Below are 115,343 nucleotides of genomic sequence, written 5' to 3'. Positions count from 1 at the left end.
AACTCATTACTCATTACTCATTACTCATTACTCTTGCTAATTAGCGTCTGCTGACTGATTGACCATTGGGACGACAAGTACCTTATCAACGCGATTTCCATCCATATCCATGACTTCCAAACGCATACCTTGCCATTCAAAATGATCTGCGGCGGCGGGGATACGACCGAGATGGGTGATCACAAAACCACCCAAGGTTTGATAGCTACCCCGTTCATCGGATTCTAACTCTGACTGCTCGAAAAGTTCCAAAAACTCTTCGACGGGAAGCATCCCATCCAAAAGCCAGGAACCATCTTCCCGTTGCACAGCTTGTGGGTTTTCCTGTCCATCAGCAGAGGGAACATCACCAACTATTTCGCTCATGACATCGTTAAGAGTGACTAAACCTTGAATCACGCCATATTCATCGACTACCAGGGCCATGTGAGTGATGGTTTGTTTGAATAATTCCAAAACTTTCAAACCACGAGTACTTTCTGGTACAAATACAGGCTGTCGCAATCCCACGGTCAAGTCTAGGGTTTGACTTCGGAAACTCCGGGCTAATAAGTCGGTAACAGGAATCACACCCAGTACATTGTCAAGTCCCCCCTGACAAACAGGATAGCGAGAATAGGCACTATCAACCATTTTCTGGCGGTTTTCTTCTGGGGGGTCTTCCAAGTCAAGCCAGACAATATCTGGACGGGGTGTCATAAAAGAACTGACGGGGCGATCGCCTAGGCGAAAGATTCGCTCGACCATATCCTGTTCAGCTTCTTCAAAGGTTCCCGCCTCGGTGCCTTGCTCAATTAAGATTTTAATTTCTTCTTCGGTGACTTGGGGTTCGGAGGAGGGTGTAATGCCTAATACTCGCAGCACCATTTCTGTTGAAGCACTTAAGAGATAAACTACAGGAGAAGCTAGTGCCGCCAAAGCTCGCATAGGAATTGCTACAATCGCTGCAATCCTTTCGGGATTGTTTAATGCCAGTCGCTTGGGTACCAGTTCGCCGACAATTAGTGAAAAATAGGTGATCACCAAAACCACCACCCCGAAAGATATCGGTTCACTATAAACTGTCAAAAAAGGAACTAGGTTCACATACTCCTCTAGTCTTTTGGCAATTGTGGCTCCACCAAAAACACCATTGAGGATATTAATGAGCGTAATTCCCACCTGAACGATGGATAGGAAATTATTCGGAGACTCAGCTAGTTTTAATGCTACCCGCGCATTGACATCGCCTTGATTACCTAACTGCTGTAACCTGACCTTCCGCGCCGAGACGATAGCCATCTCAGACATAGAAAACAATCCGTTGGCAATAATGAGTACAAAAATGGTAAAAATCTCAAAAGTGATGGAAGACATGTTTAAAATTGCCGCGATTGACAGCGAACGTAGCTTAACTCTTAGTATCTAATATTAAAGGTGCTTTGATAAACGCTATGAGTATACATAAATTCGTAGTCATAATACTTGAGTTGACTCGTGGTTAAAAATTATTCTTTCACACCAAGAATTCACATGGCTGTCAACAATAATTTTAACGTGACGCGGAAGTATCCACTCTCAGAGCATGTTTGAAAAGTTCTCGGCGAATGACTGTGATATTTTTTTTCGCGCGGGTTGTCATCGCGCAGCGTGTCGCAGACAAGAGTCAAAAGTCAAAAAACCAGGACTTTTGACCCTCCGAATTTTAGATTTTGGATTTTGGATTTTGGATTTTAGATTTTTTGGGGTACGAGCAAGACCCCTAGTACTCTGTCAAGATAAAAATGATGGACTGTAGTGCGGGCATCTTGCCCGCGTGAGCGAGACGCTCACACTACCAAAAATCCCTCAAAACAAAATTGACAGACTACTAGTGGGCCGAACAGATCCAAAATCCTCGAGCAAGGTACCCTTGCGATAGCGCAGCGTTAGCGTTCGGGCACCGTCTCGTAGAGAGGCACGAGCGTCTGCCCTGAGCTTGCCGAAGGGTGGTCGGGGTCAATCCAAAATCCAAAATTGGTTGACATGTGTGCCCGCAGAGTAAGTCCTGCTAACTTTCCTTAATTTTCAACAAGAGTAGAATTAGACATCCGCTATCTGGTATCGTTATCTTATATGCTACTAGCATTTAAAGCACAACTCAAAGTTAACAAACTCCAAAGCCTGTTATTTGCCAAAGATGCAGGCTTCGCCAGACACGCATGGAATCAAGAGTAGTTCACAATAGTTGATATCAACAGCTTCTAGACTTTAGCTTCTAGACTTTTCCCTTACGACCTCAACTTGTAGTAGAATTTATGGCATTTTCTTCCATTGTGCGTGCGTTGGCGCGATCGCCCCTGACCACAGAATTCCTGTCTAAGCTCAATCGACAACAAGATTTGCGGTTAAATGGTATTCCCCGCCTCCCCAAAGGCTTGGTGGCTTCAGCCTTGGCGCAAAAATCAGAAAGGAATTTGTTTGTGGTCTGCGCTACTCTGGAGGAAGCCGGACGTGCTTATGCTCAGTTAGAGGCGATGGGATGGCACACAGTACATTTTTACCCCACCTCTGAGGCGTCCCCCTACGAACCCTTTGATCCCGAAACCGAAATGACTTGGGGACAGATGCAAGTGTTAGCGGATTTGATCATCGGGGACTGGGGACACTTCGGCAAGCTCAGTGCATCGCTGGAGACACTTCGGCAAGCTCAGTGCATCGCTGGGGACACTTCGGCAAGCTCAGTGCATCGCTGGGGAAATCCCACACCGAAGCGATCCTTGGCGATTGTCGCCACTACTGGGGCGCTACAACCACACCTACCACCGTTAGCAGCTTTTATACCTTTTTGCCTGACCCTGAAGCGGGGGATGGAATTCGATTTGAATACCTTCAGTACTAAGATAGCGACTTTGGGGTATGAACGGGTGCCGTTAGTGGAAACAGAAGGCCAGTGGAGTCGGCGTGGTGATATTGTGGATGTGTTTCCTGTGGCGTCTGAGTTGCCAGTCAGGCTGGAATGGTTTGGCGACGAAATCGAGCAAATCCGAGAATTTGATCCCGCTACTCAACGTTCTGCCCTAGACAAAATTAACCAAATTATCCTTACTCCCACTAGCTTTACTCCCATTATCCAGGAAGCACTCAAAGATAGTGATCAGTTACAGGTATTGAATGCTGAGTTAAATTCTGAGTCAGCACTTTTAGAAGGTAGTCGGCGATTTTTGGGGTTAGCTTTTGAAAAACCAGCATCTGTGTTAGACTACTTAAGTGCAAATACACTGGTTGTCATTGATGAGCCTGAACAGTGTCATGCACACAGCGAGCGCTGGGTGGAAAATGCCGAAGAACAATGGTCAGGGGGGCATTGGGGAGTCAGTGCGGTCTTGGGGTCTGCCCAAGTGAAGCAACTGCCGTCATTGGGTACTGGGCATGGGGAAGAGTCTGAGCAATTACCAATTAGGAATGACCAATTACCGAAAATTCATCAGTCCTTTGATGATTGTTTAGCTGCAGCGGGAAATTTCCTCAAGTTATATTTATCAGAACTATCTGAAGAAAATAGTGGGACTAATCTGGCGAGTAGACCTGTTCCCATCACACCACACCAATTTGCCAAACTGGCCCAGACATTGCGCCAAGAACGCGATCGCAATTTTTCGGTCTGGCTGATTTCGGCTCAACCAACACGTTCTGTGTCCCTATTGCAAGAACACGATTGCCCAGTCCAGTTTATCCCCAATCCCCGTGATTACCTAGCGATTGAAAAGTTACAAATAAATCATACACCAATAGCACTGAAATATTCGGGACTGGCGGAACTCGAAGGCTTTATTCTGCCTACCTATCGAATTGTTGTCGTCACTGACCGCGAATTTTATGGACAGCACTCCCTTGCTAGTCCCAGCTATATTCGCAAGCGTCGCCAAGCTGCTTCTAAGCAAGTTGACCCCAATAAACTGCGTCCAGGAGATTATGTGGTTCACCGCAGCCACGGGATTGGGAAATTTGTTAAACTAGAAAGTTTAACTATTAATGAAGAAACCCGTGATTATTTGGTCGTACAATATGCAGACGGGTTATTGAGAGTCGCTGCAGACCAAGTAGGTTCTTTATCTCGGTTCCGCACTACGGGAGATAAAGCACCAGAACTGCATAAAATGAGCGGCAAAGCTTGGGAGAATACCAAGAGCAAAGTCCGCAAAGCCATCAAGAAATTGGCTGTTGACTTGCTAAAATTGTATGCAGCGCGATCGCAACAAGAAGGTTTTAGCTATCCCCAGGATATGCCTTGGCAAGAGGAAATGGAAGATTCTTTCCCCTACCAAGCCACTACAGACCAGCTCAAAGCTGTGCAAGATGTCAAACGGGATATGGAAAGCGATCGCCCAATGGATCGTTTAGTCTGTGGTGATGTCGGTTTCGGTAAAACGGAAGTAGCTATTCGCGCCATTTTCAAAGCTGTTACTGCTGGTAAACAAGTCGCCTTGCTTGCGCCTACCACCATCCTCACCCAACAACATTACCACACCCTTAAAGAACGCTTTGCCCCCTACCCGGTAAATGTCGGCTTACTTAACCGCTTCCGCACTGCTGAAGAACGCCGTGATATTCAAAAGCGGCTGGCGACTGGTGAATTAGATGTAGTGGTTGGCACACACCAACTTTTAGGTAAAGGCGTCAGCTTCCGCGATTTAGGACTGTTGGTAGTGGATGAAGAACAACGATTTGGCGTCAACCAAAAAGAAAAAATTAAAAGCCTGAAAACTCAAGTAGACGTACTAACCCTTTCCGCTACTCCCATTCCCCGCACCTTGTACATGTCCCTATCCGGGATTCGGGAAATGAGTTTAATTACCACACCACCCCCATCCCGGCGTCCCATTAAAACCCATCTGGCACAGATGAGTCCAGAAACCATCCGCAGCGCCATTCGTCAAGAATTAGACAGAGGCGGTCAAGTATTTTATGTAGTTCCACGGGTGGAAGGCATTGAAGAAACCACCGCCAAATTGCGCGAAGTTGTACCATCAGCTAGAATTGCCGTTGGCCATGGTCAAATGGATGAAGGACAATTAGAATCAACTATGCTCACCTTCAACAATGGTGATGCAGATATCCTGGTTTGTACCACAATAATTGAATCTGGTTTAGACATTCCGCGAGTTAACACCATATTAATCGAAGATGCCCACCGTTTTGGGTTAGCACAATTATATCAATTACGCGGTCGTGTAGGACGTGCAGGCATCCAAGCCCACGCCTGGTTATTTTACCCCGAACAACGGGTGTTATCAGATGCCGCACGGCAGCGATTACGCGCCATTCAGGAATTTACTCAGTTGGGTTCAGGATATCAACTGGCGATGCGTGATATGGAAATTCGGGGTGTAGGTAACTTGCTAGGTGCAGAACAATCGGGTCAAATGGATGCGATTGGTTTTGATTTGTATATGGAAATGTTAGAAGAATCAATTCGGGAAATTCGCGGACAGGAAATACCCAAAGTTAACGATACCCAAATTGACCTTAATCTCACAGCATTTATTCCGTCAGATTACATTATTGACATCGATCAAAAGATGAGTGCTTACCGTGCGGTAGCAGCAGCAAAATCGAAAGAAGAATTAACACAGATCGCCGCAGATTGGAGCGATCGCTATGGTGCAATTCCCGCACCAGCTAGTCAATTATTGCGGGTCATGGAACTGAAACAGTTAGGGAAAAAGTTAGGATTTAGTCGCATTAAACCAGAAAATAAACAGCATGTGATTTTAGAAACGCCAATGGAAGAACCAGCGTGGAATTTATTAGCAGGTAATTTAACCGAAAGTTTGCGATCGCGCTTTGTTTATTCTCCTGGGAAAGTGACGGTGCGGGGTTTAGCAGTTTTAAAAGCAGATAAACAATTGCAAAGTTTGCTGGATGCTTTTGGCAAAATGGAGGGGGCGATTGTCGAGCCAGCTGTTGTTTGATTGATAGTTCAACTAAACCCGCAAGGAGTCCCACACCGTAATCTTCTCTACGAGACGCTGCGCGAATGATTCGGTGTCGGGAGGAATTGCGGGCTTGTTTTGTCGCGTCCTGTGACCATTTTCTGGTCACTGAGCGTAGCCGAAGTGTTGCACAGCAAGAAGAGGGAGGAGGACAGTGAGAAAACAAGCCATCTTTTATGCTTTTACACATAGCTTTGTACTCCGTTTGATAAGTTGAACTTTTGCTGGGCTGAATTGCCCAATTCTGCGCCAGTTGTGGTCATACACAGAAACATTTTTAGTTTTTGGAGTCTGCGTATAGCCACCAATCCAGCCAATATAAAATTTACCCGCCTTTTCAGCTTTCACTAAGTCACCAGAACGTATTTCCTCAAAAATCTAGGGTTTTCTACATGATTACCATGAGAATCTGAGTATAAAAATTCTAGACCAACATCTAAGCCTATTTCACCATCAGCAATTCTAGATTCAGATTTAACATCAGTATCAATACAGAATTGGCAATAGTAACCATCAGCTTTTTTGAGTAATCTAACACGCTTAATTAGCTGAATTGGGTAAGTTTGGATATCCCATTTACCAAGTAGTTTAACTTCACCGATACCTTTTTTATCAGTGAATGTTATGCATCTTTTAACTTGGTTTAATGACCAACCGCTAGTTTTGTATTCCACAGAACGGTTATCTTTTTGAAACCTGGGATAACCCTTTTTACCTGCTACTTTCTTTTTGCAATTCTGGTAAAACCTGTCAATGGCTATCCATGCTCTTTCAGTAGCAGATTGACAAGCCATTGAGTTTAATTCCTCAACAAATTTAAATTCTTTCCGTAATGCTGTTGAGTAATTATTTAAAGCAATTTTATTAACCTTAGCTTCCTTTGGTGCATCCATCCAATAGCGTATAGCTTTATTTTTGATGAATTGAGTTGTACGGATAGCTTCATTAATTGCATCATATTGATGCTTTTTAGCTTTGACTTTGTACTCTAAAACTAGCATTACTTAATCACCTTCTTGATGATCTTCCTAACTGTATATATGATAGCATGATTATGTACATATCAGCTACATATATGCAAAAAAAGCAATTACATATACTTTTAAGCAAACGCAGAATTAATAAGCTACGCTTATTAGCGGTGGAAAAAGATAAAACTATGACTCAAATCATACAATGAAGAATTGATTGATTCTTTACCTGAACCAAAAAGAAAAAATCACGGTGAATAAATTCACCCTTGGCGCTACATCCGGAGTCTAAAAGACACAGGGTTTTGCGCCTATCGGGTTATTTTTATAATCTTGCACCGGTTCGGGAGTAGTCGAGGGAATTTTATTTTTATTTGAAAAGATAAAATAGTTCATCGCACAGGAAAAAATTACTGGTAATAATGTTAAATTTTGTAAAATTGAAGTCTTCAAGACTAGAAACCTGATATTCAAATAGCTAAACTAACAGACAGTGCATCTTTACTGTTAATTACTAAAATGTAGATATGGCCTGATAGCCTCGATGATCCCAGTACAACTTATCCTTAAAAACTTCCTCAGTTACCGTGATGCAACTTTAGATTTTCGCGGTCTGCATACAGCTTGTATTTGTGGTGCCAATGGTGCAGGTAAGTCTTCCCTTCTGGAAGCGATTACTTGGGCTATTTGGGGTGAAAGCCGCGCTGCTACTGAAGATGATGTGATCCATTCTGGGTCTAAAGAAGTTCGGGTGGATTTCACTTTTGAAAGTAATCAGCAAAAATATCGGGTGATTCGCACTCGTGTTCGCAGTGGAACTGGCGCCCTGGAATTTCAAATCGAAACACCTTCTGGGTTTCGTCCACTAACTGGTAAAGGGGTCAGGGCGACACAAGATTTAATTCAAGAACACATCAAGCTAGATTATGATACTTTTATTAATTCTGCCTACCTACGTCAAGGTCGTGCAGATGAATTCATGCTGAAGCGACCGAATGAACGTAAGGAAATTTTGGCCGAGTTGTTGAAACTCAATCAGTATGATGAGTTGGAAGAAAAGGCCAAGGAATCGTCACGTCAGTTTAAAATCCGGGCTGAAGAACTAGAGCGTTCTTTGGAATCGGTTAAAACTCAGCTACAACAACGTGAGATTACCATAACCCAAACCGGAGAATTAGAAGCTGAACTCAACCAACTGCAACAGTTACAAGCTGTTGATAATATTCAACTGCAAAATTTACAAGTTGTCCAACACCAGCGACAAACAAAAATAGAACAACTGCATTTTGTTAGACAACAATATCAAAATCTCACCCAAGATTGCGATCGCCTCCACCAAGAACACTCAGCGGTTAAGAGTCAGCTATCAGGTTTAGAAGCAATATTACATCAGGAAGCTGAAATTAAAGCTGGATATCTCGAATATCAAAGCCTGCAATCTCAAGAAGAAGCCTTTGCTGCTAAATTTGAAGCATACAGCCGCGCTCAACAGTCTCGCCAACAACTGCAACAACAGCTTACCAAAGAAATTTACCAAATCGAACGGCAACTGCAACAAGCCCAAGCCCAACTGGAAGCTTTAGAGCAACAAGAGCGAGAAATTCAGCAAACACTCACCAAATCAGGGGAAGTAGAAGCCGGTTTAGCACAACTAGCAACAGCCCGTCAGCGGGTGGCTCATTTAGATGAATTGCAAATGCGCGTCAGTCCCTTATTGCAACAACGAGCAACTTTACAAAGTCAACTAGATCGCTATCATGCTGGTATAGTAGCACGACTTGAACAACTGCAAGCGACAGAAAATCAACTCCAACGCGCCTCACGCCGCCAACCGCAGCTACAACAAGCGGTGATGGATGTGGCAGTGCAAATCGAAGAATTGGACAAAAAACGGGTTTATTTGCAACGAGTCCAGGAAAAAGGACATGAAAGGCGTAATTTTATCGAACGTCTCCAAGCTCATCAGCGGGACTATGAAAAACAAATCGCCGAACTAGAGCAAAAACTGCAAATGCTCCAGAACCCCAATGCGCTTTGTCCATTGTGTGAGCGTCCCCTCGATGAACATCACTGGAATCGGGTGGTAGAAAAAACCGATACTGAGTTACAGGATACTCAAGGGCAATTTTGGGTAGTCCGCGAACAGATGGCTGTATCAGATAGAGAAATTCAGGTACTGAGGCAAGAATACCGCGATATTTCTCAACAATTGGCAAGTTATGATAAATTACGCGAACAGCGGGGACAGTTAGCCGCACAGTTGGAAGCGACAAGCGATGTCCAACAACAGCTACAACAAATTGCAACCGAAAAGGAGCATTTAGAGCGATCGCTCCAAGCTGGTAATTATGCGACTGACAAGCAAAGCGAACTGCAGCAGTTAGACCAGTATCTGCAACAATTAAATTATAATGAGAAAGACCATGCCCTCGCTCGTAGTGAAGTTGAGCGTTGGCGATGGGCAGAAATTAAACTCCAGCAGATTAAAGATGCTAGCAAGCGCCAAGCTGTACTAGCAGCCCGAAAACCAGAACTTATAGCCACAATTGCCCAATTACAAGCCAGAATCCAGCATCAGCAAACTGATTCTGATAGCTCCCAGCAAATCGCTGCTCTCGAACGTCACATTGAGGAAATTGGTTACAGTTCCCAACAGCACAATAACCTGCGGATAGCTGTACGTCAAGGACAATCTTGGCAATTACGCTATCAACAGCTATTATCAGCCCAGCAACAGTATCCCCAACTGCAGACGAGATTACAAGAGTTAGAGTCTGCGAAAAACACCAGATTGACTGAGCGAGAAACACTCAAAACCCATATCGACACCATTAGCCAACAGCTAGAAGAAACCGGAAACCCAACTACCCAACTTCAAGCCTTAGAGCAGCAACTAGCTATACGCAGACGCCAACTCGACGAGAAAATCTCGAAGCTGGGGCGTTTACAACAGCTAGCACACCAGCTAGAAACACTGCAAATTCAGTTTTCTCAACAGCAGCAGCAATTGCAATCCTGCAAACATCAACACCGTGTTTATCAGGAATTAGTCCAGGCATTCGGTAAAAATGGCATCCAAGCACTGATGATTGAAAATGTGTTACCGCAACTGGAAGCCGAGACAAATCAACTACTTTCGCGATTGAGTGCCAATCAGCTACATGTTCAATTTATTACCCAAAGAGCGGGACGCAATGGCAAATCAAGCAAGAAAAATGTCAAACTGATAGACACCTTGGATATTTTAATTGCTGACGCCAGAGGGACACGAGCTTATGAAACATACTCTGGTGGAGAAGCCTTTAGAATTAACTTTGCCATCCGTCTGGCCTTAGCGAAATTATTGGCACAGCGAGCGGGTGCGGCCTTGCAATTATTGATTATCGATGAAGGCTTTGGGACTCAAGACGCCGAAGGGTGCGATCGCTTGATTGCGTCCATAAATGCGATCGCCTCCGATTTCGCCTGCATCCTCACCGTCACCCACATGCCCCACCTTAAAGAAGCCTTCCAAGCTCGAATTGAAGTCAATAAAAACCAGCAAGGTTCGCAGTTACGTTTATTGATTTAACAAAATTTAGCCAAAAGTCCCCACTATCAAATCAGGTAATAACCTTGTAGGGGCGCAAGGCCTTGCGCCCCTACCGCCCTTGCGCCCCTACCGCCTGGTCGATTGCAAGAGTGCCCTTCATCGAATTTATTATATAATAATAAAAATATATAATTTTTCACTATTTTTCAGGAATCTTAAATAATTATAAAATTATCAGGATTAAAAAATCCGTGGTTTAAGATAAAAGCTTTAGGAAATATAAATTATCATCATCCAGGATTTTTCATAAAAGAAGGAAATTGATCAACCACAACATAATGTTTAGTTGCTCACCAATTTTAAATTAGTGAGGCATATTTTTCGCGACTTCAATTAAGCATCAAGCACAAGCGTCAAAAACATTGGAGCAGAAATAATAATTGCTCTACCAATCTTGTGTTGGAGATTTATGTATCTGTCAAATGTCAGCTTATGTGATGCTTACCTATCCTCAGTACCGAAAACCAATCCAAAATCCAAAACCTAAAATTGGCACGGTCAAGAACTTCAAGTAGCTGTTATTATTTTTTGGAGTTCGCTAATAGCCCATGTCCACAAGCAGTAGTACAATGCGAATAGTGGTAATAAATAGAGATGTTAGCCTACAATAGATGAACAGCTAAAATCATTATTTGAGCTCAAAAAGGCTATAATCAAAACAGCACTATCTTAATAAAAAATTAAACTCAATCAATTTATTCAAGATGAACTTGAAAAATATACGCAGACAACAAATATCCACTATATACTCTAGCAGAGACTATCATGATACTATTATTGATGGTTGTATTATTTACCTGCTTAGGAGCGAAAATAATTGCTTTCATGCTAACAAATTTATGCGTGTTAAAAGGTAGCGATATACCAACAACCAAACAGACAATTATTGAATTTGTCTCTAAAAATGATCGACAAGAAAACATCAAAACTAGCAACTTTATCCAAGAAGTTACTCGTAATTCTAGCGCTCGCTATCTAACTGCATTGCACAGAGAGATAGCCGAACGTAAGCGTCTGCAAATAGAACTTGAAAAATCCCTGGCTTTGCAACGAGCAACACTCGAAGCGATTACCGACGGTATATTAGTCGTAGATAGTGAAGGTAAGGTTACAGACTTTAATCAAAAGTTACTCCAGATGTGGCGTATCCCGCAATCTCTGATGGCGTCAGGGAATTGTCGAGAAATGCTGAAAGTAGCGATGAAAGAGTTAGTTTGTCCGAGACAATATCTTGGTATTGTGCGAAAATTACGCCTGAACCCAGGCGCAACAATTTGTGAAGCGATCGCATTTAAAGATGGCAGAGTACTTGAATGTTACTCTCAACCGCATTGCATTGATTGCAACATCGTTGGAAGAATCTGGAGTTTTCGGGATGTCACCGCTGTTAAGTTACCAGCCACTATCGACTATCAACCTTTCCACGACCCTTTGACCAATTTACCTAACCGAGTGCTATTCAACGAGCGACTTTCTGAGTCGTTAGTACAAGCACATCAAAATGGCGGTAAATTAGCTGTGTGTTTTTTAGACTTAGACCGTTTCAAAACCATCAACCATACACTAGGTCATAGCGTTGGAGATCAATTACTGCAAAGTATTGCTCAACGCCTGATTAAATGTCTGCGAGGTAGTGATACCATTGCTCGTTGGGGAGGTGACGAATTCACCTTAATTTTGCCAGAAATTAGCGTTCTTATGGATGTAGCCCATATACAAGAACGCATATTGACAGCTTTAAAACCGGGATTTCATATAGAAAATCACCACTTGCATATCAGCGCCAGTATTGGTATTGCGCTCTATCCTATGCATGGTGAAGATCCAGAAACCCTGATGAAACATGCCGAAGCTGCATTACATAGCGTCAAGTCACAAGGACGCAATAACTATCAGTTTTATCACTCAACTATAAATTCTCAAGCTTCAGAATTATTACTTTTGGAAAATAGTTTACACCATGCTTTAGAGCGCCAAGAATTAGAGGTTTATTACCAACCACAAGTTAATAGTACCACGGGTGAAATTACAAAAATTGAAGCTTTACTGCGTTGGCGACACGCTGAACTAGGTGTAATTCCTCCAGAAAAGTTTATCCCGCTAGCAGAAGAAACCGGACTAATTGTACCCATTGGGGAATGGGTTTTAAGAACTGCCTGCGCTCAAAATAAAGCTTGGCAGGATGTCTTGGGTATTCGATCACTAACGGTAGCTGTTAACCTTTCTGCACGACAATTTCAGCAAAAAAACTTAGTCAATATGGTAGCACAGGTATTGTCAAAAACCAAATTAAATCCCCATTGTTTGGAGCTAGAAATTACCGAAAGTGCTGCTATGCAAAATCTTGATTTAACTAAAACAACTTTAAGCAAATTAAATAACATGGGTGTCTCAATTTCCATAGACGATTTTGGTACGGGATATAGTTCTTTGAGTTATCTCAAAAATTTTCCCATCCACAGCCTAAAAATTGATCGCTCTTTTGTCCGAGATTTGACTAGTGACACTAATAATGCGGCGATTACAACTGCGATCATAGCCTTAGCCCGTGGACTTAATCTAGCAGTTGTCGCCGAAGGAGTGGAAACAGAAGAACAGTGTAATATATTACGAATTCTCCAATGTGAAGTCATGCAAGGTTATCTTTTCAGTCGCCCCTTATCAGCAGAAGATGCTACAAGGCTACTGAGAAAATTTCAATCTCGCACAGTTAAGTCATCTTGTTTAGTGGCTTAATAAGTTTGGAGTTAGGAATTGGGAGTTACAGCGATTTTCATTCATTTGAACTACAGATTATCGATGTGTTGCAAAGATTTTTTGAATTGGTATTACTTGACTTGTGGCGTCACTTTAAATGTGACAACCCTTAAAAGAATTGCACCCTTGCGTCTAAACCGTAGGAGCGGAGAATTTTTGAGTGCTGTTCTGCAGCGATGCGATCGCCAAATGCGCCAGCATTTACATAATCGCCCAAACCGGATTTATCCACAACAGCATTCGGCATATATTGTCGGACTCTATTGAGAGTATCAGCATTACGAACTGGTACTATGACTACATAGCGATTCTTATCACCACGATTATCCACAGGAGAAGTATTCAATCCTAATGCTTGCCAAGTTTGAGCATCTACAATCCCAGTTGGATTGAGTCGGGAATATTGCTGGAATGAGTACACATATGCCCTAGTGTTTTCATCAAAATTACCATTAGGATTAGCATTAAAGAAGCCTAATTGCAATAATCGCTCTTGGACTGCTCTGACATTCTGACCACTGTCACCGATAGTAAGATAATTTCTGGCTGGTTGTTTAGCATATCGATCTTGCCAGACTTGACGTACTGCTTGTAAAATTTGTGTATCGGCAATTCCATCGGCAGATAGTCGATAATCTCGCTGGAATTGGATCAGAGCATCCCTAGTCATGGCGCCAAAATTACCCGTAGGATTAGCCCTCAAGTATCCCAAATCCCGCAAACGCTCTTGTAATTCTGTTACTTCCTGTGCAGAAAGACTAGGCCTAGAGAGCGCTTGACTTTGAGAACCCATTAGTGCATTCCAAGTTTGTTGATTGGCAATCCCATTGGCTGGTATGCCATAATTTCGCTGGAACGCCATCACCGCATCTCTGGTGATTGTCCCAAAATTTCCTGTGGGATTAGCATTAAAATAGCCTAATTGCTGCAAGCGTTGCTGCAACCTTGTCACTGTAGGGCCATTACTACCTTCAAAGATTACCGGATATTCACCACCTTCGCTGGGATTATTGAAAAATGCTTGTGTGGTGCTGGCTGGAGCAATTCTTGTATTCATCCGCGTTCTCGAAGATTGCTGGGAACGGATGACCGCCTCTTGAGTCTTTGGGCCATAATAGCCTGTGATGGGGCCGTTAAAATGCCCTGATTTCTGCAACCTTTGTTGTAGTTGGGAGACCGCTGGACCTCTGCTACCCAATCGCAACTCACCGCTGACATTAGCAGTAGAGTTTTGTCTGATATTATTACTTTGGGTTCTAATCTGACAAGCTTGTTGCAAAATTCGTTGACTTCCTGTCCCCACAACCCCATCAGCGGTTAGCCTATTAGCTTGCTGAAAGCTAATGACCGCCTGCTGAGTTAAGGAACCAAACTTACCGGTAACTGGACCACGGAAATAGCCTAATTTGCTTAAACATCTCTGGATATATGTAACTCCAGGGCCATTATTTCCTATTTTCTCAATTGCTAAAGCCTGTCCAGCTAAACTCAGCAGCGACATCGTTAATGCTACAGACAATAAACGCATAGCTGCAGCACTAGACAGTTTTTTTCTCTGCCAAAATTTAAAATTAACTCCCAGAGGAACAACCTCGATGCTTTCAGATTCCTCATAGACTGAGGCAAGATGAAGATAACCAAGTGCTTCCATAATTTTTACAAGTTTTTGGTGTTTAAAAATTCTTCAATTTGTTGACATCGCCAATTGATATCACAAATGTATAATTCTTTTCTGGTACGGAGACGAAATATTTTTCACTAGGGGCGCAAAGCCTTGCGCCCCTACTAAGCATAAATAAAACTCGAAACCAGCAAATAGTGTTTTGGTGAAACAGCTATCTACTATTGATTTCCATTTGTTGGTGCAAGTTAATATACATAACAATATACCACTTTTTTTGCTAATAGTTGTATTATTTATTTTATATCCCAGTAAAAAAAATAAAATATCTGTAAATAATTTTACTTTTTGGTGGAGGCGGAGCCTCCTGATATGCATTCCCAGTCAAAGACTGGGAACGAGGTACAATGAGGTACGAACGAGGTACGAACGATGTACGACGAGGTAACGCAGGTTATTGTTGTTGCGGTGGCTTTTCTGGCTGTTGTGCGTCGTTTTGTTGTTCAGAGCGTTCGGTATTGCCGGCTTTGACCCAACCTTCTTGATTTGTACCTTCGACGCGAATTTTTTGCCAGGCTTTATCGTCGCTTTCTTCCAAGATGATAATTTTTTGATTAAAGGCGACGCCACCAACACGTTGAGCATCTTGTTTTGGTTCGGCTCGCAAACCCAAGCCTTCAGCCCAACTCACACGACCTTGGTAAGCTCCCGGTGGTAATGACTTTGGTGATTCTGTTGTTGTGGGGGATGGAGTGGGGGTGGGAGTCGCAGAAGCTTTAGGTGTAGAGGTGGGTGTAGGTTGCGACGGCTTTTGTGTTGGCGCGTTGGTTTTGGTTGGGGGATTATCGTTGACAAAAACAGGTTTGGGAGGGGCGATAGCGGTGCGATTTATGAAATAGAGTGCAACTACAACACCGCCACCGATTAAGATGGCGATCGCCATTAAAAACCCCAGTATAAATTTTAGTAAGCCAGAAACCATAGTAATACCTCAGTCGCGAAAAAAATTATAAGTTAGGTGTTAGGTGTTAGGAGTGCAAAATTATAACTTCTAACTTATAACTCATAAGAGGACTAAAGTCCGCACTACACTCAGCACTCAAATTTTGTCGGGTGCGTCACAATACTGCTCGGTTAAGGAATTTCTTGGTTGAGGCAAGCAGGGGGAGAAATGGAGGCAGGGGAAGAGTTTTGCCTCCCTTGCTTCCCCTGCCTCCATTTCTCCCCTGCTTATCGGAGCAGTATTGGGGTGCGTCAGATGTCAAAAATCTGTTCGATTCTCATGAAAAACTCAAATCTGACGCACCCTATTACTATTGATTGCGCTTGAGGCGATCGCTCAAGGGGCTATGTTTCGATGCTAACCGCGCCCTTCCAGCAGCAGCCCATTCTTGTAGTTGCTGGATTTGCTCGACGGCGGTCCGCGCTAGGGGAATAATCTGGCTGGCTGCTTCTAAAATGTCGTCGTTAGTAAAGTCGCGATTTTGACTAAACCCTATATGCATCGCTTCAATCAATGTTTGCTCAATCTCGGCTCCGGAAAAATCGGGGGTTTCGTATGCTAATCTGTCAATTTCATAATTTTTTAAGTTATGGGGGCGCAGTCGGGATAAATGGACGTTAAAAATTGCTTTTCTTTCTTCTTGGGTGGGTAAACCGACAAAGAAAATCTCGTCAAATCTTCCTTTACGCAGCATTTCTGGCGGTAAGGCTTGGATGTCGTTGGCGGTAGCGACGACAAACACGGGTGAGGTTTTTTCGGCTAACCAGGTAATAAATGTGCCAAATACCCGGCTAGTGGTGCCCGCATCTCCTTTACTACCAAGCCCTGAAAAGGCTTTATCTATTTCATCAATCCACAATACACAAGGGGCGAGGGCTTCGGCTACCTGGATCATTTGACGGGTGCGGGATTCTGATTCGCCGACCAAACCACCGAATAATCGCCCGACATCCAGGCGTAATAATGGTAAATGCCAATGATGAGCGATCGCCTTTGCTGTTAAAGATTTCCCCGTTCCCTGTATCCCCACCAACATTAAACCACGGGGATGGGGTAATCCATACTGCCGCGCTCGTTCTGTAAATGAGCCTCCCCGACGTAGTAGCCAATCTTTGAGGTTATCTAACCCACCAATATCAGAAATTTGCTCAGTGGCGGGGTAAAAGTCGAGGATTTGGGTTTGGCGGATAGTTTGACGTTTTTCTTCAAGAACTAAATCCACGTCTTCTGGTAGCAATTCGCCGTGGGTGGCGATGGCCTTGGCTAAGACGCGGCGAATCCTTTCCAGCGACAGCCCTTGACAAGAGCGCACTAAGTCATCTAGAATTTTTGCTGAAAGAGAGTTACTCGTAGCTTGCAGCAAACGTTCCACCTCCGTTTTAATTTCTGCTGCGGCGGGTAAGGGAAACTCCACCACCGTCAGCACTTCGGTTAAATCGTCAGGAATCGCAATCCGGGGCGAAAGTAAGACAATATTTTTCGGTTGAGACTTGAGCAGTCGGGACAAATTGCGGAGTTTGCGAGCGATCGCCACATCATCTAAAAAGCGATGATAATCTCGCAGAATCAACACCGCCGGCGCAGATGCTGATAATTTTTCCACAAATTCCAAAGCTTGTAGGGGGTTACGACGACCAAACCCCGCATCATTTGGGTTTCCCTGATAGCCATCGACAAAATCCCAAGTATACACAGGACGATTACCCTGATTTGCTGCTTCTTCCCGAATAGCTGCTTCTACCCGTTCCTCTTCATATGTGGGAATATAAATCAAGGGATAGCGGGCACGTAATAGCAGTTTAAACTCATCACGGAAGTCCATAAGTAGCTGTTAGTGGTTATTTGTTAAAAGATAAATCATTACACCAATTTTCACTCAATTGAACCACAGATCTGCGTAGGGTCCCACGGCTTGCGCCCTCACCCGGTAATCTATTTACCTGAAAAAAGCTACAATTACAGTTTTGCGTAAAATCGTAGCGGTTTCAAACCCAGAGGGATGCTGGTACAGAGGAATTTAATTTTTTGTAAATTTTTAAGTCTTACCACTTGTGAGAATACCTTTCTGTTCATAAATTGGGCGGATAATTTCTCTTAAAGACGGTAAATGTCTCGCAAATAATAACGCTCCCAAAATACAAACTATCCCATCAATCATTAATGTATTAGCAGCACCAATTTGATTCGCTACAAGCCCTCCCCATAAATTACCCAAAGGCACCATTCCTAAAAATGACATTCCGTATAAGCTCATGACTCGTCCGCGTTTGTCATCTTCTACAATTGTTTGTAAAATTGTGTTGCTAGAGGCGATTTGCAGAATTGTTCCCAACCCTACGAACAACATTGTGAATAACGACAATGGTAAAAAGTGGGATAAAGAAAGCCCTATTAACCCCATCCCTAAACTTATTGGCGCCCATGACAACAATTTACCTAGTCCTAATACTGTTTGTCGCGTCACTAAATAAATTCCCCCCATCAAAGCTCCAACACCCGATGCAGCCATCAAAAACCCTAATGTTTCTGGTCCACTTTTCAGAATTTCTTTCACAAAAATTGGTAAAATTACAGTATATTGCATTCCCATAAAACTCACTAACGCTGATAGCAACAAAATTGCTTTAATTGGTGTAAACCCAAAGGCATACACAAATCCCTCTTTGATTTTTTGCCAGACATTACCCTGAGTTACTGGGATTTTTGTATGTTTAATTTTCATTGCCAATAAAGCAATGAGAACAGCAATATAACTCAAACCATCTAACAGAAAACAGTAACCTACTCCGATACTCGCTATCAATAAACCCCCAATCGCTGGACCAATTAATCGCGCACCATTGATCATCGTTGAATTGATAGCGATCGCATTGGCTAAATCTTCTCTTTTTTCGATCATTTCTGGGACAAATGCTTGTCGTGCAGGTCCATCTAATGCATTAATCAATCCTTGGAATAAACTTAAGGCGATGATGTGCCACACTTCAATTACACCAGTCAGCGTCAACACTGCTAGTGCTAATGACTGAATCATCGCTAAAATTTGTGTACCTATTAAAGTACGATAACGAGAAAACCGATCTACAAACACCCCACCAAAAGGAGCTAGAAAAAAGCTCGGAATTTGACTAGTAAATCCCACAACCCCCAGCATTAAAGCTGAATTTGTGATGTGATAAACTAACCAAATTGTCGCCAATTGTGTCATCCACGTCCCAATTAAAGAAATACCTTGTCCAGCAAAATACAGACGGTAATTTCGTGACCTTAATGCAGGTAAAAGCAACGGTTTTTGGTTGATTTTGATATTCATAAATAAAGCCCTTAAATAAAGTTCTCTCTCTCTGCGTCTCTGCGTGAAACAAATCATCTATTTAGAAGCCCTATTATTTTTTTTGATCAATCTTTTTTCGTAATTTGTTTAGCACCCGTAATATTTTGACAAAAAAATATTAATCGCGCTTCACCCAATTGGATGATCATCAGATCCACTTAAGAGAGGTTGGCGATCGCCCGATTCAGGAGTTGCGAAAATAGCTCACATTCAGCAGCGGAAATACCAAACATCGCCATATCACGCAATTGGGCCGCAATTGGTGGTAAGATTTTTTCTAGTTCCTTCCCCGCATCCGTTAGCCAGATGCGCCAGATACGGCGATCATGAACATCCCGTTCACGACGTACCAAACCGCGTTCTTCCATCCGATCTAGAACGCCAGTTAAAGTACCTCCCACCTGCTGGAGTTTGTCTCCAATGCTGGAAGTAGGTAAACCATCTTCTTGCCACAAACAACATAACACCAACCAGTGAAATGGCGTCAATCCAAAGGGTTCTAGCTTTTCAGTAAACTTGCGTCCGAATAGCTGTGATAGCAATTTGATTCTATAGCCCAGGTTGTATGGTGCTAAAACTTGCTGCCACGACTCTAAAATTTCGGCATCATTAGGTGTAGAAACCATTTAGGCAACTATTTAGTGTACGTAACATTTTATCTAGATAACTTAGTTTTAGCAATAGATGCGCTTCATCTTTCTTAAAATACGTAAAGCACTACCTAAATTTGGCACAAATTTAGGAAAACCTTGAAAAAGACAGAGATTTATGATATATAAACCAAATCAACGGCTGAAGCTAGATGATACAGACGATCAGCAGTTTTATGCCTATCCGCGCTTCGTCACCCATGTTGATGAAAGCTTTATTCAACAGCTAACAGATTTATATAGCCAGCGACTCAAACCCAACACCCGCATTTTAGATATGATGAGCAGCTGGGTGTCCCATCTACCAGAAGAGATGGAATTTGGACATATTGAGGGACACGGACTCAACGCCGAGGAACTAGGACGGAATCCCCGGTTAAATCATTACTTTGTGCAAAATATCAACGAAAATCCCCAGCTACCCTTGCAGGATCAAGATTTTGATGCCGTTCTCAACTGTGTTTCAGTACAATATATACAGTATCCAGAGGCGATATTTTCCGAAATCCATCGCATCCTGAAACCTGGTGGTGTTGCCATTATCAGCTTTTCTAATCGGATGTTTTTTCAAAAGGCGATTCAAGCTTGGCGCGATGCTTCAGAAGCAACTAGAGTGGAATTAGTCAAACGCTACTTTGCTTCAGTACCAGGATTTACGACCGCAGAGGTAATTGTCAATCGATCAACAGCACCCTATTTTCTTCAATGGTTGGGCGCTAGCGGCTCAGATCCATTTTATGCTGTCATCGCTTACCGCAGTTAAGTTGGGAGTAATGAGTAAGGAGTAAGGAGTAAGGAGTAATGAGTAATGAGTAAGGAGTAATGAGTAAGGAGTAAGGAGTAAGGAGTAAGGAGTAAGGAGTAAGGAGTAATGAGTAATGAGTAATGAGTAATGAGTAATGAGTAATGAGTAATGAGTAATGAGTGAGGAGTGAGGAGTTAGGAGATGAGGGATTACTGAAAAATTATTATTCCCCCCAGTCCCCAGTCCCCAGCGATGCACTGAGCGGTCGTTGTGTCCCCAGTCCCCAGTTCCCAGCGATGCACTGAGCGGTCGTTGTGTCCCCAGTCCCCAGCGATGCACTGAGCGGTCGTTGTGTCCCCAGTTCCCAGTCCCCAGAAGTAGGAAAAATCTGTAACTCAAGACACAGAAAAATTACCAAAAAGTAAAATTTTGGGTCAAAAACCACATAAGGGCTGATAATTGCCTCAAAGCTCAAATACAAGGAGAAGCTAAATATGACTTTCCCCCGTGGGCGTAGAATTTTGGTTGCTTTGTTGCTGTCAGTGTTGCTAATGGTAACATCATGTGCTTCAAAAGCCCCGAGTCGTTTTGACCAGGTACAACAGGAAAGTAGTCGGCAAAAAAGCGGTCAATCCGTTGCTAAAGATGCGACTCAAGGTAGCAAATTGAACAAATTCTTCCCGTCGGGGGGGGATGGCTACCAAAGGGTGTACACTCAAGAGAAAAAAGGCTTTTCGGAAGCAAACTTGAAAAAAGATGGGAAAGTTCTAGCCGTATTGTCTATTTCTGATACCACAAGCACACCGGGATCTGCGGCCAAATTCTCCAATAGCACCAAAAAAATTGCAGGTTATCAAGCGGTAGAAGTAGGGAATACGCAAACTGCGATTTTGGTGGGTAAGTTTCAGGTAAAAGCATTGTCCCGCTCTCCGTCATTTACAGCGAGCGATCGCGCCAGTTGGATCGAGAAATTTAATCTTGATGGTCTAGCTCAATTGAAATGAGTTTAATTGCAAACATTAAATCACGCAAACCCTAAAGGAAGGACATTTTTATGAGCAAACCGATTTTTCAATTAGTTGATGAACTACCAACTAGTAACTTAACTGTTTCTATGTTGAACGCCCTGGATTTTGTCGCTCCTGGTGAATGGCAAAATACAGTTGGCTTTGTCAACACTATTAAGACAGTAACTGGCGAAACCGACGAAGCCCTAATTCAGCAAATTGGCGAACGAGCAATTTATCTTTTTAATGATAAATCCCAAGGCTACCAAACAGCTTTGTGGCTCTATCAAACCGTTGACGGTACAGATAAAGCACTTGGCGCAGCGGCTTTAGCTAATAAGGTAGGAGAGAAAATACCCCTGTTAGGTTTCTTAAACTCTATCACTCCCAAACCAGACAAAGCTCAAAGCATTGACCTAACTTTGAAAGTAGTAGCTGAGGTAGTAGCCTTTTGCCAAATTAACGGTCTTCCTGGTGACAGTATTGGCGATTTTGTGGCTTCTTTGGGTGAATATGGTGGTGAGTCACTGATTCGGATGGTGGCTTTAATTTGCGTTGATGGTTTGATCCCCCTCGGGCCAGATTTCATCCTCAAAGCCTTATCTGGAATTAGTCAAACAAGTCCACACGAGTTAAATCAAAACACCACTTTCCAAAGTATCAAAAATACAATTCCTGGCGGAGGTGACTCAGGTAAACTCGACTTTATCGGACAAAGCTTTGATTCAGTTAAAGGTTGGATGAATAATATTGTCGTTTCCAATGATTTAACGCCACAAAAAGTTGTTGGTAATTTGCAAAGTTTTATAGAATTTTCTGATGACAAGTTAGACTACCTCGGAGCCTTCCTGGATGTGGCGACCAATTACTATGAACATACAGGGACACAAACTTTAGCACGTCGCTTGATTGAACGTGCTGTAGCTGAGATTTAGCTTAACCCGGCAAAAGCCCCACACCATACCCGAAGTTGGTGTGGGATGAATGACGGGATAAAAACGAGACGCCCTCTAATCTGTTTTACCTGCGGTAAAAAACAATTAGAGGGCTGTTGAGTTTTTATCAATATCTTGAGATAGGTAATCACTTCTTGCTATTGTATTCAGTGACGACAAAGCCTAAAATGCTGGTCTAACATAGTACCTTCTCCCAAAGGGAGAGGCTGCGCCAAGAAAACTGAAAATATGGGGTTTTATAGGGAAATGCAACCGTGTATGCGTTGCTGCCTCCTGTAAGTAAAATTTTCAAGGAAACTAGTTTGAACTTGGAATTTTTTAAGACCAAGAGTGGGGCAGGGCACGTACCTCACTATAAAATGCTGTGGTGGGAAAAATGGAGTACCACTAAAGAAGTTCCTGATATCCTTAACAGGACTCGGAAGCCTACACCACATTGCTTGCAATTGGTGTAGGAGTGTCACACAATCCGCGTTACCCCTCCCCTAGGGCGTGTTTTCAAACTATTTGTTTAGCCGGATAAATTTTTAGATACCTCTAAATCCACACGATATGATACCAGCTGTAGGGGCACGGCAATGCCGTGCCCCTACGCGAAATCTATATGTATCAGCGTTTTTGTAGTATTATATGAGACTTTGAAAACACGCCCTAGCCCCTCCCCGCAAGCGAGGAGGGGAATCACAACTCCGCGAAAAAAATATGACAGTTGCGTAAGTCATAATAAACAGGGCTATTTCATTCTCATCTAGCCCGCCTCAGAATGAATTCTGAGTCTAATAGCTAAAGTCGTCTAAAGACGACTGAGAAAAGGTTATAGTCCGTTTTAACGGACTTTAGCTATTAGCCCTACACTTCAGTGTAGGGCGGTTTATGTCTAGGCTGAAATAGCCCTGCATAATAAATATTAAACCGCCAAAAACCGTTGAATCACATCCTGACTGAGTTCATCAGTTGAACCAGAAGCAACAATACCGCCTTTTTGCATAGCGTAATAGTAATCGGCCTGACGGACAAAGTGTAAATGTTGCTCTACCAATAACACAGAAATACCTGTAGTTTCGACGATGCGACGCACTGCGGCTTCAATTTCTAAGATGATTGAGGGTTGAATACCTTCGGTTGGTTCATCTAACACGAGTAATTGAGGTTGTCCCATTAAAGCACGGGCGATCGCTAGTTGTTGTTGCTGTCCACCACTTAAATCACCACCCATGCGCGAAAGCATTTTTTTCAACACGGGGAATAAGCTAAAAATTTCTTCGGTAATTTCTGCTTTTTTGGGCTGATGCTTTCTAGCTTCTAATCCCAACAGCAGATTTTCTTTTACTGTCAAGCGAGGGATAATTTCTCGTCCTTGGGGAACATAACCAATACCGATTTTTGCCCTTTGATCTGGGGATTTTGAGTTAATTAATTCCCCTGCAAAGTCAATTGTACCACTGCGGGGTTTGAGTAACCCCATAATTGTTTTAAGTAGGGTTGTTTTACCTACACCATTGCGTCCAATTAGGCACACCATTTGTCCAGATGGTACAGTTAAATCTACGTTGCGGAGAATATGGCTTTCACCGTAGTAAACGTTAAGGTGAGAGATGTTTAGCATAATTTGTTATTTGTCATTTGTCATTTGTCATTTGTCATTTGTCATTACTCATAACTCATTACTCATAACTCATTACTCATTACTCATTACTCATTACTCATTACTCATTACTCATTACTCATTACTCATAACTCATAACTCATAACTCATAACTCATAACTCATAACTCATAACTCATTACTCATTACTCATAACTCATAACTCATAACTCATTACTCATAACTCATTACTCATAACTCATTACTCATAACTCATAACTCATAACTCATTACTCATTACTCATTACTCATTACTCATTACTCATTACTCTTTGTCATTGGTCATCCCCCCAATCCCCAATCCCTATTCACTGTGTCCTAGATATACTTCGATGACGCGGGGGTCATTTTGGATTTGCTCAAAATTGCCTTCACAGAGTACAGTACCTTCATGTAATACTGTGACTTTTCTGGCAATTTGGCGGACAAATTCCATATCATGTTCAATGACTAAAATTGAATGACTTTGGGCTAGGGTTAAAAGTAGTTCGCCGATATTATAGGTTTCTTCATCTGTTAAACCTGCGACTGGTTCATCAACAAGTAATAAATCAGGGGACTGTGCTACTAACATTCCAATTTCTAAACGTTGCTTTTCTCCGTGGGATAACAAAGCTGCTGGAATGTCTGCTTTAAGAGTTAAACCAATCGTTTCTAATAAACCTTTAATGCTATTTTTTTCAGCCCGATGGGAACGTCCAAACAAGGTAGAAAAAACATTTTTATTGCGGTTACTGGTAATTTCCAGATTTTCTCGTGGCGTTAGATTAAGATAAACTCTCGGTGTTTGAAATTTGCGCCCAATACCCAGGCGTGCAATTTGATGCTCAGGTAAAGAACCCAGGTTTTTTCCTTTGAATAGGACTCGCCCAATAGTTGGTTGGACTTTACCCGTAATCACATCCAAAAATGTGGTTTTACCAGCACCATTGGGACCAATTACTACTCGTAACTCTCCCACATCCATATTAAAGTTAAGTTGGTTTAGAGCTTTAAAACCATCAAAACTCACAGTTACATTTTCAGTTTCCAAGATTTTGGCGTTCATGTTCCACTTCAGGGTCTTCTTCTAAACTGGGATATGTAGCAATTTCTTTAGTGCGGTGAAAAATAGGAATGTTTTGATTACGCAACCATCCAACCAAACCATCAGGTAGCACTGTCACAACAATTAAAAATAGTGCCCCTTGGAAAAATAGCCAGATTTCGGCAAATTGTTCGCTTAAAAAAGCGCGGGCATAATTAACTAATAAAGTACCAACAATTGCGCCGATTAATGTAGCGCGTCCCCCCACAGCTACCCAAATCACCATTTCAATCGAAAAAGCAATATCCATTGCCCTGGGTGACACAGAACCACTTTGGAGGGTGTAAAATGCTCCTGCTATACCTGCGATCGCACCCGAAACAGCAAACACCAAAGTTTTATAATCTGTAGGGTCATAGCCAGAAAATCTGACCCGACTTTCATCATCACGAATTGCGATTAACAAGCGTCCAAAACGTCCACTTGTCAACCAGCGACAAACCCCATAGGTAGCGGCGAGAAACACTACCGTCAGAGTGTAGAAAACCAATTTTGTTTTCCCATCACTAACAGTTGCACCAAAAAATGTGGTGAAATCTATTAATCCATTAGTACCATTAAAAAACTGTTGTTGACCATTAAAAAAATTGAAAAATACAATAATTGCAGCTTGAGTCAAAATCGAAAAATAAACCCCCTTAATGCGATTGCGAAATACCAAATATCCTAAAATTCCAGCTAATAAAGCCGGAATCATCACCACAGCCACCATTGCTATCGGAAAAGAATAGAAAGGTCGCCAAAACCAGGGAAGTTCCGTCACCCCATAAAGTCCCATAAAATCAGGTAATTCACCAGGGGGAACTTGCAACTTCAAATACATAGCAATTGCATATCCACCCAAACCAAAGAAAATACCATGTCCCAAACTCAACAACCCAGTGTAACCCCAAATCAAATCAATCCCCAAAGCCACAATCGCCAGCGACAAAAATCGCCCCAACAAATTCAGACGAAACTCAGACAACACCAAAGGCATAATCAATATAAGGATAAGTGCGATCGCCAGCACCACCCCAACCTCAATCAATATCAACCTAACCCCTTTCCTACTCATTCTTAACTTTGCGTCCTTCGCGTCTTCGCGGTTCATTAAAATCCCCTCCACCCACAAAGATCCAAAGTCAAAAAGACCGACCCTAGACCCTCATCAAGCATCAACACTACGACCCTTTTGCGGAAAAATTCCCGCAGGCTTCCATTGTAAAAATACAATAATCAGCACAAATACCATCACCTTAGCCATACTTGTTGTTGCAAAAAAAATAAAGAAATCAGCCAAAGGCTTAACAGGAGTCAACAACAAAGCCAGAGTACCAGAACCAACTAAAAAGTTAGCTGTACCAATTCCCAAAGCAGCGACAATAGTACCTGCTAAATTACCCACACCACCGACAACCACCACCATAAACGTGTCAATAATATAATTTTGACCCGTATTTGGTCCAACAGAACCGAGTAAACTAATCGCACATCCAGCCACACCAGCCAAACCAGAACCCAGCGCAAAAGTGATAGCATCAACTTTCTGAGTTGGGATACCTAAACAAGCACTCATACTGCGGTTTTGCGTCACAGCCCGAATTCTTAAGCCCCAGATAGAACGCTGTAAAAATAAATAAATTCCAACTACACAAATTATCGTTAAAGCAATAATAAATAACCTAGCAAAAGGTAATTGCACACCACCTAAAGATATACCAGATTGTAACCAAGTCGGAGCCGTTACATCCACATTTTGAGCGCCAAACCAAGGTTTAGTTACTGCTAGCTGATAAGTTTGACTCAATAAATTGCCCGTGACAATTGTCATCCCCAGTGATAAAAATAATATCACCGACACAACCCAGTTACGAATTCTCTCCATATTCGTGCGGGAATTTAACAACCATAAACTCCCAAAAAACAACACAGAAAACAACACTAAGCCAATTACCAATACCCAATTCACACTCCTGACAAACTGCTGAAAAATCAAACTTACTCCCCAAGTTGCGAGGAGAGTTTCTAAGGGGCGTCCATAGAGGTAACGAATCACACCTCTTTCGAGAAGCAATCCGATAGCCGCCGTGAAAATAAAAGCGATGATTAAAGCCAAAAATATATAAACTTCAAACCAAATCCCCCCCAATTGCTTACAACCATTTTGCACAACAAATGTTGTATAAGCACCAAACATCATCAATTCGCCATGCGCCATATTAATTACGCCCATCAAGCCAAATATAATGGCTAGTCCCAACGCAGCAATTAATAAGACAGAACCGATACTAATACCATTAAAGACAGCATCCAAGAAACCTGTTAACACTTTTCTCTCCCACAGCTATCAGCTTGTTATTGTTAGTCATTGGTCAGTTGTCATTGGTCAGTTGTCAGTTGTTATTTGTCTTTTACTAATGACCAATGACTAATGACTAATGACCAATGACTAATGGCTTAGACCTTTTTGTACTTACCACCTTTAGCTGGATCTGACCAATCGCAAGCAAATCCCTTAGTTTCTTTCACAAATTGATTCCAAGGAATAGGCTCAACTGGTGCGGGTGAAGCATAGATAATATCAAACAAACCATCATCCCTTACTTGACCAATCCGCACAACTTTGGATAGGTGATGATTGACATTTAGCGTAACTTTTCCTTCCGGTGCATCGATAGTTTGACCATAGGCTGCACTCCGCACCTTGGCTATGTCAGTAGTACCTGCTTTTTCTACAGATTGTTTCCACAAATAAACTGCGATATATGCAGCTTCCATCGGGTCATTTGTTACCCGATCTGCACCATATTCTTTCTTAAACGCTTCGACGAATTTCTTGTTAGCTGGTGTATCTACTGTTTGGAAGTAGTTCCAAGCTGCGTAGTGTCCTTTGAGATACTGAACACCAATAGCCTTAACTTCTTCTTCGGCAATACTTACAGACATAGAAGGATATTTATCTGGTGTTAAACCAGCACCTTTCAATTGTTTGAAGAAAGCCACATTGCTATCACCATTTAAAGTGTTGTAAATAACTCCGCCATTGGGCAAAGCTTGCTTAATTTTAGTGATGATTGCTGTAACTTCTGTGTTACCTAATGGTAAATAATCTTCACCTACTGTTTTGCCACCTAAAGCTTCTAATTGAGCTTTAATAATGGTGTTAGCAGTCCGGGGGAAAACGTAATCTGAGCCTACCAAAAAGAATTCCTTACCCTTATTTTTGAGTAGCCAATCTACAGATGGTTCGATTTGTTGATTTGGCGCTGCACCTGTGTAGAAAATGTTTTTAGAACACTCTTGACCTTCATACTGTACGGGATACCAAAGCTGATGGTCTTTACTCTCAAAAACTGGCTTAACATTTTTGCGGCTAGCAGAAGTCCAACAACCAAAAACGACAGTCACTTTATCTTGATCAATCAACTTGGTTGCTTTTTCTCTAAAGGTATCCCAGTTAGAAGCGCCATCTTCGACTATTGCTTCAATTTGTTTACCTAAAATACCACCTGCAGCGTTAATTTCCTTGATGGCTAATTTCTCTGCATCGACAACGCTTTTTTCACTAATAGATAGTGTGCCACTGAGCGAGTGTAAAATACCTACTTTGATAGTCTCACCACTAGCCGCAGTTGTAGGAGAAGCAGCAGGAGACGTTGCTGGACTCTCAGTGGGACTGGGGGAGTTATTCGCACAAGCCTTGAGTAAAATGGTGCTACCGATAGTTGCAGAGGTGTAAATCAAAAACCTACGTCGGTTAAATTGTCTACTCATATCTTTGTTAATTTTCCTCACAATAAATTAGTTAGTCCATCAAAATTGACAAGATGAACCTTTAAACTGTGATATTAGTGTAATACGTAACCAAGAAAAAGTTAATATTTATACAAATTTAAGATTTATAACAAGAAAAGATAAACTTCCCCCAATTAAAATTCAATCCGGTTCAGTTACAGCCATTCTTAGGTAAATAGACCACGCTTTTGGGACGCAAGGTCTTAGAGTAGGGGCGAGTAGGGGCGCAAGGCCTTGCGCCCCTACGAAGATTTGTGGTTCAAATGAATGAAAATTGCTGTAAGCATAAAATTGAATGTTGCGATTAAAAAAGTAATTTAATTTATTTAACCAAGCAGACACGGAATCCTGGGTTGGGTTAGCCTACTGTAAGCCAGCTACATTACTCAAGCAAACCTACTCATGTTATGGTTTTTGCCTCTAATTGAACCGTATTGCAACACACCCTACCTTTTTGCTTGTGCAAATAATTCATTTACAGCGATTTTCAGGTAAATGAACCACATTTTTATATCTCACGCATTCGCGTAGCGTCTCGCAGAGAAGGCGCAAAGGCGCAAAGGAAGAAAGAAATACAGATATCGAGGTGTGGTCTAAATACCTGAAAATGGCTGTAAGTTAAATTTGGTCAAACCAATCTTCACCGCCAGGTAATTTGGCTAAATGATGATCAATAATATCTGCTAACTGTTTAGGCGGATATTCATAAGTTAACTGCAAAAGCTTTTGAGCAAAATCAAGCAATAGTTCTCGATTAAGTCTTTGGGACACTTGACTAGGTTTTAAATTACCTTCAAAAATCTCGGCGCTAGCTGGTCTAATGGCGATTGCTATTGCTTCTTCTAAATATTCTTGCCATTGTTCAGCTTTGATATAGTAAGATTTTTGATTGTCTTTAAGATTTAATTTAGCAATTTGAATAACTGAGTCAGAGATAGAAGCAATCCAAGAGTTAGTTAACCGCTGTTCAATTTGATTTTTCATAAGATGAATAAATAATCTAACTAAAAAAGCTTCGATTTTTCGCAGTGTTCCCTGTTTACTCATCTCTTCTAAATCATCAATAATCTCTAGGGCATCATCATAACGCCCTTCTAAAATGCTTTGTCTTAATTCTATCAATTCTTGTGTCATAGATTTTGGTGAATTTGGAATGGGGATTTAGAGGATGTTTTAAAAGTTATCGGCGAATAGAATTCGCTACTACACAAGCAAAGTCCACCTCCGTGGACTAACACAATATTTTCTCTACGAGCGCCGAAGGCTACGCGTAGCGTCTGTCTGCGACGCCGAAGGCTACGTAGAGAAGGTTTTTCAAACCTGGGTCGGCAGGTTTTGTCTGTGTAGCCGCGTTCACGCAGTGTGCCGCAGGCAATTCTATTCGCCTGGGCTTTTAAAACATCCTCTTAAATCAGTGAACAGTCAACAGTTATCAGTTAAAAGTTTTGGGCGATTAGAAATCGCTACTACACAAGCAAAGTCCACCTCCGTGGACTAATACAAAATCAATATTTTCAACCCAGGTCTCTGGGTTTTGTTTGTGTAGCCGCGATTTCTCATCGCCAGGGCTGGGTGAATTTACACTTCAACTTTGACGCCACGCCAAAAAGCAATATAGCCTTCAATGTTCTTTGCTTTCTCTTTGGTGCTGGGATAGTACCAAGCGGCGTCTTTGTTCACTTGTCCATCTACTTCGATGCTGTAGTAACTAGCTTCGCCTTTCCAGGGACAAGTTGTGTGGGTGTTACTATCTTGGAAATACTGTTTGTTAATCGCTTCTGCTGGAAAGTAATGATTTCCTTCTACGACTACAGTGTTATCACTCTCGGCTAAAACTGCTCCGTTCCAAATTGCTTTTGGCATAAGTGAGTTTGGGAATTAAGTTTACAGATCATATTGTCACATTCTCGTGGGGCATGGGGCATCGGACATGGGGTATGGTGAAGATTCACCAATGCTAGCCTCGTGGACGGAGCTTTTAGCCTCGTGGACGGAGCTTTTAGCCTCGTGGACGGAGCTTTTAGCCTCGTGAGCGGAGCTTTTAGCCTCGTGGACGGAGCTTTTAGCCTCGTGGACGGAGCTTTTAGCCTCGTGGACGGAGCTTTTAGCCTCGTGGACGGAGCTTTTAGCCTCGTGAGCGGAGCTTTTAGCCTCGTGAGCGGAGCTTTTAGCCTCGTGGACGGAGCTTTTAGCCTCGTGGACGGAGCTTTTAGCCTCGTGGACGGAGCTTTTAGCCTCGTGGACGGAGCTTTTAGCTTCAACTCATCCGTCCACGAGGCGGAGTCTCTTATACGCTCCCATGCTCTGCGTGGGAGCGAGACAATGTGGGTTATAAGTGTTAAATTGATTTGTATCCCACATTCCGCACCCTAGGGTGTCACATAGTATAATTACTTAAAATATTCTTTTTTTAAAGCTATAAATTATACCTTGCAAACATGCTTTATCCGTTAATATAAGGTTGTAAGTATATTAGACTACTTTGTTTCCTGATAAAAAACAGTAAAATACGATTGTGACAGTTGAGGGTGCGGAATGTGGGTTGTATATTTACTTAGTTTGGAGTGATTTTATGGACTCCATTACCCTGACAGTTGTTGCTACTGCTATCGACGGTCATAAATCGCTTGCGTCCCTTGATTTTCTTACCTGCATCAAAACCAACGGATTGACTCACCATCGCCGCACTTTTGACACTTTGACTATCAAGCTTATACTGAGAGAGCTTTTTTACCATCCTTCCGACTTTTCAAACAACTTCTGAAATTGATTAGGAGATTTACAGATGAAATATTCCATGAAATTGCTTTGCACAATAATTGGATTGACGTTTTTTTCTGCAACTACAGCACAAGCACAGGCGCAGACAGTTACCACTGTTATTGTAAAAAACCAGCTACAAAAACCTGTGTCACTTGTTAGCACGAATATTTTAGGAACAGCTACCCCTAGTATTCCGAGTAGTATTTTACCCAAAACGAATGCATTTTTTACGATTAGAAATCCATTTACCAACATAGCAAGCATTCACTTCTCTTACAGTGCTGGCACTCAGCAATGTAGGTTTAGTACCTCTTTAACCACCACACCAACCATTGTTGGTACTACGATTCCAAACTGGACAAAGCAAGGAACATCTACGGGTTCTGCATTTGTCAATTGCGATGCCAAAATTACAATTGCAAACCCCAGTAGCCCTTACAATTACACTGTTGAGTTTACACTGCGTTAGATTAGCGGTATCAGTAATTCTGCATTTGAGAAATTGAAAGTAAAGCAGCGAGATGAATATAGTTTCGCTGCTTCTTGAAATATTATCTGAGCTAACCAAAATTCTTTTAGTTCGCTTCTACTCTCAGATAGAACTGTGTAGCTAAAAACTGAATATCTCTCAATACTGCTCGGTTAAGAAAATCGCAAAGCGTGAAACCCTTGTAGAGACGTTACATGTAACGTCTCTACATTCGTTAACCGAGCAGTATTGGAATATCTCTGATGTTCGGATCTATATTTTCTACTACCTCTTAGGTAAAGAGAAAAAAGAAGCTTTTATTCAGGCGTTGGTAACTTTTCATATCAAGCATTTTCCAAGAATTCCCCCTTCAGATAACGTTCGAGTGCATCCGTCACCAACTTATTAAGATTCACCCCCCGTTGTTGGGCAAATAACGCCGCTTGTCGATGAAGTTGACTACCTACACGCACATTAAAACTACCCTTAAACGGCAACTCTGGCTCAATACCTTTTTCCTCACAGAGAGCCAAATAATCATCAATTGCTTCCTCAAAACTAGCCCTCAGACTAGCCACATCTTCCCCGTCAAAACTGATTAAACTGCGGATATATTCCACCTGACCGTAGAATATTTTATCGTCATCACTATAGTGAATAGACCCGAAATAATCCTTGTATTGCATCATGTTACTCATAGCAATTCTTCCCCTTGGAGAATCTCGATAATCTGTTCAATTTGATATCGTTTGAGAATATTTTCAGGATGGGGTTTATGTAACGTAATCATCACTCCCGCTTCATTGATAAAACGCCGTCGAGAACCTCCCGTTTTTCTCGTGCTGACCTCAAAAAACCCAAAACCAGAAAGTTATCGGCGAATAGAATTCGCTACTACACAAGCAAAGTCCACCTCCGTGGACTAACACAATATTTTCTCTACGAGCGCCGAAGGCTACGCGTAGCGTCTGTCTTCGACGCCGAAGGCTACGTAGAGAAGGTTTTTCCAACCTGGGTCGGCAGGTTTTGTCTGTGTAGCCGCGTTCACGCAGTGTGCCGCAGGCAATTCTATTCGCCTGGGCACATCTGCTATACATTATCCCATGTGAGTTAAAATTCTGATATCTTATTAACTACCAATGCAGAACGCCCGAAAAAAGCGATCGCCATGCTTCAGTATCCCAATCTCGAACAAGCGCTTAAATATCACTTTGGTTATGAACGCTTCCGCCCTGGACAACGGCAAATTATCGAAGATGCGCTGCAAAATCGGGATTTAATGGTGGTGATGCCTACGGGTGGGGGTAAGTCTCTGTGCTTTCAATTACCTGCATTGTTGAAAAAAGGCTTAACTGTGGTGGTGTCGCCACTAATAGCTTTGATGCAAGACCAAGTGGAAGCGTTACGAAATAATAATATATCTGCAACGTTTCTTAATAGTAGTCTCAACCCTTATAAGGTGCGATCGCGTGAGGAAGCTATCCTCAACGGTAAAGTTAGATTACTGTACGTCGCTCCTGAACGTCTGCTGAGTGAAAGATTTTTACCCTTACTCGATTTAGTCCATCACCAAATTGGTATTTCTACTTTTGCGATTGATGAAGCGCACTGTGTCTCGGAATGGGGACACGATTTCCGTCCAGAATATCGTCAATTAAAGTCGCTGCGAAAGCGTTACCCGAATGTTCCCACTATCGCCCTCACCGCCACAGCTACAGACCGGGTGCGGAGTGATATCATCCAACAATTGGGATTAAAGCAACCGAGTATCCACATTGCTAGTTTTAATCGCCAAAATCTTTATTATGAAGTTCGTGCTAAAAGTAAATATGCTTACGCTGAGTTATTAGAATTAATTCGCGAGTCGGAAGGTTCAACTATTATTTATTGTTTGACGCGCAAAAAGGTTGATGAACTCACCTTTAAATTGCAAAATGATAAAATAGCTGCTTTGTCCTATCATGCCGGATTAAGTGACGAAGAACGGACAAAAAATCAAACGCGCTTTATTCGCGATGATGTGCGGGTGATGGTAGCCACAATTGCCTTTGGGATGGGAATTAATAAGCCAGATGTGCGCTTAGTAGTTCACTTTGATTTACCCCGAAACTTGGAAAGTTACTATCAAGAATCAGGTCGGGCGGGAAGAGATGGCGAACCCTCACGCTGTACTTTATTTTTTAGTTTTGGTGATATTAAAACCATTGAATGGAGTATTAACCAAAAAACAGATCCGCAAGAACAGTTAATAGCTAAACAACAACTACGTCAAGTAATTGACTACGCCGAAGGGACAGATTGTAGGCGGACAATTCAACTTGGTTATTTTGGCGAACGTTTTCCCGGAAATTGCGGGACATGCGACAATTGTCGTTATCCCAAACCGATGCAAGATTGGACAATTGAAGCCATGAAATTTTTATCTTGTGTGGCGCGTTGTAAAGAAAGATTTGGGATGCTACATATTATTGATGTGTTGCGGGGGGCAAAAAATCAAAAAATTACCCAAAACGAACATGATAAACTTTCTACATACGGCATCGGCAAAGATAGAACTGTAGATGAATGGCGAATGTTAGGGCGATCGCTCTTACATCAAGGCTTGTTAGAACAAACTAGCGATGGTTACTCAGTTTTAAAACTGAACGCCTTAAGTTGGGAAGTCATGCGAAAACAACGCCCAGTCTCGCTAGCGGTTCCTGTGGCGCAAAAAGTGACTTGGGAAGAGGGAAGTGAAAAAGCTGCTGAGGTGGAAATCTTATTACAAAGATTGCGATCGCTGCGTAAACAACTCGCTGACGCACAATCTGTACCACCCTACGTTGTCTTTCAAGATTCCACCTTGAAATTAATGGCTCAGGAACAACCAACAACCCTAGCCGAATTTGCTAAACTTTCGGGCGTTGGTAGTCACAAACTCGCCCAATATGGCGATAAATTCCTCACCGAAATTCGCGCCTACCGTCAAGAACAAGGTTTAGTAGATGCACAAGACTATTCCGCACCTTATCTGGGTATTGGCTTACCTACCGAAACCGAATTGTTTACCTTGCAGTTACATAGACAAGGTTTGAGTGTTAATCAAATTGCTGAAACCAGAAATATTCGCCCAACTACAATTATCCGTCATTTGTCCGATTTAATTGAGAAAAATCAGCCTGTAGACTTAAATCAGTTGGTGACTCTAGAACGCCAACAAAAAATTTGGCAAGTTTTAGAAGTCCTGGGTGATATTTCTTTAACACCAATTCGCGAACAACTAGGCGAAAGTTATACTTATGATGAAATTCGCCTAGTTAGGGGAAAATGGCGCCGAGAGAGTCGTAATAGGTAATATAGGGTTTCCCTACCTACGTAGTGCGGTACACTTATAAAATTAACGGTTCAAGTTTTCCTTGCACTTCTTCAATTAAATCTTCTGGAGCTTTTTCAACAAATTTTACTTTTCTCGCCATCCAATCCAATGTTTTGATCTGGTCTGCCAGCACAACCCCTTGTGTTATCATTCCCGCAAGAAGCGGAACTTCAAAACTAAGACCCTTTCTTTTACTGGTGATTGGACAGGTTAAAATCAAGGAAGCCATTTGATTATATCTAAATGGAGACATAACAAGAACAGGACGGTAGCCAATTTGCTCACGCCCTTGTTGTTGTAGTTCATTATTTAATGTCTCAGCAATATCCTCGTATGACATTCCTGACGCATTGAGAGTAAATACACGTTTAATTGAATCACTCGTAAATTGCTGTGGAGAGCCAAATTCGAGTTTGACAATATCGCCTCTATCGGGAACGTATGAGTTAACTACCAAGCTTCATTCCCCAGAGCATCACCAGTTTCAACCTCTGGATGAAATTTTTCAGGAGTCATACCTTCAAGTAATTCATCAAGCGTATATTTTTTTCTTTTTTTAGGTGTAATCACAATACTGTTACCTGAGACGGTCAAGGTTATATCCGTTCCTTCCGTCAGATGAGCTTGTTCAGCCACAATTTTGGGAATGCGGATGGCTAAACTATTTCCCCACTTGGCAACAACAGCAGTCATATTTATCTCCACATATTTTATTAGAGATCCATACGTCTTCTATGCTCTGAAAAGCCGTTGCTTAACGTATCTACTTTGAAGATACATATTTAATTAGCGGATGTCAACACCCCTAAATAGGCGATTTGTATGGGTGTAGACAATTGCGCCGACAAATTGGAGATTTTTTGACTTAGTACAGCGTTTCATAAATTCGTGGCGTTTTAGTTCGTAGTTGCGTTTTAGTAATAAAATGCAACTACGAACGATAGACTTTATCTTGATTTTGTCACAGACTGGTGGAATCCTATACCTTCAAGTAATTCATCAAGCGTATATTTTTTTCTTTTTTTAGCTTAACCCGGCAGAAGCCCCACACCATACCCGAAGTTGGTGTGGGATGAATGACGGGATAAAAACGAGACGCCCTCTAATTGTTTTTTACCGCAGGTAAAACAGATTAGAGGGCAGTTGAGTTTTTATCAATGTCTTGAGATAGGTAATCACTTCTTGCTATTGTATTCAGTGACGACAAAGCCTAAAATGCTGGTCTAACATAGTACCTTCTCCCAAAGGGAGAGGCTGCGCCAAGAAAACTGAAAATATGGGGTTTTATAGGGAAATGCAACCGTGTATGCGTTGCTGCCTCCTGTAAGTAAAATTTTCAAGGAAACTAGGTTGAACTTGGAATTTTTTTAAGACCAAGAGTGGGGCAGGGCACGTACCTCACTATAAAATGCTGTGGTGGGAAAAATGGAGTACCACTAAAGAAGTTCCTGATATCCTTAACAGGACTCGGAAGCCTACACCACATTGCTTGCAATTGGTGTAGGAGTGTCACGTCTTATGACGCAGCAGAGATTACCCGACCAATCCGCTTGAGAATTTGCAAAACACTGTACAGTTCTCTGGCGGATGCAAACGGGCTGAAGACCCTTGACACGTCGTACTGTGGCGTATTTGTTTGCGTCACTTTCAAAAATAAAATATCGTCGCCATTCGTCACCATACCGAACACAGGTTTATTCGGGTTGGGGTTAGCCATCAGGTAAGCCAGGGCTTGCGGTACAGCTGACCAAACCGAAAGCGTGGTTTTTTTCGACTCTAACACCATAACCCAGAACTGATCTTGCAGCACTAAAACGTCAATCCGTCCGCGCAGTATCTCCTCTCCATCATTCAGCACCAATTCCACGGATGATTCAGCCTTAATCCGAAAAGGAGGATCATAAAACCCGGAGAGTGCAAGAATTGGTGACACCAACAACAACATGACTGTCCCTTCTAGTAAATCAGCAACAGCACGATGATAGAGATACCTGCGCCGCAGGATATCCACAGAAGCTTTTTCCGCTTCTGTAATTTCAGGTAATCCTTCATACCACTCCGTGAAAAACTGCTTATCCTCAACACGGACGAAACCGAATCGATTTTCTGCATCCAATAGAGTGGTAATCGCTTCTGTAATTGCTGCCGTTTGTGTCATTGCTTCTAGGTAGGGGTTGCCATGCTTAATGAGAGCATCTCTTCCATCTTTATTATCCCCGGCGCGTTGCTCCCCTGCCGATAAATTTTCCCGCTTTCATTAGCTAAGTCTATTGGATGCAGCATTATCTCATAGATTTCCCGTAAGGGCACGGCATTGCCGTGCCCCTACCAACGTATTTGTATCATACTTAAAGTGAAACGGTATTAGTCTTGTTTTTTGTTTTCGCTGCTAGAATTATAGATAGAAGCTTAGGCAAGGCAACACAGCCAACGATATTCAACAGCGTTAATAATACTCCATCTATGAAACTCATAGATCATCGCCTCCTTTTGACAATTTATGGTTCTAGTTTTTAGTATTAAACATAATGCTTACCATTGGTTAAGTTACAGATTTTAAATTTCTTTTAGCTCATATAAGTTAAACAAATATAATTAAAAAGTATCTAGATTGGGAAGCCAGTCGCAAAGGTCAGAAACTGACGGATACGACTGGCGTTAGATTAGTGAACTACCTACACCGATTTGGAGTACCAAATACGGTATAGGCTTCTGGTACATTTCGCAATGCTTCCAGAACTTCCTTAGAGGTACTATTAGTAGTAGATTCACCCACTACCGGATTCCCTTTACGGCGTTTTATCGTCGGGAACAGTCCCAGCCCGACGCGCTTAATGTTCACGGCAGAATTAATGTCGCGGTCAACATTAAGCGATTCAATTGGGTCAAAATAATTCCTGATTGAGCAATCAGTAAACACAAACTCATCTCGATAGCTCAATAACATTGATGTGTAAGCAGGATTTACCTTCACTACTACTGCTCCAGCTTTTGAGGCTATGTAGTCCAGAATAGTGAAGAATTGACCAAACGCAGCATCATTCCAGGATTTGTTTAGCCCTGATTTAGCTGACTGTCCATTGGGAATAAACTTTCCATCGTCATCAATTTTTTTCTTGTTCCGTTTAGTTAATCCTCGCAAATTCAAATCTTCGTGATAAAAAACTTTTTTCCCAGTCCTGACTATTGCGTGGGCAGTTTTATAAGCATGGTCTTTACGGGAACGAGCGATACGTTGATGTTGTCTGCCTTCACGTAATGCCAACTTTCTTCTAGGTTTAGAACCTTTTTTCTTAGTCGCTTTTCGCTTTGAAACAGAAGCTAATCGCATCTGATTTTTACGGAACGACTTGACAGAAGATAACTTGGTATTTTCGGAAGTAGCGAGATAGTTGTCTTCAAACAGTACTGCATCCATCCCTAACGAGTTATCCCAAGTCGGAATAACGTCGTCAAGGTTAAATGTTGGTACAGTTGGGTCAAAGAGTGCTATCGTTGCATACCAACCATCAGCTTTACGGGTTAAAAGAATATTTTTTAATTGAAAACCTTGTGGCAATGGTCTGTGCAAACGAATCTTTAACCAACCAGAAAGTTTAGAAGCCCAGATAAATAGCCAGTCTTTTTCTGTCCTCTCAATAGTTATGGCTTGACCTTCTATCTTTAATGTGCGAAACGAAGCAGTATTCTTGAATCTTGGCTTACCACTTTTTTTGCCATTAGAATCACCAGCCAAAAACCTATCAAAGGCAATACCTACCCGCCGAGAAATATCTTGCATTGTCTGAGAGGGTAACTTCGTGTAATCAAGCAATTCGCCTGAATATTTAACTCTCACGAAGTCTTTTTTTAATAATGGGAGTAGTTTTTTCTGACTATAATAATTTGGATTATCTCGAAGCATTAATGGAGGCAAAGAGCATGATATTTGACAGAATTATCCTTGCGGAAACACTGCATAATCACGGTTTTGCTCCCACCAATTAAATCTATCTCCTAGCTGATAATTGTACCAATATCGCCCAATTCTTAACCACTCACTTAGTTGTAGTTTTTGTTTAGTGTCTGGATAAGCGCGGTACTGATAGTTAAGCAGCATAAGGCAATCACCTACTTGGTCGTGTTTAGTATTAACATCTATTACTATAAGGTATTTAGAAGTTAGAGTCAACCATGACCAGTGATAGCGGAGCGTTAGCGAGTACTCGAGCGTCTTATATCTCGCGTGCTAGAGGCGTTTTGGACCTCAGAGCTACTTTAGTGTTAACAACAAAATACCGTAAGCGAGTATTAACAGGACAGATGATTGATAGGTTAGGTGAAATTCTGAAAGACCTGCTTTTAAAATGGGATAGCAGGGTAGTGGATTTTAATGGAGAATCTGACCATGTGCATCTATTGTTTCAGTACACACCTCAAACAGACCTGCCAAAATTCATTAACAATATAAAAACAGTCACAAGTCGTTATTTACGAAAAGAATTTCCTGACAGAGTTAATCAATTTTATTACAAAGATGTTCTCTGGAATGGTTCTTATTTCATAGCATCTTGTGGAGGTGTCACAGTTGAAGCTCTCAAAAAATATGTTGAATCCCAAGACAAGCCAAAATAAAATAACAAGATTATTAATTACTCAACTGCCCTTAGACCGAATCAGCCTACGGCTAATATTGGTCTAAGGGCGTTTCGTAATTAATCGCCTTATATCCCGACACCAAATCCTAAGAGGATTATGGTGCCAGGCTAAGGCGCGAAAGCTAAATGTATTGCGATTTATAACAATCTGACGTGAAATGTGAAATATTGTGAAGGTGAACTAGTAAAGACTGGCTGACAATTACCGATTCCCCAATTTCCACAATATATTTTTCACGCCAGAATGACCAAAGGTCTAGAATCTGGCAATATCATTCAATTCTTAATTGGGAATTTTAGATTTTTGCTTGATTGTTCTATCCAGAATTCCCCAAATAAAATCTACAATAGGTTTGAATTTACCTGTCTATTGTTGTCAAAATCCAAAATTCCCCATCGAGAATCTCAAATTACCATTTCTGCAAGCATTCCTCAATTGGGAGAACATCTACCACAGAAGTGAGGACTGAATTTACAGGATTGGCTGCGAGTATACACGTCAGCCGTACAATAAGGAAAACTAGTGATATGGAATCTGGCTGGTTCTGAAGCCGAACCCTTTAGCGCTCCTTGAGTGAATTTGGTTTTAGTTGCCATAACGATAAATAGAAGCTTGGGGAAAGCCAGACAAGCAACAGTATTTATGATGGTCAATAAGGCCGCATACTTCAATGTTATAGGTAATCACCCCCAGTGATCATAGGTGGTAACAGTTCTAGCTACAAGCACTATTCATCGGACAATCCATTGCTTTTAGCTTATGTAAATCGATATTATCATAAACTTTTGTAAATATAATCGGTAGAATTCCAAAAATGCTATACACACAAAGTGTTGTGTATATTAAGAAAGTTGATTGTCACGTAATAGCAAAATCAGCTCAGAAAATACTCATTTACTATTCGGGATATGTGTTATGTCAAAAACCCAACCTGCATCGATTTATTTATCTAATATCACAGCGCGAGAACGGGAAGCATTAAAGGATTTGGCTGATTACACAACCGTGGATTCACTGCCAGAAATTTGGCCTTTAGCAGCAAAGCGATTCCGTGATACTATTGCCCTGCATAACCCCCATGCTCAATCAGAAGTATTAATTACTTATGCCGAACTAGCAATGCAAATTCAACGATTTGCAGCTGGGTTGCAGGCTTTGGGTGTGAAAGTAGGCGATCGCATCTCCTTAATTGCTGACAACAGTCCTCGATGGTTGATTGCTGACCAAGGAATTATGACAGCTGGTGCTGTGAATGCAGTCCGCAGTTCCCAAGCCGAAAAAGAAGAATTACTCTTTATCATCGCCAATAGCGGTAGTATGGCGCTGGTAGTCGAGGATTTGAAAACGCTCAAAAAATTACGCGATCGCCTGAATGATTTACCCATTCAATCAATTATCTTACTCTCAGATGAACCACCCCCAACAGATGAAACCCTCAAAGTAATCAACTTTAACGAGTTGAGCGAAATTGGTAGCAACCATAAATTTGAGCCAATTAAGCAAAACCGCGATACCCTGGCCACCCTAATTTACACCTCTGGTACCACAGGTAAACCCAAAGGTGTGATGCTTTCTCATGGCAATTTATTACACCAAGTTACAACCCTGGGCACAGTAGTACAACCACAGCAGGGAGACTTTGTACTGAGCATTCTACCTACTTGGCACAGCTACGAACGCAGTGGTGAGTATTTCTTACTTTCGCAAGGTTGTACACAAGTTTACACTAACTTGCGCTCAGTCAAAGGAGATTTGAAAAAATTTAAACCCCATTACATGATCGCGGTACCCCGACTCTGGGAATCGATTTATGAAGGAGTGCAAAAGCAGTTCCGGGAACAACCAGCCAAAAAACAACGCCTGGTTAACTTTTTCCTGAGTGCGAGTGATACATATATCAAAGCACGGCGAATTGTTCAGGGGTTGAGTTTAGATCATATCAATTCCTCAGCTATCGAGCGATTAACCGCAAAAATCCGCGAAACTGTTTTATTCCCTCTCCATGCCTTGGGAGAACGCCTAGTTTATGCTAAAGTCCGGGAAGCTACAGGCGGACGAATCAAGCATGTAATTAGCGGTGGTGGTGCGCTTCCTAGGCACATAGATAGCTTTTTTGAACTGGTTGGGATTAATATTTTGCAAGGTTATGGTTTAACAGAAACAGCGCCTGTCACCAATGCGCGTCGTCCTTGGCGAAATCTCCTCGGTTCATCCGGACAACCAATTCCCGGTACAGAAGTTAAAATCGTAGACCCGGAAACAAGAGTCCCTTTACCAACTCTGAAGCGAGGCTTAGTATTGCTCAGGGGGCCACAAATTATGCAAGGCTATTATCAAAATCCCCAAGCTACAGCAAAAGCCATTGACTCCGAAGGTTGGTTTGATAGCGGTGATTTGGGTTGGGTGACACCACAAAACGACTTGGTATTAACTGGTAGGGCAAAAGATACAATTGTCTTAACCAATGGGGAAAATATCGAGCCGCAACCGATAGAGGATGCGTGTTTGCGATCGCCCTATGTCGATCAGATTATGCTAGTCGGACAAGACCAGCGTAGTATCGGCGCCTTGATAGTACCCAATATCGAAGCTTTGGAAAAATGGGCAGAAACTCAAAATCTGAATTTGAGTATACATAACAACAATGTTACCGCCTTACCCAGCCAAAAAACCGATCTGGAGAGTAAAATAATCCAGGATTTATTTCGCAAAGAATTGAATCGGGAAGTGCAAAATCGTCCAGGCTATCGAGCGGATGACCGTATTGGACCATTCAAACTAATTCTGGAGCCGTTTTCTATTGAAAATGGCTTGATGACGCAAACACTAAAAGTCCGCCGACATATTGTCGCCGAACGCTATCGCGATATTATTGACGGAATGTTTGCCTAATCATTAAATTCCACCTGCAAACTCTAGAGTGAACGTGAAATGTTTATGGATCTCTCCAAACCTCAACAAATGCTTTTGAAGCGCGTCGTTAATGTCAAAGTCATTGTTACTCCTCTGTGGAAAGACGAAATACAACAGCAACTCCAAGCGCAAATTAATCAAACAGATCAACAACTGCAACAATTAGATCTCGAAGGACAAAGAGCAATCACCGCCATTCAAAAGCAGAGTCTGCAACCACCAGGACCCCAGACCCTGCAACAAATTGATAATATCCAACTCCAAGTCAACCAAAAGAAAAGTGAACTACTAGAACAAAAAAATCAATTCCTGCAAAATCTTCAACAAGTACAATATCTAGATTTGGATCAGGAAGTTAACCAATTCCAAATGGAAGGGTTTTTCCGCATCGAAGTCGGTGATAACCTGATTAGTAAAACCCAGGTTGAAATCGTTCTCCGCGATGGCATTGTAGAAGAAATTCGCGGCGACATTTAAGTTTATCATTTGTCAGTAGTCATTGGTAATTTGTCAAATGGGCAATGACCAATGACAATGATTACTGACATTTTTGAGTTAACCTATTTTCACGGCTCCCAGTTTGACATTCTACCTGGGAGCCAGCCCAGACAATTTGCCATACTGGGGGAGAGCTAACTAAGAGCGATCGCCCAAAGGTCGTCATTTCAACTCTGTATTTAATTGCACTATGTTTGTCAGTTCGCTGAAGTTGTGTAATCGTCACCAAGGCTTGATTCCGTTGCGGATAAACTACCTGTACTTTGCGCGACCCTCCCACTGCAGCTATATCATCAAAAGCATTCATCGCCAGGGTCGCCGGATCGCTACCTTGAAGTACAGAAGCAAGACTTTCAAGAGGTATAGTTTGATATAAAGAACGCTCTGGATCTGCGACCGTCTCCTGAGATTGCTGACTGACTTCCAAGTGCTGTAATTCCCCAGTATTACTCTCAACAATTGCTGCAGACGGCTGGCGCTGAATCATATAAACTCCAGCACCAGACGTAGCAAAAATACTGAGTATTAAAATCAGAAAAAATTTCCACTTGACTGACATAAAATTAAACAAAAATTTCCAACAGGTTAATTATCAATCTTGAATTTTCAATTGAAGTTTAACCAATAATTGACTGTGTTTGGGTGAATCATTATGAAAACGATAAAGATATATATAGCAATCCCAGTTCCTCTCCACCGTTAACACTCCCAGAACAGCACACCATACTAACAAACTATTCAGGATTGCTATATATGATATGTAGACACTTGCATCGTCAAGAGGTTCCTGGAAATTACTTAACATTAATTTTCACGTCATAACCACAGACCAAAGTAAGGGCGCAAGGCCTTGCGCCCCTACCCCCTGTCGCAATACAGTTCAGTTAAGGAAAATTGTCGTAGGGGCACGGCACGAGTAAAATTGTCATTAGAAGAAAAGATTTTGGATGCCGTGCCCCTACACTGTATACCATTCGAGCCTAACTGAACTGTATTGCCCCCTGTCGTCCTCACGTAGCAGATAAAATGGGTATTGCTGGTTAGGGTTCTAATTCATTAGGACCTACTCTGGGGGCACATTAATAATCGTAGGGTGCGTGACGCTGCGATAAATATTCTACCCAGTCACAAGACTTGTGGCGTCACGCACCATTCTTTAAATGTAGTCCAAGTAAGTCCTGTTAACTCAATTATGGTGGTGCTGGTAACGACTAAAACCCGGTCCATAGGTGGCTAACAGATTTTGCGGTGAAAGAGCAAATTCAGGCTTACCAGTACAAACAACGGTTTGGTTGAGACAAAGGACGCGATCGCAATGGCGACTAACCATGTCAATATCATGCGATACTTGGAATATTGTCCAACCTTCCTGCTGCTTTAATTCATTCAGCAAGGCATAAAAATCCGCTGTACCTTGCACATCCACCCCGGCAAAGGCTTCATCTAATACCAACAGTTTCCGAGGTGTCACTAAACAGTAAGCTAATAATACCCGCTTGAGTTGACCGCCGCTGAGTGTCCCAATCGCTTGATGGCGGAAATGATAAGCGTCAGTTCGCTGTAACGCTTCTGCTACTGCTGCAGATTTTTCTCGGTTTTGTCTCCACAGTTTGGCAAAAAATAAATCTTCTGTTTTGCCTTTTACCTTTTGCCTTTTACCTTCACCAACCCATCCCAATGCTACCAATTCGCTGGCACAAATCGGAAAACTGCGGTCAAATATGAAGTTTTGTGGCATATAGCCCAACATTTGGCGTAAATTCCCCAACCTTGAAATTGGGCGACCAAACATTTCAATTGTACCAGCACTCCGTCCAATTAAATCTAAAACTGCTTTCACTAAAGTGCTTTTACCCGCACCATTAGGACCGACTATTGCTGTATCTGTTCCTGGTAATAATTCAAAGGAAACATCCCGAATCGCTAGATAATTACCTTGGTATACAGTTAATCCCTCTACTTTTAAAATTGGTGCTGTCTCTCGCTGGTTATTACTCATGGGTGATTGGGGATTGGGAATTGGTGATTGGGGATTGCTGATTGGTGATTGGTGATTGGTGATTGGTGATTGGGACTGACAAATAACAAATGACAAATGACAAATGACAAATGACAAATGACAAATGACAAATGACCAATGACCAATGACCAATGACCAATGACAAATGACCAATGACAAATGACCAATGACAAATGACCAATGACCAATGACCAATGACCAATGACAATCTTATTTACACGCCGTTTCTAGAGTTTGTAAATTAGCTTTCATCGCCTTGAAATAATACTGCGGATCTCTTTCGCCTGTTTCCAAAGAATTTAGTGTCTGCAAATTTAACTTCAAGTCTTGGGAGAGACTTTTGAGTAATTTGTTATCTATTCCTGGTTCACTAAACAAAGCTTTAACTTTATATTTTTTCACTGCTTCAATTACATTTTGCACATCCGTCGGCGAAAGTTGATCTTCAGGGATTTCGACTACGGCGACTTGCTTGAGGTTATAGCGTTTGGCTAGATATGGGAATGCATCATGAAAGGTGACAAAGGTGCAATTAGGAGTTTTTTGTAAAATCTGTTGATATTCGCTGTTTAAATTTTCTAATTGTTTGATATAATTTGCTGCGTTCGCCTCATAAGTCGCTTTATTCGTCGGATCAGCGGTAATTAAGCCATCACGAATATTTGTAACTTGCTGTTTTGCCAAAACTGGATCTAGCCAAACGTGAGGATTCCCCGCTTTGTGGTCGTGGTCATGGTCTTTTTCTCCTTTCTCTGTGTTCTCAACGGGTGAAATTTGATTTAAAGCTTGAATACCAAGGCTGGCATCAATTTCTGTTAATTTAGAATTCTGGGCATTTTTCACAGTGTCTTCCAGGAATTCCTCTAACCCCAAACCATTTTTTACCAGTACATTTGCAGTGGCGATCGCCTTCACATTCTCTGGCGTCGTTTGGTAATCATGCACCTCCGTACCTGGTTTAATTAAAATTTCCACATTAGCCGCATCCCCAGCTACGGCTTTGGTAAATAAATATATCGGTAAAAACGTTGTCACTACTTTGGTTTTTCCCGACTGCGGTGATGGCTTAGATACAGCTTCCTGTGCTTGGGGTGACGTTGCGGAAGTTGTGCCCTGATTTGTATTCCCTTGGTTACAGCCAGTAGCCATTGATAACATTACCACCGTTATGAGGGGTAAGATACCCCTTGTCTGTTTGTCTGTGTTACTTCCTCTGTCAGTCCGAATCACAGTTTTTTCTCCTCAAATAAAGTGCTGGCTCTGTATTTGTCAAACTTATGGTTGACAATGAGAATGATTATACATCTCATTATATAATAACTCTCATTCTCAAGCAATAATGGTATTGCCAATCACAACTAAATTGTTTTTCACCAGAGGTATTATGTCGGCAATATAACTTTAGTTAACTAATCATAATTTCTTAATTTTGGTTGTTACAGAACAGCCAAGTAATGGTAATATACTGACAATGCTTGCTAACAAAGTTTCTTTAGCAGCAGTGTGGTATGGTTTCTCGGTTTTAATTTAGTGTGAGGATAAAAATGCATAAGTTCTGGAAATCTTTATTGCTGGCGAGTCCAGCAGTTTGCGGCGCAATGTTACTGGTTAACTCTGCCGCATTTGCAGGGGAAACACCAACGACTTCCCAAATAAATCAACCAGAGGTTGTAGCTAGTCCAGAAACCAAAGTTGAGAATACTCTTCAAGAGAAGGCAATAGGACAAGTTACCTCAGTATCTCAACTATCTGACGTGCAACCTACAGACTGGGCATTCCAAGCGTTGCAATCGTTGGTAGAACGCTATGGTTGTATTGCAGGATATCCCAATAAAACTTTTCGCGGTAATCGGGCGTTGACACGCTATGAGTTTGCGGCTGGTTTGAATGCTTGTCTTGATCGGGTTAACGAATTAATCGCTACCGGCACAGCAGATCTGCTAAATAAACAAGATTTAGCTCAACTGCAAAAGCTACAAGAAGATTTTTCTGCAGAACTAGCAACATTACGCGGTCGCGTAGACGCCCTCGAAGCCAAAACTGCTGAGTTAGAAGCAAATCAGTTCTCCACTACCACCAAACTGCAAGGACAAGTTGTCGCAGTAGTCAGCGATGTCCTCTCAGGCGATAAGGTGAGAGTTAGAGATGGTGATGCCAACATCACAGATAAGAATACAACTCTCGGTGTGCGGGCGCGTGTGGAATTTGCCACCAGCTTCACAGGGCAAGATACACTGTTAACCAGAATCGAAACCAATAATATTGTTAGCCCTAACATAAATACAAGTGAGGGCAACTTTTCTTTCGCCAGTGGTAAAACTGGTGCAGATGCCAACAACAATGCTACCCTAGGTACATTGTCCTATGCATTCCCCTTTGGCAAAGCAACTCGAGTCAAGCTCATTGCCACTGGTGGTGCTGCAGACGACGTAGCCAATACAGTTAACCTGTTTGACGGTGATGGTGCCTTTGGTGCTTTGTCTACCTTTGGTACCCGCAACCCAATTTATAACCAGGTAAATGGTGCAGGTTTGGGCATAACCCAGTATTTTAGTAAGAACTTGTCACTCAATCTAGGCTATTTAGCGGGTTCAGCTAATAACCCTGCTAATGATCCTATTACAGGTGGGAAGGGTTTGTTCAATGGTGGTTACGGTGCCCTAGCACAGCTGAATTTTCAACCAACTGATCGCATTACTGTTGGTTTAACTTACATCAATTCCTACAACCAGAAACTAGGAACAGGTAGTAATTTGGCTACCCTGAGTTCGAGTTTTATACCTGGTGATTTTCGATTCTCCAGCAATTCCTACGGTATTCAAGCATCCGTTGGCGTCAACGATAAAATAGTCTTAGGTGGTTGGGCTGGATACACCACCAGCCGCGCTTTAAAAGCGGTTACCATCGGCGGAAATAGCGCTGGTGGAGATATTGGGGTTTGGAACTATGCTGTTACCCTAGGCTTCCCCGACCTTGGCAAAAAAGGGAACCTCGCAGGTATCATTTTAGGTGTTGAGCCTAAAGTTACTAGTGTCAGCAGTTCTTTGCGGAATATAGGTGTTGCCAAAGACCCAAATACTTCATATCACATTGAAGGTTTCTATCAATACAAACTCAGTGACAATATCACTATCACCCCAGGAGTAATTTGGTTAACAGCACCAAATCATGACGATAGGAGCGATAGTGTCGTGATTGGTGCATTGAGAACCACATTCACCTTCTAATTTTCGCTATATCATAAAAAGGCGCAAAGAACAACTTTGCGTCTTTTTTGTTGAAAGGGTTAATTAACAGTAACTGAAAAGCTAACAATTACTACCAATTAATCACTTATGCTCCGACGCCAAGTCATCTGCTATATTGTCGCAGGGGCACGGCACGAATAAAATTGTCATTAGAAGAAAAAATTTTGGATGCCGTGCCCCTACAGTGTATATCAGAGCCTAACATCCCTGTATTGGTTCAAAGCTGGATTAATGGAGTTCTGAGGCTCAATATTATATCTCAACTAGTCTCATATCCCGCCCAGCACTCAAAGTGCAGGGCTAATAGCTCAAGTCCATTGAAATGGACTGCAATCAATCTCAAGAAATAGTTTAGTCCTCTTGAGAGGACTTGCGCTATTAGCCTGGGATTTCAATCTCAGGCGGGTGATGCAGCCGGTGTAGAATATGTGAACTACTCCTAGTTGCCTACGGCTGAACTAGGAGCTTCTGTAATCACGGGGGAGATTTATCCCAGCGTCACGCACCCTACAATTATTAACAAGGATGGTGCGTGACGCCACAAGTCTTGTGAATGCCTACAATATTTATCCCAGCGTCACGCACCCTACAATTATTACAGCCATTTTCAGGTAAATAGACCACAGGGTAGGGGCGCAAGGCCTTGCGCCCCTAGGAAGATCTGTGGTTCAAATGAATGAAAACCGCTGTAAGGTGGAATCTGCTAACGCTGATTAATCATTAGTCTACTAGGTATTTTTGCATGGTGCTGGATCTTTCCCATTTGCCTTTGGCGTTTCAATTTACTTCTCCAGGACCAATTCTCTGGAGAATAGGGCCAATAACTATCCGCTGGTATGGCTTGTTAATCGCTACAGCTGTATTAATTGGTGTCGGACTTTCTCAATATTTGGCAAAGCGCCGTCATGTTAACCCGGATTTGGTCAGCGATTTGTCAATTTGGCTGGTAATTGGGGCAATTCCCGCAGCCAGATTATATTATGTTTTGTTTGAATGGTCAGAATATGCCCAGCACCCAGATCGGATTATCGCTATTTGGCAAGGGGGTATTGCCATTCATGGAGCGATTTTGGGGGGACTAACTGCGGCGTTAATCTTTGCCAAACTCAAGCAAGTTTCTTTTTGGCAATTGGCAGATTTAGTCGCGCCGGCGCTGATTTTAGGACAGGCCATAGGACGTTGGGGAAATTTCTTCAACTCGGAAGCGTTTGGTGGTCCTACCAATTTACCGTGGAAGCTGTATATTCCCCCAGAACGTCGTCCCTCGGAATTAGCTAATTTTGAATATTTCCATCCCACCTTTCTCTACGAATCTCTGTGGAATTTAATGGTGTTTTCTCTACTCATAACCTTGTTTTTTCGCGGTTTACAGGGAAAGCCACGTCTGAAGGTAGGTACGCTGTTTTTATTTTACTTGGCAGCCTACAGCTGCGGTCGCCTGTGGATCGAAGGTTTGCGTACCGACAGCTTAATGCTCGGACCCCTGCGGATAGCACAACTCGTCAGTTTAACGGGAATTATCTTAGGATTAACGGGATTAATTTGGCTTTATTACGCTAAACGCCCTTTACCCGATGTTGTTTCCTCGCCTAAAAATGGGGAGATGGGATAGGAGTTGGGAGTAATGAGTAATGAGTAAGGAGTAAGGAGTAATGAGTAATGAGTAATGAGTAATGAGTAATGAGTAATGAGTAATGAGTAATGAGTTGGGAGTTAGGAGTTAGGAGTTAGGAGTAATGAGTTAGAACTGACCAATGACAAATGACAAATGACAAATGACCAATGACAAATGACAAATGACCAATGACAAATGACAAATGACCAATGACCAATGACAAATGACCAATGACAAATGACAAATGACCAATGACAAATGACAAATGACCAATGACCAATGACAAATGACAAATGACAAATGACCAATGACAAATGACAAATGACCAATGACCAATGACCAGTGACAAATGACAAATGACCAATGACAAAAATAAAAAATGCCCCAGAGTTATCTCCAGGGCTTAACCAGGGTGCATCTACCATTTATCTCTACGAGAGAAAAATGGTCTATCAGGAAAGTCACTGAGAAAATGCAAAATAAATTTTGGCGGTTGCTCTATCTTGTGTGCTGTTATGCGTGAATTTACAGAAAATTTGTGTTATGCAAAATCGCTAAATCCTCTTGAAGCTGCTGTGTACATTGTCGGGGCTGGCCCTGGCGACCCTGATTTATTAACGGTTAAGGCGCATAAACTGCTGGCTATGGCGGATGTGATTTTATTTGCAGATTCTTTAGTACCGGAACAAATTTTAGATCTTTGTCGAGAAGATGCGGAAATTATTCGGACTGCGAATAAGACTTTAGAAGAGATTCTGCCGATTATGGTTGAACGGGTGCGATCGCACAAATCTGTGGTTCGTCTCCATTCTGGTGATCCTAGTCTCTATAGTGCCATCCACGAGCAAATTAACCTCCTCACAAAGGCAGAAATTCCTTTTGAGGTCATACCCGGTATCAGCGCTTTTCAAGCCGCTGCTGCTAAACTCAAAGTAGAATTGACGGTCCCCGGTTTAGTCCAAACCATCATCCTGACTCGCATCAGCGGACGTACAGAAGTTCCCGCAACTGAAGAATTAACTACCCTGGCCGCCCATCAAGCCAGTCTCTGCTTATATTTGAGTGCGCGTCATGTCAAGGACGCCGAAGGGAAACTACTGGAACACTACCCACCCGAAACCCCAGTGGCGATTTGCTTTCGCGTGGGCTGGCCTGATGAAAAAATTTGCGTTGTCCCCCTCGACCAAATGGCAGATTGTACCCATGAAGAGAATCTGATACGTACCACACTTTATGTAATAAGTCCAGCATTATTGCCAAAAACAGGGCGATCGCGTTTATATCATCCTGAACATAACCATCTATTTCGGTCGTCTCATTATTAGGGCATGGGGTATGGGGTATGGGATAATTACTTCCTCATCTACCTCATCTTCCCCATGTCCCTGGATCATTTGGCCTTGAGAGGTTTGGTTCTGGCGATCGCCTGTATTAACATTTGTGGTAGCCAAGAAACATAATCAGATATTTGCTTTGCTTGACTATACAGTGAAAATAATTTTGCTTCACTCAAGAATGTATATGGTCGGACTACTTTGAGAATTTCGGCAAATTTATCTTCAGTTACAGTTTCAATTGCACCGCTAACAGCATATTTTTGTAAATGTGGAGGTAAGTGCCAGTTAATGTTAGTATCTGGCTGATGTATGAGCGGCTCAACATTTCCCCGCCATGCAACTCCCATGATTTGCATGGTTTGATATACCATTGTGTTCCATCCTTTCTCTTTCAAATAGTCCAATCCTTCCCCGACATCGGGAGAAGCCAAATCATGAAATAAAATTAAAGCATCTGCTTCTGCAAATTGTTCAGCAATAATTGTATCCTTGAGTGGCGCTGGTGCTTCGTGATTACCATCTATAAATATCAATGACCATTTACGTTGAAATTTATTTGCTAATTCTTCGACTTTTTGCGGGCTATATCCTGGTATTAGATTCACAGATTCCTTGACGCCTGCAGACTTCAGCGAGTCGGTGACGCTTTGGCAAAATAATTCTTCCGATAGCATGGGATCAATAACATCTAGCTCCACTCCTCCTAAAGCTAAATGACAAGCTGACCAACCCATCCAACAGCCTATTTCTAAAGCTTTTTTCCCTTTAAATTTTAAAGCTGTATTGTAAAGAATATGCGCTTCATCTCTGCTGACAAATCCTGTACCTTGTCGTCGCTTATCCACATACCAATTATGCCGAATATCCCGCCGCAGGTAAAGCCAAAAAGAATGATATATATTTCCCAAAATCATATTGGGAAAACATGAATCAGGCTGAATAATCGAAAATCCTGGCGAAACATAATCTCCCTCTGGTAATAAGTCGCGTTCTATCACTTTTACTGTTTTTTCCATCATCTGAATATGCGAAATTTGCAGATTTCTGCTGGGGTTGGGGGATCTGAGTGCGTAAGTCCTGTTATCTTCGTGCGATTTGACTATGAGTTTCAGCAGAATACTAGTGATGATTTTAACGGCTCAAGGCGATCGCGCCAACTATTTACAACATATTCCTGTAAACTTTATTTTTGCCGACCTACTGAAAATATGTGAAAGTGTGATGACTACTGATCTCGGTGAGTAGGTGTTTAGTTTACAACAGAAATTAAGTGAGCCACAGTTACAGCCATTTTCAGGTAAATAGACCACGCTTTTGGGGCGCAAGGCCTTGCGCCTCTACGAATATCTGTGGTTATTGGGTGAAAATCGCTGTAAAAAGCTCTGTTCGCTGATTTTGAGTTGTAATTTATTTGTCTGAAAACTTGGCTCTTCCGTACTTAGCGTGCTGAATTTGTTAAAAAATAAGTTTGAAACCCTTGTGTGGCTCCGATAAAAGCCATTATTTTTTGTATTTGAGCTACTGTTACTAAAAATCAAATTATAAACGCCTGTAAGCCTTGTTATTAAAGCAATTTAATCGACTTTCATTAATAATTAAGCACGCTACACACGCAAGAGCCATATTTTACCAGCTAGCTCTTGATGGTTATTTAGCTCCTGTATTTACTGTTTTATCTCGTCGTGGTGTACTTGTTCCCAGTTTGGTGTTTACGCTTCTACTCAGCCTCATCTGTTTGCTTTGGGGAGACGTATCCCGCATAGTCATGGTGACTGATACTAGCTACGTGGTGGCGATGATGTGCCTTCATCTGGGAATGTGGTTACGGCGCAAGCATCCGCAAGTGTTGGCTCCCTGGTGGTCTTTAGGTATTTTCTTTATGGAGGCTGTTGTCTTTTTTATTGGTGGCTGGGCTTGGGGCTGGCAAGATTGGACTGTAGGGGTGCTGTTACCAATCGCTATTATGATTATCGATTTGATGATTCGTCTGATTCCCTGGGGACCATTTCGCCCCCAATGGTGGATAAAAAAACAGTCTCAACAAACCTATAATCCGAAACAAGATTTTGTAGCAACTCAGGTGATAGTTTTGCTGCTATTGGTCTGCATTGCTATGATTATCACATGGCTGCTGAAGGGGATTTTAAGTAATAACCTTAGTGATGCTAGTAAGGATATTTTTGTGGTTTTGCTGGTGGCGATCGCTTTTTTGAGTGTGGCAATTGCTTGTTGGACTAGTTTACCACAGGTTGCAGCTATTGATGAAGCCCGCAAACATGCTGAAAATATTTTTATTACTGCCCTTGATACTGTTGTCGATACTATTTTGGTGGTTGATGAATATGGGATAATTAATCAGGCAAATCCTGCAACAGAGTTATTGTTTGGTATCAAGATATATAATTTGATCGGTTCTTGCGTACTTAGCGTGCTTAATTATCAATTAAAGTCTATAAATTTGCTTTAAAAGTAAGGCTTACAGGCGTTCATAATTTAATTTCTAGCAATATGATATAAAATACAGAAAATAATGGCTATTATCTTAGCTCTGCAAGGGTTTCAATCTGATTATTTAATAAATTCAGCACGCTAAGTACGGAAGAGCCGGATTTACTGGCTTTAGTCAAACTGTACCAAAAAAAATATCCCCAAACTAACAGTGAAATTCAAGCATTGATTAAAGATATTGACCTCGAATTTCTCAGTAATGATTTAGCTAAAATTTTATCTTCGATGAAAGTTGGCTCAGAACGCATCCGCGAAATTGTGCTGACTTTAAGAAATTTCTCTCGTCTAGATGAAGCATGGGGGAATTACGCAATTAGGTTAAAAACTCAAATCCTACTCTGGGCTACTATAGATCCAGCATCAACTTGTGATTTTTTATGTCTGCTACCCCTCAAGTCTCACCCAATCCCGGAAAATTAGAATCGATTCCCCCCCTCCTCGGTGGTTCACTTCCAGAGTTAACCGCTTGGGTACAGCAACAGGGACAACCTGCTTATAGAGGTAAGCAGCTACATGATTGGCTATATCACAAAGGAGTGCGATCGCTGTCTGATATCTCTGTCTTTTCCAAAAATTGGCGTGCTGAAGTTGCAGAAGTCCCCATTGGGCGCTCAACTCTACACTACCGCTCTATGGCGCCCGATGGCACTGTTAAATATCTGCTGCGACTTACAGATGGGCTAATTATTGAAACTGTTGGTATTCCCAGCGACAAGCGTTTAACAGTCTGCGTCTCGACTCAGGTGGGTTGTCCAATGGCCTGTGATTTCTGTGCTACGGGGAAGGGAGGCTACAAACGCAACCTGGGACGCCATGAAATTGTTGATCAGGTGTTGACTGTCTCTGAAGATTTTCAGCAGCGGGTGAGTCATGTAGTATTCATGGGTATGGGTGAACCGTTGCTCAATACTGATCATGTTTTAGCAGCCCTGAAATGTTTAAATCAAGATGTCGGTATTGGACAGCGATCGCTGACTGTCTCTACTGTAGGTATACGCGATCGCATTCATCAACTCGCCCAACATCATTTGCAAATCACTCTCGCGGTCAGTCTCCACGCGCCCAATCAACCACTGCGAGAACAATTGATACCCAGCGCCCATTCTTATCCTTTGGAAGATTTGCTGGCGGAATGTCGGGAATATGTCGAAATCACTGGACGACGTGTAACGTTTGAATATATTCTGCTCGCCGGTGTCAACGATTTGCCACAACATGCATTACAATTGGCAAAATGTCTGCGCGGTTTTCAAAGTCATGTAAATTTGATTCCCTACAACCCCATTGATGAAGTAGACTACAAACGCCCAAACCGTGATCGTATTCAAGCCTTTGTTAACATCCTCAAGCAGCAACAAATTGCTGTAAGTGTCCGCTACTCCCGTGGTTTAGAAGCTGATGCTGCTTGTGGACAATTGAGAACGAGTCAAGAAAATTTATGAGTTATGAATTAGGAGTTAGAAACTCCTAACTCAAATTACTTTCTCGCTTGACACTCTGCGGTCTGTTCTCCCTTGGCGTCTCCCCGAGTGAGAAGACACGCAGATTCTTTAAGACCTGCTTAAAAGGGATAGTCAAATATTCCCCTAGACGCTCAAAACAATTAGCAATAACACAGGTATTGCAATTGCGCTTACTTTTTTTTTGTTTTCCGAGTCCATCACAACGCCAGTTAGGTACGCTCCATGTTTTCCCATTACTTGTTTACCCAGGGTCGCAACTTGTGCGGATGCGAGGTAAATCAGGGGTTACTCCTTACAAAACACTTCAACACGTAGATGGTTATTCCTACTCACAATTTGATTATATCATTTTCCACACTTGTTAAAACAAGCCGTGGCGTGTTTCCTCCACTGTCTAAAGCTAAGTGGCTTCTACACGACCCGTGATTTTTTGTGAATACCTGGCGCATAAGCTTCAATTACTCTACCAGTGCGGGTGCAACTAATCATCAAGTAATCACAAGTTGGGCATTGTGTCCGAGTTATTTCGCTATCAGATATATAATAACGCTCCGCTTTACTACCGCAGTTTGGACAGCAAATTTTTTGTACTATCTGCATTTTAAAACCTCTGATTGTAATGATTTATGGTTGGAAAAAAACAGCAAAATAAACAGGTAAATATCCCGATTAGACAAAACTTAATAAAAAGCCACTATAGTGGGCTAATTATTTAAAATGAAAAATTAACTTTGAAAATGAAAAAATGATACCTGTCATTTATTTTACTAATTTTTTTATTAATTTATACATCTAAAGTATGATGATAAATTAATTTTTGATGTAATCATTCCTTAGATATTTACTGATCCCCATTACTAATGCCTTGAGATAACCTGATTTTTTGTTATACCAAGTTATAAAGCTGTATTGATAGTTAAAAATTAATCTCATAAAAAAACTGTATATTTAGTTACAGAATATTTGTTTTTAATCTTTCCTTAATATTTCTTCGTATCTGATATCGAGCAGAAACTCTGCTACAGGCATTTAATTATATTGAAAAATACAATTTCTTGATTGACGAAAATTCAGCAACGCCAGATTGGAACTGTCTTCTTCTAGGCGATCGCATCCGTGAAGTCCCTTGTGATCCGAAAGCTTTTGGGAAATGTCGCTGCAAATTTTTGAGTTTTTTTTGAGAGAAGGGCTTTTTTTGACGCCGATTTTCTGGTATTCTAAGAGAAAGCTTAATAATGGGGGTATGCTAAAATTTTTAACGCAAGTCACACCCCATTATAATCAACTTCTATTATTATTTCATCTTCCGCGACCAAATATTCCATTTCTCAAAAAAAAATTTTTGGCGTTGGTAAGAGGATGTTTTAAAAGTATTATTAATAACAGCAAAATCTGCTAAACCTAAGCCCCAGCCCTAGTCCCTTGTAGGATAGAAAGATTTATAGTATATTTTGCGACTTTTAAAACATCCTCTTAGACAGGTTCACTAACCCCGTCCTCAAAGAACGGGGATTGGAATAGCCAATTATTCCAACGTAAGAAGTGAATAGCCCTTTGAGACTCAGCTTGGTACAAACTTCCGAATACTTCCCTAGTTCGGACTATCTTTAAAACCGATTGGCTCGGTTGCTTGTAGAAAGGACATCTTAGCTGCGTTGGGCGAAGGGACTTAAACAGGTTTTCTAGTTCCTGGGATTATCTCCACTCAAAAACTAGATCCCGCAAGGGATGATCAAGCCGTCCTTATAGGACGGGGTTTCTACCCAATATTTCGATGAAAATAATCGTAAATTTCTTGAGCCAAAACCGGACCAATTCCCGAAACTTCAGCCAGTTGTGCGGGTGTTGCTTGTCGGATATAATCAACAGAGCGAAAATGCCCCAAAAGTTGCTTTTGTCGATAGTGTCCCAAACCAGGAATTTCATCTAAACGCGATCGCGTCAATTTGTCACTGCGTTGCTGGCGATGGAAACTAACAGCAAATCGGTGTGCTTCATCCCGCAATCTTCGCAATAACTGGACTCCAGGTTGTTCTGAATCAGTTTCTAAAGGTTGAGATTCTCCTGGTAAAAAAATTTCTTCGCGCTGCTTGGCTAAACTAACAACTCGCAAGTCTTCCAACAAATTCATTTCTTGTAAGACGGCGATAACTGATGATAATTGACCTTTACCACCATCAATCATAATTAAATCAGGCCAGTCAGAATTACCAAATCGTGATAATTGTGGATCTTCCCCATACTTGCGGAACCGACGCTGAATAACTTCTGCAAGACTGGCGAAATCATCGGAGTGTCCGGTGGTGACAGTGGGATTTTTAATTTTGTAGTGACGATAGTGTTGTTTGGCGGGTAAACCATCGATAAACACAACTTGAGAAGCTACCGCATTTGACCCTTGAATATGAGAAATATCATAACCTTCGATGCGGTGGGGTAATTCGGGTAAATCGAGAATAGCGGCTAAATCTTGCATGGCTTGGTGATTGCGATCGCCCAATTTTTGCATTCTTTGTAATTCATACTGGGCATTTCGCTCTACCATCTCAATTAATTCTGCCTTAGTTTGTCGTTGGGGAGTTAAAATCGTCACTTTTTTTCCTTTGCGCTGCGTCAAGACATCCGCTAATATTTCCCCATCGACTAATTCATGCTGTACCAAAATTTCTAGAGGAATTTCTACAGCGTCGGCAGTTTGGTAATGTTCTTCTAAAACTCGTTGTAAAATAGCTCCCATTAACCCCTCCTCGTTCCCCCCCGTTAACGGGGGAGATGAAAGGGGGGGTACATTCGCGACAAACGCCAAACGTCCTACCAATTGACCAGCCCGAATCTGGAATAATTGAATGCAGGCGTGTTGTGCGTCAGTTGCCAGGGCGATCGCATCCCGTGAAACTGTATCATTAGGTAGGGAAACCTTTTGATTTGCAGTCAGGGACTGTAAGCCGGTAATTTGATCACGAATCCGCGCTGCTGACTCAAAATTTAGCGCCTCGGCGGCTTTTTCCATCTGTGGAGTCAAGATATCAATCAATTCCTGAGTTCGACCTTGGAAGACCATCGCCACCTTTTGCACGATTTTGCGGTATTCTTCTGGTGAAATCAGCTGTTGACACACACCCGGACAGCGTTCTAAATCATAATTCAAGCATGGACGGTCTTTAAATAATGGTTGGGGTCGTTGTCGCAATGGAAAAATGCGCTTACACAGATGTAAGATTTCTCGTAATAGACCAGAATCTGTATAAGGTCCGTAAAATTTATCTTTTTCTTTGCCTAATTGACGTTTACGGGTGATGAAAATCCGAGGATAGTTCTCTGACCAAGTGATACAGATATAAGGATATTTTTTATCATCCTTCAGCAGTACATTAAAGTAGGGCTGATGCTGCTTAATCAAATTGGCTTCCAACACCAAAGCTTCGGCTTCAGTATCGGTGACGATGAATTCAATTTCTGTCACCTGCTTTACCATTGTGGTAATGCGTTCAGTTTTGTTGTACCCATCCCGGAAATAGGAACGAACACGCGATCGCAATTTACGAGATTTACCTATATATATAATGCGATCATCTCTGTCCCGCATGAAATAGACACCAGGTTCCGGTGGAATTTCGGCTAGACGGCTTTCTAGCTGTTCTGGATCTTTAACCAGTGTTAGTCTCTGAGTAGATTTTGCCACATCTAAGGAAAATGAAAATTGAGATAGTTCCAAATCACATAGTCAAATATAATCAGACATTTGCAATTTAGATACGAAAATTAAAGAATCGGAGTTTGATATGCGTGAAGTTGTTGGAGTTTGGCAGCTACTGCACCATTGGCAATTAACTCTTCTGCCTTAGCTAAACCTGCTCGCATATCTTGACATATACCACTTTGCCACAGGTAAAATCCACCATTCCATAAGGCTGTTTGCTTGAGTTCTCCAGGATTACCTGCCAAAATTGACTGGATATCGGCAAATAATTCTTCAGGAGTACCAAGGGATACATTTTTGGTAGTAAAGCCGTATTCATGAGGCACAAGTAGCCACCGTTCTATATCCTGGGGTGGTTGACATAAGCCAATAATTGCTGTACGATCACGTGGTAAGTCGCAACTACCTTCCAATCCTTTGACGGTTGTCAATTTTGTCATGCCCCTCAGTGCCAAAGCAGTTTGAAACATCCCTTCGGTGGGCGGATGGACAAAGCCGGCAATAATATGAGCATCCCCAGCATAAGGACACCAAATTAGCTCCATTGTTGCCAAGGGGGGACGTTTACCGAGTTGGTCCCGATATTGCCAAATAGTTTGAGTTAAGGGAAAGTGCTGTGGCGTATAAACAAAGCCGATTCCCGTTTGTGCAAACACCTGTTGAGTATTTGCTAGTGGTAAACTAGTCCAATCAACCCCTAAACCTTGCCAAATTTCAACCAAGGGTAGTCCGTATTTAGTAGGTAAGCGATCGCCACCATGCATGACCACTGGTTGTCCAGCAGCAGCTAATAACAAAGCTGTTACCGGGCTAATTGGTGCAGTCCGGGTTCTACCATCATAGGGGATACCAAACACTATCACCGGTCGTCCAGAGGCAATAGGTAGCAATTTAGGACCTAATTCATCGTAAGCATCTAACATTCCCGCTAACTCTTCCCCCGTGGGACGCTTGATGCGATGAGCAATCAAAAAAGCTCCAATTTGCGCTGGTGTCGCTTCACCCAGCAGCATCATCTTCGTAGCTGTAGCTGCTTCTTTTCGGGTTAAATCCTTTGTTGTGTGGTTTCCACTCCCTACCTTCTGCAAAAATTCCCTAAATACATTACTCATTTGTTATTTGTCATTTGTCATTTGTTATTTGTTATTTGTCATTTGTCATTTGTCATTTGTCATTTGTCATTGGTTGTTTGTCATTGGTTGTTTGTTATTTGTTATTTGTTGTTTGTCATTGGTCATTGGTCATTTGTATTTACCAATGACAAATGACATTTATGAAGCAGTTAGCTGCTGATCAAGTTGGAGTGGGATGTATTCCCGCACGAGGTGCCAAAAATGCTGGATGGGGGGAATCTGTAGCCGGTCTTGAGTTGTTACCATCACTACGCGACGAGTCAAGCCCGAACAGTCAGGTGTAGCACTATTACTAGCTAGGGGACGAATCGCCAGAGTAGGGTCAAGACGTGCTTCCACTAAAGCTGAGTGAGGTAACAAAGCTATCAATTCTCCTTGACGCACAACTCCCCGAAAAGCATCTAGGGTATTCACCTCCAAAGCCGCATGGAGTTTAGCTTCCAATCGATCAAATCTCTCTTGGACTAGACGTTGCATCCCATAGCCATCTTTAAAAACCACTTGCGGGTAACGAATTAGTTCTGACCAAGGGATATATTCATATTGGGCTAGGGGATGATTAGCACCAGTCAGGACTTCTATCGGTTCATCATATAGTGTTTCTACTACCATTTCTCTGCCAGTAGTTAAAAAGCGATTATTCATCACAATTGCCAGATCTACCAAGCCATCTTTGAGGACTTTTAAAGCGCGATCGCTACCCAATGATGTCACCCGCAGTTGCACTTGGGGATAATCATGACAAAATTTTTGTAACACTGGTGGCAAGTAAGAAGAACATAGTGAGTGAATGGACGCAATGCAAAGTTCTGGCTGCTTACCTGCCATTAAATCCGCCAATTCATCTGTGGCAATTTGCCACTCTTGGCAAATTTTGCGGACACGGGGTAGCAACCGTTCACCGCCAAGGGTTAACTTAGCGTGAGTTGTTCTATGAAACAATTCTACCCCTAAATACGCTTCCAATGCCTGAATTTGGCGACTGATAGTCGATTGCGTAACAGCACATTTTTTTGCTGCTTGTTGAAAACTGCCGGTTTCTGCGATCGCCAGAAAGGCTTGCAACTGCTCTAGTCGCATCTGTATGTAGCCTGAATTACATTGATGGCTTTCCTTAAGTTAACGGATTTTGCGTTTTAATTTAGTCGAGTTTGTTACAGGTTTTTTTCTCTGCAATATTCTTATCGAAATTTTGGGTGATTAAGTCCTAAACAAATTGTATTCTTTGATACGTTTTTTAAAACATATAAGTAAAATTAATTAATTAGCCAAAAAGGTAAGGCAGCTCTCGCACGAGAACATAATTCTGGTGCTGTGTCGTGGTATTATTCTTCTTGCACTTGGAAAAATTTTCTAAGCTTTTATGAACAAAAGATTACTTAACCACAAATACGCAATCATTCCCCTATTAGGCACTTTAATTGTTAGCAACGGATTTTTCTCCAAAGTATCTGCTCAAAACATTTCTGCTCCAGAGGCTACTGATTCTGTCCCAGTCAGTGTTACCAATCAAGAGTTTCCCCAGTGGGGATATTACACGGTAAGGAGAGATTTTCGCAAATGTGTTTCTCCAATATATTGCAGTTTGCCCTTCTCGGATTACTCCGGGTAAAGTAGCGATTCGGATATTTGTCCATAAATCTACTAACTGTAATTACCAATAATTTTTATCTGTTTCGTGAACAAAGTTGTTCGTCAACTAGATAAAACAAAACTCCGTCGTACTCTGCTCAAAACACGTCAATCAATGCCCAGTGGAGAGTGGAGAGAAAAAAGCGATCGCATTTGCACGCAACTGCAAACCTCTGTTTTGTTTACCGAAGCAAAAACAATACTTAGTTACTTCAGTTTTCGCCAAGAACCAGACCTCAGTCCACTATTGCAAGACACCAAGCACCGTTGGGGATTTCCTCGCTGCGTTGGTAAATCCTTGTGTTGGCATATCTGGACAGATAATGACTCTATAGAAATCGGCGCCTATGGTATTACTGAACCCCATCCCGACACCCCAATCGTAGATCCTGCGGAAGTAGACTTGATTCTCGTCCCTAGTGTCGCTTGCGACTATCAAGGATATCGCTTGGGTTATGGTGGCGGATATTACGATCGCTTGCTCAGTCAAAAAGAGTGGATGACAAAGCCGACTATAGGAATTGTGTTTGATTTTGCCTATTTACCTCAATTACCTCTTCAACCTTGGGATAAACCTTTACAAGCTGTTGTTACCGAACTTGGGTTAACGAACCAATAATCAAAAGTCAAAAAATTTGCAATTTTAGATTTGCAATAAAATTATTGAGTTAATTAATTGAAAAGAATTTTTAAGATTATTTTTTGGCAATGCTGCTGATAGATGTCAACCAAGCTGTAGAATATAAAATTGCCCTACAGATTCATAACCTGTAGGGCAAAGGACAGTTAAGCACTGCTCGTAGTCTGTCTGACGCTTTGTGTTTTGTCCATATTGCGTAATTTTTCTTTATCAAACTTTATGTTTCCAACTCATCGTCCCCGCCGTCTACGTAACCATCCTCAACTACGTCGGATGGTCCGCGAAACTGTTGTCTCAACAAGTGACTTAATTTACCCACTGTTTGCTGTACCAGGGGAGAGAATTGCTAATGAAGTCAGATCTATGCCTGGAGTTTACCAACTTTCGGTAGACAAAATTGTCGAAGAGGCAAAAGAGGTTTATGACTTAGGAATTCCCGCAATTATTCTATTTGGAATTCCTGCCGATAAAGATGTCGATGCTAATGGTGCTTGGCACGATTGTGGTATTGTACAAAAAGCAGCAACGGCTGTCAAACAAGCAGTTCCAGATTTAATTGTGATTGCTGACACTTGTTTGTGTGAGTACACAAGTCACGGTCACTGCGGTTATTTGCAAACCGGCGATTTGACTGGACGGGTTTTAAATGACCCCACTTTGGAATTATTGAAAAAAACAGCAGTTTCTCAAGCCAAAGCCGGTGCTGATATCATCGCCCCTTCAGGGATGATGGATGGCTTTGTCCAAGCAATTCGTGCTGGTTTGGATGAAGCAGGATTCCAAGACACGCCAATTTTGTCCTATGCTGCTAAATATGCTTCGGCTTATTATGGGCCGTTCAGAGATGCAGCAGACTCTACACCGCAATTTGGCGACAGAAGAACTTACCAAATGGACCCAGGTAACGCCCGCGAAGCGATTAAAGAAATTGAATTGGATATCGCCGAAGGTGCTGATATGCTGATGGTCAAGCCAGCTTTAGCCTATATGGATATAATCTGGCGGGTCAAGGAAGCGAGTAATTTACCCGTTGCCGCTTACAATGTTTCTGGTGAATATGCGATGGTCAAAGCTGCAGCACTCAATGGCTGGATTGATGAACAGCGTGTAGTTATGGAAACCTTAACTGCGTTTAAACGCGCTGGTGCTGATTTGATTTTGACCTACCACGCTAAAGATGCGGCGCGGTGGTTGGGTTAAGGTTGGGAATTAACGAGTAAGTCATATTGTATGAAATCTCACGCATTCGCGCAGCGTCCCGTAGGGAAGGCGCGAAGGCGCAAAGGTTTTTCTTTGTGTTTTGGTGTTTGGGCGTGAGATTGTGTCAGTATTTCTGCATCTGAATGAAAAGCGCTATATTGAAATATAAAGACGTTCAATTATGTCCAATTACATATTGCCAAATTGGATATAATCCCACATTAAAAATAGTATCAGCTATGCCTAAAAATAAAGTACATTATTACCAGTCATCGCTATCGCTACTACTAACCATTAGCCTCACGACAATTTTTGCTTTACCTATTAAATCCACACAAGCCGAAACTAACTCAATACCGTCTCGTTCTCAGGTTCCCGTAGAACTCGACTTATTGAACAAGCCAAAAAACTCTGTAATTACAGCCAATACCATTCACCCAGATAAATTGACGATTCCCAGTTTATGGTTTGCTAAAAAAAACTCAGAGGGAAAGCTGTTAGATAACTGGATCGCATATCCAGCTTCTGATAAAGAACCTGCTCGTGTAGATTTGATAGTGAATCAGCAAATTTGGACTTTACTAGATTATTTGGAGCGCTACGACTTTGTAAATCGCTTGGGTACCGCTGCTCGGAACAATAATTACAACCTTCGGGTTTTCAATTATCAAAAAGAATTTTTGGCAGCTTACACTTGTAACTTTAATACAAGTCCAGCATTTTGCACTATCGAGATGAATGCTCAAAATAAATTAGGGTGGCGCCGTTCTCTGTAAGGTGGGGACTGGGGACACTTCGGCAAGCTCAGTGCATCGCTGGGGACACTTCGGCAAGCTCAGTGCATCGCTGGGGACACTTCGGCAAGCTCAGTGCATCGCTGGGGACACTTCGGCAAGCTCAGTGCATCGCTGGGGACTGGGGACTGGGGGTTAATTAACAGTAACTGAAAAGCTAACAATTACTACCAATTAATCACTTATGCTCCGACGCCAAGTCATCTGCTATGAGTAACTACTTTGGCATTTGGCTGTAAAATACAATCATGATACTAGGATTCAAGACACAACTGAAGGTAAACAAACAACAACGTCTACTACTGGCACAACACGCAGGAGTAGCCAGACATGCGTGGAATCAAGGTTTAGCATTATGTCAACAGGTACTCATACATAATCGGACAAACCCTGATGAGAAAATTAAATTTCCTACAGCCATAGATTTACATAAATGGTTAGTAGCAGCAGTTAAATCTACCCATCCTTGGTATTATGAAGTATCAAAATGCGCTCCTCAGTACGCATTAAGATATTTGTCAGATGCCTTTAAATCTTTTTTCAACAAAGTTAAAGGGTTTCCCAACTTCAAGAAAAAAGGTAGAAATGATTCTTTTACATTAGATGGTGCAATTCACATAGACCATAAGAAGATAAGAGTTCCAGTAATTGGGTGGTTGAAAACCTATGAACTTTTACCGTTTGGATATAAACCAAAATCAGTCACAATCAGTAAACAAGCTAACAAGTGGTTTATTTCCTGGAAAATAGCATTAGAAACCAGCAACACCCCTAAAAAGGAAGAATTTGTCGGAGTTGACCTAGGTATAAATCATCTAGCAATATTATCAACAACAGAAGTATTTGAAGGAGCAAAAAGTTATAAAAAGTCTGAGCAAAAACTAGCGAAAATGCAATACTTGAATCGGCATAAACAAGTGGGTTCAAGTAATTATAGAAAAGCCCAAATAAAAATAGCCAGACTACATCAAAAAATAGCCAACATTCGGAAAGACACATTACATAAAATCACCACCTATATCAGCAAAAACCACGCAGTCATAGGGATAGAAGATTTAAATGTATCAGGGATGTTAGCTAATGGTAAGTTGTCTAAAGCTATAGCTGATATGGGTTTTTATGAGTTTCGTCGTCAGTTAGAATACAAAACTCAACTATATGGGAGCAAGTTAGTCATTGTGGATAGATTTTATCCTAGTAGTAAAACTTGCTCTAATTGTGGTGAGAAAAAATCATCTCTGTCACTGTCTCAAAGAGTGTTCCAGTGTGATAACTGCGGTTTTGAGTGTAACAGAGATTTGAATGCTGCTATTAATTTAAGAAAAGAAGCGGTCAGATTGACCGTGTTAGCCTGTGGACTGGATAGTGCCGACACTTCCAGGTTGAAGCAGGAAGAAAAAGCGGACATTTGTTAGCATTTGTTAGCTTTTTTGGATCGGAAAACTTTCTCCCTAATACCTAATCCCTAATCCCTAATCCCTAATCCCTAATCCCTAATCCCTAACTAACTTTGATTTTCGTGAATAAAGACTCGTATTGCTTGACTATCGCAACAGATAAGGGAAGCAAAAATTCACTTTTGTCCAAAACTTCACGATTGCTCAGTAACAGGTTTTGTAATGATTGCTGAATATCAGATGGAACAATATTAGTCGGAATTGGTGAATTACTTTTGGTCAACAGAGAAATTTGTTTAGCAGCGCTTGGTTGCAAACAATAATCAATCCATTGATATGATAGAGGATCTTTGGCAACACCAGCCGGACATACCCATAAATCTGTCCACAATGCTGTTCCTGATTGAGGAATAACTGCAGCCAGTTGGGGATAACGCGCCAGAACAGATACTACATCGTCAGACCAACCAACTGCTAACCAAGTATCTCCGAGGATTAGGGGTTGTAGGTAGGTATTGGAACTGTAGAACTTTACCTGTTGGTTCAATGTTTGTAGTTCCTGTTCCAAGTTGGGAACTTGGTCAAGATTCTCTGTATTATATGATTTTCCTAGCTTCTTTAAAACTAAACCAATCACTTCTCGTGGATGATTTAAGAGGGAAATTTGCGATCGCAGTTCAGTGCGCCACAAATCACTCCAATCTTTTGGCGTCCAACCCAATTTTTCAAACTTGTCACGATTGTAAACTATAACTGTACTACCCCAGCGGTAGGGAGCTGCCCAAACTTTTCCTTGACCATCTAGATTACCTTGGTCGTTGCGCGTTACCAGTTTTTTCCACTTGTCATCTAAAGTAGACCACTGTTTTACCTCCACCGCTTCTAGAGGTTGAATCAGTTTCTGTTCAATTGCTGCTTTTAGCCAGTAATCCCCCAATGTCACTAGGTTTGCTACAGGCGTTTTTTGACCTTGCCCAAATGGTATAAAACGATTCCATCCCTTCTCATCAGTGGCTTTTGGTCGTTGCTGCCAACTTTGTAATTGCTTAAATAAATCCTGTATTTGCTCTGAGGGGGCAAACTTTAAGTCTACCTTTTTTCCCAACCTTTTGTCAAACTCATTAACTACCAGACTAGGTATAGAACCTTTTAATAACTGTACTTTGAGCTGCGTCTGCTTGTTTCCATTACAGCCAATCAGCATCTGTGAAAGTGCTAGTCCACTTGTACTGAGCAAAAAAGACCGTCGATCCATCGATTTTGGACTTGAAAGAACCGCATGTTCAGTATAGCGCTTGAGATTACTCTCATTGAACAAAAATGTTTCGCGCAGTCCCCACCTAAAAATACTATAAAAATATCTACATTTTAGGTGTGGTAAGCTACACATGTATAAAACGCGCAGCAACAATTATTCTTTCATGCTATAATTCTAATAATTAGTTTTTGCGGTACTGTAAAAGCTTTACAGCCGGAGACATAGACCAATTTCACTAATTGTTTATAACGAGTAAAAAGTCATTATATTAATAATACTTTTTACTAGGGTGTATGCGCGGAGCGCAGGCTTCGCCAACGTCAGCGAAAGTTCTAACGACACACTGAGAACGCCAGTAACCCTGGTAACGCTCAAGAAGTATTACAGCTTCTTAGCGCACGAATCCCCATCTATAATCTTTGATTTAGATGGGGTGCGTTCAATCTTGATTAATTCTTTAGGGCATGGGGCATAGGGCATAGGGCATTGGTGAATTTTTCCTGCCCTATGCCCTATGCCCTATGCCCCATGCCCCATGCCCAACCTAAACCCTTGATTTTTCATAACGAGTGCGTAAGTCCTAAGATATATTGCTGATTAATGAATTACGTAACATATTACAAAATAAAATATGAATAATTAAATAATTCATAAGTATGCTTAACATTGCGAGTAAATTGAATACCATAGAATAAACTATGCCATTATGCGGTTGAGGGTATTAAATGGAGCCATTACAGAAGCAAATCCTGACTTTAGGCGAAAAAGTGGATGCCCTCTACCAAGTGATTGAGCGGCTTGATAGCAAAGTATCTGCAGCTTTATCAGAGTCTTCTTTAAACAAAACGCACCCAAGAGATAATTATTTGCCGAATAGCGAAGCTGTGCCCTACGAATTCAAGAGAAATATCAATTTCAATTCACAACTGGAACACAAGGATATTTTGGTAGATGACATTTATGCCGACATAAATCGTCAAGATACAGATAAACACCTAACACCCGCAATTCAAATACAACGACTCACAGCGCAATTAACCGCAGCATACAATCGCATTGCGGCCTTGGAAGAACAATTGCTCCGAGAAAGAATTCATTAATTTCTATAGTTGACATCTACCCCATCCCTAAAGTCCGGGGATTCTAATCCGTTGCCGCTGCAAGGTACCGAAACAATGTAAAATCTAAAATCTAAAATCTAAAATCTAAAATCTAAAATTGGCTTAGTCAACCCTACTCAGCCGATCAAGTTGTGCTTCAATCCCTTGCAAAAGCTGGGATTGCTGCCAATTCAAGCTTATATGTGCAGCGATCCCCGCACCTCCAGCGCCCACACCTTCCTTGACAAAACCCTGCTCATAGGCTTGGAGTTGGGGATAACGAGAATCAGCAAAACTTAGCCCAGTAGCCAGTAGGCAAGGGGTATTCCCCTGATTATTTATGCTGCGGGCTAATTCCACCGTAGCACCAGTGGGGTCTTCTGCCACCCAGCGGGTTGTGCCAACGACGACCTCTTCAGGGCGCCAAGATAAAGCGTAATTGTGAGCGATCGCATTGATTAGAGCATAAACCGCCAGCATTTGCGTCCCACCCGCCAGCAAAACACCACAACTGCGACTAGCAGCGATCGCCATTCCTGCTACCACCACTTGCATCGGATCACCCACCCCAGCTACCAAATGCAGGGGATCAATCGGATTTTGCATTGGGGATAGAAAATCTTTCCCTTCCTCACCCCCTCCGCCCCTCAACTTCTCTAGTCCAGCCTGTACCACCGCCCACTTTTGTTCGTGGTTACAAACAGGATGGCTACTGTTAACTTTTCCTACAGCTTCGATACCTAAGCCTGTTAAAATTGCCAAGGCTGTGGTGGTTCCTCCCACAACACACTCACCTAAAATCACATAGCCCTGTGGAATATTAGCAGCCAGCTGAGAACCCCAAACCAGTCCTTGTTCTAGCAAGTGGTGTACTGTCGCTAATTCCATCGCCGCGCCTAGACTTAAACACCTAGCAGGAGTCCCACCCAAATCAATTGTGGGCACAGCACAGGGGTAAGGTAATCCAGCATTAAATAAATAAACTGGCATTTTCAGCGCCTCAACTACAGCGCGGGAAATCACCACTGGTGAGGCCCCCGCCGCCAGTGGTGGTAGGGGATATACGGGCTTGTGTTCTGCCCCGTAGTATAAAAACTCGGCATCAGCACAAGCAGTAAATTTTCGATCCTCTGGAGTGCGTCCAGCCGCTGAAATTCCTGGGATCAAACCAGTTTCAGTAAATCCTAAAACACAAGCAAATATTGGTAAACGACCGCGATACTTAGCTATCCAGGCTTTACCCTGTGCAATTTGCGTATAAATGCGAATTAAGTCAGTTGTCATTAGTCAGTTGTCAGTTGTCAGTTGTCAATTATCATTAGTCAGTTGTCCAGTTACTAATGACCAATGACCAATGACTACGCTTCATAATCCATTAAAACTTGCACCCAGTGAGGGGGGCGAGAGATGGGATTTCCCAGACGATCTAACAGTAGCCATGCTGCTAGGTGTACGACAAACAGGTAGATAAAGTTGTTGAATACAATCAAAGCGATCGCCCCTAATTGAATCAAAAACACACTGGGACTAGTCAATAATCCCAGCATCAGAAATATCCATTCTGTGATATCTGTTACATAGTTAATCATATAAATCCATAGGTCTTCACCCGATAACACCGAGAGCAACCACACCCGAAAAAATGCCCCCAAAGTCCCCAACAACGTCCCCAAGGTGATAGACACAATCCAGCCTACACGACGATACCATGTCGCCCCCAACAGCACGCCCATGAAAGCGAAGGGCATAACAAACAGCAGACTACGGACAGGTCCCATCAGTACCGCTAATAGTAGCCCAGAGGTGACAGCTGCCATCCAGGCGGCTCGTTTGCCCCAACGCAGGTAAACTAGAGCGATGGGTACGGGAAAAAATATCCGCAAAACCGGCCCCAAAGGAAAGTAAAAGTTAATAAACCAGAGCAAGCTAGCAGTACTGGCTAAAAACGCCGTTTCTACCATCCGCAGGGGTGCATCAACTTTTAGTTGGGGTCGCGCTAACTTCTGTTGTCTATCTACCCATTGATTTTGGGCTATTTGCGATTCAGGGGATGGTTCTTGCTCAGGCTCGTCTGGTAGAGAATTTGAAATGCTCATATTTCACTGAACTCCAAATCAGGACTTACATAACTGGCACATATATTTTCTCTATTGGATATTTTTTTATTTGCAAGTCCCTTGTTAGACGATCATTTTTTCTAGGGCTGACAAATCGGGAATACAAATAATGTCCTGATCCCTTCTAATCAACCCTTTTTTTTCTAGCCTGGTCAAGACTCGTGTAACTGTTTCCCGCGCCAATCCACTCAAGCTACTCAATTCCCGATGAGGTAAATTGGGAATTTCTGTGCCTGTCTGCGCTTTTTTTCCCTGTCCTTCTGCTAAAAACAGTAAAGTATCTGCTACCCGCGACTGACTATCAGATTCCCGCAACCGTAGTCGGCGATTCACTTGGCGCAAGCGTCGTGCCATTAATTGTGACAATCGCATACCAGCCATTGGTTCTGTTTGAAGTAACTTCACAAAATCCTGAGATGGCATACTGCCAATTACAGTGGGGGTTAGAGTAATTACATCAGTAGAGCGAGGTACTTCATCTAGCGCCGCCATTTCCCCAAACAATTCCCCCTTACCAATAATATTCAGCGTTACTTCTTTTCCTTCTAAATTGTATGTACGAATTTTCACCCAACCGTCTACAATAAAATACACAGAACCACCCCAGTCATTTTCCAACAGAATCACTTGGTTGGCTGGGTGAGTGCGAGTTACAAGATGGCTGAGAGCTAGTTCCACAACAATTTCTGGCAAACCTTGAAAAAAGGGAGCAGTGAGCATCCAGGGATGGGCGGGTGGCTGTGGACTATATCGGTCTTCCATTACAACATGTTTTTTCAAGCAGCTGGATTAAAAACAAATACGAGCGCCATCATTATAAGCCTAAGCTATTAAATTAGCTCTTTAAATAGAACAGCGCATTTAACTAACTGGTCTTTCTCGACGAAACGGTCTGCGATCGCGTCTTTGGGGTTGGAAAATGTTTTTTAACCATAAAGACACAAACAGCGTGAAGAAAAACTTTTTTTTTATGTCTACACCTTGAAAGATTTGGTTTAACCTAAATAACAGTTTGGCATAAAACACCATCTTACTGCTATCTCAACTTTAGACATTCTTGGACATATTTCCTGTAGTTGAGATTTCCTAGACTGAATTAGGCGTATGAGTTCCATTAGTTGACACTTCCCTGCCTAAAGGCTAGGGGATTCTACATTCACAGACTCGCCGTTAAACAGCAGGCTTGCGCCAAGGGTTTTCAACGTGCATTTTTATAAAAATTAGTGTCACCTCACCAGTTAGTTTGTGGTTGGACAGTATAACGCTAAGATTTAAATCTTCTATGACTACTTTTACGTATTTTTCTCTATATTAATTATGTAGTTGCCTTATGAGTGACATCCAGCCTAATATCCGACCCAATTTGATGTGTCTTAGCTATACCCAATCTTTATTCTAAATAAGAGCGATAAACTTGTTGGGTCTTGGTTTAGAATTACCATCTATGATGTAGAGTTGTCAATATTTTCCGTAGAGAATATAACACCCGCTGATGTGGCAAATTTATCTTTACCATACATTTTTTCTACCATGAATATATAATATTGTCAATACTTGTCCACAAAATAGCTAATTGAGGATCAGGTTACTGAAAATTTTCAGCTAGGCTGCCGGATTTTTTTCTATGTTTTATGCTAATAAAATTGACATGCTACAACAGAGGTTGTTTGTCAAGAGGGTACAAGACCTGAGAGATCTTAGTATTGGGTGACGATAATCACATGTTATAGCTTCCGTACTAATTGTAAAGTAATTTTCATACCAGTTAACGTACATTTCTCGCTAAGGTATTTTAAAGTGACTTCCCGCGCAGATGAAATTCAAAGACTGATCGCAGACATTGATCACTTACTGGCTAATAGTAGCAAGCGCCGGTCTAGGCTGTTGTCTGGTCAGGGGACTGAAGAAGGCCATGAGGTTTTAGAGAGAATTCGCGATTTCCTTGTCGGTCTAGGAGAAAATGAGCCTGTAGAGAAGGAAGCCGCAAATAAGCCACAGGCACAGCCACTGCGATCGCCGTTGTTGGCAAAATTTGTTGATCAGGCAAATATTCAGTCTTCAATACAGCAAAAGCAACCCGATCAAGAACACAATCCTGTAGTTCTGCCTCAACAATTAAACAGTGAATTTGCGACACTGCTTATGCCCTTGCAAGCAGAATTATCAACGCTGCTGCAAGAAAGGGCAACTCTTGTACAGGAAATCAGACAGTTAGAGCAAAGGCGATTGCACAACTACTCCTTAAGCCAGCAGTTGGCAAATCAAGAGCAGATCATCTCTGAATTTTTACAGGTGCTAATGAGTCGCCTAGTGCCAAATTTAACTCCTCATGTATCACAGAATTTGCCTTCCTCCCCTAGTTCCTTAACAACAAGTAATCAGACCAACCTAGAACCAATCAGTTCCACGACAGCACCTTTTATAGAATCATCAGATTCGACGGAGCGGTTAACACGGTTAGCGACAGACTTGGATCAACGTTTATTGTCACTAGATGGGACTGTAAATGTGGTATTTGAGGCACTACAGCGCAACATTCATACCTATCAGGAGTCCCTATCCCAAGCACTCGCAAGAATGTACAGTCAGGGAGTGCAAGGCGAACAGTTGATGGCCAGCTTTGTGCAAAATTTGACGCAGTATTTGCAGCCACCATCCCTGAGTTCCGAACCATCTTGGCAAGGGGGAGAAAAAAATGTCACACTACCACCATCGCCAACATTGGTCAGCAGTGCGGATACTCGCGAATCAGCGGTACAGCCTCTGACGCCATCTTTAGCGATAATTAATCTAGAGCCACCAGTGGCTAGCACCACACAGGAACTAGATGCAGTGGTTTTACCACACACTACCAGTACTCCTGTCACCCCAACCGAACTACCGCAAAATAGTTTTGAATTAGATGAAGTAGACCAACTTTACGCTAGCTTGTTTGGTACTGACAATGTGATTGATTCCACTGTGGAGGTAGGACAGAATGCTGTCACAAATGAGGTTTTTACCCTCTCTCCATCCGCAGCAGTATTGAATATTGCCGACACTGTAGCAGAATTGCCAACTAATCAAGTCGAAGCAGTGGATTCTCCAGCAGTATTGAATATTGCCGAGACTACAGCAGAATTGCCAACTAATCAAGTCGAAGCAGTGGATTCTCCTGAGATTATGCCCGATCCTTGGATTGAGCAACCAGATGTGGGTCTTGTGCAGCGTAGCAATCTCAACTCACCAACAATACAAGATCCGCCTCTACAACCTACAGATTCATTATCCCAGTCATGGGAGACATTGTTTTTTGATGAAGAGCCAGACCCAGTACCACCGATTAGCTTATCTAATTTGCCACCCCCAGAAGTTCTACCCACGGACAGGTTCCTCAATCAGCCAACGGAGGCGGAAACAATTACAGCACTGACAGACCTATTCCCTGATGTCGGTAGTGACCCGCAACCGGGGGCTATTTCATCTCCCACAGCAGCAACTCCCGCATCAAGATCAGAAGTACTGATTCAAGATGAGGAGGCGGATAGAACTGATCACTATATTCCCGCTTCTGCCAATGAAAATCTACTCTCGCAAACAGAAAATCAGGTGACTACCATACCTGATATTTCTTTAGATGCAGTGCAGTTACAGCAATTGGATCGGGATTTGGCGAATTTTGATGGGTCGCTAAATTCCCCATTACCGCCGATAACGAACTGGGATCGGACTCAGGCTCAGGTTTCTGCTGCGGAACTGTTGACAGAAAATCAACCCTCAGCTTTCGTTTCCACTTCTTTGTCGCCAGTGGAACAAATAACTGAAGAAAAGACAATAGCCACAGATTCTAACCAGCAAAGTTCTTTACTTGACAACAAGCTAAATAATACAGAAGTTTCTGCACCGACTATTCTCGATGCGGTCTGGTATTTAGGAATTGATTTGGGGACAACGGGAATTTCTGCGGTATTGTTAAATCGCTCCACTTTTGTGGTATATCCTATTTATTGGTTAGCACAAAACCAATCAGGAGCTACTTCCTTTCAGCAATCGTTCCGTTTACCAGCAGAGGTTTATCTGCCTACGGCTTCTGTGCCTCATGGCGAACAAATAATTGAGCAAACAGCGCCTATAGATGTTGCTCAGGAAAAAGTTTCTGCACCATCTTCCTCGGCGACAGAGTTAACATCTAATCTTTATTCAGCACAGTTGAAACCCTATTTACAAGTAGCCATCCCCTACAAAAGTACACGCCAAAAATGGGAACCTGTGCTGCAATTTAATGAATTTTCTGCCGGACCGTTAATTTGGGTTGTGCGATCGCTCTCTAAACTGCTGTTGACCCTGAAATCTGATCGTGATAGCACCACTCAAGGTTTAACCGCTGCGGCTGTGGGAATTGCAGAACCAGCTTTTGGTCCGATTATCAATAATATTACAGGTGTGATCTGCACCTGTCCAGCCAACTCGTCAGAACAATATCGCTTTAATGTCCGCGAAGCAATACTTACTAGCAAACTCATTCAGCATCCACAGCAAGTATTTTTTGTTGAGGAGGCGATCGCTAGTTTACTTAGTGTCCTTGATGGTGCTAACAATGAAGCAGTACAATTGAGCGATCGCGACGGTTTGCGTCCTGTAAACACCAGCGAACACCCTTTCGTAGGCAATACCCTCGCCCTGAATATTGGCGCTACCGCCAGCGAAATGGCCTTAGTTGATTTGCCACAGAATCAGGTGCAATTGGCACACAATGATTTCATGCTCCACAGTTTTGCCTATGCTGGTAAGGGCATTGAGCAAGATATTATCTGCCAGCTGCTGTTACCACCAAAATCTCGGCAATCACGTTTTGAACTTCAGGATGATGACAAAACTATTACCACTAACCAGACTGCGCCAGAAGCTACGGGAAGGTATTGGCAACCGAGTATACCCGGTTTAGACCGAATGCGTTGGCATAGTTTGGGATTGGAGGAATTAGAACTACCGCGAGTCGGTGAACCGGATATAACGGCTCGGATTCGCCTCCAGCAGCGTCTAGAAAGCTCCTTGCTGGGACAAGCAGTGCTGGATGCAGCTCTGGCTCTGAAGCTAATTCTACAACACCAAGATTCGTTTACACTGGATTTGGCTGATCAGCGATGGGTTCTGCAGCGGCGAGACTTAGAAAGTCAGGTGTTAGTCCCCTTTGTCCGGCGTCTGAACCGCGAACTTAATAAATTGTTGGTAGCCCGTGGTATACCCACAGAAGCAATTAATCAAGCTATCTTGACTGGTGGGATGGCTGCTATCCCCACAGTGAACCGTTGGTTACGCCAAAAACTCCCCAATGCCAAGATTATTCAAGATTTATATATCGGTGATCACGGCGCTCCTAATTGTAGTCGGGTAGCCTATGGACTAGGAATGCTACCTCTACATCCCCAAGTTTTAGAGGTATCTAGGCAACAGTATACTGACTATTTCCTATTTACAGAATTACTGCGGCTTTTACCAGAGCGAACCCTATCTTTTGGTGAAATTATCCAGTTATTTGAGGGTCGGGGCATCAACACCCGTACTTGTCAGCAACGTCTCATGGCTTTCTTGGAAGGTGAGTTACCTTCAGGTTTAATACCTAATCATTTAGACGCCACAAGGCTTACCCAAAGCTCACGTGAAAATACTGACTACAAGGCGATCGCTTCCGCACCACTTTTTGAAAAACAAGGAAGTCTCACTTATCGTCCCAACTCCCAACAGCTTTTGTATTTGCGTCGCTATCTAGATGCTATCAAAGCTAGTACTCAGCAATCTCTGGAGGAACCATATATGATTAACTTGGCATTAGGAACTTCCAAATAAAAAATTCCACCCACAAGGGCATGGGGCATCAACGAAGAGGCAGGGGGAAGGGGGCTCTTAGCAGAGGGAAATGACCCCTTCCAAGAGCCGTGGAGCGGAGCGGAACATGGGTCTGAGTCCCCCACTTCTGTTAAGTGGTTCTCGTACCCTGCGGGATTGGGCGCAACAGTTGGGGTCGAATCCCTTTCTGTTCCTTCTCCCCTGCTAAGAGATCCCTGCTCCCTTGCCTCTTGTTCAACCATTGGGTTAGGTGATGTTAGACTGGCTATGCCAACAATTGCTGTTTGACTCCAGAATCTCCACCCTAAAAGGGCGGAGAGTATGTCAATGACATGATATTAGGAGTAACCGAGCTTAAGATAGGTAACATTACGGACAAAAGCCTCTGGTAATACCGTGATACATAGGATACATTCCTCGAAAATACCTGTAACTCATCTAGTTTCAGAAAGTTACAGGTATAATTATCTCTCATCAGAGATTAAGTAAATCCCCAATAACATGGTTTTTTTTCATTCCCAGAAAGGATACTAGAAATTTATATTACACGCTTAAATGCAAAGATTTTGTAAAGTTTGCTCTAAGTGTTTTTCTTATTGATAAAAATTATCTATATTAATATTCGTTACTTCATCAGTAAAAACACTAAATTACTGATAAAAAACGCAGTAATAACAACATCCGTCTTATGTATATGTCTACTTTTACTACTGATGCCAAAGGTCGTGTTGTAGATAATCTAGCGTTGTTGAGTTATCTTGGTTCAGTTGAATTTTCACAACAACCCATACACCCTTCAACCTTAAGTAGAACAAAACGATTCATTGATATTCTCGGAGCGATTGTGGGACTGATGATTACAGGTTGGATAGCAATATTTGTAGCGATTGCTACTTTTTTTGTTGATCCAGGCCCAATATTTTATTCCCAAATTCGCTGCGGTTTACACGGACGACCCTTCCGGATCTGGAAGTTCCGTTCGATGATTGTTGATGCTGATAAACGCAAACATCTGGTGAAAAACCAAGCTCAAGGTCACATTTTTAAATCAGTTGATGATCCCCGCATTACTAGTTTGGGTAAGTTCTTGCGGCGCACTAGTTTGGACGAATTACCTCAATTTTGGAATGTCCTGTTGGGCGATATGAGTTTAGTGGGCACCAGGCCGCCCACTCCTGACGAAGTGATATACTACGAGCCACACCATTGGCAAAGATTGCAAGTCAAGCCAGGTATTACTGGAGAATGGCAGGCTAATGGTCGGTCTAGCATCAAAGACTTTGAAACTATAGTTCGTATGGATATTAACTACCAGCGCAAGTGGTCTATCGCTTACGACTTCAGTCTGATTATCAAAACTATCTGGGTTGTGTTTAACAAAAGCGGTGCTTATTAAGTGAAGAGTCAAGAGTCAAGAGTCAGGAGTCAAAAGTCAAAAGTCAAAGGTCAAAAGTCAAAAGTCAAAGCTCAAGAGTCAAAAGTCAAAAGTCCACAGTTAAAACAGAGCCAGTCGAGCGCCTAGGGTCTGCACTATTCCTGTGGACGGTTTTTGGTGCGATTGTCAATAAATAAATGTCGGTGTAAGTCCTGTAGCAAATAGTTGACCAGGAGATTGCACTTTTGACCCTTGATTCTTGACCCTTGACCCTTAACTCTTAACCCTTGACACCACTACCAGTTTCCGTAGGTACAATGTAGCGTTGTAGAAACAGAAATAATAACATAACTGGCGCTATCGAAATTACTGAACCAGCAGCCACTAACCGCCAGTCCAAGGAAAATGTCCCCGCTAGCTTCGCTACTCCCAGGGGAAGAGTATATAAATTTTCATCTTGGATGACAATTAAAGGCCACAGAAAGTCACTCCAAGAACCAATGAAGACGAAAATAGCCAGAGTTACTAGTGCCGGGCTAATTGCTGGTAACATAACATACCACCATAAACCCAACTCTGAGCTACCATCCATCCGGGCTGCTTCTTCTATCTCTTTAGGGACGCCCATAAAAGCTTGTCGCAACAGAAAAATACCAAAGGCAGAAGCTAAACTGGGAAAAATCATTCCTAAATAAGTATTTCTCAAACCCAACTGGACTGTCAAAATATACAGGGGAATCATCACGATCTGAAAGGGAATCATAATTGTCGAAACGATCGCAATAAAAATCCAGTCTCGCCCCACAAAAGAGAGTCGTGCCAAAGGATAAGCAGCTAAAGCACAAAACAGTAGATTCAAACCTACCGTTAAAACTGCAATTAGGGTGCTATTATACATGTACTGTCCAAAGGGTAGTGATTGCCAAACACTAGCGAAATTTTCTAGAGTCGGTTGGCTTGGTAATAATTGCGGCGGCGACTGCAAGATGTTTTCCGTAGGCGATTTTAAGGCGGTACTAATTAACCACAGCAATGGAAACAGCGTCACAAGTGCGATCGCGCCCAAGATGCCATACATTACCAGAATTTGCAGTCGTCTATTTTGGTTTGGTAAATTCATCATCTGCTTAAAGTTACTAATTTTACTTATCGCAACAAGATTAGGACTTACGCGGCGAGGCTATTCGTGAAGATAGGGCATAGGGCATAGGTTAGTTTTTTCTGCCCTATGGCCTATGGCCAACCCAAAACCTTGATTTTTCGGTTTCAAAATTCAAAGATGAAGATTTAATTTTGAAATGCTCCAAAGGGGTTTGTCAATTAGTAATGACTAAACCCCATATCTGCTCCCGAACCGCCAGAAGATTACCTATTTAATTAATCGTACCAGGCGCAAAGGAAACAGAGATCAGAGTTAGAGAGATTTAGGTAATCTTACACTAGCAAGGAAGTAATGCCCAGTTAACAATTACCATTAAGTCTTAAAGGAAACGGAAAATAAACGGATAACGGAAGGGTTGATCTGGATTACCAAAAACGTTAATAATTGCCCAGATTGTTAATCCCCAATGCAATACGTAGCCTATTCCTGCTATTGGCAATAGAACTATTAGTGGTAATATTAACCAACCCGTGAGGAAAAAAATAGCTCCCAGAATTCCACCATAAAACCAGACATTAAAGTGAAAATTGATGGATTCTTTGGCGTTATCTTTGACAACAGGATCATCACTGATGAATAGTACTGCAATAGGTATGCCTACAGATACAACCGTAGTGCTGAAAAAAATGGCTCCATGACTCAGGGCGGATAATAGCTTACGCTTATCGCTGTCGTAGGCGTTATACATTTATGTCTCCCCTTAATTGATGGTTGTTGGCGATATTACGACGCTAACACGTGCTTCGTTGTCTTAAGATTAAAAGACCCACTAGAGTATGAAAACATTAAGTTAAGTTAACTAACAAGCAAACAAATACACTTATGTCAACTGAACTAGAGTCCGATCTTCAGGAAGCAGTTCAACTGCGCCGCAATTTTGCGATTATTTCTCACCCTGACGCTGGTAAAACTACGCTCACAGAAAAGCTCCTATTATACGGAGGTGCAATTCACGAAGCTGGGGCGGTAAAAGCGCGGCGAGCGCAGCGGAAAGCTACTTCTGACTGGATGGCGATGGAACAGCAACGGGGTATTTCTATTACATCTACGGTGTTACAATTTGCCTACCGTAACTGTCAGATAAATTTACTCGACACCCCCGGACACCAAGATTTTAGTGAAGATACCTATCGTACCCTAGCGGCTGCAGATAATGCAGTGATGTTAATTGATGTCGCCAAAGGTCTAGAACCCCAAACGCGAAAACTGTTTGAAGTTTGTAAAATGCGGGGTATCCCGATTTTTACATTTGTGAATAAACTCGACCGTCCCGGAAGAGAACCACTGGATCTTTTGGATGAGATTGAGCAAGAATTGGGATTGCAAACCTATGCAGTCAACTGGCCGATTGGGATGGGCGATCGCTTTAAAGGTGTGTTTGACCGAGACAAACAACAAATACATTTATTTGAACGTAGCGCCCACGGTAGCCGGGAAGCCCGCGACACCATAGTAGACTTGGGTGATGCCAGAATTGAAGAATTACTGGAACAGGAACTTTACCACCAACTGAAAAACGATCTAGAACTATTAGAAGGAGTCGGTCCGGAACTAGATTTGCAGTTGGTACATCAAGGAAAAATGACCCCAGTGTTTTTTGGTAGCGCCATGACCAACTTTGGCGTTGAGTTATTCTTGAAATACTTCCTCGACTACGCTCTCAAACCAGGAAATCATCACAGCAGCGTCGGTGAAGTTCCGCCTACTTACCCAGAGTTTTCTGGGTTCGTTTTCAAACTCCAGGCGAACATGGACCCAAAACACCGCGATCGCGTCGCTTTTATCCGGGTCTGCACTGGTAAGTTTGAAAAAGATATGACGGTGAATCACGCCCGTACAGGTAAAGTCGTCCGTCTGTCTCGTCCGCAAAAACTTTTTGCTCAAGAGAGAGAATCGATTGATGTGGCTTATCCTGGCGATGTGATTGGTTTGAACAATCCCGGCGTGTTTGCGATCGGCGATACCATTTACACGGGACAAAAACTGGAATATGAAGGAATTCCCTATTTCTCCCCAGAACTGTTTGCGACTCTCAGAAACCCTAACCCATCTAAATTCAAGCAATTTCAAAAAGGAATTTCGGAATTGCGCGAAGAAGGTGCTGTACAAATTATGTACTCAACCGATGAAGCCAAGCGCGATCCAATTCTGGCTGCTGTGGGTCAACTGCAATTTGAAGTGGTGCAGTTTCGCTTACAAAATGAGTATGGCGTGGAAACCCTGCTAGAATCGTTGCCCTATAGCGTCGCTCGTTGGGTAGAAGGTGGTTGGGAAGCTTTGAACAAGGTGGGACGTATATTCAACACCACTTCAGTCAAAGACAGCATGGGACGCCCAGTGTTGCTATTCCGTAATGAATGGAATTGTCAACAGTTACAGGGAGACCATCCAGAATTAAAGTTAAGCGCTACCGCGCCAGTATTTTCTAGTCAACAACCAGTTGACGGTTGACATTGGTCATTGGTCATTGGTCATTGGTCATTGGTCATTGGTCATTGGTCATTTGTCATTTGTCATTTGTCATTTGTCATTGGTCATTTGTCATTTGTCATTGGTCATTGGTCATGGGTCATGGGTCATGGGTCATGGGTCATTACTCATTACTCATTACTCATTACTCATTACTCATTACTCATTACTCATTACTCATTACTCATTACTCATTGACATTTGACATTTGACATTTGACATTTGGTCATTTGTCATTGGTCAACCGTCAAACGTTATCAGTCATCAGTTAAAACAGTGGTTGAATCTGTATGCCTTCACATGCCAAAATGTCTTTGGAGGCTGGTTTAGTTGCTCTCAAGCAGGGAAATTATCAAACAGCGATCGCTCATCTCGAACCTGTTGCTAGCAGTCAGGGTAATAGTAACGCTACTTTGCAGGCACAGGTTGGTTTAGTGATGGCTTATGCTCGCAGTGGCGAAGCTCCCAAGGCGATCGCCCTGTGTCAAAATCTGATTGAGAGTCACAATCCGCAAGTGCAAGAGTGGGCACAACGCGCTCTTGAACACTTGACCAAACGCCAAAAACATCATAATACAGCATCAAAATCCGAAAATTTGGCAACTGGATTTGTCCCTTTTGATGATGCACAAAAAAAACCTGTGCCAGTTACTGCTGCATCACCACAGTTGTCACAAGATACCATAGTTACACCCGCAAGTCCTGCTACGGTATCTCATGGTGTCAAAAATAAAACTGAACCAGCTACAACCCCCGTGAGTTCCTCTGCTCTGCCAACAGCCATCTGGCAAAATTTCCGAGATTCAGCACCTACTATTTCTGGTAGTGGCTTGATAGTATCATTAAGTCATCCGCAACCTAAAGCACAGAGCATTTATTGGCGACATGCAGCCAGGGCTAAGGTATGGCAACCGTTGCAAAAGTTTAAGTTACTACCCTTGCGGTTGCTGACTGCTGGAACCTTTATCGCCCTGTTTTGGGTGATCCGAGAAATGGTCAAGTTCGCCTTGGGATTAATTAACCAGACTTTAATCACATTACCATATCTGGAGCCATTACAACTTTTATACCGCGATCCGAGCCAATTTTTGTTACTAATATTAGTCATCGGACTGGCCTTGTCACCCTGGTTACTCGACTGGCTATTGACAAACTTTTATGGTCAACGAGAATTGCCCAAAGAAATCTTAAATGGCTACAGTCGCGAAACCGTGCGGATGCTACAACGTTGTTGTCAACAGCGAGGCTGGCCATTACCCAAACTCCGAATTTTGCCCATCGCTGCACCAGTGGCTTTGACCTATGGTAATTTAGCCCGCAATGCGCGAATTGTCGTCAGTCAGGGGCTATTAGAGCAACTGGCGGATGATGAAATTGCCATAATTTATGCTACCCAGGTAGGGCATATTGTCCACAGAGATTTTGTGGTGATGTCTCTGTTGCTGTTGCTGACACTACCCGTATACAGGCTATATCAGCAAGTGTCGGAGTGGGGGAATCGCAACTCACAAGGAATTTGGCGAATGCCGTTCACAATTTGGGCTATTATTGTTTATGGAGTTTGGTGTTTGCTGAGTGGACCTGGTTTGTGGTTGTCGAGGTTGCGCGTTTACTATAGCGATCGCACCGCAGCCGAAATAACTGGTAATCCCAATGCTCTGACCAGGGCTTTACTCAAAATTGCCATTGGGATTGCTGGTGATATTACCAAACAAGAACACACCAGTTGGCAGTTGGAAAGCTTGAACCTCCTGGCACCTGTAAGTTATCAACAGAGTATCTCTTTGGGTAGTATTGCCGGACATATATCCTTTGAATCGTTCTTGATGTGGGATAATTTCAATCCCTATCGCCGATGGTTTACAATCAACAACAGCCATCCTTTAATCGGCGATCGCATCCAACGTCTGTGCAAAATTGCCCGTCACTGGCATTTAGAACCCGAACTACATCTGACGAATGAACAATCTTTAAAGGGTAAACATCAGTCCTTCTTGTTACAAATGGCTCCCTTTTTAGGTATTCCCCTGGGTTTGGTGTTTGCCGGTCTGATCTGGTTAACTTGGCAAATTGCCTTTGCACTCAAGTTGTTGAACCTAAAATGGATCTACCAAGATTGGTCTTTCGTTACAGGTTGTCTGCTAATTGGTTTGAGCATCGGGATGATCATCCGCATGAATGCTTTATTTCCTGATATCAAACCTGCTACTGTACAAACAGACGATCGCCTACCCAATTTGTTAGCCAACCCATCGGCCATCCCCATAGACAGCATCAATGTGCGTTTTGTTGGTAAACTATTAGGCCGTCAGGGTACTAGCAACTGCCTAGGACAAGACTTAATCCTACAATCCCACATCGGATTAGTGAAATTGCACCACATTCCCGGACTTACACCATCAATCAATCCCCAAGACTGGATAGGTCGCCACATTACCGTCACAGGTTGGTTTCGACGCGGCGCAACCCCCTGGATTGATATCCAAACTTTGCAAACGCAAAATGGTAATACCATTCATAGCGCTCTTCCCATCTGGTCTACCATTTTAGCAGTTGCAGCACAGGCTTGGGGCGCTTACATTTTTCTCACAGGCTAGGTTGGGGATTGGGGTTTGGGGATTGGGGTTTGGGGTTTGGGGTTTGGGTATTGGGTATTGGGGTTTGGCGATTGGGTATTGGGGTGATGACAAATGACCAATGACAAATGACCAATGACCAATGACAAATGACCAATGACCAATGACCAATAACCAATGACAAGGGTCAAACGTAAACAAACATTGCAGATTATTTCGTCTAGTGTTACATTTATTTACACAAACTTTAGCACCGGATATAACTCAGCATCTTAGCTTAGTTAACTTTTTCGGCTGCTTACGCCAACCTATCCTTTTTCTCCTGCCAACACAGCAGCAATTTAACCAGCCACTGGCTGGTTTTTGTTTCCAATATTTGGTGTTGAGAAAAAAAAGTGTTTTATGCTACTATTCAGTCATACTCTTGTCGGAAATGTATGCCCTGAACTAGCTACGTAGAAGATACCGTGATAATGTAAGAAATGGTATTTTATTCTGCACACCAAGGCATAGAAGAAAACATTTACTGTAGTATGCAGTAGGCTATTAAATTTACAATTCTTAGAATTAAGGTGGTATTAACTGAGCGTTTTGTACGCTTTTGGATTAAACAAGCTTGATCCCGACGAAAAACTGTATTGTATAGGTTGACAGTTTGGAGTTAAAAAATTGGTTTATGGCAGTCTTAGTCAATAGCATCTATTTAAAAGCCAAAGCCAAGTAATGTTTTCTGTCCTTGCCATGTTCATTCAACTCTGGAGGTATAGTTCATGTCCATTCGCCTATACATAGGTAATTTGCCCAAAGAAGAAATAGATCGTCAAGAACTGCAAGCAGTTTTTGCTGCAGAAGGTGATGCTGTCACCACTAAACTAATTAAAGACCGAAAAACAGGCAAATGTCGTGGTTTCGGCTTTCTGACGGTCAACAATGATGAACAAGCAGATGAAATTATTGAAAAGTATAATGGTCTGCTGTTCAAAGAGACGCCCATCAAGTTAGAAAAGGCATTACCTCGCACTAAGGGTGAGGAAAGCGAAGAGCCAACGCCTAAGCCTATCCAACATGTTAGTAGCAATCCGGCTCCTAACATCAATAAAGAAGGTAGTCGTCGTGACAAGGGCGCTAAGAAGTCCCGACGTGGTGGTGGTGGTGGTGGTGGACGGGAAACTACCACTACCTCTGACTCAGATGCTATTCGTCCAGATCCCCGTTGGGCTTCTGAATTAGAAAAGCTTAAGCAGATGCTAGCAGCACAAACCACTAATTAAGCTCTGATGGCGAAACATTAAAAATTAAAAATCAGAAATATTTTTTGATTTTTAATTTTTAATTTTTCAGTATTGTCTAGCTGTTCACAGCGCATTACGCCAGACTAAACGTTTCTGTAGGGTAGTAATCGCAAAGGCTGATTTTTCGTCAACAGTGCGTAAGTTCTACGAATGCAGATTAGACTGAAAAAAAAATAATACATATACTGTTATATATCTTAAAGAGTTATCGTAGCTTCACCCCGGAGAGGACTCGGAAGCCTACACCACATTGCTTGCAATTGGTGTAGGAGTGTCACTAAAACCTATATCCCCTCTGTCGGTTAAACCAGGTTAAACCATCTGAATATTTGACAATGTAAACTATTACTCCTCACCGCAAAATTTCAAATATGCTCAAGCTGTATCATATGTAACAGAACAATATTTAACAAAAAAATAGTATAAAGAGACACATCATAATTTGATTGATAATTAATACTATAAATTTTGGATTTTGCAGATTTATTTTTGAGATTGAATTATAGGTGTTTAATCCTTAATTATTAGAGAATTTATCAGGGGATAATCTAAGTAAAAGTAATTAAAAGAAATAAGCTAAAAATCACTATTATACTACTGTTTTTTAGCTAAAAAATTGATATTAACAGCTATTTTTGGGATTTGAGATGTATAGAAAAATTCCTTAAATAGGGGTTTGTCTATCAAAAGCATTAGTTAGATATAAATATAGCAATTTAAGTATAAAAAAATTAAATATAAATACGTAGTAAAACAGGCTATTTCTGGTAGCAGATGTATAACAATCCTTGGCGGATTAAATTAAAATAAAGATTACACAAAGTTCCTAAAAGATTCAAGTAAAAGTGCTATAGGCAAACTTGGAGCCGCCTGAAACTTTGTATCAATCAGCAACACACAAACTATGAACTCTACCACTGAAAAACGCATTGCTTTGATTTCTGTCCACGGAGATCCCGCGATTGAAATTGGCAAAGAAGAAGCCGGAGGACAAAATGTTTATGTCCGTCAAGTGGGTGAAGCACTAGCCTCTCTAGGATGGCAAGTGGATATGTTTAGTCGGAGAGTGAGCGCTGACCAAGAAACGATTGTACAACATAACTCACGATGTAGAACAATTCGTTTAACAGCAGGTCCAGTGGACTTTGTACCACGGGACAATGGGTTTAAATATCTGCCAGAATTTGTGGAACAGTTACTGAAATTCCAAAGAGAAAATGGCATCACATATCAGTTGGTTCATACCAACTACTGGCTCTCTAGCTGGGTCGGGATGCAGTTAAAGGCAATCCAAGGTAGCAAGCATGTTCATACATACCACTCTTTAGGAGCAGTCAAGTACAATACAATAGAGACGATACCTTTAATAGCCAGTCAACGATTAGAAGTAGAAAAAGAAGTACTAGAGACAGCAGAAAGAATTGTAGCCACAAGTCCGCAAGAAAAGCAACACATGAGGTCGCTAGTTTCCACTAAAGGCAGTATAGATATTATTCCTTGTGGAACAAATATTAGGCACTTTGGTTCTGTGGATCGAGAAACAGCAAGAGATGTGTTGAAAATTGATCCAGAAGCCAAAGTTGTATTATATGTAGGGCGTTTTGATCGGCGCAAAGGGATAGAAACTTTGGTGCGTGCGGTGCGCGAATCAAAGTTACATGATTGTCATAAACTGCACTTAATTATTGGTGGTGGTAGTACCCCAGGAAACAGTGACGGTAAAGAGCGCGATCGCATCGAGCAAATTGTCACAGAATTAGGTATGAGCGACTTTACCATCTTACCTGGTCAGCTGAGTCAAACCGTTCTGCCAAATTACTACGCTGCTGCTGATGTTTGTGTCGTTCCCAGTCACTACGAACCCTTTGGACTAGTAGCAATTGAAGCAATGGCGAGTGGTACACCCGTAGTAGCAAGTGATGTTGGTGGACTGCAATTTACTGTAGTTTCCGAAAAAACCGGTTTATTGGTGCCACCAAAAGATGTAGCTGCGTTTTCCCATGCTATTGACCGCATTCTCAGTAATCCCCAATGGCGAGATGAATTGGGTAAAGCAGCCAGAAAGCACGTCATCCAGCAATTTAGTTGGGATGGTGTAGCATATCATCTCAATGAACTGTATACCCAACTGTTAGAGGAACCCTTGGCGCAACCGTTAGCGCAACCCTTGGAACCAGCAACCAAAGAACCAGCGTTGCTGAGTTAATCAACCTCGCACTAGGGGCGTCAGTCCTTGCGCCCTTGGTGACATAGGATACTGAGTGGCAAAATGGTAGGTATGATCCCTGACAACACGGAAAAATCAGGGTTTTTGGCGTCGTTCCATAATCTTCCGGGGCGCAAAGCCTTGCGCCCCTACCCAATACTGCTCGGTTAAGGAAAATGGTAGGTTGGGTTGAGGCTCTGCGAAACCCAACAAAGCCCCGTCCATGTTGGGTTACTCTTCGAGAAGGCTGCGCCTACGTTCCTCAACCCAACCTACGAATTTTAAGTTTTTTGAGCTTAACCGAGCAGTATTGCGCCCCTACCGACATGGCGAAATGGTAGGTATGACCCCTGACAACACGGGAAAATCAGGGTTTTTGGCGTCGTTCGATAATCTTCCGGGGCGCAAAGCCTTGCGCCCCTACCGACAATTGTCCTGACATAGCCGATAAAATGGGTGTTGTATCAAATCCGGTAGCATCTGAATGATTAAAGAACCGCAGAGGGCGCAGAGTGAGAAAGAGGAATAATTCCGATACAAACGGATTTGATATTACCCCCTATTCGCCCCCTCAAGGCTAATTGTTGTGCAACCAGTTGACTTTACGACCCTGACAGCTACTTGTAGCGAAATCCGCGCTAATTGGCTACCCTCAAGGACAGAACAGGTTTACCAGCGCGATCGCTATACTATTGCAGTGGCGTTACGTACCTTAAAACAGCGGGGTTGGCTAGAGATTTCTTGGCACCCCCAAGCTGCTCGTATTAGTATTGGCGAACCACCACCACGCATACCAGATACTTTCACTTTCAGTCAACAACTCATACACCAGCTTGGCGGTTTAGCGCTGGTGGGAATTGAGGCGATCGCACCGTGGGAACGTGTTGTTGATTTACAATTTGCCCGTCGTCCAGGGGAAAGCCCCCTGTATCATATATATGTGGAAATTATGGGCAAATATAGCAACGTCATTCTCACCGACGCTAGCAATTTAATTATCACCGCAGCCCATCAAGTCAGCCAGCAACAATCTAGTGTCCGACCCATCCAAACCGGACAACCCTATGAAACACCACCCAAACTCACAGGTCCTGTTCCTAATTTGCAAGAATCTCAGGAACGCTGGCAAGAACGGGTAAGCTTAGTACCAGGAAGCATCAAGCGTCAGTTACTCAAAAGTTATAGCGGTTTGAGTGCTGCATTAGTAGAATTAATGGTGCTAGCAGCAAATTTAGCACCAGAAGCCACCACAGATACCCTGAACACTGGCGATTGGGAAAGACTGTTCCAAAAGTGGCAAGAATGGCTGCAAGTCTTGGAATTAGGTAAATTTCACCCAGCTTGGACAGCAGAGGGATACACTGTCATGGGTTGGGGTGGGGTGAAAAATGCGACAAATATCCAAGAATTACTCAACCGCTATTACACCGACGAGCTAAATCAACAGGTATTTTTGCAGTTACGACATCAGCTAAGTCAGAAACTGAATAATATTCTGGTAAAATTACGAAATAAAGGAAAAACCTTTGAAGAACGCTTGCAGCAATCAGATAAAGCGGATGAATATCGCGAAAAAGCTGATTTGTTGATGGCTTACTTGCAAAATTGGGAACCGGGAATGAAAGAAATTACCCTCCCTGACTTTGACACAGGTAAACCAAGAGCGATCGCCCTGCAGCCGGATAAAAATGCTGTACAAAATGCCCAAAGTATGTATAAACAGCATCAAAAATTAAAACGCGCCCGTGCTGCAGTCGAACCCTTACTATTGGAAGTGAATACCGAAATTGCCTATTTAGAACAAGTTGAAGCGGCGATCGCCCAGATTGACAAATACCAAACACCAGAAGATTTGCAAGCCCTCGAAGAAATCCGTGATGAGCTGATTGGACAAAAATATCTCGAAGATCCAGAATACCGCAACCGCAGTGTCAATGAAGCCGCCAGTAGTAATTATCATCGTTCTCGCACCCCCAGCGGCTTTGAATTATTAATCGGTCGCAACAATCGCCAGAATGACCAATTGACATTTCGTGTCGCCGGCGATTATGACCTGTGGTTTCACGCCCAAGAAATTCCCGGAAGCCATGTCCTACTGCGCCTAGAACCGGGTGCTGTTCCCGAAGCATCTGATTTACAATTTGCCGCTAACTTTGCAGCTTACTACAGTCGCGGTCGTCAGAGTGACCAAGTACCAGTAGTTTACACCCAACCAAAGCACGTCTACAAACCCAAAGGAGCCAAACCCGGAATCGCCATTTACAAGCAAGAGCGTATCCTGTGGGGAAAACCGCAGTCAATTAACGGTTGACGGTTGACGGTTGTCATTGGTCATTGGTTATTGGTCATTACTCATTACTCATTACTCATTACTCATTACTCTTTGTCATTTGTCATTTATTGTACAAAAAGCAGTCCTGGAAGCGTAGGACTGAGGGGTCGTTGTGGACTTGGCTCTAGACCCGAATTTTCGGTAAATATCTTGTTTTAGTAAATTTTGCTAAAAAATCTGTGTTGGCTGTTACAATATTAAGAAAAGTTGCCCGTTGCATTTTGGAAGCGCGCAATTTGGATTTTACTCTATTGAGAAGACAACGCGAAAAGACATTTTCCAGACCGGCTGTGGGAGGCTGGTCTTTTTTTTATGGGGGATAGGGCATAGGGCATTGGGCATAGGGCATAGGGCATAGGGCATTGGGGATTGGGGATTGGATTAATTTACTCATTACTCATTACTCATTACTCATTACTCCTTACTATTGGGCATTGGGCATTGGGTATGGGTGACTTTTCTTGCGCTATGCCTAATATACTATGCCCCAATACCCAATCCCCTTGTGGGTGGAGTTTTTTATAGTGAAAAGCCCATCGTTCCCCTCTCCTCAATCCTTAGTCAAAATTTATCAAGACTGGAGACAGGTTTAGATATAATCACGTGAATAACTGTGATGTATCTAAAATTGTGATTGCTGTTTATCCTGGTAGTTTTGACCCTGTTACCTTGGGACACCTTGACATCATTCAACGTGGTTCTCGGCTGTTTAAAACAGTCATTGTCGCCGTATTACGGAATCCTAACAAAACACCGCTGTTTACTGTGCAGCAAAGGCTAGAACAGATTCGTGTAGCTACAGAGCATCTACCAAACGTCGAAGTTGACAGTTTTGATGGTCTAACGGTCAATTATGCCCAAATGCGCCAAGCAGAAGTGCTGATACGGGGCTTAAGAGCAGTTTCCGACTTTGAAATCGAACTACAAATGGCACATACTAATAAAACGCTGTCTACTCAAATAGAAACTGTTTTTCTGGCAACATCAAATGAGTATAGTTTTTTAAGTAGTAGTGTGGTAAAAGAGATTGCAAGGTTTGGTGGCTCTGTCGATCATCTTGTTCCCTCTCACATTGCCCTAGAAATATACCAATGTTACAACCACAACTCTCCTCGAATATCGAACCCAATCTCAACGGAAGTAGTCCCTCCCCTGAAGAATATCCCAATGGAGAGGGAAATTTAGATCTTCAGCAAGAACTCAACCGTCTAGAAGAAATAATTGTCTCTGGTTTGCGGATTCCCCTAACTGGTCGCACCCTTGTAGATGAAGACAAGGTGTTAGAACAGCTTGATTTTATCAGAGTATCTTTGCCAGCGATATTTCAGGAAGCTGCAGTTATTCTCGAACAAAAGGAAGAAATTCTTTTAGAAGCAGAAGAGTATGGACAGCAAGTGGTAGAAGCAGCTCAAGCCAAAAGAGCGCAAATTTTAGCTGAAAGCGATATTATCAGACAGGCAGAGCGAGAAGCCGAACAATTGCGCCGACAAGTGCAACAAGAATGTGAGGGGATGATGCAAGAAACCCTCATAGAAATTGACCGTAAGCGACGTGCTTGTCAGCAAGAATTAGAAGAAATGCGACAAGTGGCGATCGCCCAAGCTCAAGAAATTGAAGATGGCGCTGATGAATACGCTGATAATGTCCTCGAAAATATCGAGCAAGATCTCCAACAGATGTTGCGAATTATCACTAATGGTAGACAAGAATTGCGAGCTGATTTACCACCACAACGTAATTCTTCGCCGCCTAAAAAGAGATAAACTTTTATTTTGCGGCCAGAGTATTTAATTTCTGTTCCCTAAATTTAATCTCAATTGTCATTTGTTATTTATCAGGGTTAAACGTATATTTACCGTTAGTAAAATATAGTATTTCTATTTGATTTTTTACAGCAAATCTTCGTAGGGGCGCAAGGCCTTGCGCCCCTACCCTGTGGTCTATTTACCTGAAAATGGCTGTAAACCATATGTAGGTTGGACAGTATCCACCCTACAATTTTTGCTGTTGTACAAGACGATATTGCTCTACAGCCATTGAACAATTATCTCCGAATTTTTGTGTAAATGTGTCAACATTATCACTGTGTATCAAGCGTCACCAATGAGTATTTTTTGTGTTTTTCAGATAAATTAAACATGTCATAAAGAAGTATTTTTTTTATTCATACGTATATGATGTTGCAAAAAAAACAAATATCTTACTTAAGATAAGAACAGATTTAGTAATTAGGAAAGGAGTTTTGCAATGTTTCTTGCAAAAAAATTAACTATTAGCCTGATTTTAACAAGCTTTACTCTCACAATGAGTATGATACCTACTGTAACTATGGGAGCAAATCGATATAGTAAACTAGCAGAATTACTTATTAATCTATCAAGACGATTGCAAAAAACACCCAGAGAAAAACAATTAGAAATATTGAAGAAAGTACCTACGGCTGTAACTGCTACGGGAGGAGTATTGACTGTTATCAATCACTGGAGTTTAGACTAAAAGCGATATGATAGAACGCAAACCAAATGGAATTAGCGGTTAAAAATATTCGAGAAGTCAGCCTCAAAGCATCCGCAATCTTTAATAATTATGTAGTATGCATGTTTAAAAAATAAAACAATAATGATAATCATGGAAAGGGTGGGAGAGAAACGAGCAATGCTCGTTTCTCTCCCACCCCCCCTTATTTGATTATCATTATCAACACGCTGGAGATTAGATGGGGAATGATCAAGAAAAAAAGGGGAGTCTGATTGAACACAGTCCCCATGAAGGCAGAAGCTGAGATAACGAACTACCATTACTCACCTGCCAATATGAAACGTGCCAGACTTGAAGAGTTTCGTCAATTAGCTTACAAACATTTAGGTAGAGCCAAAGACGCGACATTTGAATTAACAGATGCCATATTGCTGACCCGGAATGTTTACTCCTTAGCCGACTTATCTTTATCACCAGTATTTAGACGCAAGTGGTCAAGTATCTATGAGGCGCTACAAGATAGCCGACCGCAGCGACAGAAATTAATGCAGTTATACATCAAACAAATGCCAGTAGAGGGGCGTCCACTTTTGGCTGGAGATCATACTAACTGGTCGCGTCCGGATGCCGTAACACTGCAAGAGAGAACTTATGAGCATAGTGGCACATCCATAGCAGGAAATAAACCGATTACCATTGGTCAAGGATACAGTACAATTGCTTGGATACCAGAGGATTCCGGTAGTTGGGCATTACCTTTGAGACATGAACGGATCACAAGTGGGGAAAGTCCAATCTCAAAAGCGATTTGGCAACTAAAACAGGTGTGTAAATATTTACCCACCAGAGCGATTTCAGTTTGGGATAGTGAATATGGGTGTGCGCCTTTTGTCTTAAAAACTGCCAGTATTCCCGCAGATATTTTGGTACGATTGCGCTCAAATCTTTGTTTATGGGGTGAGCCTGAAGCTTATTCGGGTAAGGGACGTCCCAAGAAACACGGGTCTAAATTCAAACTTAATGAATCCACGACATGGAGTGATGCAGAATCTGTTTTAGAATTGGATGATCCGAAACTACAACGAGTAAGGGTTAGCCTCTGGAAGAATTTACATTTTCGTAAAGCGGCAGCGCGTCCGATGTTACTCATTAGGGTTGAACGTCTCGACGCACAAGGCAATGAACGAGTGTCCAAACCTTTGTGGTTAGCTTGGGTTGGAGAAGAAATGCCACCACTAGAGGAAGTTTGGTGTCTTTACTTGCGTCGCTTTACCGTTGACCACTGGTATCGTTTTTTGAAACAACGCTTACATTGGACTGCGCCCAAGTTAAGTACTCCTAAGCAGTGTGAGCGCTGGAGTGACCTAATGCCTCTAATGACTTGGGAATTGTGGTTAGCCCGTGATATCGTGACTGATAATCCTTTACCTTGGCAGAAGTCACTCGATAATTTGACTCCTGGACGAGTCGCTCAAGCTATGGGTGGAGTTTTTGCGGTGATTGGTACTCCAGCCCTTCCACCCAAACCTCGCGGAAAGTCCCCTGGTTGGGAAGCAGGAAAAAAGCGCCACCGTAAAAACCGATGCCCGATTGTAAAAAAAACCGTAACACGACCACGTAAAGAGCCATCAGTTGCGGTTTAATACTAAAGATTATTCATAATTTCGCTAAGTCTCTGATTAACTCAGCCCTGCTGGGTCGTTTTGCATAGCTTAGTCTAAACTCCAGTTATCAGGGTTAAACGTATATTTACCGTTAGAAAAATATAGTATTTCTATTTGATTTTTTAAACCATATGTAGGTTGGACAGTACCCACCCTACAATTTTTGCTGTTGTACAAGACGATATTGCTCTACAACCATTGAACAATTATCTCCGAATTTTTGTGTAAATGTGTCAACATTATCGCTATTTATCAAGCGTCACCGATGAGTATTTTTTGTGTTTTTCAGATAAATTAAACATGTCATAACGAAGTATTTTTTTTATTTACAAGTATATGATGTTGCAAAAAAAGACAAAATCACTACTTATAATCAAAATAGATTGAGTGATTAGCAGATGTAAGCGCTTTAGTACAGTATTTTATTCAACCAAGGAAATAAATTCATGGCTTTAGTTGGTTATGGTAATCTTAACACCGGAGAGGTTGAATCTTACACCATAGAATTAAGAGCGGGAATCACTTACAGATTTTATGTTGAGAATGCTATTCCCGGAGTAGATTTAGATATTTATATTGCAGATGCAAACGGAAATATATTAGCAGGAGATGATAGTACAGCTAGTGATGCGATATGTATTTTTACTCCTGGCTGGAGTGCGACATATATTATCGCCATCAAGTCTGCAAGCGGCTCTAGTTCTTATCGTCTATTTATTGATTAATTTATCACCTCTAAGTATCAAGATAGATGTATGCGCTCTACCGGATAAGGATTGGGCGTGAAGATAAATAGCGGAAATATCGAATTATAAACTGAAAAATAAGTAACTACGCAGGTCAAGATAAAGAACGATAAAACCAAGAAACCGGGTTTATTCAAAAAATCCGGTTTCTGACCATTAGCGTTTCACGTTTAATTCTGTTGTTCCACTGAACTGTTGTTAGACTGAATATTAATCTAGCTTGAAAAAGTTGGAAAGAGCAAATATAAAAATGCAAAAAATAGCCTCAACATTACCATAGTTCATCTTTATCCAAAACATCCTTGAGTTTATTTTTCAATTCTCCTTCCTTGTTTAATATATTATTAATTTGAGCATCAATAGCTTGCTCAAGAGCTTGTTTCTTAGCAAAATTCTCTAATGACATAGATATTCCACAAGCCTTTAAAAATCTATCTAATTGATTCCGTTCTTGTTCTGTAATTAAACTTTGGGCTTCTTGGTTGTCAGGATACAAAATAATTTTAATTATTTCTTGAATAAATTTCTTGTTTGATAATCTCATCAGGTTTTCGGAAATTTTATCATGTAGAATTGTTTCTGTATCAATATTTCTTATATCGTCCACATAGATACCATAATTGTTGAGAACAGCTTCTACTTTTTCCCGCTCTGCTGATGTTAATTTATTTCTTTCATCATCTAGTGATTTGATGAAAAAAAATCCCTCCATCAAAAGTAATAAGCCTAACGAAATAGGAATAATAATTTTTGTCCAACGACGACGAGACTCTTTGGTCGTTTCTGTCGGCTCTTGAGGAGAAGTATTAATGATTAGGGGACTTAATTCTTTAATTTTGAGTTTTTCTGAATCATGTGTCAATTGCAAATTATCGGCTATTTTGATATGGGTTTCACCGTGCCAAAAGTCTTTATAATAATTGACAATTGAACTGTGAACCGCTGCAAAATCACCAGATGTAATTATAATCGAGTCTTTGGGTAATATTTCTGGGAAAACAATTCCTTCTATCAGATTAATTTGTCGTCCAACATGATCTGTGAGAATTTTGCTAGATTCTTCACCCAAATCTTTTGTATTGGCATATTTTACCCAAAAAATGAGCGTAAAAGAAAAATTATCAGCTGTGACTTGGCGATAAACTGCAAAGTCATCTTCAGTTAAATCCTCTTCACCTGTGGCTTCATTAAGTAAATAAGATATTTTTTGATCGTAGATAAATTCGGGAACAACTATTAATCGATAATCTAGCTTACGGTTACGACTGATTAAAAAAGGATAAGCTTCTCTGTCAGTATTCATAAATACATATTACTCTAACATTATGCACATCTGATTGTACTATTTTTTCAGGCTGGTGGTGCGTTACGGCTAAAGCCTAACGCACCCTACTGACTAACGCACCGTACTTTTACTGGCGGGAAGAGGGTCTGAGAATAGTGCTATTGGTGTCTTCAAAATCTTCTTTGATTCGTGTTAATGAATCAATCAAAAGGCTATATTCTTTTGAAATTCTAGCATTTTTTAGATATTTATCTTTTGCATCGCTTGTCATAATATCAAGGAATAATGGCGCTATTACTCCTAGCGGTTTAACATTATTAGGTAAAAAATTACCTATTTGATTCTCCTTAAATAATCCTAGAATCTTATACCACAATCCTATCAATCCACCCTGGTTATCTAACTTTTGTTTAGCATCTCTAACAAGATCGAAAAATACATAAGCAAGAGGTACTTCTACCTGATATGGTTCTAAGTTGTATTTTTCGGTTCTGACCATGTTTGTGATACCATCTTGGACTTCAGGTTTAAAAAAACCAAATCCAACTGAACTAACCGGAATTACACGAATAGTTATATTTGGTCGCTTATTAACAAATCCTTTAATTTCACTAATATCCATTAATTTTTCTTTGATATCTTTCCAAGTAAATTCATTTAAATCTTTTATAGAATCCCACTTGGTAATAACAAAGTGTACGGGCACTTTAATATCACGATTATCCATTGTATTTATTATAGAAAATAGATCCTCCTGAACCCATTTCCGCGATTCAGGGGATTTTGGCTCGCGCATATACTTAAGTAGTTTTACCCCATCTAAAAGTCCAAATACAAAATTAGAATTATTAACAAATTCTTCGATTTTTTCATTTTCTTTGTCATTAATATTTTCTTGCCAAGCCGATATATCGTCGCCACGATAATCCATATATTCAAACGTGCAAATACGATATTTATTCTCGTTATTTACGCATAATGTAAATTGATATTTATCAGATGTACGAGTTCCTGTAACATTGCCAGAACTTAATTGAAGGTAGATATTATGAAGTTTATTAGCAGTTTTATTCTCAGTATCAATAAAAAACTTATGCTGACTTTGTAGCTCCCTTAAGCTCTCAAACAAAGTAGCCAAATAAATAGTTTTTCCAGCGCCGGAACCTCCCAGCATGGCTATCTTAATACTAGGTATATTTTTTGTAGAATCTGACATATAATTTACTCCCGCAATTTTTCTAAGTAATTATCAGCAATAAATCCATAGTAATTGTGTGTTTTTTTTGTATATGTTACACGTAATACATACAGGTATAGCTTAATAATTTTTTATTAAATTATTAATTTTCTAATAAAAGAAATTAGTATTTTGACCATAAATAAAATTCCTGTAGAGAATTTTCTCTGTGTTCTCTGCGCCTCTGTGGTTGTTTATTTTATAAAAAAAGGATTTGAGTTTATAGAGTGGGTCAAATTAAACCCCAAGAATCCCTTTAGTCTCATTCCCACAATGAAGATGTTCAAGCTAAGTATTATTTCCGTCGCGGCGATCAAACACTTTGAATGTGGTAATTAGAGAGAGTGCGTCAATCCTACGTTATGACTCGAACACCATTTGACCAATTTTCCAAGCAATTTCTGGAAGAGTTTTTAACATCCTTGGGTGAAGTTATACCCAATTTAGAAGTACCAGGAGAATCGAGATTTGCGGATATTTGGTTTACACCATCACCACAACCAAGTATCAATCCCCAAACCTTGGGTTTGTTGGGAAGAATCGCCAGTACTCCCTGTTTGTTAGAACCCTTTCGCAATCAACCGAAAATTACAGAAATCCGCAATTGCTTGCTGAAACTATTTTTAGTCCAAGCAGACTCACAACGCCAAAAAAGACGGGACGCCGAAAACATTCCCGAATCAGAGCTTCCTTGGTTATGGATTCTCGCATCTTCCGCATCGGATACAATTATTAATGGATTTGGCGCCAGTCGCGATGAAACTTGGCCTGATGGCGTATATTTTTTAGCAACATACTTCAAAACAGCGATCATCGCCATTAATCAATTACCCCGCACAGAAGAAACACTGTGGCTGAGGTTATTGGGTAAAGGAACCACCCAACAGCTTGCGGTGGAAGAAGTGATTGCGATACCAACAGACAATCAACGACGGTTAACAGCGTTAAAATTGTTAGCAAACTGGAAGATTAGTATAGAAGCAAAGGCAGAGATTGATCAAGAAGATAGGGAGTTAATTATGACATTATCCCAGGCATATTTAGAGTGGGAAGAAAAAACCGAACGTCGGGGAATACAGCAAGGACAACGCCTTGTAGTAGAAAATCTGCTGAAAGTTCGTTTTGGTGAGGTGGACGAACAATTAGCGAGTATAATTCCTAACTTACTTGACTTACCAACAGAGGAATATACTCGCTTACTGCTGCAATTTTCTCGTGAGGAGTTGTTAGCGCGGTTTGAAAATCCCCGTGCTTAGGGACTTCCAGATCAAAAAATCTCCAAAATGTAGGGTGCGTCAGTGTGAGAAAACCTAGCTACACCAAGAAATTATTACTACTGACGCACCTTGCTAACTGAAGCTCGTAGGGTGCGTCAGACCTAAAATATTGGCTCTTGCGTGCGTATAGCGTTTCTCGCCCTAGTGAGGTACATCGGTAAGGGCACGGCAGTGCCGTGCCCCTACATCGCGTGATACAATTTTGTACCTCATCTGAATAGGAAGTGCTATAGCGTGCTTAATTATTAATTAAAAAAGTCGACTAAATTGCTTTAATAAGAATGTATAGCCACGGTCAATGTCTAATTCTTGGGTGAGTTCTGCTAAGAGGGATTGACGGAAAATACTTGATTTGATGTTTCACCTATAGCTGTCCCATTATGAATCTCTGACAACCGCTTAGTTAATTCCATATCCCAAGCAGCCTCTACATCATCATCATCAATATCTTCATCTAAAGAATGAATTAAAAAATGGGCAAGTTCAGCACGTTCTTGTGCAGAGAGTTGAGAGAGTTCCTGTTTAAGTTTTTCTGCTGTTTTGGTCATGTTATAGTTTCACCTTTAGACTCTATGCAAACCTAGTTCGCCAAATTATAATTATTTTGATATTTCTTATTTAATCTTACCGCTATTTTCAGCTTCTAGGGTGCGTCAGATTTGATAAATTTGGTGATAAGCACAAGATTATTGACCTCTGACGCACCCTAAACGTTACAAAGTATAGGTGAAATCGTTCACCAACATTCCGGGAACCATAGAACCTCCAAGTTGACGACTTTCATAAGTTCCAACTTCGGGGATAAACTCTTGAAAATTAGTCAAATCGACTAGATTATCTCCCCAGAAGCGATAAAGACTGTCATCAAACCGCAGGTTTTCAATGGGGGCGATAATTTCGCCTTTTTCTACCCAAAAGCAGGCGTAACGGGTCATTCCTGTAATTCGACCAGTGGGGCGATCGCTCCAATTTAAGTAATGTAAATTTGAGACATATAATCCTGTATCCAAACTTGGTAGAATTTGCTCAAATACCAAATTTCCTGGACTCACCTCTGGCGCACGTAAAGACTCTGAACTATTAGCACCATTAGCAGTTTTTTGATATTCTTTTGCAGTACGAGAATTCACCAGAGTATTGACCAAAATACCTTTTTGGATTAAAGGTAATTCTGCTGGTGCGATTTCTCCTAATTGATTAAATCGCGGTACTAACCCCCGCTGAAAGTTTTCTTTTAAACTAAACGCTGGGGAAAGCTGTTTTTCTTGACGTGATAGTGAAGCCAAAGCACTATTACCTTGTTGAATATCAGCTTCACTGATAGCCCCCCAAGAAAGCATACCCAATAAATCAGCAACTGCATCAGGCGCAAAATAAGTTTTATATTGTCCCCGTGGTAATTCTTTAGGAGTGCGAGATAGCAATTCTAATTGCTTTTTCCCTTGGTTTATTTTGGCTAAATAAGCAGATTCATCCCAATCACTACCAGCAAAAGTGCCTTTAACAGCTTGTCCAGTGGGAAGGAATAGAGAATAGTCTAAGGTAAAAGAATCAGTCGCAAACCAGTGTTTTTGTCCCTGAGAATCACCATAGGCTTTAATGACAGTTCCTCCAGCATATAAGCCAGTAAAATCCAATTCAGCAACTAGTTCTAGCAATGTTGGTACTACAGATTCTGCTGTCAACAATTTACCAGAATTTACTTCGCGACTAGTATTAGTTCCTGATGGTAAAACTAGATATGGATCGACAGGTAATAAAATAATTTCATCACGTAGTTCTTGTAAAGCTGTGTATGCTATTTGCCCATCTATTTCCCAATTTCCGATAAACGGAAACTGCCGAAAACTGCTACGCTGATCTTGCATCAAAGTCAATGTAATCCAACCATCAGCCACACAACCAGTTTGTCGCACTTTAGCATGATTGAAGCGCGTAAATTGACTGCGTTCACTGCTCAATTTCACAGTGAAATCTTCACTCGCTGATTTTTTACTGAATAGAGTTTCAATCAGTTGATTAAAGCTGAGTTCTAAAGCCGATATTTCGTTATTTGTCATTGGTCATTGGTCATTTGTCATTGGTCATTGGTCATTTGTCATTTGTCATTTGTCATTGGTCATTTGTCATTGGTCATTTGTCATTGAAACTCCTTACTCCTTATAGCGTTTCTCGCCCTAGTGAGGTACATCGGTAAGGGCACGGCAGTGCCGTGCCCCTACATCGCGTGATACAATTGAGTACCATCACTGAATAGGAAGTGCTATACTCCTAACTCATTACTCCTAACTCCTAACTCCTAACTCATTACTCCTAACTCCTAACTCCTTCAACTCCCACCGCCAAAAACTTCGACGTTAGCAAATTCACAAACGGGTGAACCATGTCCTACGGAAATAGCTTGATTTGGTTCGCCTTTACCACAGTAAGGAGTACCATAGATTTGCCAATTTGCGGCGTCTCCGACTTGAGTTAAGCTGTGCCAAAATTCTGGTGTTGTGGCTCGATAATTAGGATTGCGGAGGGTTTTGGTGAGTTTACCGTTTTCAATTAATTTGGCGTACTCGCAACCAAACTGAAATTTATAACGGCGATCGTCTATTGACCAAGAACGGTTGGATTCCATGTATACACCGTGTTCGATCCCAGCGATGATTTCGTCAAAGGTGGCTATTCCTGGCTCTAAATTTAAATTTGCCATACGGTCAATCGCCGGTCGATTCCAAGAACAAGCACGGGCACAGGCAACACCGTCCACACCTGCTCTGGCTTGACTTTCTAGGCTACCCAAACCGCGCTGTAGTACCCCAGCTTTAATTACATACTCTCGTGTCGCCACAGCGCCTGTATCATCATATCCGTAGCTGGCAAATTCACCAGGCACGGTAGGATCAAAAGTAATGTTCATCAGCGGTGAACCATAGACTAGATTACCAAAATCACCGGTTTTGACAAAGCTACCGCCGGCGTAGTTACGTTCATCTCCCAAAATTCGGTCAATTTCTAAGGGATGTCCCACACTTTCATGGATTTGTAGCATCATTTGGTCTGGTGCTAACACTAAGTTGGTGCGTGTGGTCGGACATTCGTCTGCTGTCAATAGTTCTACAGCCTGTTCGCCCACTTGTCGCACCCGATACCATAAATTATCTCGGTTTAAAAGTTCCCATCCACCTTGGTAGGAGTTGGCATGGGCGCCGTTGTGAGTGCGCTGTTGTACAATGGCTCCATCTTGGGCGATCGCACCATAATGAGTGCCTAAAGACAGAAATTTTTGATAAACTTCTGAGCCATTGCTGCTGATAAACCAAGTCTCTCTCTCGGTCGTGGTGGTGTTGGCTGTGGTTTGGACAATTTTGTCGTCAACTTTCAGCGTTTGACAAATCCGAACCAGTAAATCGTTGATTTCCCCCGGACTGAGTGCATCTAATGGTTCCAGAAAGGGTGAGTTATATTCACCCACGACTTTCGGACGTTGAGTCTCACGGAAGGGATATATCCACCATTCACTAGCAGTAAGTGCCTGTTTATACGCTATTTCCGCAGCAGCTTGCAAGGAATGTAGTTCCAAAGAATTGGTAGCTGCATAACCCAAACAGCCATTTACCAAGACTTCTATCATGGCTCCCACTGTGGAAGATTTGCCGTTGGCTTGGGGTAAGCCATCGCGTACATAACGGCTAGAGGAAGTTTCTTTGACAACTCTAATACCGATCCAATCAGCAGGAATATTGAGATGAGCGATCGCTTTTGTCAGTTCAGACCACATAATTCTAGGGATTGGGGATTGGGGATTGGGGATTGGGGACCTTTAATTCCGGTGCCAACGGGTGCCATCACGGCTATCAATTAATGTAATACCTTGTGCTTGTAATTCATGACGAATGCGATCGCTTTCGGCGAAATTCTTGGTTTGACGTGCTTGTTGTCTTTGTTGAATCAAATCTTCAATTTCTCCATCGCTTAAACCATCATTCACAGAATTTGGGGTTTCTATCTTGGCTTCTAAACCCAAAACTCCAGCTAAAGTTAGGAGTGTATGCCACTGTTGATATAATTCATCGGGTGATGTTTCTGTCTTCCCTTCATGTACTATAATGTTTCCCTCACGGCGGAGTTCTTTGGCTAATTCAAATAGTACTGCTAACCCACCGGGAAAATTAAAGTCATCATTCACAGCTTCTTGAAAGCGTTCAATGTGAGGAGTTGAAGTTTTTTCTTGATTAAGAGTTCCCAGTCCCCAGTCAAGAGTCCCCAGTTCCCAACCGAGTTGTTTACCATGTTGGTAGCCGAATAGTAGACCTTCTTTGAGGGTGTGCCAGCCATTGGTGGCAGCGGCGATCGCTTCATCGGTAAAATCTATCTGCTGGCGATATTGTGCCATGAGTACAAACAATCGCACTGCCATCGGGTCAACGCCTCGATTTAGCAAGTCGCGAATTGTGGTAAAATTGCCCAAGGATTTGGACATTTTCTCCCCATCCACCTTGACCATACCATTGTGCAGCCAGTAGAGTGCTAGGGGTTTACCTGTAACTGCCTCAGATTGGGCAATTTCGTTTTCATGGTGGGGAAAAATTAAGTCAGCGCCGCCAGCATGAATATCTATGGTATCACCCAGGCGATCGCGCACCATTGCCGAGCATTCTATGTGCCATCCTGGACGACCTTGACCCCAAGGCGATTCCCAGGCTGGTTCTTCTGGTTTTGCTCCTTTCCACAAAGCAAAATCAAACGGGTCTTTCTTTTTCTGATATTCTGGGTCTTCAACGTTAACCCGGTCACTTGCACCCGCTTGCATATCTTCTAACTTTCGTCCCGAAAGCTTACCATATTCAGAAAAATGCCGTACAGCATAATATACATCACCGTCGGCGGCGTAAGCAAAGCCTTTGTGTTCCAATTCATGAATCAGCCGTACAATCCCATTCATGGTGTGGGTCGCACGGGGATACTCATCAGCTTCTTTGATTCCTAACCGCCCCATATCCTCAAAATATGCTTTGATATAGCGATCAGCTACAGCTTCCATTGAAGAATGTTCCAGACGCGCTCGATTGAGAATTTTGTCATCAATATCGGTAAAATTCTGAATATAGCGCACTTCATAACCGCTAAACTGGAGGTATCGACGCACTACATCCCAAACGATACAAGCTCTGGCATGACCCAAATGGCAGTAGTCGTAAACCGTCACGCCGCAGTAATACATCTTAACCTTTCCTGGTTCTACTGTTTTAAACGGTTCCTGACGACGGCTGAGGGTATTGTAAATTCTTAGGGTCATAACACAGTAATGTTGAAATTAAGAGATACGCAATAATAGGGTAAAGCAGCTGGGATGACACTCCAGCATCCCTATGCTAGTGTTTTCTGGACGTTCTGCGCTACATTCCGATTTTTTTGTTTTTTTGATCATATTTCTATGCAATCAGCAGTTACCCCTGAATCTCAAGCTATGGATGCGCCAAAACAAGGTTTGCCTGTAACAATAATCACGGGCTTTCTCGGTAGCGGCAAAACGACTTTGCTCAATCATATCTTGACTAATGAGCAAGGTCTCAAGACGGCTGTATTAGTCAATGAATTTGGCGAAATTGGTATCGACAACGAGTTAATTGTTTCCACTGACGAGAACATGGTGGAACTGAATAATGGTTGTATATGCTGCACAATTAATAACGATTTAGTTGATGCGGTCTACAAGGTTTTAGAACGGGAAGAAAAGCTAGATTATTTAGTTGTGGAAACAACTGGACTAGCAGATCCACTACCAGTAGCCTTGACATTTCTCGGCACAGAATTGCGAGATTTAACCCGTCTAGATTCGATTATTACTGTAGTAGATGCAGCGAATTATAGCCTAGATTTATTCAACTCTCAGGCTGCCTACAGTCAAATTGCCTATGGAGATGTTATTATTCTCAACAAAGCGGATTTAGTCGATGAACCCACTTTGCAGGAATTAGAAAGAAAAATTGGGGAAATTAAGGAAGACGCCAGAATTCTCCGCACTATCCGCTCAGAAGTTCCACTCCCCTTAATTTTGAGTGTTGGTCTGTTTGAATCTGACAAGTATTTTGAGACTGAAACAGAAAAACATGACCATCATGACCACGATCATGATCATTCCGCCTGCGGTCATGACCATCACGATCATGACCATCATGACCACGATCATGATCATACCGCCTGCGGTCATGACCATCACGATCATGACCATCATGACCATGATCATTCCGATCATTTAGAAAATGATGGCTTCACCTCGATTTCTTTCCAAAGTGAAAAGCCATTTTCCATTAAGAAATTTCAATATTTTTTAGATAACCAGTTACCTAGTGGAGTCTTCCGCGCCAAAGGGATTATGTGGTTTGAGGAAAGTCCCAAACGTCATATTTTCCACTTATGCGGTAAGCGCTTCACAATGGATGATGATGAGTGGAAAGGTACACCAAAAAACCAGCTAGTGCTGATTGGTCAAAATCTAGAGAAAGAAACTTTGCTGACTCAGCTACAAAACTGCGTCTGTATTCCTTCCACCAGCAGAGGTAAAGGCTTTGGGAAGTAAAAGTTAGTCATTCGTTGACAAGAGTCCAGAGTCAAGGCTCAAGTAGGGGCGCAATCAGTCCACGGTAGGGGCGCAACCAATCCACGGTAAGGGCGCAACGAATCCAGGGTAGGGGCGCAATCAGTCCACGGTAAGGGCGCAAGGCCTTGCGCCCCTACTGGATTTTGACACGGACCTGTAACTTTGCTACTGGAACGTGAATCTGGTTAAGAATTTTTACTTAAATTAAAAATATCCGCAATAGCTAGATTGCTGAGTCGGCAAATAATGAGAGAATATTAAACTAAACATTACAAAACTTTAACTTCACTCATCATGGCGAAAATCCAGTTTTCTAGAGGTATAGACGAAAATGTAACCGCAGACGTGCGCGTGACGCGATCGCGCAGTGGTGAAAGTGGTACAGCAACGTTTATTTTTGTCAATCCTAAAGCTTTGAGTCAAAACAGCACCGAAGAAATTACCGGAATGTACTTGATTGACGAAGAAGGGGAATTAAGCACCCGCGAAGTTAAGGCTAGATTTGTAAACGGTAAACCAGAAGCACTAGAAGCCGTTTACCTGATGAAATCCACCCAAGAATGGGATCGCTTTATGCGCTTCATGGAGCGGTATGCTGAAGAAAATGATCTCGGACTTAGCAAATCTTAAGCAGTTAGGAGTCAAGGGTCAAGAGTCAAGAGTCAAGGGTCAAGGGTCAAGAGTCAAGAGTCAAGAGTCAAGAGTCAAGAGTTAAGGGTCAATATTTGGACTTTGGACTATTGACTTTGGACTATTGACTTGTCTAGGAGTGCAATAACTTACCTATCATGCATCAACCCCATCCAGACGCAGCAGGAATGACGGTAAATTGTGCTGTTGTCACCGTCAGCGATACCCGAACTCCAGAAACAGACAAGAGTGGTCAGCTAATCCAGCAATTACTCTTGAGTGCTAACCATGCTGTAGGAGCCTACACAATTATTAAAGATGAACCAGCACAGATTCAAGAGCAGATAGAACTGCTGGGTAAACGTGCAAATTTAAATGCTGTCATTTTCAATGGTGGCACAGGCATAGCACCAAGGGATACCACCTACGACGCCATTGAGAAATTGCTGGAGAAAACCTTACCGGGATTTGGGGAATTATTTCGCTTTTTAAGTTATCAAGAAATTGGTTCGCGAGCGATCGCCTCTCGCGCTGTTGCTGGTGTTTATCAAAACAAATTAATCTTTTCGCTTCCAGGTTCGAGTAATGCTGTGCGACTGGGTATGGAAAAAATTATAATACCAGAATTGGCGCATTTAGTCAACCAAATACTTTAATTGTCATTGGTCATTTGTCATTGGTCATTTGTCATTGGTCATTTGTCCAGATCCCAACTCCCAAGTCCCAAAGATATAAGCTATCTAACATCTATAGCACTTCCCATGCAGATGAGGTATAAAATACTATTATGCGGTGTAGGGGCACGGCACTGCCGTGCCCCGGAGGGTGTACCTTTGGAATTTTGAATTTTGAATTTTGAGTTCAAAAAAGGTCATGTTGAGGATTTTTTCTGAATTTTATTTAACCAAACTACTAAATCATCTGGGTGAACGACTATCTCACTTCCTAAAGTTTTGATATACATATATCCATCGCTAATAATTAAATCTCTGACTGGATACCATGAATTTCGTCTCTTAATCAGAAGTTCCAAGGGAATTCCTGGTCGTAAAGGATGCTTGCGACATTTCCACCAAGCTCGCCAGAGGAAAACCGATTTGGTACAATGCATTTGATAATTATTGGGTACTTGCCAGTAGTGATAACGATAGCAATTGCGGCTATCCATTTCTCCTATAAGCATAAAACTGTATTCTGCTAATACCTTATTCATCAATTCCCAATAAGATGATTTTGAATTAATGACAAATTCACATATTGTATTAGTCAGTTGGGTGCTGGCAATTACACCTTGTGATTTGGCTATAACTTGGTTACAGTCATACACTGTTTCGGCTGTTAAAGCAGGGTTTGCTAATAAAATTTCTTTTTTATGGATAGAGTGTGCAACAAACTCTCGCATCAAATCTTCATTAGACAACATAACTTTTTGATACTCAATGACTCCTGTAGAAAATAGCCGCAACAAGCTGGAAAGGTGACTAAGAGGTTGTTTGAAAATTTGTTGGCGGTATCTTCGCACTTATTGATCCCCGTAACTGGAATCAAAGCCCCCCTTGCAAAAGGGAGATTTAGGGGTATCTAAAAGTATTTGATACATCACTAAGGACTTTTCAAACATCCTCTAATACCATTTCACCAAAACTCTGATACATATAGATTTCCCGTAAGGGCACGGCAATGCCGTGCCCCTACCAACGTATTTGTATCATACTTAAAGTGAAACGGTATAAGGTGAAGAAGTCGGGGATTTGATAACTCCCCAGTCCCCAATCCCCAATCCCCAATCCCCAATCCCCAATCCCTCCAGATGTGTTTTAGTTTACCTTGTTTGTTGAACAAATGCTCATAAAAAAAACAACTCCCACATCTAATGGGAGTTGTTAATGTATCAATTATTACTGACAAATATCAGAATTAATTGATAGCTATACAAGTTGCAGCCAAAATAGCAGCGATTATATAAAATACTCCAACCACTTGCAATTCTGACCAGCCAGTGAGTTCCAGATGATGGTGTAGGGGTGCCATTTTAAAGAGGCGCTTACCTTTGCCATCGGGACCCTTGGTGGCTTTGTAATAACTTACCTGTGCCATCACTGAAAGGGTTTCTACGAAGAAGATACCGCTGAGGATAAACAGCACTACTAAGCTATTAGTCAACAGGGCTACAGCCGCTAAAGCACCACCCAATGCTAAAGAACCAGTATCACCCATGAACACACGGGCTGGGTTACGGTTATGTGCCACAAACCCTAAGCAACTACCACTTAAAGCAGCACAGAAAACCATTAAACCGGGCGCAGTGGGTGCAATCACGGCACCAAGTGCCAATAAAGCGATCGCCACCGTTCCGCCTGCTAAACCATCAATGCCATCAGTTAAATTAGTCGCATTACTCTCAGCCACAAGGACAAAGCCAGCCAAAGGCCAGAATAGAAACCCTAATGGTAATGAAAAACCCAACAAGGGCAAAGCAATATTTGTAATATTAGAAGGTTGATTAAACATCAGCCACAGACAAAACATTGCTGCAAAAGTGATTTGCAAAGCCAGTTTCATCCGGGGAGAGATCCCTTTATTCGACTTACGGCGTAAAATTTGCCAATCATCGAGCCAGCCGACCAATCCGTAGCTGAGTGTCAAAGCACAAACAGCAACTACTTCCGTAGTCCAATTAGAGAGTACACAGGCAAGAACCACCGCTACAGGGATAAAAAATATACCCCCCATAGTTGGTGTACCTGCCTTTTTCAAATGGGCTTGGGGTCCATCCTCACGGATTATTTGCCCAGCTTTAAGTTCTTGCAGCTTGGGGATAACCAAATAACCCATAAGTGCTGAACTGATAGCCCCCAATAATAATGGCAGAGTGAGGGATGTAGCTTGCCAAGGTAATCTATGGCCTATCGAATCCAAAACTAACGCGCCCACAGTCAATCCACTGGCCAAGCAAGAGGCTAGCCCAATCCCAGAAAAATTTAACCCTTGGTCAGGAGATAATTTAGCGTCCACAGAAATTTCCCTTCACTCCACACTTACAACAACTGAACTACAGGGACAATATCCACCAAGTCCCCTGACTGAACAGGCTAAACTTCGCTGATAGTGATATCGTCGTCATCATCAAGGTCATAATCAGCTATACCGTCATCTCCACCCAGAAATTCTGATATTTCTTCTTCTTCATCCTGAAAATCTGGTTCGTGAACGTCACGCGCTATCAGACGTCCGTTAGATTTGAGCCAGTCCAACAGTGAGGACTCCTGCTTTAAAGGAATAACGGCAGCTCGCTGGTTGCGGGGTTCTTCACGTAACGGTGAATTCAACATATCGACGCACGCACTAAATGTTTATGTAACTAGACATTAAGAGTCTATCACTCGATACGAGATAATTTAGTTATTCATTCAACTCTTTAGATCTAAAATCCGCATTTGGACAAAACTTTTTATTTAATCGCCCGATGGCAGGTTGCAAGGGATTCTTCGTTAGTTGTATGTCCATATACATATGGCATTTATATCGGTTGATAGTGAGTTTGAAACAGATAGTTTTTGAGGTGACAAGCAATGATTGGAAAAGCGGCTCTGATTGAAGCAATCGCTGGTAAAAATCGTGGTTTACTGGCTAGTGCAGCCCAGAAACAGGCTATTTTAGCAGCGATCGCCAATTTAGAAGACTTCAACCCTACACCTCGTCCCCTGGAAGCTACAAACTTGCTCAATGGTGATTGGCGACTAATATACACCACAAGCAAGGCCTTGTTAAACCTAGATCGGCTACCTTTTGGCAAACTGGGCCAAATTTACCAGTGCATTCGGGTAGAAACTACCACGGTTTACAATATCGCTGAGATTTATGGCTTACCTTATCTGGAAGCATTAGTCAGCGTTGCTGCCAACTTTGAGCCAGTTTCCGACCGTCGCGTCCTAGTAAAATTTAAACGCTCTATTATCGGTTTGCAACGCCTACTAGGCTACAATTCTCCAGAAAGTTTCATCCAACAAATCGAAGCTGGTAAAAAATTTACCGGGATTGATGCTGCCATTAACAGCGATCGCCAACCAGGCTGGTTGGATATCACTTATATAGATAGCGATATGCGGATTGGCAGAGGTAACGAAGGTAGTGTCTTTGTACTTACCAAAGCATGAGCTTCTCTTATATTAGTGTTTGCGAACGAAGGTAATCTATCATGTGATTTTTGTCAAGGTGGGTTTGATACCATTTTACTTTCGGAACGTGATCAGGACTTACGCGGCGAGGCTATTTGTGGAGATCGGGCATAGGGCATGGGGCATGGGGCATGGGGCATAGGGCATAGGTTAATTTTTCCCGCCCTATGCCCCATTCCCAACCCAAAGGCGTGATTTTTCATCACGAGTGCGTAAGTCCTATTGATATTGGAAAGACGGGGAATGGGAGAGGGGCGATGAAGACCAATAATGAATGACAACCATCAACTGTGTACCATCAACTGTCAAGTGTCAACTGTCAAATAACTTAACAAAGCTTCTAGGTGAGTCCTTGAGGCTGTAAAGTTAGAACTATTAGCCTTAGAAATTGGCAATTGATAACTAAAAGGGGAAAACTCATGGTTCAACGTGGTTCTAAAGTACGTGTTCTCCGTCCGGAATCCTACTGGTATCGGGATGTAGGAACCGTGGCAACTGTTGACCAAAGCGGTATCAAGTATCCAGTAATTGTCCGCTTTGAGAAAGTAAATTACTCAGGCATTAACACTAATAACTTTGCTGTAGATGAATTACTAGAGGTGGCACCACCACCTGCTAAACCCAAAAAAGGTTAAGCAATTAAGTGGCCAGGGGATTGTTTAACAGTGAACAGTTATCAGTAAACAGTTATCAGTTAAATCCCTGGCGAAACACCACACAAAGAAGGTGGAAGGCGTTGGTGGCGGGTCTAAATCCCCCACTATACGCCGTCAGGACTGATAACTGATAACTGATAACTGATAACTGATTTAATGAGATGATGGAGTTATGGGCGGATGGTGGAGAAATAGTTCTCCGAATCTCCTGACTTCCTCATCTCTTTTGCTGACATTCCCAAAAATATCCAATTGCTTGCTTAATCAGTCTGAATGCCTGAATTGCCTGAAGTAGAAACAGTCCGGCGGGGTCTAAATCAATTGACCCAAAACCTGGAAATTACGGGAGGGGATGTGTTACTTGAACGTACCATCGCCTACCCGGTTTCTGTCGCCGAGTTTGTTCATCAAATTCAAGGGAGTGCTATCACTACTTGGCACCGTCGCGGTAAATATCTCCTCGCAGAACTTACCCCATCTGGGGGGATGCAAAATTCAAAATTCACCCCCTTCTCTTGGCTTGGGGTCCATCTGCGAATGACTGGTCAACTACTGTGGCTACATCGAGATGAACCATTACACAAACACACGCGGGTAAGATTATTCTTTGGGGATGAGCAGGAATTGCGCTTTGTTGACCAGCGGACTTTCGGTCAAATGTGGTTGGTTCCCCCTGGTATGGCTGTGGAAAGTATCATCACAGGTTTAGCAAAACTCGCGCAAGACCCATTTTCACCAGAATTCACAGTGGATTATTTGGCTTTAAAACTGCAAAATCGCCGCCGTCCCATCAAGACAGCACTGCTGGATCAGTCTGTGGTGGCGGGATTAGGTAATATATATGCGGATGAAGCATTGTTCAAAAGTAGAGTGTTACCAGAAACCCTCTGTACAAATTTAGGGCGATCGCAAATTGAAGGTTTGCGAACTGCAATTATTCAAGTCTTAGAAACCAGTATTGAGGCTGGTGGTACTACTTTTAGTAATTTCCTCAATGTCAAGGGCGTTAATGGTAATTATGGTGGTGTTGCTTGGGTATACAACCGCGCTGGTCAACCCTGCCGGGTTTGTGGTAATGTGATTGGGCGAATTAAGTTAGGGGGGCGATCTAGTCATTTTTGCCCCCGGTGTCAGCATTGATTGATTTGCAAAATCTTGATCTTATGATTGGTTAAGGCTTTGCGTTAACCCAACAAGACGACTGAAACACTAATTTCTGAGTTGTACCGGCATAGCTAAATAGGTCATCTTTAACCCACCTAGTGGTGTAAAAATGACTGGGGTAAGGCTTTGATTAAGATGCATTTGAATTTCTGGGGAGGGTAAAGCTTTTAAGCCTTCCATCAAATATTTGACATTAAAGGCTATATCTATATTTTCTCCTGATATTTGGGCAGACATTGACTCTCTACCGCTACCCATTTCTTGAGCTTCACAAGATAAGGTAATTTCCTGGACTGCATTGTCAATGCTAACTTTAACAATATTATTCTTTTGATCGGCTAGTACAGCTATTCGCTCCAAAGTGCTTAAAAATTGTCGCCGATCAATTGTGACTTGTCGCTCAAATTGACGCGGAATCAGTTGGCGATAAGCAGGATATTGTCCTTCTAAAGTGCGGCTAGTCAAGCGTTGATTTTGCCAAGCAAATATTACTTGACCTTGATCAAAAGATAAAGCCACAGGTTCTTCTGAGGAGGAATGATGAGCTAACATCCGCTCTAGTTCCCGTAAGGCTTTGCTGGGTACTGTGACTTCTAGTTGACCACTTCCACCCATAGGGCGTTCGTTAGTTGTTTCCACGACTGCTAAACGATGTCCATCGGTAGCAGCAAATTCCAAGCTGTCGTCTTTAACAGTTAAATGTACTCCTGTCAATACCTGTTTAGTTTCATCACTGCTGGTAGCAAATAATGAACCTCGTAATCCTTCTATTAAGGCTGCGGTTGTCAGCTGAAGTGCTTCTGAATTTTCGATCACCGGTAGTTCAGGAAACTCTTCTGGCCCCATTGCGCGTACTTGATAATATCCACTTTTGGGTGTGAGGGTGACAATTAAACCTTCACTGCGTGACGCTCCGCTAACACCTGTGGAGGTTTCGGCGGCTGATTCATCATCTAGGGTAATTTCTCCCTCTGGCAGCCGAGAAGTGATATCTACAAGTAGTTTAGCAGGAAGGGCGATCGCTCCCCCTTCCCATACCTCAGCATTAAAACTGGTGCGGATACCCAAGCTGAGATCAAAGGCTGTTAAGCTGACCTGGTTAGTTTGTGCATCCGCTTGTAGCAGCACATTAGCCAGCACTGGATGTGTCGGTCTTGACGGTACTGCACGGCTGACGAGTGAGAGATTTGTACTGAGATCGCTTTGGGCGCAAACTAATTTCATCTTAGAACTGTTTAACCACTAGTGACAGAGCGAGGAACTAGCAACGCATTCTCCGGTGTCGTGACTCAAAAAACGTAGTCAATTAAGACGTAGGCTGGTCAGGACGGCTTGCTTGATTTCTCTTACAAGCCTCATGCCTTTAGGCTGAGGTTCCTGACGATTAAATCCAGCTGTGGCGCTTCCCTGAGATCAGAATCTCAGGGCTTCTGCCTCTATTACCTTTGTGAAAGAATATTGTACCACCTTGTTGTTCAACTGCTCACTCCTAACTCCGCGCCTCCTAATCTGTGGAAATTGTGGAAAACTTATCAGCTTTCTGTTTGGTCGATGGTTTAAGACGTGAGTTCCTGTGGAAAACTTGTGGAAAAACTAGAGGGTTTTTCCACAGGGTAATTATACTTATTTGAAGTTTTCCACAGATTTTTACTAATTTTCCACAAGGTATTTAAAGTTTAATCAAGTTTTATATTTGACTTAATATTAGGGCATAGGGCATAGGGAATAGGGCAATACAGTTCAGTTAAGGAAAATTGTCGTAGGGGCACGGCATGAATAAAATTGTCATTAGAAGAAAAGATTTTGGATGCCGTGCCCCTACACTGTATACCATTGGAGTCTAACTGAACTGTATTGGGGCATAGGGAATAGGGAATAGGGCATAGAGAAAGATTTGTTGCCTATTACCTAAGTCCTGATCAAGATGATTTTTGAGAGCGACTATTCATATTGATGCGATCGCTCAGTTGACGTAGGGTTTGAGCTAAAGCGCGATCGCTTTCTTTCATTTGGGTGATTTTATCACAGCTGTAGATCACCGTTGTATGATCTTTACCGCCAAATTCTTCACCAATTCTCGGCAAACTCAGGGATGTATGTTGACGCATTAGATACATACCTATTTGCCGTGCCCAGCTAATTTCTCGTCGTCGTGAGTTGCTTTTAAGGTCTTCGATGGAGACATCAAAGTTATCAGCAACGACTGTCAAAATTATTTCTGGGGTAGCTGCTACTTTCTCATTTGGAGTTTCTAAAATTGGTGTGATACTTTCTACAGTCATGGGTAAACCCCAAATAGAAATATAGGCAAGTGCCCGAATTAAAGCTCCTTCTAATTCGCGAATATTGGAAGTGTAGTTAGAAGCAATATATTCAATTACATCACGGGAAAGTCGGATATTTTCGTATTCGGCTTTTTTCTGTAAAATTGCCATTCTTGTTTCTAAATCTGGAGTTTGAATATCAGCAATTAGCCCCATAGAAAACCGGGAACAAAGACGTTCTTGTAGCCGAGGAATCTGGTTGGGAGGACGGTCTGAAGCGATGACCACTTGTTTGCCTGCTTCATGTAAACTGTTAAAAGTATGAAAAAATTCTTCTTGGGTGTACTCCTTACCCTCGATAAACTGAATATCATCTACTAATAAAACATCTGCGGCGCGATAATGCTCGCGGAAACTTTGCATACTATCCTGACGGATGGCTGTAATTAAATCATTAGTAAACTGCTCAGTTGAAACATAAAATATTTTACAATCATGACAAATTTCCCAACGATAATGACCAATCGCCTGCATAAGATGGGTTTTACCTAAACCGACGCCACCGCATAAAAATAAGGGATTAAATTCTCTACCTGGATATTCTGCGACTGCTAAGGATGCAGCGTGAGCCATCCGATTATTGGCGCCAACTACAAATCGCGAGAAGACATATTTAGAATTTAATTCACTAGTTTTTTGTTTATTTTTGGGTGGAGTTTCAGCCAGACTATTTTGGGCTGGTAATTCCCAAGTAACTTCCCCTTCATTCAAATTAGAAACTTCCTCACCTTGAGCAACGGTAATGTAAATTTCGACGGGATACCCAAGAATATCTTGAACCACATTGGCTATCGTGTTGATGTAATATTTCTGTAACCAATTACGAGCAAAAGGGTTAGGAGTGCAGATGACTAAGCAGTTATTTTCTAACCGCTCTGCATTAGCAGTTTTGATCCAAGTTTCAAAGGTGGGACGAGATAGTTCTAATTGTAAGCGCTGTAGTACTTGAATCCATAAACTGTCTATGGGAATTTCCAT

Annotated in this window: 95 protein-coding genes and 3 pseudogenes; 48 read left to right on the top strand and 50 right to left on the bottom strand. The window is 42.0% G+C overall.

The window, feature by feature from the left end; all coding sequences use genetic code 11:
- Window positions 1-36 precede the first annotated feature (36 nt).
- On the bottom strand, window positions 37-1,356 hold the full coding sequence (locus tag HEQ19_00485; GenBank protein WYL98226.1) for a hemolysin family protein: 1,320 nt from the start codon (window positions 1,354-1,356) through the stop codon (window positions 37-39).
- A gap of 738 nt (window positions 1,357-2,094) precedes the next feature.
- Between HEQ19_00485 and HEQ19_00480 the strand changes: the two genes are divergently transcribed.
- Together HEQ19_00480 and mfd are read left to right on the top strand one after the other, a co-directional pair.
- Window positions 2,095-2,196, top strand: a complete 102-nt coding sequence (locus tag HEQ19_00480; GenBank protein ID WYL98225.1) for a helix-turn-helix domain-containing protein — start codon at window positions 2,095-2,097, stop codon at window positions 2,194-2,196.
- Between the two features lie 80 nt (window positions 2,197-2,276).
- The gene (mfd, locus tag HEQ19_00475) at window positions 2,277-5,933 is read left to right on the top strand and encodes a transcription-repair coupling factor (GenBank protein WYL98224.1); all 3,657 of its coding nucleotides are present in this window, start codon (window positions 2,277-2,279) and stop codon (window positions 5,931-5,933) included.
- Between the two features lie 386 nt (window positions 5,934-6,319).
- Here mfd and HEQ19_00470 read toward each other — a convergent pair.
- Window positions 6,320-6,955 (bottom strand): annotated as a pseudogene (locus HEQ19_00470) (transposase).
- A 514-nt stretch (window positions 6,956-7,469) separates the two neighbouring features.
- Between HEQ19_00470 and HEQ19_00465 the strand changes: the two are divergent.
- Window positions 7,470-10,496 carry an SMC family ATPase gene (locus tag HEQ19_00465; protein WYL98223.1) on the top strand — a complete coding sequence of 1,009 codons (3,027 nt, stop codon included), beginning with the start codon at window positions 7,470-7,472 and terminating at the stop codon, window positions 10,494-10,496.
- A 786-nt stretch (window positions 10,497-11,282) separates the two neighbouring features.
- Window positions 11,283-13,253 carry an EAL domain-containing protein gene (locus HEQ19_00460; GenBank protein WYM03175.2) on the top strand — a complete coding sequence of 657 codons (1,971 nt, stop codon included), beginning with the start codon at window positions 11,283-11,285 and terminating at the stop codon, window positions 13,251-13,253.
- Window positions 13,254-13,383: 130 nt separating this feature from the next.
- Here the strand turns inward: HEQ19_00460 and HEQ19_00455 are convergent, their stop codons facing one another.
- From HEQ19_00455 to HEQ19_00435, 5 genes are all read right to left on the bottom strand, one after another.
- Window positions 13,384-14,925: a peptidoglycan-binding protein gene (locus HEQ19_00455; GenBank protein ID WYL98222.1), complete on the bottom strand. Its 1,542-nt coding sequence runs from the start codon at window positions 14,923-14,925 to the stop codon at window positions 13,384-13,386.
- A gap of 424 nt (window positions 14,926-15,349) precedes the next feature.
- Window positions 15,350-15,877: an SH3 domain-containing protein gene (locus tag HEQ19_00450; protein WYL98221.1), complete on the bottom strand. Its 528-nt coding sequence runs from the start codon at window positions 15,875-15,877 to the stop codon at window positions 15,350-15,352.
- Window positions 15,878-16,208: 331 nt separating this feature from the next.
- Window positions 16,209-17,720, bottom strand: coding sequence for an AAA family ATPase (locus HEQ19_00445; protein WYL98220.1), 1,512 nt, complete (start codon window positions 17,718-17,720; stop codon window positions 16,209-16,211).
- A 213-nt stretch (window positions 17,721-17,933) separates the two neighbouring features.
- Entirely contained in the window at window positions 17,934-19,211 is a 1,278-nt protein-coding gene (locus HEQ19_00440) for an MFS transporter (protein ID WYM03174.2), read from the bottom strand.
- A 179-nt stretch (window positions 19,212-19,390) separates the two neighbouring features.
- Entirely contained in the window at window positions 19,391-19,858 is a 468-nt protein-coding gene (locus tag HEQ19_00435) for a MarR family transcriptional regulator (GenBank protein ID WYL98219.1), read from the bottom strand.
- A 142-nt stretch (window positions 19,859-20,000) separates the two neighbouring features.
- Here HEQ19_00435 and HEQ19_00430 point away from each other — a divergent pair, with 142 nt between their 5' ends.
- Entirely contained in the window at window positions 20,001-20,645 is a 645-nt protein-coding gene (locus HEQ19_00430) for a class I SAM-dependent methyltransferase (protein WYL98218.1), read from the top strand.
- Here HEQ19_00430 and HEQ19_00425 read toward each other — a convergent pair.
- Complete coding sequence (locus HEQ19_00425) at window positions 20,607-21,026, bottom strand: hypothetical protein (protein WYL98217.1); 420 nt, start codon at window positions 21,024-21,026, stop codon at window positions 20,607-20,609. The two genes, HEQ19_00430 and HEQ19_00425, sit on opposite strands and share 39 nt — an antisense overlap.
- A 95-nt stretch (window positions 21,027-21,121) precedes the next feature.
- Here HEQ19_00425 and HEQ19_00420 point away from each other — a divergent pair, with 95 nt between their 5' ends.
- Together HEQ19_00420 and HEQ19_00415 are read left to right on the top strand one after the other, a co-directional pair.
- Window positions 21,122-21,631 carry a hypothetical protein gene (locus tag HEQ19_00420; protein ID WYL98216.1) on the top strand — a complete coding sequence of 170 codons (510 nt, stop codon included), beginning with the start codon at window positions 21,122-21,124 and terminating at the stop codon, window positions 21,629-21,631.
- A gap of 50 nt (window positions 21,632-21,681) precedes the next feature.
- Window positions 21,682-22,569: a hypothetical protein gene (locus HEQ19_00415; protein ID WYL98215.1), complete on the top strand. Its 888-nt coding sequence runs from the start codon at window positions 21,682-21,684 to the stop codon at window positions 22,567-22,569.
- A gap of 928 nt (window positions 22,570-23,497) precedes the next feature.
- Here the strand turns inward: HEQ19_00415 and urtE are convergent.
- Window positions 23,498-24,196 (bottom strand): urea ABC transporter ATP-binding subunit UrtE, encoded by a 699-nt coding sequence (urtE, locus tag HEQ19_00410; protein WYL98214.1) that lies wholly within the window; start codon window positions 24,194-24,196, stop codon window positions 23,498-23,500.
- Between urtE and HEQ19_00405 the strand changes: the two genes are divergently transcribed.
- Window positions 24,186-24,341, top strand: coding sequence for an alpha/beta hydrolase (locus HEQ19_00405; protein ID WYL98213.1), 156 nt, complete (start codon window positions 24,186-24,188; stop codon window positions 24,339-24,341). The genes urtE and HEQ19_00405 overlap by 11 nt on opposite strands.
- 197 nt (window positions 24,342-24,538) lie before the next feature.
- Here HEQ19_00405 and urtD read toward each other — a convergent pair whose 3' ends face one another.
- The 7 genes and pseudogenes from urtD to HEQ19_00365 all read right to left on the bottom strand — a co-directional run bounded on the left by urtD (window position 24,539) and on the right by HEQ19_00365 (window position 31,808).
- The gene (gene urtD, locus HEQ19_00400; GenBank protein ID WYL98212.1) at window positions 24,539-25,282 is read right to left on the bottom strand and encodes an urea ABC transporter ATP-binding protein UrtD; all 744 of its coding nucleotides are present in this window, start codon (window positions 25,280-25,282) and stop codon (window positions 24,539-24,541) included.
- Window positions 25,257-26,378: an urea ABC transporter permease subunit UrtC gene (gene urtC, locus HEQ19_00395; GenBank protein ID WYL98211.1), complete on the bottom strand. Its 1,122-nt coding sequence runs from the start codon at window positions 26,376-26,378 to the stop codon at window positions 25,257-25,259. The genes urtD and urtC overlap by 26 nt, the downstream gene beginning before the upstream one ends.
- A 93-nt stretch (window positions 26,379-26,471) precedes the next feature.
- Complete coding sequence (urtB, locus tag HEQ19_00390) at window positions 26,472-27,632, bottom strand: urea ABC transporter permease subunit UrtB (protein WYL98210.1); 1,161 nt, start codon at window positions 27,630-27,632, stop codon at window positions 26,472-26,474.
- Window positions 27,633-27,760: 128 nt separating this feature from the next.
- A complete protein-coding gene (gene urtA, locus HEQ19_00385) occupies window positions 27,761-29,077 on the bottom strand; it encodes an urea ABC transporter substrate-binding protein (protein WYL98209.1) in 1,317 nt (438 codons plus the stop codon).
- Window positions 29,078-29,716: 639 nt separating this feature from the next.
- On the bottom strand, window positions 29,717-30,232 hold the full coding sequence (locus HEQ19_00380; GenBank protein ID WYL98208.1) for a DUF29 family protein: 516 nt from the start codon (window positions 30,230-30,232) through the stop codon (window positions 29,717-29,719).
- Window positions 30,233-30,676: 444 nt separating this feature from the next.
- Window positions 30,677-30,961 (bottom strand): DUF427 domain-containing protein, encoded by a 285-nt coding sequence (locus HEQ19_00375; protein WYL98207.1) that lies wholly within the window; start codon window positions 30,959-30,961, stop codon window positions 30,677-30,679.
- A gap of 745 nt (window positions 30,962-31,706) precedes the next feature.
- Window positions 31,707-31,808, bottom strand: a pseudogene (locus tag HEQ19_00365) (IS5/IS1182 family transposase).
- A 75-nt stretch (window positions 31,809-31,883) separates the two neighbouring features.
- Here HEQ19_00365 and HEQ19_00360 point away from each other — a divergent pair.
- Window positions 31,884-32,330, top strand: a complete 447-nt coding sequence (locus HEQ19_00360; GenBank protein ID WYL98206.2) for a hypothetical protein — start codon at window positions 31,884-31,886, stop codon at window positions 32,328-32,330.
- A gap of 344 nt (window positions 32,331-32,674) precedes the next feature.
- On the opposite strand, the gene HEQ19_00355 is transcribed toward HEQ19_00360, so the two are convergent.
- A complete protein-coding gene (locus HEQ19_00355) occupies window positions 32,675-33,028 on the bottom strand; it encodes a type II toxin-antitoxin system HicB family antitoxin (protein WYL98205.1) in 354 nt (117 codons plus the stop codon).
- A complete protein-coding gene (locus HEQ19_30565; protein WZI67244.1) occupies window positions 33,025-33,138 on the bottom strand; it encodes a hypothetical protein in 114 nt (37 codons plus the stop codon). Before HEQ19_30565 ends, HEQ19_00355 begins: the two co-directional genes overlap by 4 nt.
- Before the next feature lie 360 nt (window positions 33,139-33,498).
- On the opposite strand from HEQ19_30565, the gene recQ reads away from it, so the two are divergent.
- A complete protein-coding gene (gene recQ / locus HEQ19_00345; GenBank protein ID WYL98204.1) occupies window positions 33,499-35,664 on the top strand; it encodes a DNA helicase RecQ in 2,166 nt (721 codons plus the stop codon).
- 34 nt (window positions 35,665-35,698) lie between these two features.
- On the opposite strand, the gene HEQ19_00340 is transcribed toward recQ, so the two are convergent.
- The 5 genes from HEQ19_00340 to HEQ19_30560 form a co-directional block, all read right to left on the bottom strand.
- Complete coding sequence (locus HEQ19_00340) at window positions 35,699-36,142, bottom strand: type II toxin-antitoxin system PemK/MazF family toxin (GenBank protein WYL98203.1); 444 nt, start codon at window positions 36,140-36,142, stop codon at window positions 35,699-35,701.
- A complete protein-coding gene (locus HEQ19_00335; protein ID WYL98202.1) occupies window positions 36,136-36,378 on the bottom strand; it encodes an AbrB/MazE/SpoVT family DNA-binding domain-containing protein in 243 nt (80 codons plus the stop codon). The genes HEQ19_00340 and HEQ19_00335 overlap by 7 nt, the downstream gene beginning before the upstream one ends.
- An 823-nt stretch (window positions 36,379-37,201) precedes the next feature.
- Entirely contained in the window at window positions 37,202-37,843 is a 642-nt protein-coding gene (locus HEQ19_00330; protein WYL98201.1) for a type I restriction endonuclease, read from the bottom strand.
- Between the two features lie 513 nt (window positions 37,844-38,356).
- Entirely contained in the window at window positions 38,357-39,523 is a 1,167-nt protein-coding gene (locus HEQ19_00325) for a transposase (protein WZI67079.1), read from the bottom strand.
- A 99-nt stretch (window positions 39,524-39,622) separates the two neighbouring features.
- Window positions 39,623-39,784 carry a helix-turn-helix domain-containing protein gene (locus HEQ19_30560; protein WZI67078.1) on the bottom strand — a complete coding sequence of 54 codons (162 nt, stop codon included), beginning with the start codon at window positions 39,782-39,784 and terminating at the stop codon, window positions 39,623-39,625.
- A gap of 74 nt (window positions 39,785-39,858) precedes the next feature.
- Here HEQ19_30560 and tnpA point away from each other — a divergent pair, with 74 nt between their 5' ends.
- The 3 genes from tnpA (at window position 39,859) to HEQ19_00310 (ending at window position 43,713) form a co-directional block, all read left to right on the top strand.
- Window positions 39,859-40,299 (top strand): IS200/IS605 family transposase, encoded by a 441-nt coding sequence (gene tnpA / locus HEQ19_00320; protein ID WYL98200.1) that lies wholly within the window; start codon window positions 39,859-39,861, stop codon window positions 40,297-40,299.
- Window positions 40,300-41,238: 939 nt separating this feature from the next.
- Window positions 41,239-43,215: an AMP-binding protein gene (locus HEQ19_00315; protein WYL98199.1), complete on the top strand. Its 1,977-nt coding sequence runs from the start codon at window positions 41,239-41,241 to the stop codon at window positions 43,213-43,215.
- A 45-nt stretch (window positions 43,216-43,260) separates the two neighbouring features.
- Entirely contained in the window at window positions 43,261-43,713 is a 453-nt protein-coding gene (locus HEQ19_00310) for a YlqD family protein (GenBank protein ID WYL98198.1), read from the top strand.
- A gap of 61 nt (window positions 43,714-43,774) precedes the next feature.
- Here the strand turns inward: HEQ19_00310 and HEQ19_00305 are convergent, their stop codons facing one another.
- From HEQ19_00305 to HEQ19_00295, 3 genes are all read right to left on the bottom strand, one after another.
- Window positions 43,775-44,293, bottom strand: a complete 519-nt coding sequence (locus tag HEQ19_00305; GenBank protein WYL98197.1) for a hypothetical protein — start codon at window positions 44,291-44,293, stop codon at window positions 43,775-43,777.
- Between the two features lie 627 nt (window positions 44,294-44,920).
- A complete protein-coding gene (locus HEQ19_00300) occupies window positions 44,921-45,733 on the bottom strand; it encodes a metal ABC transporter ATP-binding protein (GenBank protein ID WYM03173.1) in 813 nt (270 codons plus the stop codon).
- Between the two features lie 231 nt (window positions 45,734-45,964).
- Window positions 45,965-46,912 carry a metal ABC transporter substrate-binding protein gene (locus HEQ19_00295; GenBank protein ID WYM03172.2) on the bottom strand — a complete coding sequence of 316 codons (948 nt, stop codon included), beginning with the start codon at window positions 46,910-46,912 and terminating at the stop codon, window positions 45,965-45,967.
- A 386-nt stretch (window positions 46,913-47,298) separates the two neighbouring features.
- On the opposite strand from HEQ19_00295, the gene HEQ19_00290 reads away from it, so the two are divergent.
- Both HEQ19_00290 and lgt read left to right on the top strand, forming a co-directional pair.
- A complete protein-coding gene (locus tag HEQ19_00290; protein ID WYL98196.1) occupies window positions 47,299-48,981 on the top strand; it encodes an iron uptake porin in 1,683 nt (560 codons plus the stop codon).
- 763 nt (window positions 48,982-49,744) lie between these two features.
- Window positions 49,745-50,614 carry a prolipoprotein diacylglyceryl transferase gene (gene lgt / locus HEQ19_00285; protein WYL98195.1) on the top strand — a complete coding sequence of 290 codons (870 nt, stop codon included), beginning with the start codon at window positions 49,745-49,747 and terminating at the stop codon, window positions 50,612-50,614.
- 101 nt (window positions 50,615-50,715) lie between these two features.
- Here the strand turns inward: lgt and HEQ19_30555 are convergent, their stop codons facing one another.
- On the bottom strand, window positions 50,716-51,042 hold the full coding sequence (locus tag HEQ19_30555; GenBank protein WZI67077.1) for a hypothetical protein: 327 nt from the start codon (window positions 51,040-51,042) through the stop codon (window positions 50,716-50,718).
- Between the two features lie 90 nt (window positions 51,043-51,132).
- Here HEQ19_30555 and cobM point away from each other — a divergent pair, with 90 nt between their 5' ends.
- The gene (gene cobM, locus HEQ19_00275; GenBank protein ID WYL98194.1) at window positions 51,133-51,942 is read left to right on the top strand and encodes a precorrin-4 C(11)-methyltransferase; all 810 of its coding nucleotides are present in this window, start codon (window positions 51,133-51,135) and stop codon (window positions 51,940-51,942) included.
- 65 nt (window positions 51,943-52,007) lie between these two features.
- On the opposite strand, the gene HEQ19_00270 is transcribed toward cobM, so the two are convergent.
- Window positions 52,008-52,973, bottom strand: coding sequence for a class I SAM-dependent methyltransferase (locus HEQ19_00270; GenBank protein WYL98193.1), 966 nt, complete (start codon window positions 52,971-52,973; stop codon window positions 52,008-52,010).
- Between the two features lie 103 nt (window positions 52,974-53,076).
- On the opposite strand from HEQ19_00270, the gene HEQ19_30550 reads away from it, so the two are divergent.
- The 4 genes and pseudogenes from HEQ19_30550 to rlmN all read left to right on the top strand — a co-directional run bounded on the left by HEQ19_30550 (window position 53,077) and on the right by rlmN (window position 55,904).
- Complete coding sequence (locus HEQ19_30550) at window positions 53,077-53,199, top strand: hypothetical protein (protein WZI67076.1); 123 nt, start codon at window positions 53,077-53,079, stop codon at window positions 53,197-53,199.
- A 313-nt stretch (window positions 53,200-53,512) separates the two neighbouring features.
- Entirely contained in the window at window positions 53,513-54,421 is a 909-nt protein-coding gene (locus HEQ19_00265; protein ID WZI67075.1) for a hypothetical protein, read from the top strand.
- A 140-nt stretch (window positions 54,422-54,561) separates the two neighbouring features.
- Window positions 54,562-54,759, top strand: a pseudogene (locus HEQ19_00260) (hypothetical protein).
- A gap of 80 nt (window positions 54,760-54,839) precedes the next feature.
- Entirely contained in the window at window positions 54,840-55,904 is a 1,065-nt protein-coding gene (rlmN, locus tag HEQ19_00255) for a 23S rRNA (adenine(2503)-C(2))-methyltransferase RlmN (GenBank protein ID WYL98192.1), read from the top strand.
- A gap of 432 nt (window positions 55,905-56,336) precedes the next feature.
- Here the strand turns inward: rlmN and HEQ19_00250 are convergent, their stop codons facing one another.
- The 3 genes from HEQ19_00250 to HEQ19_00240 form a co-directional block, all read right to left on the bottom strand.
- The gene (locus HEQ19_00250; GenBank protein ID WYL98191.1) at window positions 56,337-56,525 is read right to left on the bottom strand and encodes a replication restart DNA helicase PriA; all 189 of its coding nucleotides are present in this window, start codon (window positions 56,523-56,525) and stop codon (window positions 56,337-56,339) included.
- Window positions 56,526-57,684: 1,159 nt separating this feature from the next.
- Window positions 57,685-59,607, bottom strand: a complete 1,923-nt coding sequence (uvrC, locus tag HEQ19_00245) for an excinuclease ABC subunit UvrC (GenBank protein ID WYM03170.1) — start codon at window positions 59,605-59,607, stop codon at window positions 57,685-57,687.
- 80 nt (window positions 59,608-59,687) lie between these two features.
- Window positions 59,688-60,737 (bottom strand): anthranilate phosphoribosyltransferase family protein, encoded by a 1,050-nt coding sequence (locus HEQ19_00240; GenBank protein ID WYL98190.1) that lies wholly within the window; start codon window positions 60,735-60,737, stop codon window positions 59,688-59,690.
- Here HEQ19_00240 and HEQ19_00235 point away from each other — a divergent pair, their 5' ends adjacent.
- The gene (locus tag HEQ19_00235) at window positions 60,738-60,893 is read left to right on the top strand and encodes a hypothetical protein (protein WYL98189.1); all 156 of its coding nucleotides are present in this window, start codon (window positions 60,738-60,740) and stop codon (window positions 60,891-60,893) included. It begins immediately after the preceding gene.
- A gap of 3 nt (window positions 60,894-60,896) precedes the next feature.
- Here HEQ19_00235 and HEQ19_00230 read toward each other — a convergent pair whose 3' ends face one another.
- Window positions 60,897-61,838, bottom strand: coding sequence for a LysR family transcriptional regulator (locus tag HEQ19_00230; GenBank protein ID WYL98188.1), 942 nt, complete (start codon window positions 61,836-61,838; stop codon window positions 60,897-60,899).
- A gap of 598 nt (window positions 61,839-62,436) precedes the next feature.
- On the opposite strand from HEQ19_00230, the gene HEQ19_00225 reads away from it, so the two are divergent.
- The 5 genes from HEQ19_00225 (at window position 62,437) to HEQ19_00205 (ending at window position 66,439) form a co-directional block, all read left to right on the top strand.
- A complete protein-coding gene (locus HEQ19_00225; protein WYL98187.1) occupies window positions 62,437-63,009 on the top strand; it encodes a 5-formyltetrahydrofolate cyclo-ligase in 573 nt (190 codons plus the stop codon).
- A gap of 240 nt (window positions 63,010-63,249) precedes the next feature.
- A complete protein-coding gene (gene hemB, locus HEQ19_00220) occupies window positions 63,250-64,230 on the top strand; it encodes a porphobilinogen synthase (GenBank protein WYL98186.1) in 981 nt (326 codons plus the stop codon).
- A gap of 239 nt (window positions 64,231-64,469) precedes the next feature.
- Complete coding sequence (locus HEQ19_00215; GenBank protein WYL98185.1) at window positions 64,470-65,006, top strand: hypothetical protein; 537 nt, start codon at window positions 64,470-64,472, stop codon at window positions 65,004-65,006.
- A 1-nt stretch (window position 65,007) separates the two neighbouring features.
- Window positions 65,008-65,163, top strand: coding sequence for a hypothetical protein (locus HEQ19_00210; GenBank protein ID WYL98184.1), 156 nt, complete (start codon window positions 65,008-65,010; stop codon window positions 65,161-65,163).
- Between the two features lie 109 nt (window positions 65,164-65,272).
- Window positions 65,273-66,439 (top strand): transposase, encoded by a 1,167-nt coding sequence (locus HEQ19_00205; protein WYL98183.1) that lies wholly within the window; start codon window positions 65,273-65,275, stop codon window positions 66,437-66,439.
- A gap of 85 nt (window positions 66,440-66,524) precedes the next feature.
- Here the strand turns inward: HEQ19_00205 and HEQ19_00200 are convergent, their stop codons facing one another.
- Window positions 66,525-67,676, bottom strand: coding sequence for an extracellular solute-binding protein (locus HEQ19_00200; protein WYL98182.1), 1,152 nt, complete (start codon window positions 67,674-67,676; stop codon window positions 66,525-66,527).
- A 728-nt stretch (window positions 67,677-68,404) separates the two neighbouring features.
- On the opposite strand from HEQ19_00200, the gene HEQ19_00195 reads away from it, so the two are divergent.
- Window positions 68,405-68,779: a hypothetical protein gene (locus HEQ19_00195; protein ID WYL98181.1), complete on the top strand. Its 375-nt coding sequence runs from the start codon at window positions 68,405-68,407 to the stop codon at window positions 68,777-68,779.
- Between the two features lie 123 nt (window positions 68,780-68,902).
- On the opposite strand, the gene cobT is transcribed toward HEQ19_00195, so the two are convergent.
- The 3 genes from cobT to HEQ19_00180 all read right to left on the bottom strand — a co-directional run bounded on the left by cobT (window position 68,903) and on the right by HEQ19_00180 (window position 71,658).
- On the bottom strand, window positions 68,903-70,063 hold the full coding sequence (gene cobT / locus HEQ19_00190) for a nicotinate mononucleotide-dependent phosphoribosyltransferase CobT (protein WYL98180.1): 1,161 nt from the start codon (window positions 70,061-70,063) through the stop codon (window positions 68,903-68,905).
- A 74-nt stretch (window positions 70,064-70,137) separates the two neighbouring features.
- Window positions 70,138-70,875 (bottom strand): DUF2232 domain-containing protein, encoded by a 738-nt coding sequence (locus HEQ19_00185; GenBank protein WYL98179.1) that lies wholly within the window; start codon window positions 70,873-70,875, stop codon window positions 70,138-70,140.
- 84 nt (window positions 70,876-70,959) lie between these two features.
- Window positions 70,960-71,658 carry a Crp/Fnr family transcriptional regulator gene (locus HEQ19_00180; GenBank protein ID WYL98178.1) on the bottom strand — a complete coding sequence of 233 codons (699 nt, stop codon included), beginning with the start codon at window positions 71,656-71,658 and terminating at the stop codon, window positions 70,960-70,962.
- 1,035 nt (window positions 71,659-72,693) lie between these two features.
- Here HEQ19_00180 and HEQ19_00175 point away from each other — a divergent pair.
- Both HEQ19_00175 and HEQ19_00170 read left to right on the top strand, forming a co-directional pair.
- A complete protein-coding gene (locus HEQ19_00175; GenBank protein ID WYL98177.1) occupies window positions 72,694-76,722 on the top strand; it encodes a hypothetical protein in 4,029 nt (1,342 codons plus the stop codon).
- A gap of 694 nt (window positions 76,723-77,416) precedes the next feature.
- The gene (locus tag HEQ19_00170) at window positions 77,417-78,118 is read left to right on the top strand and encodes a sugar transferase (GenBank protein ID WYL98176.1); all 702 of its coding nucleotides are present in this window, start codon (window positions 77,417-77,419) and stop codon (window positions 78,116-78,118) included.
- Window positions 78,119-78,377: 259 nt separating this feature from the next.
- Here HEQ19_00170 and HEQ19_00165 read toward each other — a convergent pair whose 3' ends face one another.
- Complete coding sequence (locus tag HEQ19_00165) at window positions 78,378-79,217, bottom strand: carbohydrate ABC transporter permease (protein WYM03169.1); 840 nt, start codon at window positions 79,215-79,217, stop codon at window positions 78,378-78,380.
- Window positions 79,218-79,578: 361 nt separating this feature from the next.
- Window positions 79,579-79,947 (bottom strand): DUF4870 domain-containing protein, encoded by a 369-nt coding sequence (locus HEQ19_00160; GenBank protein WYL98175.1) that lies wholly within the window; start codon window positions 79,945-79,947, stop codon window positions 79,579-79,581.
- A gap of 134 nt (window positions 79,948-80,081) precedes the next feature.
- Here HEQ19_00160 and HEQ19_00155 point away from each other — a divergent pair, with 134 nt between their 5' ends.
- From HEQ19_00155 to HEQ19_00145, 3 genes are all read left to right on the top strand, one after another.
- Window positions 80,082-81,710: a peptide chain release factor 3 gene (locus tag HEQ19_00155; GenBank protein ID WYL98174.1), complete on the top strand. Its 1,629-nt coding sequence runs from the start codon at window positions 80,082-80,084 to the stop codon at window positions 81,708-81,710.
- Window positions 81,707-81,940, top strand: coding sequence for a hypothetical protein (locus HEQ19_00150; GenBank protein ID WYL98173.1), 234 nt, complete (start codon window positions 81,707-81,709; stop codon window positions 81,938-81,940). Before HEQ19_00155 ends, HEQ19_00150 begins: the two co-directional genes overlap by 4 nt.
- A 78-nt stretch (window positions 81,941-82,018) precedes the next feature.
- Window positions 82,019-84,325: a zinc metalloprotease HtpX gene (locus HEQ19_00145; GenBank protein ID WYL98172.1), complete on the top strand. Its 2,307-nt coding sequence runs from the start codon at window positions 82,019-82,021 to the stop codon at window positions 84,323-84,325.
- On the opposite strand, the gene HEQ19_00140 is transcribed toward HEQ19_00145, so the two are convergent.
- Window positions 84,315-84,488: a hypothetical protein gene (locus HEQ19_00140; GenBank protein WYL98171.2), complete on the bottom strand. Its 174-nt coding sequence runs from the start codon at window positions 84,486-84,488 to the stop codon at window positions 84,315-84,317. The two genes, HEQ19_00145 and HEQ19_00140, sit on opposite strands and share 11 nt — an antisense overlap.
- A 586-nt stretch (window positions 84,489-85,074) precedes the next feature.
- On the opposite strand from HEQ19_00140, the gene HEQ19_00135 reads away from it, so the two are divergent.
- From HEQ19_00135 to HEQ19_00100, 8 genes are all read left to right on the top strand, one after another.
- On the top strand, window positions 85,075-85,575 hold the full coding sequence (locus HEQ19_00135; protein ID WYL98170.1) for an RNA-binding protein: 501 nt from the start codon (window positions 85,075-85,077) through the stop codon (window positions 85,573-85,575).
- Between the two features lie 925 nt (window positions 85,576-86,500).
- A complete protein-coding gene (locus HEQ19_00130; GenBank protein WYL98169.1) occupies window positions 86,501-87,802 on the top strand; it encodes a glycosyltransferase family 1 protein in 1,302 nt (433 codons plus the stop codon).
- A gap of 586 nt (window positions 87,803-88,388) precedes the next feature.
- On the top strand, window positions 88,389-90,113 hold the full coding sequence (locus HEQ19_00125) for an NFACT family protein (protein ID WYL98168.1): 1,725 nt from the start codon (window positions 88,389-88,391) through the stop codon (window positions 90,111-90,113).
- A gap of 651 nt (window positions 90,114-90,764) precedes the next feature.
- Entirely contained in the window at window positions 90,765-91,319 is a 555-nt protein-coding gene (gene coaD, locus HEQ19_00120) for a pantetheine-phosphate adenylyltransferase (protein WYM03168.1), read from the top strand.
- On the top strand, window positions 91,226-91,897 hold the full coding sequence (locus tag HEQ19_00115) for a DivIVA domain-containing protein (protein ID WYL98167.1): 672 nt from the start codon (window positions 91,226-91,228) through the stop codon (window positions 91,895-91,897). The genes coaD and HEQ19_00115 overlap by 94 nt, the downstream gene beginning before the upstream one ends.
- Window positions 91,898-92,444: 547 nt before the next feature.
- On the top strand, window positions 92,445-92,630 hold the full coding sequence (locus tag HEQ19_00110) for a hypothetical protein (GenBank protein ID WYL98166.1): 186 nt from the start codon (window positions 92,445-92,447) through the stop codon (window positions 92,628-92,630).
- A 317-nt stretch (window positions 92,631-92,947) separates the two neighbouring features.
- Window positions 92,948-94,255 carry an NF041680 family putative transposase gene (locus tag HEQ19_00105; GenBank protein ID WYM03167.1) on the top strand — a complete coding sequence of 436 codons (1,308 nt, stop codon included), beginning with the start codon at window positions 92,948-92,950 and terminating at the stop codon, window positions 94,253-94,255.
- Window positions 94,256-94,722: 467 nt separating this feature from the next.
- Window positions 94,723-95,001, top strand: a complete 279-nt coding sequence (locus HEQ19_00100; protein WYL98165.1) for a hypothetical protein — start codon at window positions 94,723-94,725, stop codon at window positions 94,999-95,001.
- A 292-nt stretch (window positions 95,002-95,293) separates the two neighbouring features.
- On the opposite strand, the gene HEQ19_00095 is transcribed toward HEQ19_00100, so the two are convergent.
- Both HEQ19_00095 and HEQ19_00090 read right to left on the bottom strand, forming a co-directional pair.
- Window positions 95,294-96,325: a hypothetical protein gene (locus tag HEQ19_00095; GenBank protein WYL98164.1), complete on the bottom strand. Its 1,032-nt coding sequence runs from the start codon at window positions 96,323-96,325 to the stop codon at window positions 95,294-95,296.
- A gap of 109 nt (window positions 96,326-96,434) precedes the next feature.
- Window positions 96,435-97,523, bottom strand: a complete 1,089-nt coding sequence (locus tag HEQ19_00090; protein ID WYL98163.1) for a hypothetical protein — start codon at window positions 97,521-97,523, stop codon at window positions 96,435-96,437.
- Window positions 97,524-97,906: 383 nt separating this feature from the next.
- Between HEQ19_00090 and HEQ19_00085 the strand changes: the two genes are divergently transcribed.
- The gene (locus HEQ19_00085; GenBank protein ID WYL98162.1) at window positions 97,907-98,800 is read left to right on the top strand and encodes a flagellar assembly protein H; all 894 of its coding nucleotides are present in this window, start codon (window positions 97,907-97,909) and stop codon (window positions 98,798-98,800) included.
- Between the two features lie 344 nt (window positions 98,801-99,144).
- On the opposite strand, the gene HEQ19_00080 is transcribed toward HEQ19_00085, so the two are convergent.
- Together HEQ19_00080 and HEQ19_00075 are read right to left on the bottom strand one after the other, a co-directional pair.
- A complete protein-coding gene (locus HEQ19_00080; GenBank protein ID WYL98161.1) occupies window positions 99,145-99,369 on the bottom strand; it encodes an addiction module protein in 225 nt (74 codons plus the stop codon).
- A gap of 165 nt (window positions 99,370-99,534) precedes the next feature.
- Window positions 99,535-100,881, bottom strand: a complete 1,347-nt coding sequence (locus HEQ19_00075) for a TldD/PmbA family protein (GenBank protein WYL98160.1) — start codon at window positions 100,879-100,881, stop codon at window positions 99,535-99,537.
- Between HEQ19_00075 and HEQ19_00070 the strand changes: the two genes are divergently transcribed.
- Entirely contained in the window at window positions 100,875-101,018 is a 144-nt protein-coding gene (locus tag HEQ19_00070) for a hypothetical protein (GenBank protein WYL98159.1), read from the top strand. The genes HEQ19_00075 and HEQ19_00070 overlap by 7 nt on opposite strands.
- Window positions 101,019-101,150: 132 nt before the next feature.
- Here the strand turns inward: HEQ19_00070 and HEQ19_00065 are convergent, their stop codons facing one another.
- Window positions 101,151-102,590 carry a TldD/PmbA family protein gene (locus HEQ19_00065; GenBank protein ID WYL98158.1) on the bottom strand — a complete coding sequence of 480 codons (1,440 nt, stop codon included), beginning with the start codon at window positions 102,588-102,590 and terminating at the stop codon, window positions 101,151-101,153.
- A 42-nt stretch (window positions 102,591-102,632) separates the two neighbouring features.
- The gene (cysS, locus tag HEQ19_00060) at window positions 102,633-104,108 is read right to left on the bottom strand and encodes a cysteine--tRNA ligase (GenBank protein ID WYL98157.1); all 1,476 of its coding nucleotides are present in this window, start codon (window positions 104,106-104,108) and stop codon (window positions 102,633-102,635) included.
- A gap of 138 nt (window positions 104,109-104,246) precedes the next feature.
- On the opposite strand from cysS, the gene HEQ19_00055 reads away from it, so the two are divergent.
- The 3 genes from HEQ19_00055 (at window position 104,247) to HEQ19_00045 (ending at window position 106,699) form a co-directional block, all read left to right on the top strand.
- Window positions 104,247-105,392: a GTP-binding protein gene (locus tag HEQ19_00055; protein ID WYL98156.1), complete on the top strand. Its 1,146-nt coding sequence runs from the start codon at window positions 104,247-104,249 to the stop codon at window positions 105,390-105,392.
- 315 nt (window positions 105,393-105,707) lie between these two features.
- Window positions 105,708-106,043: a photosystem II reaction center protein Psb28 gene (gene psb28, locus HEQ19_00050; protein ID WYL98155.1), complete on the top strand. Its 336-nt coding sequence runs from the start codon at window positions 105,708-105,710 to the stop codon at window positions 106,041-106,043.
- Between the two features lie 155 nt (window positions 106,044-106,198).
- Entirely contained in the window at window positions 106,199-106,699 is a 501-nt protein-coding gene (locus HEQ19_00045) for a molybdenum cofactor biosynthesis protein B (GenBank protein WYM03166.1), read from the top strand.
- 215 nt (window positions 106,700-106,914) lie between these two features.
- On the opposite strand, the gene HEQ19_00040 is transcribed toward HEQ19_00045, so the two are convergent.
- The 3 genes from HEQ19_00040 to HEQ19_00030 form a co-directional block, all read right to left on the bottom strand.
- Window positions 106,915-107,466 (bottom strand): hypothetical protein, encoded by a 552-nt coding sequence (locus tag HEQ19_00040; protein WYM03165.1) that lies wholly within the window; start codon window positions 107,464-107,466, stop codon window positions 106,915-106,917.
- A 494-nt stretch (window positions 107,467-107,960) separates the two neighbouring features.
- Entirely contained in the window at window positions 107,961-109,058 is a 1,098-nt protein-coding gene (gene mraY / locus HEQ19_00035) for a phospho-N-acetylmuramoyl-pentapeptide-transferase (protein ID WYL98154.1), read from the bottom strand.
- Window positions 109,059-109,135: 77 nt separating this feature from the next.
- Window positions 109,136-109,375: a DUF3134 domain-containing protein gene (locus HEQ19_00030; protein ID WYL98153.1), complete on the bottom strand. Its 240-nt coding sequence runs from the start codon at window positions 109,373-109,375 to the stop codon at window positions 109,136-109,138.
- Between the two features lie 240 nt (window positions 109,376-109,615).
- Here HEQ19_00030 and HEQ19_00025 point away from each other — a divergent pair, with 240 nt between their 5' ends.
- The 3 genes from HEQ19_00025 to HEQ19_00015 all read left to right on the top strand — a co-directional run bounded on the left by HEQ19_00025 (window position 109,616) and on the right by HEQ19_00015 (window position 112,017).
- The gene (locus HEQ19_00025; protein WYL98152.1) at window positions 109,616-110,200 is read left to right on the top strand and encodes a PAP/fibrillin family protein; all 585 of its coding nucleotides are present in this window, start codon (window positions 109,616-109,618) and stop codon (window positions 110,198-110,200) included.
- Between the two features lie 440 nt (window positions 110,201-110,640).
- Window positions 110,641-110,856, top strand: a complete 216-nt coding sequence (locus tag HEQ19_00020) for a photosystem I reaction center subunit IV (GenBank protein ID WYL98151.1) — start codon at window positions 110,641-110,643, stop codon at window positions 110,854-110,856.
- Between the two features lie 294 nt (window positions 110,857-111,150).
- The gene (locus tag HEQ19_00015; protein WYL98150.1) at window positions 111,151-112,017 is read left to right on the top strand and encodes a DNA-formamidopyrimidine glycosylase; all 867 of its coding nucleotides are present in this window, start codon (window positions 111,151-111,153) and stop codon (window positions 112,015-112,017) included.
- Between the two features lie 69 nt (window positions 112,018-112,086).
- Here the strand turns inward: HEQ19_00015 and dnaN are convergent, their stop codons facing one another.
- Window positions 112,087-113,265: a DNA polymerase III subunit beta gene (gene dnaN, locus HEQ19_00010; protein WYL98149.1), complete on the bottom strand. Its 1,179-nt coding sequence runs from the start codon at window positions 113,263-113,265 to the stop codon at window positions 112,087-112,089.
- A 695-nt stretch (window positions 113,266-113,960) separates the two neighbouring features.
- Entirely contained in the window at window positions 113,961-115,343 is a 1,383-nt protein-coding gene (dnaA, locus tag HEQ19_00005; GenBank protein ID WYL98148.1) for a chromosomal replication initiator protein DnaA, read from the bottom strand.

Origin of the sequence: Gloeotrichia echinulata CP02 (assembly GCA_038087035.1) — a bacterium.
GTDB lineage: Bacteria > Cyanobacteriota > Cyanobacteriia > Cyanobacteriales > Nostocaceae > Gloeotrichia > Gloeotrichia echinulata.
This window is presented reverse-complemented; position numbering and strand designations above follow the sequence as displayed.

Coding starts and splice junctions, on each gene's coding strand:
- urtD (WYL98212.1), bottom strand. CDS start 25,282: ATGAACGCCAAAATCTTGGAAACTGAAAATGTAACTGTGAGTTTTGAT.
- HEQ19_00115 (WYL98167.1), top strand. CDS start 91,226: ATGTTACAACCACAACTCTCCTCGAATATCGAACCCAATCTCAACGGA.
- HEQ19_00105 (WYM03167.1), top strand. CDS start 92,948: ATGAAACGTGCCAGACTTGAAGAGTTTCGTCAATTAGCTTACAAACAT.
- HEQ19_00450 (WYL98221.1), bottom strand. CDS start 15,877: ATGGTTTCTGGCTTACTAAAATTTATACTGGGGTTTTTAATGGCGATC.
- HEQ19_00430 (WYL98218.1), top strand. CDS start 20,001: ATGATATATAAACCAAATCAACGGCTGAAGCTAGATGATACAGACGAT.
- HEQ19_00135 (WYL98170.1), top strand. CDS start 85,075: ATGTCCATTCGCCTATACATAGGTAATTTGCCCAAAGAAGAAATAGAT.
- HEQ19_00310 (WYL98198.1), top strand. CDS start 43,261: ATGGATCTCTCCAAACCTCAACAAATGCTTTTGAAGCGCGTCGTTAAT.
- HEQ19_00405 (WYL98213.1), top strand. CDS start 24,186: ATGTTTAGCATAATTTGTTATTTGTCATTTGTCATTTGTCATTTGTCA.
- HEQ19_00240 (WYL98190.1), bottom strand. CDS start 60,737: ATGAGTAATGTATTTAGGGAATTTTTGCAGAAGGTAGGGAGTGGAAAC.
- HEQ19_00055 (WYL98156.1), top strand. CDS start 104,247: ATGCAATCAGCAGTTACCCCTGAATCTCAAGCTATGGATGCGCCAAAA.
- HEQ19_00435 (WYL98219.1), bottom strand. CDS start 19,858: ATGGTTTCTACACCTAATGATGCCGAAATTTTAGAGTCGTGGCAGCAA.
- HEQ19_00250 (WYL98191.1), bottom strand. CDS start 56,525: ATGCAGATAGTACAAAAAATTTGCTGTCCAAACTGCGGTAGTAAAGCG.
- HEQ19_00100 (WYL98165.1), top strand. CDS start 94,723: ATGGCTTTAGTTGGTTATGGTAATCTTAACACCGGAGAGGTTGAATCT.
- HEQ19_00445 (WYL98220.1), bottom strand. CDS start 17,720: ATGGACTTCCGTGATGAGTTTAAACTGCTATTACGTGCCCGCTATCCC.
- HEQ19_30555 (WZI67077.1), bottom strand. CDS start 51,042: ATGGTAGATGCACCCTGGTTAAGCCCTGGAGATAACTCTGGGGCATTT.
- HEQ19_00040 (WYM03165.1), bottom strand. CDS start 107,466: ATGTTGTCTAATGAAGATTTGATGCGAGAGTTTGTTGCACACTCTATC.
- HEQ19_00330 (WYL98201.1), bottom strand. CDS start 37,843: ATGACACAAACGGCAGCAATTACAGAAGCGATTACCACTCTATTGGAT.
- HEQ19_00155 (WYL98174.1), top strand. CDS start 80,082: ATGTCAACTGAACTAGAGTCCGATCTTCAGGAAGCAGTTCAACTGCGC.
- urtE (WYL98214.1), bottom strand. CDS start 24,196: ATGCTAAACATCTCTCACCTTAACGTTTACTACGGTGAAAGCCATATT.
- HEQ19_00185 (WYL98179.1), bottom strand. CDS start 70,875: ATGAGCATTTCAAATTCTCTACCAGACGAGCCTGAGCAAGAACCATCC.
- HEQ19_00335 (WYL98202.1), bottom strand. CDS start 36,378: ATGACTGCTGTTGTTGCCAAGTGGGGAAATAGTTTAGCCATCCGCATT.
- HEQ19_00230 (WYL98188.1), bottom strand. CDS start 61,838: ATGCGACTAGAGCAGTTGCAAGCCTTTCTGGCGATCGCAGAAACCGGC.
- HEQ19_00025 (WYL98152.1), top strand. CDS start 109,616: ATGATTGGAAAAGCGGCTCTGATTGAAGCAATCGCTGGTAAAAATCGT.
- HEQ19_00080 (WYL98161.1), bottom strand. CDS start 99,369: ATGACCAAAACAGCAGAAAAACTTAAACAGGAACTCTCTCAACTCTCT.
- HEQ19_00095 (WYL98164.1), bottom strand. CDS start 96,325: ATGAATACTGACAGAGAAGCTTATCCTTTTTTAATCAGTCGTAACCGT.
- HEQ19_00215 (WYL98185.1), top strand. CDS start 64,470: ATGCCTAAAAATAAAGTACATTATTACCAGTCATCGCTATCGCTACTA.
- HEQ19_00075 (WYL98160.1), bottom strand. CDS start 100,881: ATGACAAATAACGAAATATCGGCTTTAGAACTCAGCTTTAATCAACTG.
- hemB (WYL98186.1), top strand. CDS start 63,250: ATGTTTCCAACTCATCGTCCCCGCCGTCTACGTAACCATCCTCAACTA.
- HEQ19_00020 (WYL98151.1), top strand. CDS start 110,641: ATGGTTCAACGTGGTTCTAAAGTACGTGTTCTCCGTCCGGAATCCTAC.
- HEQ19_00380 (WYL98208.1), bottom strand. CDS start 30,232: ATGACACAAGAATTGATAGAATTAAGACAAAGCATTTTAGAAGGGCGT.
- HEQ19_00170 (WYL98176.1), top strand. CDS start 77,417: ATGTCTACTTTTACTACTGATGCCAAAGGTCGTGTTGTAGATAATCTA.
- HEQ19_00090 (WYL98163.1), bottom strand. CDS start 97,523: ATGTCAGATTCTACAAAAAATATACCTAGTATTAAGATAGCCATGCTG.
- HEQ19_00085 (WYL98162.1), top strand. CDS start 97,907: ATGACTCGAACACCATTTGACCAATTTTCCAAGCAATTTCTGGAAGAG.
- HEQ19_00300 (WYM03173.1), bottom strand. CDS start 45,733: ATGAGTAATAACCAGCGAGAGACAGCACCAATTTTAAAAGTAGAGGGA.
- psb28 (WYL98155.1), top strand. CDS start 105,708: ATGGCGAAAATCCAGTTTTCTAGAGGTATAGACGAAAATGTAACCGCA.
- HEQ19_30560 (WZI67078.1), bottom strand. CDS start 39,784: ATGCTGCTTAACTATCAGTACCGCGCTTATCCAGACACTAAACAAAAA.
- HEQ19_00290 (WYL98196.1), top strand. CDS start 47,299: ATGCATAAGTTCTGGAAATCTTTATTGCTGGCGAGTCCAGCAGTTTGC.
- mfd (WYL98224.1), top strand. CDS start 2,277: ATGGCATTTTCTTCCATTGTGCGTGCGTTGGCGCGATCGCCCCTGACC.
- HEQ19_00295 (WYM03172.2), bottom strand. CDS start 46,912: ATGTTATCAATGGCTACTGGCTGTAACCAAGGGAATACAAATCAGGGC.
- HEQ19_00015 (WYL98150.1), top strand. CDS start 111,151: ATGCCTGAATTGCCTGAAGTAGAAACAGTCCGGCGGGGTCTAAATCAA.
- HEQ19_00130 (WYL98169.1), top strand. CDS start 86,501: ATGAACTCTACCACTGAAAAACGCATTGCTTTGATTTCTGTCCACGGA.
- HEQ19_00465 (WYL98223.1), top strand. CDS start 7,470: ATGATCCCAGTACAACTTATCCTTAAAAACTTCCTCAGTTACCGTGAT.
- HEQ19_00160 (WYL98175.1), bottom strand. CDS start 79,947: ATGTATAACGCCTACGACAGCGATAAGCGTAAGCTATTATCCGCCCTG.
- HEQ19_00195 (WYL98181.1), top strand. CDS start 68,405: ATGGAGCCATTACAGAAGCAAATCCTGACTTTAGGCGAAAAAGTGGAT.
- rlmN (WYL98192.1), top strand. CDS start 54,840: ATGTCTGCTACCCCTCAAGTCTCACCCAATCCCGGAAAATTAGAATCG.
- HEQ19_00145 (WYL98172.1), top strand. CDS start 82,019: ATGCCTTCACATGCCAAAATGTCTTTGGAGGCTGGTTTAGTTGCTCTC.
- HEQ19_00165 (WYM03169.1), bottom strand. CDS start 79,217: ATGAATTTACCAAACCAAAATAGACGACTGCAAATTCTGGTAATGTAT.
- urtA (WYL98209.1), bottom strand. CDS start 29,077: ATGAGTAGACAATTTAACCGACGTAGGTTTTTGATTTACACCTCTGCA.
- tnpA (WYL98200.1), top strand. CDS start 39,859: ATGACCAGTGATAGCGGAGCGTTAGCGAGTACTCGAGCGTCTTATATC.
- lgt (WYL98195.1), top strand. CDS start 49,745: ATGGTGCTGGATCTTTCCCATTTGCCTTTGGCGTTTCAATTTACTTCT.
- HEQ19_00205 (WYL98183.1), top strand. CDS start 65,273: ATGATACTAGGATTCAAGACACAACTGAAGGTAAACAAACAACAACGT.
- HEQ19_00110 (WYL98166.1), top strand. CDS start 92,445: ATGATACCTACTGTAACTATGGGAGCAAATCGATATAGTAAACTAGCA.
- HEQ19_00315 (WYL98199.1), top strand. CDS start 41,239: ATGTCAAAAACCCAACCTGCATCGATTTATTTATCTAATATCACAGCG.
- HEQ19_00480 (WYL98225.1), top strand. CDS start 2,095: ATGCTACTAGCATTTAAAGCACAACTCAAAGTTAACAAACTCCAAAGC.
- cobT (WYL98180.1), bottom strand. CDS start 70,063: ATGACAACTGACTTAATTCGCATTTATACGCAAATTGCACAGGGTAAA.
- HEQ19_00065 (WYL98158.1), bottom strand. CDS start 102,590: ATGTGGTCTGAACTGACAAAAGCGATCGCTCATCTCAATATTCCTGCT.
- HEQ19_00415 (WYL98215.1), top strand. CDS start 21,682: ATGAGCAAACCGATTTTTCAATTAGTTGATGAACTACCAACTAGTAAC.
- HEQ19_00270 (WYL98193.1), bottom strand. CDS start 52,973: ATGATGGAAAAAACAGTAAAAGTGATAGAACGCGACTTATTACCAGAG.
- HEQ19_00455 (WYL98222.1), bottom strand. CDS start 14,925: ATGGAAGCACTTGGTTATCTTCATCTTGCCTCAGTCTATGAGGAATCT.
- HEQ19_00375 (WYL98207.1), bottom strand. CDS start 30,961: ATGCCAAAAGCAATTTGGAACGGAGCAGTTTTAGCCGAGAGTGATAAC.
- cysS (WYL98157.1), bottom strand. CDS start 104,108: ATGACCCTAAGAATTTACAATACCCTCAGCCGTCGTCAGGAACCGTTT.
- dnaA (WYL98148.1), bottom strand. CDS start 115,343: ATGGAAATTCCCATAGACAGTTTATGGATTCAAGTACTACAGCGCTTA.
- HEQ19_00485 (WYL98226.1), bottom strand. CDS start 1,356: ATGTCTTCCATCACTTTTGAGATTTTTACCATTTTTGTACTCATTATT.
- HEQ19_00030 (WYL98153.1), bottom strand. CDS start 109,375: ATGTTGAATTCACCGTTACGTGAAGAACCCCGCAACCAGCGAGCTGCC.
- HEQ19_00180 (WYL98178.1), bottom strand. CDS start 71,658: ATGGAAGACCGATATAGTCCACAGCCACCCGCCCATCCCTGGATGCTC.
- HEQ19_00355 (WYL98205.1), bottom strand. CDS start 33,028: ATGAGTAACATGATGCAATACAAGGATTATTTCGGGTCTATTCACTAT.
- HEQ19_00460 (WYM03175.2), top strand. CDS start 11,283: ATGATACTATTATTGATGGTTGTATTATTTACCTGCTTAGGAGCGAAA.
- dnaN (WYL98149.1), bottom strand. CDS start 113,265: ATGAAATTAGTTTGCGCCCAAAGCGATCTCAGTACAAATCTCTCACTC.
- HEQ19_00420 (WYL98216.1), top strand. CDS start 21,122: ATGACTTTCCCCCGTGGGCGTAGAATTTTGGTTGCTTTGTTGCTGTCA.
- HEQ19_00440 (WYM03174.2), bottom strand. CDS start 19,211: ATGAATATCAAAATCAACCAAAAACCGTTGCTTTTACCTGCATTAAGG.
- urtC (WYL98211.1), bottom strand. CDS start 26,378: ATGAGTAGGAAAGGGGTTAGGTTGATATTGATTGAGGTTGGGGTGGTG.
- cobM (WYL98194.1), top strand. CDS start 51,133: ATGCGTGAATTTACAGAAAATTTGTGTTATGCAAAATCGCTAAATCCT.
- HEQ19_00360 (WYL98206.2), top strand. CDS start 31,884: ATGAAATATTCCATGAAATTGCTTTGCACAATAATTGGATTGACGTTT.
- HEQ19_00200 (WYL98182.1), bottom strand. CDS start 67,676: ATGGATCGACGGTCTTTTTTGCTCAGTACAAGTGGACTAGCACTTTCA.
- recQ (WYL98204.1), top strand. CDS start 33,499: ATGCTTCAGTATCCCAATCTCGAACAAGCGCTTAAATATCACTTTGGT.
- HEQ19_00305 (WYL98197.1), bottom strand. CDS start 44,293: ATGTCAGTCAAGTGGAAATTTTTTCTGATTTTAATACTCAGTATTTTT.